At 39.9% G+C, this 115,343-nt stretch carries 114 protein-coding genes, 1 pseudogene and 4 riboswitches (2 of these 119 cut by a window edge); of the genes and pseudogenes, 28 read left to right on the top strand and 87 right to left on the bottom strand.

The annotated features are described in order from the left end of the window. Positions 1-209, bottom strand: partial view of a pyridoxamine 5'-phosphate oxidase family protein gene (locus RSX31_RS02280; protein ID WP_148968614.1) — the 5' portion only. The gene continues 247 nt to the left of window position 1, outside the view; the window shows 209 of its 456 coding nt (coding positions 1-209); its start codon is at positions 207-209; its stop codon lies off the left edge, out of view. A 189-nt stretch (positions 210-398) separates the two neighbouring features. Here RSX31_RS02280 and RSX31_RS02275 point away from each other — a divergent pair, with 189 nt between their 5' ends. Continuing rightward, on the top strand, positions 399-599 hold the full coding sequence (locus RSX31_RS02275) for a YlaI family protein (RefSeq protein ID WP_148968613.1): 201 nt from the start codon (positions 399-401) through the stop codon (positions 597-599). A 67-nt stretch (positions 600-666) separates the two neighbouring features. Then, a complete protein-coding gene (locus RSX31_RS02270; protein ID WP_315633520.1) occupies positions 667-1,032 on the top strand; it encodes a hypothetical protein in 366 nt (121 codons plus the stop codon). Positions 1,033-1,089: 57 nt separating this feature from the next. On the opposite strand, the gene RSX31_RS02265 is transcribed toward RSX31_RS02270, so the two are convergent. Together RSX31_RS02265 and typA are read right to left on the bottom strand one after the other, a co-directional pair. Continuing rightward, on the bottom strand, positions 1,090-1,398 hold the full coding sequence (locus RSX31_RS02265) for a YlaH-like family protein (protein ID WP_113968356.1): 309 nt from the start codon (positions 1,396-1,398) through the stop codon (positions 1,090-1,092). Between the two features lie 22 nt (positions 1,399-1,420). Next, positions 1,421-3,259 carry a translational GTPase TypA gene (gene typA, locus RSX31_RS02260; protein ID WP_148968611.1) on the bottom strand — a complete coding sequence of 613 codons (1,839 nt, stop codon included), beginning with the start codon at positions 3,257-3,259 and terminating at the stop codon, positions 1,421-1,423. A 277-nt stretch (positions 3,260-3,536) separates the two neighbouring features. Between typA and RSX31_RS02255 the strand changes: the two genes are divergently transcribed. Continuing rightward, positions 3,537-3,722: a YlaF family protein gene (locus RSX31_RS02255; RefSeq protein WP_148993511.1), complete on the top strand. Its 186-nt coding sequence runs from the start codon at positions 3,537-3,539 to the stop codon at positions 3,720-3,722. Positions 3,723-3,767: 45 nt separating this feature from the next. Here RSX31_RS02255 and RSX31_RS02250 read toward each other — a convergent pair whose 3' ends face one another. Both RSX31_RS02250 and RSX31_RS02245 read right to left on the bottom strand, forming a co-directional pair. After that, positions 3,768-4,565: an inositol monophosphatase family protein gene (locus RSX31_RS02250; protein ID WP_148993510.1), complete on the bottom strand. Its 798-nt coding sequence runs from the start codon at positions 4,563-4,565 to the stop codon at positions 3,768-3,770. A gap of 310 nt (positions 4,566-4,875) precedes the next feature. Continuing rightward, positions 4,876-5,070, bottom strand: a complete 195-nt coding sequence (locus tag RSX31_RS02245; RefSeq protein ID WP_113968360.1) for a hypothetical protein — start codon at positions 5,068-5,070, stop codon at positions 4,876-4,878. A 179-nt stretch (positions 5,071-5,249) separates the two neighbouring features. Here RSX31_RS02245 and RSX31_RS02240 point away from each other — a divergent pair, with 179 nt between their 5' ends. Next, positions 5,250-5,870: a YktB family protein gene (locus tag RSX31_RS02240; protein WP_148968608.1), complete on the top strand. Its 621-nt coding sequence runs from the start codon at positions 5,250-5,252 to the stop codon at positions 5,868-5,870. Positions 5,871-5,936: 66 nt separating this feature from the next. Here the strand turns inward: RSX31_RS02240 and RSX31_RS02235 are convergent, their stop codons facing one another. Next, a complete protein-coding gene (locus tag RSX31_RS02235) occupies positions 5,937-6,209 on the bottom strand; it encodes a UPF0223 family protein (protein ID WP_148968607.1) in 273 nt (90 codons plus the stop codon). 31 nt (positions 6,210-6,240) lie between these two features. Then, positions 6,241-7,197 carry an NAD(P)H-dependent flavin oxidoreductase gene (locus RSX31_RS02230; RefSeq protein ID WP_148968606.1) on the bottom strand — a complete coding sequence of 319 codons (957 nt, stop codon included), beginning with the start codon at positions 7,195-7,197 and terminating at the stop codon, positions 6,241-6,243. A 299-nt stretch (positions 7,198-7,496) separates the two neighbouring features. Between RSX31_RS02230 and RSX31_RS02225 the strand changes: the two genes are divergently transcribed. Beyond that, on the top strand, positions 7,497-8,966 hold the full coding sequence (locus RSX31_RS02225) for an aminotransferase class I/II-fold pyridoxal phosphate-dependent enzyme (RefSeq protein WP_315633088.1): 1,470 nt from the start codon (positions 7,497-7,499) through the stop codon (positions 8,964-8,966). A 95-nt stretch (positions 8,967-9,061) separates the two neighbouring features. On the opposite strand, the gene RSX31_RS02220 is transcribed toward RSX31_RS02225, so the two are convergent. Both RSX31_RS02220 and RSX31_RS02215 read right to left on the bottom strand, forming a co-directional pair. Continuing rightward, a complete protein-coding gene (locus tag RSX31_RS02220; protein WP_148968604.1) occupies positions 9,062-9,181 on the bottom strand; it encodes a GapA-binding peptide SR1P in 120 nt (39 codons plus the stop codon). 276 nt (positions 9,182-9,457) lie between these two features. Beyond that, positions 9,458-10,297 carry a polysaccharide deacetylase family protein gene (locus RSX31_RS02215; protein ID WP_148993507.1) on the bottom strand — a complete coding sequence of 280 codons (840 nt, stop codon included), beginning with the start codon at positions 10,295-10,297 and terminating at the stop codon, positions 9,458-9,460. Between the two features lie 614 nt (positions 10,298-10,911). Between RSX31_RS02215 and RSX31_RS02210 the strand changes: the two genes are divergently transcribed. Continuing rightward, entirely contained in the window at positions 10,912-11,307 is a 396-nt protein-coding gene (locus tag RSX31_RS02210; RefSeq protein ID WP_148993505.1) for a hypothetical protein, read from the top strand. A 116-nt stretch (positions 11,308-11,423) separates the two neighbouring features. Here the strand turns inward: RSX31_RS02210 and lpdA are convergent, their stop codons facing one another. The 5 genes from lpdA to RSX31_RS02185 form a co-directional block, all read right to left on the bottom strand. Further along, the gene (gene lpdA, locus RSX31_RS02205; RefSeq protein WP_148968600.1) at positions 11,424-12,833 is read right to left on the bottom strand and encodes a dihydrolipoyl dehydrogenase; all 1,410 of its coding nucleotides are present in this window, start codon (positions 12,831-12,833) and stop codon (positions 11,424-11,426) included. Positions 12,834-12,837: 4 nt separating this feature from the next. Next, positions 12,838-14,202, bottom strand: coding sequence for a dihydrolipoamide acetyltransferase family protein (locus tag RSX31_RS02200; protein ID WP_148993504.1), 1,365 nt, complete (start codon positions 14,200-14,202; stop codon positions 12,838-12,840). Positions 14,203-14,359: 157 nt separating this feature from the next. Continuing rightward, positions 14,360-15,337, bottom strand: a complete 978-nt coding sequence (locus tag RSX31_RS02195) for an alpha-ketoacid dehydrogenase subunit beta (RefSeq protein ID WP_044337544.1) — start codon at positions 15,335-15,337, stop codon at positions 14,360-14,362. A 3-nt stretch (positions 15,338-15,340) separates the two neighbouring features. Beyond that, complete coding sequence (pdhA, locus tag RSX31_RS02190; RefSeq protein WP_148968598.1) at positions 15,341-16,456, bottom strand: pyruvate dehydrogenase (acetyl-transferring) E1 component subunit alpha; 1,116 nt, start codon at positions 16,454-16,456, stop codon at positions 15,341-15,343. A gap of 519 nt (positions 16,457-16,975) precedes the next feature. Continuing rightward, positions 16,976-17,635, bottom strand: coding sequence for a YkyA family protein (locus RSX31_RS02185; protein WP_315633083.1), 660 nt, complete (start codon positions 17,633-17,635; stop codon positions 16,976-16,978). Between the two features lie 333 nt (positions 17,636-17,968). Between RSX31_RS02185 and def the strand changes: the two genes are divergently transcribed. Beyond that, positions 17,969-18,523: a peptide deformylase gene (gene def, locus RSX31_RS02180; protein ID WP_148993501.1), complete on the top strand. Its 555-nt coding sequence runs from the start codon at positions 17,969-17,971 to the stop codon at positions 18,521-18,523. A 49-nt stretch (positions 18,524-18,572) separates the two neighbouring features. Here def and RSX31_RS02175 read toward each other — a convergent pair whose 3' ends face one another. Beyond that, a complete protein-coding gene (locus RSX31_RS02175; protein WP_148993500.1) occupies positions 18,573-19,343 on the bottom strand; it encodes a Cof-type HAD-IIB family hydrolase in 771 nt (256 codons plus the stop codon). Between the two features lie 965 nt (positions 19,344-20,308). On the opposite strand from RSX31_RS02175, the gene RSX31_RS02170 reads away from it, so the two are divergent. Then, entirely contained in the window at positions 20,309-20,515 is a 207-nt protein-coding gene (locus RSX31_RS02170) for a DNA-dependent RNA polymerase subunit epsilon (RefSeq protein ID WP_148968595.1), read from the top strand. 3 nt (positions 20,516-20,518) lie between these two features. Then, positions 20,519-22,186 carry a ribonuclease J1 gene (rnjA, locus tag RSX31_RS02165; RefSeq protein WP_148968594.1) on the top strand — a complete coding sequence of 556 codons (1,668 nt, stop codon included), beginning with the start codon at positions 20,519-20,521 and terminating at the stop codon, positions 22,184-22,186. Positions 22,187-22,235: 49 nt separating this feature from the next. On the opposite strand, the gene RSX31_RS02160 is transcribed toward rnjA, so the two are convergent. The 8 genes from RSX31_RS02160 to RSX31_RS02125 all read right to left on the bottom strand — a co-directional run bounded on the left by RSX31_RS02160 (position 22,236) and on the right by RSX31_RS02125 (position 31,844). Beyond that, the gene (locus tag RSX31_RS02160) at positions 22,236-22,892 is read right to left on the bottom strand and encodes a potassium channel family protein (protein WP_315633080.1); all 657 of its coding nucleotides are present in this window, start codon (positions 22,890-22,892) and stop codon (positions 22,236-22,238) included. Between the two features lie 111 nt (positions 22,893-23,003). Then, positions 23,004-24,017 (bottom strand): cytochrome d ubiquinol oxidase subunit II, encoded by a 1,014-nt coding sequence (locus RSX31_RS02155; RefSeq protein ID WP_315633078.1) that lies wholly within the window; start codon positions 24,015-24,017, stop codon positions 23,004-23,006. A 74-nt stretch (positions 24,018-24,091) separates the two neighbouring features. Then, positions 24,092-25,429 (bottom strand): cytochrome ubiquinol oxidase subunit I, encoded by a 1,338-nt coding sequence (locus tag RSX31_RS02150; RefSeq protein WP_148968592.1) that lies wholly within the window; start codon positions 25,427-25,429, stop codon positions 24,092-24,094. Positions 25,430-25,651: 222 nt separating this feature from the next. Next, a complete protein-coding gene (locus tag RSX31_RS02145) occupies positions 25,652-26,515 on the bottom strand; it encodes a nuclease-related domain-containing protein (protein WP_315633518.1) in 864 nt (287 codons plus the stop codon). 407 nt (positions 26,516-26,922) lie between these two features. Continuing rightward, complete coding sequence (locus RSX31_RS02140; RefSeq protein WP_315633075.1) at positions 26,923-28,752, bottom strand: ABC transporter ATP-binding protein; 1,830 nt, start codon at positions 28,750-28,752, stop codon at positions 26,923-26,925. Positions 28,753-28,756: 4 nt separating this feature from the next. Then, positions 28,757-30,511: an ABC transporter ATP-binding protein gene (locus RSX31_RS02135; RefSeq protein ID WP_315633073.1), complete on the bottom strand. Its 1,755-nt coding sequence runs from the start codon at positions 30,509-30,511 to the stop codon at positions 28,757-28,759. Between the two features lie 205 nt (positions 30,512-30,716). Beyond that, a complete protein-coding gene (locus RSX31_RS02130; RefSeq protein WP_148993496.1) occupies positions 30,717-31,172 on the bottom strand; it encodes a TlpA family protein disulfide reductase in 456 nt (151 codons plus the stop codon). Positions 31,173-31,301: 129 nt separating this feature from the next. Then, a complete protein-coding gene (locus RSX31_RS02125; protein WP_315633070.1) occupies positions 31,302-31,844 on the bottom strand; it encodes a peroxiredoxin in 543 nt (180 codons plus the stop codon). A 358-nt stretch (positions 31,845-32,202) separates the two neighbouring features. On the opposite strand from RSX31_RS02125, the gene RSX31_RS02120 reads away from it, so the two are divergent. Then, positions 32,203-33,069 (top strand): mechanosensitive ion channel family protein, encoded by an 867-nt coding sequence (locus RSX31_RS02120; RefSeq protein WP_148968587.1) that lies wholly within the window; start codon positions 32,203-32,205, stop codon positions 33,067-33,069. Between the two features lie 35 nt (positions 33,070-33,104). Here RSX31_RS02120 and RSX31_RS02115 read toward each other — a convergent pair whose 3' ends face one another. From RSX31_RS02115 to RSX31_RS02065, 11 genes are all read right to left on the bottom strand, one after another. After that, complete coding sequence (locus RSX31_RS02115) at positions 33,105-35,876, bottom strand: VWA domain-containing protein (protein WP_315633068.1); 2,772 nt, start codon at positions 35,874-35,876, stop codon at positions 33,105-33,107. Continuing rightward, complete coding sequence (locus tag RSX31_RS02110; RefSeq protein ID WP_315633066.1) at positions 35,860-37,620, bottom strand: vWA domain-containing protein; 1,761 nt, start codon at positions 37,618-37,620, stop codon at positions 35,860-35,862. The genes RSX31_RS02115 and RSX31_RS02110 overlap by 17 nt, the downstream gene beginning before the upstream one ends. Positions 37,621-37,629: 9 nt before the next feature. Beyond that, entirely contained in the window at positions 37,630-38,511 is an 882-nt protein-coding gene (locus RSX31_RS02105) for a DUF58 domain-containing protein (RefSeq protein WP_148993493.1), read from the bottom strand. Further along, on the bottom strand, positions 38,508-39,509 hold the full coding sequence (locus RSX31_RS02100) for an AAA family ATPase (RefSeq protein ID WP_148993492.1): 1,002 nt from the start codon (positions 39,507-39,509) through the stop codon (positions 38,508-38,510). Before RSX31_RS02100 ends, RSX31_RS02105 begins: the two co-directional genes overlap by 4 nt. Then, the gene (locus RSX31_RS02095) at positions 39,506-40,999 is read right to left on the bottom strand and encodes a hypothetical protein (RefSeq protein ID WP_315633065.1); all 1,494 of its coding nucleotides are present in this window, start codon (positions 40,997-40,999) and stop codon (positions 39,506-39,508) included. The genes RSX31_RS02100 and RSX31_RS02095 overlap by 4 nt, the downstream gene beginning before the upstream one ends. An 11-nt stretch (positions 41,000-41,010) precedes the next feature. Further along, complete coding sequence (locus tag RSX31_RS02090; RefSeq protein ID WP_148968581.1) at positions 41,011-41,856, bottom strand: ABC transporter permease; 846 nt, start codon at positions 41,854-41,856, stop codon at positions 41,011-41,013. Next, positions 41,853-42,788, bottom strand: coding sequence for an ABC transporter ATP-binding protein (locus RSX31_RS02085; RefSeq protein WP_148993490.1), 936 nt, complete (start codon positions 42,786-42,788; stop codon positions 41,853-41,855). Before RSX31_RS02085 ends, RSX31_RS02090 begins: the two co-directional genes overlap by 4 nt. Beyond that, positions 42,785-45,187: a hypothetical protein gene (locus RSX31_RS02080; protein WP_315633063.1), complete on the bottom strand. Its 2,403-nt coding sequence runs from the start codon at positions 45,185-45,187 to the stop codon at positions 42,785-42,787. The genes RSX31_RS02085 and RSX31_RS02080 overlap by 4 nt, the downstream gene beginning before the upstream one ends. 225 nt (positions 45,188-45,412) lie before the next feature. Continuing rightward, positions 45,413-46,531: an N-acetyldiaminopimelate deacetylase gene (locus tag RSX31_RS02075; RefSeq protein WP_148993488.1), complete on the bottom strand. Its 1,119-nt coding sequence runs from the start codon at positions 46,529-46,531 to the stop codon at positions 45,413-45,415. A 113-nt stretch (positions 46,532-46,644) separates the two neighbouring features. After that, on the bottom strand, positions 46,645-47,355 hold the full coding sequence (gene dapD / locus RSX31_RS02070; RefSeq protein ID WP_148993487.1) for a 2,3,4,5-tetrahydropyridine-2,6-dicarboxylate N-acetyltransferase: 711 nt from the start codon (positions 47,353-47,355) through the stop codon (positions 46,645-46,647). Between the two features lie 94 nt (positions 47,356-47,449). After that, entirely contained in the window at positions 47,450-48,328 is an 879-nt protein-coding gene (locus RSX31_RS02065; RefSeq protein WP_148993486.1) for a LysR family transcriptional regulator, read from the bottom strand. Between the two features lie 110 nt (positions 48,329-48,438). Here RSX31_RS02065 and RSX31_RS02060 point away from each other — a divergent pair, with 110 nt between their 5' ends. Beyond that, positions 48,439-49,164 carry a sulfite exporter TauE/SafE family protein gene (locus tag RSX31_RS02060; protein ID WP_315633061.1) on the top strand — a complete coding sequence of 242 codons (726 nt, stop codon included), beginning with the start codon at positions 48,439-48,441 and terminating at the stop codon, positions 49,162-49,164. Here the strand turns inward: RSX31_RS02060 and RSX31_RS02055 are convergent. From RSX31_RS02055 to RSX31_RS02045, 3 genes are all read right to left on the bottom strand, one after another. Beyond that, positions 49,153-50,646 carry an MDR family MFS transporter gene (locus RSX31_RS02055; RefSeq protein WP_315633059.1) on the bottom strand — a complete coding sequence of 498 codons (1,494 nt, stop codon included), beginning with the start codon at positions 50,644-50,646 and terminating at the stop codon, positions 49,153-49,155. The genes RSX31_RS02060 and RSX31_RS02055 overlap by 12 nt on opposite strands. Before the next feature lie 98 nt (positions 50,647-50,744). After that, on the bottom strand, positions 50,745-51,185 hold the full coding sequence (gene cbpB / locus RSX31_RS02050) for a cyclic-di-AMP-binding protein CbpB (protein ID WP_148968573.1): 441 nt from the start codon (positions 51,183-51,185) through the stop codon (positions 50,745-50,747). Between the two features lie 156 nt (positions 51,186-51,341). Further along, a complete protein-coding gene (locus RSX31_RS02045; protein WP_034756109.1) occupies positions 51,342-51,587 on the bottom strand; it encodes a YkuJ family protein in 246 nt (81 codons plus the stop codon). Between the two features lie 153 nt (positions 51,588-51,740). Between RSX31_RS02045 and RSX31_RS02040 the strand changes: the two genes are divergently transcribed. Continuing rightward, entirely contained in the window at positions 51,741-52,697 is a 957-nt protein-coding gene (locus tag RSX31_RS02040) for an MBL fold metallo-hydrolase (RefSeq protein WP_148993483.1), read from the top strand. After that, positions 52,694-52,927: a glutaredoxin domain-containing protein gene (locus RSX31_RS02035; RefSeq protein ID WP_148993482.1), complete on the top strand. Its 234-nt coding sequence runs from the start codon at positions 52,694-52,696 to the stop codon at positions 52,925-52,927. Before RSX31_RS02040 ends, RSX31_RS02035 begins: the two co-directional genes overlap by 4 nt. Positions 52,928-52,989: 62 nt before the next feature. On the opposite strand, the gene RSX31_RS02030 is transcribed toward RSX31_RS02035, so the two are convergent. From RSX31_RS02030 to RSX31_RS02005, 6 genes are all read right to left on the bottom strand, one after another. Next, on the bottom strand, positions 52,990-53,490 hold the full coding sequence (locus tag RSX31_RS02030; protein WP_315633054.1) for a DUF3993 domain-containing protein: 501 nt from the start codon (positions 53,488-53,490) through the stop codon (positions 52,990-52,992). A gap of 210 nt (positions 53,491-53,700) precedes the next feature. Next, positions 53,701-53,940 carry a hypothetical protein gene (locus RSX31_RS02025; RefSeq protein WP_262371617.1) on the bottom strand — a complete coding sequence of 80 codons (240 nt, stop codon included), beginning with the start codon at positions 53,938-53,940 and terminating at the stop codon, positions 53,701-53,703. 1,036 nt (positions 53,941-54,976) lie between these two features. Continuing rightward, positions 54,977-56,200 carry an EAL domain-containing protein gene (locus RSX31_RS02020; protein ID WP_148993480.1) on the bottom strand — a complete coding sequence of 408 codons (1,224 nt, stop codon included), beginning with the start codon at positions 56,198-56,200 and terminating at the stop codon, positions 54,977-54,979. A gap of 151 nt (positions 56,201-56,351) precedes the next feature. Beyond that, positions 56,352-57,119, bottom strand: coding sequence for a 2,4-dienoyl-CoA reductase (gene fadH / locus RSX31_RS02015; RefSeq protein ID WP_148993479.1), 768 nt, complete (start codon positions 57,117-57,119; stop codon positions 56,352-56,354). Positions 57,120-57,253: 134 nt separating this feature from the next. After that, the gene (locus RSX31_RS02010; protein ID WP_148993478.1) at positions 57,254-57,472 is read right to left on the bottom strand and encodes a hypothetical protein; all 219 of its coding nucleotides are present in this window, start codon (positions 57,470-57,472) and stop codon (positions 57,254-57,256) included. Positions 57,473-57,684: 212 nt separating this feature from the next. Further along, positions 57,685-59,778, bottom strand: coding sequence for a sensor domain-containing protein (locus RSX31_RS02005; RefSeq protein ID WP_148993477.1), 2,094 nt, complete (start codon positions 59,776-59,778; stop codon positions 57,685-57,687). 236 nt (positions 59,779-60,014) lie between these two features. On the opposite strand from RSX31_RS02005, the gene RSX31_RS02000 reads away from it, so the two are divergent. Then, positions 60,015-60,302: a hypothetical protein gene (locus RSX31_RS02000; RefSeq protein ID WP_262371615.1), complete on the top strand. Its 288-nt coding sequence runs from the start codon at positions 60,015-60,017 to the stop codon at positions 60,300-60,302. 253 nt (positions 60,303-60,555) lie between these two features. Continuing rightward, complete coding sequence (locus RSX31_RS01995; protein ID WP_148993476.1) at positions 60,556-61,023, top strand: YkyB family protein; 468 nt, start codon at positions 60,556-60,558, stop codon at positions 61,021-61,023. A 93-nt stretch (positions 61,024-61,116) separates the two neighbouring features. On the opposite strand, the gene RSX31_RS01990 is transcribed toward RSX31_RS01995, so the two are convergent. Beyond that, complete coding sequence (locus RSX31_RS01990; RefSeq protein ID WP_315633049.1) at positions 61,117-62,019, bottom strand: chemotaxis protein; 903 nt, start codon at positions 62,017-62,019, stop codon at positions 61,117-61,119. Between the two features lie 205 nt (positions 62,020-62,224). Between RSX31_RS01990 and RSX31_RS01985 the strand changes: the two genes are divergently transcribed. Then, a complete protein-coding gene (locus RSX31_RS01985; protein ID WP_148993474.1) occupies positions 62,225-62,425 on the top strand; it encodes a hypothetical protein in 201 nt (66 codons plus the stop codon). Positions 62,426-62,467: 42 nt separating this feature from the next. On the opposite strand, the gene queE is transcribed toward RSX31_RS01985, so the two are convergent. From queE to corA, 4 genes are all read right to left on the bottom strand, one after another. Further along, positions 62,468-63,193, bottom strand: a complete 726-nt coding sequence (gene queE / locus RSX31_RS01980) for a 7-carboxy-7-deazaguanine synthase QueE (RefSeq protein WP_315633516.1) — start codon at positions 63,191-63,193, stop codon at positions 62,468-62,470. After that, a complete protein-coding gene (locus tag RSX31_RS01975; protein WP_148993472.1) occupies positions 63,187-63,621 on the bottom strand; it encodes a 6-carboxytetrahydropterin synthase in 435 nt (144 codons plus the stop codon). Before RSX31_RS01975 ends, queE begins: the two co-directional genes overlap by 7 nt. 2 nt (positions 63,622-63,623) lie before the next feature. Continuing rightward, positions 63,624-64,283, bottom strand: coding sequence for a 7-cyano-7-deazaguanine synthase QueC (gene queC / locus RSX31_RS01970; protein WP_315633047.1), 660 nt, complete (start codon positions 64,281-64,283; stop codon positions 63,624-63,626). 124 nt (positions 64,284-64,407) lie between these two features. Beyond that, positions 64,408-64,452: riboswitch (PreQ1 riboswitch) on the bottom strand. A 186-nt stretch (positions 64,453-64,638) separates the two neighbouring features. Continuing rightward, on the bottom strand, positions 64,639-65,634 hold the full coding sequence (gene corA / locus RSX31_RS01965; protein ID WP_315633045.1) for a magnesium/cobalt transporter CorA: 996 nt from the start codon (positions 65,632-65,634) through the stop codon (positions 64,639-64,641). A 132-nt stretch (positions 65,635-65,766) separates the two neighbouring features. Here corA and RSX31_RS01960 point away from each other — a divergent pair, with 132 nt between their 5' ends. After that, on the top strand, positions 65,767-66,918 hold the full coding sequence (locus tag RSX31_RS01960; RefSeq protein ID WP_315633043.1) for an aminotransferase A: 1,152 nt from the start codon (positions 65,767-65,769) through the stop codon (positions 66,916-66,918). A 45-nt stretch (positions 66,919-66,963) separates the two neighbouring features. Here the strand turns inward: RSX31_RS01960 and RSX31_RS01955 are convergent, their stop codons facing one another. After that, on the bottom strand, positions 66,964-67,140 hold the full coding sequence (locus tag RSX31_RS01955) for a hypothetical protein (RefSeq protein ID WP_172655616.1): 177 nt from the start codon (positions 67,138-67,140) through the stop codon (positions 66,964-66,966). A 354-nt stretch (positions 67,141-67,494) separates the two neighbouring features. Between RSX31_RS01955 and RSX31_RS01950 the strand changes: the two genes are divergently transcribed. Continuing rightward, entirely contained in the window at positions 67,495-68,190 is a 696-nt protein-coding gene (locus RSX31_RS01950; RefSeq protein ID WP_315633041.1) for a GNAT family N-acetyltransferase, read from the top strand. A gap of 137 nt (positions 68,191-68,327) precedes the next feature. Here RSX31_RS01950 and ptsP read toward each other — a convergent pair whose 3' ends face one another. The 13 genes from ptsP to RSX31_RS01885 all read right to left on the bottom strand — a co-directional run bounded on the left by ptsP (position 68,328) and on the right by RSX31_RS01885 (position 78,224). Next, positions 68,328-70,049 carry a phosphoenolpyruvate--protein phosphotransferase gene (gene ptsP, locus RSX31_RS01945; protein ID WP_315633040.1) on the bottom strand — a complete coding sequence of 574 codons (1,722 nt, stop codon included), beginning with the start codon at positions 70,047-70,049 and terminating at the stop codon, positions 68,328-68,330. Beyond that, complete coding sequence (locus RSX31_RS01940) at positions 70,049-70,315, bottom strand: phosphocarrier protein HPr (RefSeq protein ID WP_034756145.1); 267 nt, start codon at positions 70,313-70,315, stop codon at positions 70,049-70,051. Before RSX31_RS01940 ends, ptsP begins: the two co-directional genes overlap by 1 nt. Before the next feature lie 308 nt (positions 70,316-70,623). Further along, positions 70,624-70,887 (bottom strand): hypothetical protein, encoded by a 264-nt coding sequence (locus tag RSX31_RS01935; RefSeq protein ID WP_148968555.1) that lies wholly within the window; start codon positions 70,885-70,887, stop codon positions 70,624-70,626. 82 nt (positions 70,888-70,969) lie between these two features. Then, positions 70,970-71,752, bottom strand: coding sequence for an ABC transporter permease (locus RSX31_RS01930; RefSeq protein WP_315633038.1), 783 nt, complete (start codon positions 71,750-71,752; stop codon positions 70,970-70,972). Positions 71,753-71,770: 18 nt separating this feature from the next. Then, positions 71,771-72,058: an ATP-binding cassette domain-containing protein gene (locus RSX31_RS01925; protein ID WP_315633037.1), complete on the bottom strand. Its 288-nt coding sequence runs from the start codon at positions 72,056-72,058 to the stop codon at positions 71,771-71,773. Further along, positions 72,055-72,384 carry an ATP-binding cassette domain-containing protein gene (locus tag RSX31_RS01920; RefSeq protein WP_315633035.1) on the bottom strand — a complete coding sequence of 110 codons (330 nt, stop codon included), beginning with the start codon at positions 72,382-72,384 and terminating at the stop codon, positions 72,055-72,057. Before RSX31_RS01920 ends, RSX31_RS01925 begins: the two co-directional genes overlap by 4 nt. Positions 72,385-72,475: 91 nt before the next feature. After that, on the bottom strand, positions 72,476-72,973 hold the full coding sequence (locus RSX31_RS01915; protein WP_315633033.1) for a hypothetical protein: 498 nt from the start codon (positions 72,971-72,973) through the stop codon (positions 72,476-72,478). Between the two features lie 743 nt (positions 72,974-73,716). Further along, positions 73,717-74,910, bottom strand: a complete 1,194-nt coding sequence (locus RSX31_RS01910) for a DUF58 domain-containing protein (RefSeq protein WP_315633031.1) — start codon at positions 74,908-74,910, stop codon at positions 73,717-73,719. A 5-nt stretch (positions 74,911-74,915) separates the two neighbouring features. Further along, positions 74,916-75,848 carry an AAA family ATPase gene (locus RSX31_RS01905; protein ID WP_315633029.1) on the bottom strand — a complete coding sequence of 311 codons (933 nt, stop codon included), beginning with the start codon at positions 75,846-75,848 and terminating at the stop codon, positions 74,916-74,918. 229 nt (positions 75,849-76,077) lie between these two features. Beyond that, positions 76,078-76,821: an SDR family oxidoreductase gene (locus tag RSX31_RS01900; RefSeq protein ID WP_397548073.1), complete on the bottom strand. Its 744-nt coding sequence runs from the start codon at positions 76,819-76,821 to the stop codon at positions 76,078-76,080. Between the two features lie 152 nt (positions 76,822-76,973). Next, the gene (locus RSX31_RS01895; protein WP_262371612.1) at positions 76,974-77,153 is read right to left on the bottom strand and encodes an aspartyl-phosphate phosphatase Spo0E family protein; all 180 of its coding nucleotides are present in this window, start codon (positions 77,151-77,153) and stop codon (positions 76,974-76,976) included. 107 nt (positions 77,154-77,260) lie between these two features. Then, complete coding sequence (locus RSX31_RS01890) at positions 77,261-77,851, bottom strand: cell wall hydrolase (protein ID WP_315633024.1); 591 nt, start codon at positions 77,849-77,851, stop codon at positions 77,261-77,263. A 178-nt stretch (positions 77,852-78,029) separates the two neighbouring features. Beyond that, positions 78,030-78,224 carry a hypothetical protein gene (locus RSX31_RS01885; RefSeq protein WP_148968547.1) on the bottom strand — a complete coding sequence of 65 codons (195 nt, stop codon included), beginning with the start codon at positions 78,222-78,224 and terminating at the stop codon, positions 78,030-78,032. A 165-nt stretch (positions 78,225-78,389) separates the two neighbouring features. Between RSX31_RS01885 and RSX31_RS01880 the strand changes: the two genes are divergently transcribed. Together RSX31_RS01880 and RSX31_RS01875 are read left to right on the top strand one after the other, a co-directional pair. Then, positions 78,390-78,569: a YkvS family protein gene (locus RSX31_RS01880; protein WP_148968546.1), complete on the top strand. Its 180-nt coding sequence runs from the start codon at positions 78,390-78,392 to the stop codon at positions 78,567-78,569. Between the two features lie 129 nt (positions 78,570-78,698). Next, the gene (locus RSX31_RS01875) at positions 78,699-80,084 is read left to right on the top strand and encodes a DUF2254 domain-containing protein (protein WP_315633022.1); all 1,386 of its coding nucleotides are present in this window, start codon (positions 78,699-78,701) and stop codon (positions 80,082-80,084) included. A gap of 48 nt (positions 80,085-80,132) precedes the next feature. On the opposite strand, the gene RSX31_RS01870 is transcribed toward RSX31_RS01875, so the two are convergent. From RSX31_RS01870 to RSX31_RS01825, 10 genes are all read right to left on the bottom strand, one after another. Beyond that, the gene (locus RSX31_RS01870; protein ID WP_222928654.1) at positions 80,133-80,252 is read right to left on the bottom strand and encodes a DUF6254 family protein; all 120 of its coding nucleotides are present in this window, start codon (positions 80,250-80,252) and stop codon (positions 80,133-80,135) included. A 72-nt stretch (positions 80,253-80,324) separates the two neighbouring features. After that, positions 80,325-81,356, bottom strand: a complete 1,032-nt coding sequence (locus RSX31_RS01865; protein WP_148968544.1) for a YkvI family membrane protein — start codon at positions 81,354-81,356, stop codon at positions 80,325-80,327. Between the two features lie 138 nt (positions 81,357-81,494). Then, positions 81,495-83,189, bottom strand: a complete 1,695-nt coding sequence (locus tag RSX31_RS01860) for a M3 family oligoendopeptidase (protein ID WP_148993459.1) — start codon at positions 83,187-83,189, stop codon at positions 81,495-81,497. A gap of 180 nt (positions 83,190-83,369) precedes the next feature. Further along, positions 83,370-83,828 (bottom strand): MarR family winged helix-turn-helix transcriptional regulator, encoded by a 459-nt coding sequence (locus tag RSX31_RS01855; protein WP_148994259.1) that lies wholly within the window; start codon positions 83,826-83,828, stop codon positions 83,370-83,372. A 240-nt stretch (positions 83,829-84,068) separates the two neighbouring features. Then, positions 84,069-84,314 carry an aspartyl-phosphate phosphatase Spo0E family protein gene (locus tag RSX31_RS01850; RefSeq protein ID WP_262371606.1) on the bottom strand — a complete coding sequence of 82 codons (246 nt, stop codon included), beginning with the start codon at positions 84,312-84,314 and terminating at the stop codon, positions 84,069-84,071. Positions 84,315-84,529: 215 nt separating this feature from the next. Beyond that, positions 84,530-85,042 carry a 1,2-dihydroxy-3-keto-5-methylthiopentene dioxygenase gene (locus RSX31_RS01845; RefSeq protein ID WP_315633019.1) on the bottom strand — a complete coding sequence of 171 codons (513 nt, stop codon included), beginning with the start codon at positions 85,040-85,042 and terminating at the stop codon, positions 84,530-84,532. Next, positions 85,039-85,686, bottom strand: a complete 648-nt coding sequence (locus tag RSX31_RS01840; protein ID WP_315633017.1) for a methylthioribulose 1-phosphate dehydratase — start codon at positions 85,684-85,686, stop codon at positions 85,039-85,041. The genes RSX31_RS01845 and RSX31_RS01840 overlap by 4 nt, the downstream gene beginning before the upstream one ends. Next, positions 85,683-86,345 (bottom strand): 2-hydroxy-3-keto-5-methylthiopentenyl-1-phosphate phosphatase, encoded by a 663-nt coding sequence (locus RSX31_RS01835; RefSeq protein ID WP_315633015.1) that lies wholly within the window; start codon positions 86,343-86,345, stop codon positions 85,683-85,685. The genes RSX31_RS01840 and RSX31_RS01835 overlap by 4 nt, the downstream gene beginning before the upstream one ends. Then, positions 86,345-87,559, bottom strand: coding sequence for a 2,3-diketo-5-methylthiopentyl-1-phosphate enolase (locus tag RSX31_RS01830; protein ID WP_315633014.1), 1,215 nt, complete (start codon positions 87,557-87,559; stop codon positions 86,345-86,347). Before RSX31_RS01830 ends, RSX31_RS01835 begins: the two co-directional genes overlap by 1 nt. Positions 87,560-87,670: 111 nt before the next feature. Next, positions 87,671-87,773, bottom strand: a riboswitch (SAM riboswitch). A gap of 50 nt (positions 87,774-87,823) precedes the next feature. Further along, positions 87,824-89,008, bottom strand: coding sequence for a pyridoxal phosphate-dependent aminotransferase (locus RSX31_RS01825; protein WP_148993454.1), 1,185 nt, complete (start codon positions 89,006-89,008; stop codon positions 87,824-87,826). A gap of 122 nt (positions 89,009-89,130) precedes the next feature. Here RSX31_RS01825 and RSX31_RS01820 point away from each other — a divergent pair, with 122 nt between their 5' ends. From RSX31_RS01820 to mtnA, 3 genes are all read left to right on the top strand, one after another. Next, positions 89,131-89,913, top strand: a complete 783-nt coding sequence (locus RSX31_RS01820) for a carbon-nitrogen family hydrolase (RefSeq protein ID WP_148993453.1) — start codon at positions 89,131-89,133, stop codon at positions 89,911-89,913. 101 nt (positions 89,914-90,014) lie between these two features. Next, a riboswitch (SAM riboswitch) is annotated at positions 90,015-90,171 on the top strand. Positions 90,172-90,287: 116 nt separating this feature from the next. Next, entirely contained in the window at positions 90,288-91,472 is a 1,185-nt protein-coding gene (gene mtnK, locus RSX31_RS01815) for an S-methyl-5-thioribose kinase (protein WP_315633011.1), read from the top strand. 16 nt (positions 91,473-91,488) lie between these two features. Further along, positions 91,489-92,541, top strand: coding sequence for an S-methyl-5-thioribose-1-phosphate isomerase (mtnA, locus tag RSX31_RS01810; protein WP_148993452.1), 1,053 nt, complete (start codon positions 91,489-91,491; stop codon positions 92,539-92,541). A 45-nt stretch (positions 92,542-92,586) separates the two neighbouring features. Here mtnA and RSX31_RS01805 read toward each other — a convergent pair. From RSX31_RS01805 to RSX31_RS01795, 3 genes and pseudogenes are all read right to left on the bottom strand, one after another. Further along, positions 92,587-93,183: pseudogene (locus RSX31_RS01805) on the bottom strand (DUF2087 domain-containing protein). Between the two features lie 122 nt (positions 93,184-93,305). Continuing rightward, a complete protein-coding gene (locus tag RSX31_RS01800) occupies positions 93,306-93,767 on the bottom strand; it encodes a methylated-DNA--[protein]-cysteine S-methyltransferase (protein ID WP_148993451.1) in 462 nt (153 codons plus the stop codon). 14 nt (positions 93,768-93,781) lie between these two features. Beyond that, positions 93,782-95,935 (bottom strand): PAS domain S-box protein, encoded by a 2,154-nt coding sequence (locus tag RSX31_RS01795; RefSeq protein ID WP_148993450.1) that lies wholly within the window; start codon positions 95,933-95,935, stop codon positions 93,782-93,784. A 170-nt stretch (positions 95,936-96,105) separates the two neighbouring features. On the opposite strand from RSX31_RS01795, the gene RSX31_RS01790 reads away from it, so the two are divergent. Further along, positions 96,106-97,131, top strand: coding sequence for an acyltransferase family protein (locus tag RSX31_RS01790; RefSeq protein WP_148993449.1), 1,026 nt, complete (start codon positions 96,106-96,108; stop codon positions 97,129-97,131). Positions 97,132-97,468: 337 nt separating this feature from the next. Beyond that, on the top strand, positions 97,469-99,199 hold the full coding sequence (locus RSX31_RS01785) for a B12-binding domain-containing radical SAM protein (RefSeq protein ID WP_315633006.1): 1,731 nt from the start codon (positions 97,469-97,471) through the stop codon (positions 99,197-99,199). Between the two features lie 26 nt (positions 99,200-99,225). Here the strand turns inward: RSX31_RS01785 and RSX31_RS01780 are convergent, their stop codons facing one another. Together RSX31_RS01780 and RSX31_RS01775 are read right to left on the bottom strand one after the other, a co-directional pair. Continuing rightward, positions 99,226-99,351, bottom strand: a complete 126-nt coding sequence (locus tag RSX31_RS01780) for a hypothetical protein (RefSeq protein WP_262371605.1) — start codon at positions 99,349-99,351, stop codon at positions 99,226-99,228. Then, the gene (locus RSX31_RS01775; protein ID WP_315633004.1) at positions 99,351-99,512 is read right to left on the bottom strand and encodes a hypothetical protein; all 162 of its coding nucleotides are present in this window, start codon (positions 99,510-99,512) and stop codon (positions 99,351-99,353) included. The genes RSX31_RS01780 and RSX31_RS01775 overlap by 1 nt, the downstream gene beginning before the upstream one ends. Before the next feature lie 165 nt (positions 99,513-99,677). On the opposite strand from RSX31_RS01775, the gene RSX31_RS01770 reads away from it, so the two are divergent. Beyond that, positions 99,678-100,202, top strand: a complete 525-nt coding sequence (locus RSX31_RS01770; RefSeq protein WP_148968531.1) for a hypothetical protein — start codon at positions 99,678-99,680, stop codon at positions 100,200-100,202. A 33-nt stretch (positions 100,203-100,235) separates the two neighbouring features. Here RSX31_RS01770 and RSX31_RS01765 read toward each other — a convergent pair whose 3' ends face one another. Continuing rightward, positions 100,236-101,588, bottom strand: a complete 1,353-nt coding sequence (locus tag RSX31_RS01765) for a TrkH family potassium uptake protein (RefSeq protein WP_315633001.1) — start codon at positions 101,586-101,588, stop codon at positions 100,236-100,238. Positions 101,589-101,854: 266 nt separating this feature from the next. Between RSX31_RS01765 and RSX31_RS01760 the strand changes: the two genes are divergently transcribed. After that, positions 101,855-102,055, top strand: a complete 201-nt coding sequence (locus RSX31_RS01760) for an alpha/beta-type small acid-soluble spore protein (protein WP_044337619.1) — start codon at positions 101,855-101,857, stop codon at positions 102,053-102,055. Between the two features lie 78 nt (positions 102,056-102,133). On the opposite strand, the gene RSX31_RS01755 is transcribed toward RSX31_RS01760, so the two are convergent. The 7 genes from RSX31_RS01755 to RSX31_RS01725 all read right to left on the bottom strand — a co-directional run bounded on the left by RSX31_RS01755 (position 102,134) and on the right by RSX31_RS01725 (position 111,549). Further along, entirely contained in the window at positions 102,134-103,210 is a 1,077-nt protein-coding gene (locus RSX31_RS01755) for an anti-sigma factor domain-containing protein (protein WP_315632999.1), read from the bottom strand. Continuing rightward, positions 103,207-103,962, bottom strand: a complete 756-nt coding sequence (sigI, locus tag RSX31_RS01750; RefSeq protein ID WP_315632998.1) for an RNA polymerase sigma factor SigI — start codon at positions 103,960-103,962, stop codon at positions 103,207-103,209. Before sigI ends, RSX31_RS01755 begins: the two co-directional genes overlap by 4 nt. Before the next feature lie 199 nt (positions 103,963-104,161). Further along, positions 104,162-105,340, bottom strand: a complete 1,179-nt coding sequence (locus tag RSX31_RS01745; protein WP_315632996.1) for a hypothetical protein — start codon at positions 105,338-105,340, stop codon at positions 104,162-104,164. A gap of 210 nt (positions 105,341-105,550) precedes the next feature. Next, a complete protein-coding gene (locus tag RSX31_RS01740; RefSeq protein WP_315632995.1) occupies positions 105,551-106,342 on the bottom strand; it encodes a TerC family protein in 792 nt (263 codons plus the stop codon). Positions 106,343-106,440: 98 nt separating this feature from the next. Then, positions 106,441-106,538: riboswitch (yybP-ykoY riboswitch) on the bottom strand. A 63-nt stretch (positions 106,539-106,601) separates the two neighbouring features. Next, complete coding sequence (locus RSX31_RS01735) at positions 106,602-107,063, bottom strand: hypothetical protein (RefSeq protein ID WP_315632993.1); 462 nt, start codon at positions 107,061-107,063, stop codon at positions 106,602-106,604. Positions 107,064-107,249: 186 nt separating this feature from the next. Then, on the bottom strand, positions 107,250-108,338 hold the full coding sequence (locus RSX31_RS01730) for an SDR family oxidoreductase (RefSeq protein ID WP_315632991.1): 1,089 nt from the start codon (positions 108,336-108,338) through the stop codon (positions 107,250-107,252). 121 nt (positions 108,339-108,459) lie between these two features. Then, complete coding sequence (locus RSX31_RS01725) at positions 108,460-111,549, bottom strand: efflux RND transporter permease subunit (RefSeq protein WP_315632989.1); 3,090 nt, start codon at positions 111,547-111,549, stop codon at positions 108,460-108,462. 196 nt (positions 111,550-111,745) lie between these two features. Here RSX31_RS01725 and RSX31_RS01720 point away from each other — a divergent pair, with 196 nt between their 5' ends. Then, entirely contained in the window at positions 111,746-112,618 is an 873-nt protein-coding gene (locus RSX31_RS01720) for a hypothetical protein (RefSeq protein WP_315632988.1), read from the top strand. Positions 112,619-113,113: 495 nt separating this feature from the next. On the opposite strand, the gene nhaC is transcribed toward RSX31_RS01720, so the two are convergent. Continuing rightward, positions 113,114-114,520, bottom strand: coding sequence for a Na+/H+ antiporter NhaC (nhaC, locus tag RSX31_RS01715; protein WP_315632987.1), 1,407 nt, complete (start codon positions 114,518-114,520; stop codon positions 113,114-113,116). A 503-nt stretch (positions 114,521-115,023) separates the two neighbouring features. Next, on the bottom strand, positions 115,024-115,343 hold the 3' portion of the coding sequence (locus RSX31_RS01710) for an EAL domain-containing protein (RefSeq protein ID WP_315632986.1). The gene runs 709 nt beyond the window's last position; 320 of the gene's 1,029 nt are visible here — the last part of the coding sequence; the start codon falls outside the window, past its right edge; its stop codon occupies positions 115,024-115,026.

Genomic DNA, 115,343 nt, shown 5'->3' with positions numbered 1-115,343 from the left:
AGTGGATTGTTCTTAATATTTTCTACAATCCTGGACCGTTGATCAACAGCAAATAACAATGTGTGTTCATCCTTTGCATAAATCCAAGAGATCGCACTCACATTAGGTCCATGCGTTTGGTGATCGATTGTCGCGAGTGTAACAAATTTTTCTGATTGAAGTTCTTCAAAAAGTGCAGGAATCAAGCTGGGTTCCACTTGGTTAGCCATACAATCCCCCCTTATGCAGACTCATTTTTTCTCTGTTAGTGCTTCATTTCATTCGTGATCCACCTTGATTATACTATACCAAATTCTATTGTTAAAAGCATACAGGAAAGTTAAATAAAGCGTTTGACTATACTACATGATATACTAAAAAGACTAGACTTATGATTAGAACAAATTGAGGTGTAATGTATGAGAGTAAAATGTGCTCTATGTGAAGTGATAGAAAATATTGATGATTATTCCTTACAAGCGAAGAAATTGCGTAACCGGCCCATTCATACGTATATGTGTGAAAAGTGTCATGATCGTATTAAAGAAAAGACGGAAGAACGTGTGTCGAGTGGGAACTTCAGATTTTACCGTTCCCCTCAAGTAGAAGATGACTTTTAAACAAATCTGTTCAGGAACTATTATTGGCCTTGCTTCCGGTACCCTATTAGGATTATTTCTAAAATGGATGCAGATTTTGACAGGCATCAAGGTATACGTCTTGTTATTGAATGTGGATTTCATCCCTGTGTTCGGTGAAACAAACTTTCCTGAATGGATCGAGTTTTTGTTCCACTTGGTTATTTCATGTGTGATCGGGGTCTTGTTCGTGTACTTGATGGAAAGGCTGAACGTTTCTGGTAAGGGCTCCTGGGTCCTCTCCCTTGTGCTAACAATCCCGACTGTGTTCCTGTATTTCCCTCTTTCGCACCTGGCAATTAAAGATGTACCCGGTTTACTGTATGGTGAGGCAATTATCTTATGGACAGCAGGACATCTTCTATACGCTCTGTCCTTACCTCCGCTATATATTCTATCTTCTGTACGGGGTTGATCCACATAACAAAAAAAGCTGCAGTCTCATTCATAAGAGACTGCAGCTTTTTTCAGCTTAAAAGGTGCCTTTTTTCTTTTCGTTCGTTAGACGAATCTTATATATTACTAAGATAAGAGCTGCAACGACTAACCCTTCTGCTACTGGTAAAAAGATACCGAGAAAGGTTAATACGGTGCATCCCAGAATAAGAAAAGAATAAATCAATATTGATTTCATTACGGGCAGCTTCTTCGCAAAACCGAGCTTATACACTAAGATTGAGAGCCCTACTATGGTTATATAAAGCAGCCACATCCCCATTTCCGCGTTCTGGTCAACACGATAAAGGGATGCGAAAAAGGACAAACGCTCAGTTACATCCATTTCCTACTCCCCCTCACTTAGTTTATTGAGACACCTTGCTCTTCTTTTCTGCTCTTTCACGTTCATTCTTATCAAGAATCTTCTTACGAAGACGGATCGATTCAGGAGTTACCTCACAATACTCATCATCGTTTAGATATTCAAGAGATTCTTCTAAAGTCATGATTCTTGCCTTTTTAATGGTTACAGTTTGATCCTTGTTAGCCGAACGAACGTTTGTGGCTTGTTTAAGCTTTGTGATATTAACGGTAATATCATTTTCTCTTGTATGTTCCCCAACGATCATTCCACCATAAATTTCTGTACCGGATTCAACGAAGATAATACCGCGATCTTCCACTTGCATGATTCCGTATTGAGAAGCTTTCCCTGTTTCCATCGAAACAAGTACACCTTGACGACGTCCGCCAACGCGACCTTTTTGCAGAGGCTGATAGCTGTCGAATGTGTGGTTAATGATTCCATATCCGCGAGTAAGAGTCATAAACTCCGTTGAATAACCGATTAATCCACGTGCAGGAACCATAAACATTAAACGGACCTGTCCATTACCGTTGTTTACCATATCCAGCATTTCGCCTTTACGTTGACCAAGTGATTCAATGACTCCACCCATATATTCTTCAGGAATATCAATTTGAACACGTTCTACAGGCTCACTCTTCACGCCATCGACTTCTTTAATGATAACCTGTGGTTTAGATACCTGTAATTCGTAACCTTCACGACGCATGTTTTCAATCAGGATGGAAAGGTGAAGCTCTCCACGACCTGAAACCGTCCATGCATCAGGTGAATCTGTTGGTTCAACACGTAAACTTACATCCGTTTGAAGCTGAGCCAATAAACGTTCTTCGATTTTTCTTGAAGTAACAAATTTACCTTCTCTACCTGCAAATGGACTGTTGTTCACTAGGAAAGTCATTTGAAGTGTAGGCTCGTCAATACGAAGAACGGGAAGTTGATCCTGATGTTCAACAGGACAAACCGTTTCACCAACATTAATATCTTCCATTCCGGAAACAGCGATTAAATCACCCGCTTTTGCTTCTTGGATTTCTTCACGTTTTAATCCGAAGAAACCGAAGATCTTTGTAACACGGAATTGTTTAACAGAGCCGTCAAGCTTCATTAATGCTACCTGTTGGCCAACCTTCATTGTCCCTCTGAACACACGTCCGATTCCGATTCGACCAACGTAATCATTGTAATCGAGTAATGCAACTTGGAATTGTAGTGGATCTTCAGAGTTGTCTACTGGTGCAGGAATGTGCTCAATGATTGAGTCATATAAACACTGCATGTTTTCATCTTGTTTTTCCGGATCTGGATCTATACTTGCTGTACCGTTGATAGCTGAAGCATAGACAACGGGGAATTCAAGCTGTTCATCATTTGCATCCAGTTCAATAAATAATTCCAGAACTTCATCGATTACTTCTTCCGGACGTGCTGAAGGCTTGTCAATTTTATTTACAACTACGATAGGTGTAAGGTTTTGCTCAAGTGCTTTCTTAAGAACGAAGCGAGTCTGAGGCATACAGCCTTCATACGCATCTACCACTAGTAAAACACCATCTACCATTTTCATGATACGTTCAACTTCTCCACCAAAGTCAGCATGTCCTGGTGTATCAAGAATGTTGATACGAGAATCTTTATATTGAATCGCTGTATTTTTCGCTAAGATCGTAATACCGCGTTCTCTTTCCAAATCATTTGAATCCATCGCGCGTTCAGAAACTGTTTCATTTTCGCGGAAGATTCCAGATTGCTTTAAAAGCTCGTCTACTAATGTCGTTTTCCCGTGGTCAACGTGAGCAATAATAGCAATATTTCTAAGGTCATTTCTTAATTTCATATTTCCACTCCTGAATATTGGATTTCTTTATACTATTAAAGATAATATATTTCAGTTCAACTAGACCATTATATCACAGCATTTAAAAAAGCCCTAATAAATATTTCATAAAGCCTTTTCTTCCCACTAAAAGTTTCCATAATAACTTCAATCACATCGTTATGCTTATTTGTATGCTCTAGTCATTGCACATTAGCGAATTGATAGGTAAAATTTAATTGGAAGAGCAATCATGGTTTTAATCTAATGAAGAAAATGATTTTTTGGAGGTTTTATCTTGGGGAATATTAAATGGATTTTTGTATTATTTTCTATATTAGCTGCTGTTTCTCTTATGGGAATCGCAGTTTCCATCAGTTTACAAAGCATCCTTCTTGCTATTTTAAGCTTCATTTTTCTATTTATTGTGATGGGATTCGGTTTCAAGACAAAGAAGAAATACCGTGATGAAGGGCGATTGTAGATTAAAAAGGGGAGACGAAGCAATGAAATTGCCCGTCTCCCTTCTTTATATCTTTCGTTTTAGATAGTCAGTCAAGATGGTTTGGTGCAGCCCGGGTTTTCCTACAAACAGCGAACTTTTATTCAACGGGTTCAGAGGATCCCCATTCAGGTCAGTTACAATTCCCCCAACCTCTTCAATCATGATTTTCCCAGCTGCGAAATCCCATGGAGCCAGGCGCATTGTTAAGTAAGCATCCAATCTACCTGAAGCGACATAAGCCAATTCAATGGCAGCTGATCCGTAGGAACGTGTTCCCCTTACATCTTTCACGAGTGGTGCAAGGATTGTTCGGTCAATCCGTTTATTCTCAGTCACCCAAAGTGCATTTAAAGCTACAATGGCATCCTGAACCGGTACTGGTTCAAGCTCCGGCAGCTTCACATCATTCATATAAGCTCCGTTTCCTTTATTTGCAAAATACAGCTCATCATGGACGACATCATATATGTATCCTAATTTACCTTCTTCTCCATCATAGATGCCGATAGAAATGGCAAAATTTCGTTGTTGATGAACAAAATTCATCGTTCCATCGATCGGGTCGATTATCCACGTGATACCTGATAGCTCCTTAAAGTCATCGCCATACCCTTCTTCACCGAGGATTTGATGATCCGGGTACGTATTACGGATATTTTCAGTAAAGAAATGCTCTGTTGCTTCATCCATATCGGTTACCAAATCATTTCGATTCGACTTCGTTTTTATATTCAACTCTGTCTTGAATGATTGACGAATTCTTTCTCCGGCTTCCTGTATCCACGTTCTTACATTTTGATCTAATTCCGTCCAATTTGTCATTGATTATTAGCCTCCAATTTGCGTAACAAAATCTTCTTATTAATTACTAATATGGTCGTTTTCATTAGATCCGACTTAAACTCCCTCTATAAACAAGAGCCCCAATGAACTTCTTCTATAGCTAAATAGCTTAATGGAAATTAGAGGCAGTTTCAAGTTATTTACCTTATCGTTCATCGTAAGTTTAGATTGTTTAAATTCGGGGTTATTTTTAACCACAAAAAAGCGAACTCTCTATGCCTATGAGCTCGCCGTCCAATAGTCGAATTTTTGACAGTATACTTTATACCCACCTGAAAGGATTAAAGCTTTATAAGGCCTTCATTTTCATTAGTTCTTCCCGAATACTCATGAGTTTCTGTTTGGACTTGGTCTGGGTTTCTTTATTCTTCATTTGAATTGCTTCGAACAATACAGCTAGTTCATAATCCATTTCAAGTCTTAATACATTCATTCTTTGCTGTTGGACATCACGTTTTTTAGAAGTGTTCATTACTTGTTTCATGGCCATACACCCCTTCCGAGTTTTCAATTTATCTGATTGTTCTGATAATATTTACTACATGTTATGAAGTATCATCCAATCTTGTAACTAAAATGTGCAGTCACCCATAGATAAATCACTTCACTACAAGCTTGTACCTCATTATGTTAAGATATTGGTGGTTATAAGGAGGATACAACATGAAATTTAATGGTTTCAAACAAGAAGATTTCCAAGTTTTCTCGATTAATGGGTTAGAAGATCGAATGACTGCCATTCAAGAACAGATCAGACCTAAACTTGATTATTTAGGCGATCATTTCGCACCCACTTTAAGCGCATTAACAGGAACGGAGATGTTTTACCATGTGGCTAAACATGCACGTCGATCGGTTAACCCTCCTGATGATACCTGGGTTGCGTTCGCGAACAACAAACGTGGTTATAAAAAACATCCACACTTTCAGATAGGGTTATGGGAAACCCATGTTTTTGTCTGGTTCGCTATGATCTATGAAGCTCCAAATAAAGTTGAATTCGGTAAAAAAGTTGAAGAAAATGCAGATAAGATAAGATCATTGATTCCTGGTCACTTTGTTTGGTCTGGAGATCATACAAAGCCAGACGCTTCCCCTTTTTCTTCCATGTCACAAGATGAATTCATCGCTTTAAGTGAAAGAGTACAGAATGTCAAAAAAGCTGAGCTTCTTTGCGGACTTCATCTGGACCGGGATACAGCTGTTAAGCTGAATGGTGATGAATTTATCCAGGAAGTTAACAGTGCCTTTGAAACACTTTTACCCCTTTATAAAATGAACTAAACCAAATAACGGTTGGGAAAAATGCAGAAAGAACGACTGCCGAAAATGGCAGTCGTCCTTTTAGTTTTAGTTCATTGAAATTTTGTCAGCGTCCTGAAGCTCCTTCATCTTCTTTACGACACGATAGGATGAATAGCCACTGGATTCTTCAAATTCATTGCAAATTCTCTTTTCATCTGCTTTACCAGGGACGATTTCTTTAAAACGCTTGTAACGATTCATAAGGTCATCTCTGGAGACACCTTTTTCATAAGCTTTCTCGATTGCTTCGAAAAAGGCGACAACATCGATGACTTCTTCTGTTGACCAGTCTATATCAAAAGGATATTGATATTCCATTGTTTACAACAACTCCTTGAATGATGATGTATTAATTCCATTTCTTCCGGATGCCCTCTGCTTGTGAGATCATTCGTTGAATGAGATCCTTAACCGATGGGATGTCATTGATCAATCCCATCACTTGTCCTGCCCACGCAAACCCTGAGTCTACTTCCCCATCGTAAATGTAACGTTTATTGGCTTCACCGCTTATGTATGCTTTTAATCCTTCATAGCCAGCGTTCGATGTTTCAGCATCCAGTATCTGTTTGGTCCACGAGTTTGAAATGGCCCTTGCCGGTGCCCCTAAAGATCGTTTGATGACTACTGTACCATTCTCATCCCCTTCAATCAAGGTACGCTTATAAACTTCAGAAGCATGTACACATTCCTTTGTAGCAATAAATCTCGTGCCCATTTCAACTCCCTCTGCACCGAAGCTGAGAGCAGCCATCAATCCCCTTCCGTCCCCTACGCCTCCGGAAGCAATGACCGGAATGGAAACGGCATCCACCACTCCGGGAATCAGGACGAATGTACCAATATCATCTTTCCCCAGGTGACCTCCTCCTTCTTGACCAACAACCATCACTGCATCCGCACCGAGCTCTTCCGCTTTGATTGCCTGTCTTTTCGAGGCGACCAATACAAGCTTAACTATGTCTTTTCCCTGGAGTTGTTGAAACAGGGGAGTCGGGTTCCCTCCTGTAACGGAAACGACCGGAACTTTCTCTTCAATGGCAACGTCAACAAACTCGCTAAAGGGGCGTCCATGTTGACCGATGGCAAAGTTCACCCCGAACGGTTTATCCGTTAAAGACCTTACCTTCAGGATTTCTTCTCGTAACTGATCAGGATTGGCTAAAGACATGGCGGTGATCTGACCAAGACCACCCGCATTCGACACAGCCGCAGCCAGTTCTGCATATGCAAGATGTGCCAGTCCACCTTGTATTATTGGATATTGAATGTTTAATAACTCTGTTACCCTCGTTTTCCAATTCAATTGAATCCCTCCATTCACTGAACTATTCTCGATAAAGCAGGGAAAATCCTTTTCTTGATGGGACCATAATAAAAAAGAGTTACTGAAAGACAATAATAGATAATCAATGGCGGTAAAAATAAAATAACGATGGATGGGCACGTGCCACTATGCAAAGATTTTCTTAAGTGCTATAATTCATTTGTTTGTTGAAAATGTAGTAAGAAAAATTATGAAATCATGAGCAAAATCCTATATAATAATAACTTTAGCATGGCTATTAAATATGCTATAAAGAATATAAAGAGGTGTTGAATGAATTGTCTCAGAATGAAACGCCGTTATTTTCCGGCTTAATTGAACATAGTAAAAAAAATCCCGTCCAATTTCACATTCCCGGTCATAAAAAAGGTGCAGGTATGGATCCTGAGTTTAAGGATTTTATCGGAGAAAATGCCCTTTCCATTGATTTGATTAACATCGGCCCTTTAGATGATTTACATCAGCCTAAGGGAATGATAAAAAAAGCCCAGGACCTTGCAGCCGAAGCTTTTGGTGCCGATCATACTTTCTTCTCTGTTCAAGGAACGAGTGGTGCCATCATGACAATGGTCATGAGTGTATGTGGGCCCGGAGATAAAATCATCGTTCCCAGGAACGTTCATAAATCCGTTATGTCTGCCATTGTATTCTCAGGAGCCACACCGATCTTTATCCATCCGGACATTGATGAAGACCTGGGAATCTCTCACGGAATCACAACAGATGCAGTAGCAAAAGCATTGGAACAAAATCCGGATGCCAAGGGTGTTCTGGTCATCAATCCAACTTATTTCGGGATTTCTGCAGATCTCAAAAAGATTGTAGAAATCGCTCACTCATATAACGTTCCAGTACTTGTGGATGAAGCTCATGGCGTTCATATACATTTCCATGACGAGCTCCCCCTTTCAGCAATGCAGGCAGGTGCTGATTTGGCGGCTACCAGCGTACACAAACTTGGCGGTTCTATGACTCAGAGCTCTGTCCTTAATATGAAAGAAGGACTTGTTTCATCGAAACGGGTACAAACCATTTTAAGTATGTTGACGACTACCTCGACTTCCTACTTATTACTGGCTTCCCTCGATGTTGCAAGAAAACGGCTGGCCACTGAAGGTCGCGAGCTCATCACCAGGACGATTGAACTGTCACAGGAAATCAGAAGGCAGATCAACGAAATTGACGGTTTATACTGTGTAGGTGAAGAAATCCTTGGAACGAAAGCCACCTATGCCTACGATCCAACAAAGTTGATTGTGTCTGTGAAAGATTTAGGAATAAGTGGATTCGATGCAGAGAAGTGGCTACGGGAAGCCCATAATATTGAGGTTGAAATGTCTGACCTTTATAACATCCTTTGCATCATCACTCCTGGTGACACTAATGTGGAGGGGGATCAATTGGTCATGGCTTTAAAAGAGCTGGTGAAAAGTCTTAAAAAACATGGAGATATGACACCAGTTAAGGTTATGCTGCCTGACATACCTGTTCTTTCCATTACTCCCAGAGATGCTTTTTACGCAGATACCGAGGTCATTCCAATTGATGCGTCTGTCGGAAGAACAATCGCTGAATTCATTATGGTCTATCCTCCAGGAATTCCGATTTTCATCCCTGGTGAAATCATCACCAAGGAAAACATCAATTATATTAAAACCAATATAGAAGCAGGTCTGCCAGTACAAGGCCCTGAAGATTATGATTTACGTCACTTGAGAGTCATTAAAGAGCATAGAGCGATAAGATAAACAAAAAAGGATGAAGAAGGCCCCACCCTTCTTCATCCTTTTATTTATAAGAACCCCTTTAAGACATTTTCACTCCCTGCACCCCTTTGCAGGTTTCAGTCGTCTAATTCTTTGTCGTCGTTGCAATCACAGCAGTTAGAGAATAAAACAGAAACCTTCTCATCCTCGTAGTGATCGATAGTGTTAAGGCATGATTGACATACAATTGTTCCCATCTTTTTTCCTCTCCTTCACGATGTTTTTTTGTAAACGCTTTATCTTATCTGTTTCTATAATAATATAACACATTTAAAATATCAAGCCTAATTTGTATAACATATTTAACTTTTTATTCTCTTAATCAATCATACTATTAAACATTAAACTATATGTAAGTGTTTTCAATAACATGCCTGATTTTTATGTAGGTTTATACACTGAACTTTGTGTGAGGAAGAACAAATAAAAAAGCTGCGTGAAAGAAAGGCTTCTTTCACGCAGCTTTTTTTACATTATTCAACGGTCTTTATTCTATTTGGATCCAAGGTTTCATATCCCTTATCCCGCAGGCCCTTTACAATATCAGATAAACCCTCGCTCGTCCATGTGCGATCATGCATGAGCAGGTTTGCCCCATCATTCAGGTAAGGGCTGTTAACCATAATATCGGTGATTGCTTCTTTGTTCTGATATTGCTTTTCCCAATCATATCCGTATGTCCAGTTCATTAGTGACATCTTTTCTTCTGCTGCAATTTGTCGGCTATAGTCAGTATTCTGACCAAATGGAGCCCTGAAGAATTTTGGTCGTTCTCCAATGATGGATTCAATAAGATCATTTAGTGACACAATTTCTTCTTTTTGCTTTTCAGGAGAGATTTCTTTAAGACTGCTGTGACTGTATGTGTGATTACCAATCGCAAATCCCATATCATGAATCTTTTTTAAAGTCTCTTTTTCTTCTGGTGTATCAAGAAAATGACCATTTACAAAGAAGATAGCAGGAGCATTCAGTGCTTTGAGATCATTTGCCATTTGTAGAGCATGTTGATCCGGTGCATCATCGATCGTAAGGAGAACCACTTTGGGATTCGCATCTCCTATAGGATTAATGCTCCAGTTATTTTCATTGATCATATAGTCCTTTGATTGAACCGCCTCTTCTGACGGCTCAGCTTTTTCTTCTTGTTCATTATCGCTTTCTTGTGAAGCGGCACCATCACTTGTCTTATCGCTCTCTTTGTCCACTACAGACTGATCAGGCTTTTTGGTTTCTTCTTTAATGGTTGTTGGTTCACTCGAGCATGCTGTTAATAGTAGTAGAGTTAAGCCAGATGCTAAAATCTTTTTCATGTCTATCACCTTTCCGTATTCACTTTGAATATTTTAACATATTCTTTAGTAAATCTGGGAAAGAATTAAAATATTTCCATTAAATTTTCAAATACTACTTTGAAGGCAAAAAAGCACGTTAAACTGAATGAAGTTATAAATAAGGTCAGCTTCCTTGACTGAACGATTTTCTTCGCAGCAATAAACGCCAAGTAAAAAAATATAACAAACATGATCCACTTATATTCTAAATGATCCTTATCAGACATCCATTCAGCTATATAGAAAACACTCCATAAAATCATTTGAACCAAAAAAGCAATATACGATTTCATGTTCATTACATCCTTTGAATGATTTATTTTAAACTTCCTTCTTTTTATTTACCCCTATTCTTGGATTGAAACCTTATGATTATTTAATAAAGGCGTAGAGCAGCCTTCAATCATCGTATTAATATAGTATATTCTTTTATGATTACTTTCATTATGTATGTCTTTTCAATTATGTAACATTTCAATGACTTGACCCTTTTATGATTTTTCATATGATAAAATGTGACTGAAGATCAGTACAAAAGTCATTTATTTACAAATTCAAAGTTCATAGCATCGTTTAAGAAAAGAGGATGATGTATGAAACATATACTCGCTTTAGCAATACTAATCATTTCCACGATGTTGCTTTTGACTTCATGTGATTATATTTCTTCCAACAAAGTTGTTTTAGCAGAAGATCAGTTTATAGAAAAACAGGTTATCTTTTTTACCGATGAACGAAACGTTTCTAAAGAAATACCCTACTACGATGCAATCATTGAGCTGAAAAAACAGTACCCTGATAGCCTTAAACGTTTAAAGGTAGTGAGCCTCAATACCGAAGCACCAAATAAAATAGCAGATTCTCCCCCGACTTCTCCAGCAATCGTTGTGGTAGAAAACAATCAGGTCATATGTAAAGTGGAAGGCGATATTACTAAAGAAGACATAATAAAACCCGTTTCAAGCGCAATCGAAAGTTGGGATCAATAAATTTCGGGAATAAAAAAAGGGATTGAAGCAAAAAACGCTTCAATCCCTTTTTTTAATAGTACTAAATAGTAAAAGGAGTATCCCGGCAAATCGGGATACTCCTTGATTAACTTACATTATTTTACGATGTGAATCGGGCTACCCATAGCAACTTCTGCTGCTTCCATGGAAATCTCACCTAGTGTTGGGTGAGCATGAATAGTCATTGCAACATCTTCAGCTGTCATACCGGATTCAATAGCCAGTCCAAGTTCAGCAATCATGTCTGATGCTCCTGCACCAACGATTTGTGCTCCGATAATTAAACCATCTTCTTTACGAGTTACAAGCTTCATGAAACCATCTGTAGCATTCAGTGCCAATGCACGGCCATTAGCGGCGAATGGGAATTTAGCAGCGATTACTTCGATGCCTTCTTCTTTCGCTTGAGCTTCAGAATAACCTACTGTAGCTAATTCCGGATCTGTGAAGCACACAGCTGGAATACCAAGGTAGTCGATTTCTGCTGGTTCACCAGAGATGACTTCAGCAGCAATCTTACCTTCGTAAGAAGCTTTGTGAGCAAGTGGTGGTCCATCTACGATGTCACCGATCGCGAAAATGTTCGGGATGTTTGTGCGGCATTGCTTATCAATTTTGACAACTCCGCGGTCTGTCATCTCGATTCCAACTTCTTCAAGACCGATTTCATCCGTATTCGGGCGGCGGCCTACCGTTACTAGAACGTAATCAGCTTCAACAGATTTTTCTTCGCCTTTTACTTCATATTTAACGACAACGCCGCTGTCACTTTCTTCAACGCCTTTAGCCATCGCCTTGGTAACGACCTCTACACCTTTTTTCTTAAGATCTTTTTTCACAATTGCTGTCATTTGCTTTTCGAATCCGCTAAGAATATCGTCAGCACCTTCTAAGATTGTTACTTGAGATCCAAGATTTGCATACGCAGTACCAAGCTCAGTTCCGATGTACCCTCCACCGATAACAACAAGCTTGCTTGGGATTTCTTCCAATGCAAGGGCACCTGTAGAATCAAGTACGCGTTTAGAGAACTTGAAGCTAGGGATTTCAATTGGGCGTGAACCTGTTGCAAGAATCAAGTTCTTGAACTTGTATGTTTGAGCAGAGTTATCGTCCATCACACGAAGTGTATTAGCATCTACAAGGTAAGCTTCACCGCGAACGATTTCTGCTTTGTTTCCTTTAAGGAGACCTTCAACACCACCAGTTAATTTCTTAACAACGCCAGCTTTCCACTCTTGAACCTTATCAAAGTTCACTTTTACGTTTTCAGCAACAATACCCATGTCATCAGAGTGTTGAGCATTGTGAAAACGGTGACCCGCTGTGATCAAAGCTTTAGATGGGATACAACCAACGTTTAAGCATACTCCACCTAAATTTTCTTTTTCAATGATCGTTACTTTTTGTCCAAGTTGTGCTGCACGGATTGCAGCTACATATCCTCCAGGACCTGATCCGACAACTATCGTATCTGTTTCAATTGGGAAATCTCCTACTACCATTGTATTACGCCTCCATTAATAATAATTCTGGATCGTTCAACAAACGCTTGATATGGTTAAGTGCATGTTGAGCAGTAGCTCCGTCGATCATACGGTGATCGAAGCTCAATGATAATGCTAACACAGGTGCTGCTACAATTTCACCATTTTTAACTACAGGTTTTTCTGCAATACGTCCAACTCCAAGGATTGCAACCTCTGGGTGGTTGATTACCGGAGTAAACCATTGTCCACCGGCAGAACCAATATTCGTGATCGTGCATGAAGCGCCTTTCATTTCATCACCAGAAAGTTTACCATCACGAGCTTTTCCAGCTAGTTCGTTAATTTCATTTGAAATTGAGAACATAGATTTACGATCAGCATTTTTCACAACAGGTACTAATAGACCTTTGTCAGTATCTGCAGCGATACCAATGTTGTAATAATGTTTTTGAACGATTTCGCTCGTTGAATCATCAATGGATGTGTTTAGTGCCGGGTATTCACGTAAGGCACTTGTTAATGCTTTAACGATGTAAGGTAAGAATGTTAATTTAATACCTTTTTCAGCTGCAACTTCTTTGAATTTCTTGCGGTGGGCCCAAAGTTTCGTTACATCGATTTCATCCATTAATGTTACGTGAGGTGCTGTATGTTTAGAGTTTACCATTGCTTTCGCAATTGCTTTACGCATACCACTCATTTTCTCGCGAGTTTCAGGGTATTCACCTTCTGGAGCTTTAGGTGCAGCCGCTTTAGAATCAGCTTCTGGTGCTTTTTCTTCTGCTTTCGCTTCTTCAGCAGTTTCAGCCGGCTTAGAATCTCCGTTTAAGAAAGCATCGATATCTTCTTTAACGACACGTCCGTTTTTACCAGAACCGGATACTTGGCGAATCTCCACACCGTTTTCTCTCGCATACTTACGAACGGAAGGCATAGCGATGACACGCTTATTAGGATCAACTTCTGCGTCAGCAGCACTTTGATTCACACCTTCAGATTTCTCTTCAACAGCTTCTGGTGATGCATCTTTCTTGACATCTTGACCTTGTTCCGCTGTTCCTTGAACTTGACCTTCTGTTTTCTCGTCAGCTTTAGGAGCTTCTTTCTTCTCCCCATCGTCACCTTTGAACTGAAGATCTTCGTAACCAGGTGCATCGAACTTAATCAGTGTATCACCTACAACTGCTACAGTTCCTTCGTCAACAAGAAGCTCTTCAACTGTTCCTGCTACCGGAGATGGAATTTCTACTACTGCTTTATCATTTTGGACTTCACATAGTACATCGTCTTCTTCAACTTTATCGCCAGGCTTAACAAACCATTTTACGATTTCACCTTCATGAATACCTTCACCAATGTCTGGTAATTTGAATTCGAATGACATGGATTCTACCTCCTGTATTGAATAATGATTAAAAATAGATGAATGTAAAACTTATATCTGTCTAATTTTCTTATATCTATAATTGGAAAAGAGAAGGGTGGAATGCCCTTCTGTTTTCACTTGAATATTAAGGGGGAGCATGAATGCTCCTCACCCATTAAAAGTTAAGTACTTTTTTCGCCGTTTCAAGAACATCTTTGTGATTCGGTAACCAGATTGGCTCCGCTTGGGAGAAAGAGTACACTGTATCTGGCGCCGCTACTCGAAGTACCGGAGCTTCAAGGCTAAGAATTGCACGGTCATTGATCTCAGCAACAACGTTCGCTGCAATACCGGCTTGTTTTTGAGCCTCTTGAACAACAATGGCACGGTTCGTTTTTTCAACAGATGCCATGATTGTGTCGATATCCAGTGGGCTAACTGTACGTAAATCGATTACTTCAACAGAATGGCCTTCTTTTTCAAGCTCTTCAGCCGCTTTTAAGGATTCGTGTACCATAGCTCCGTAAGTGATGATGGAAAGGTCTGTACCTTCACGTTTCACATCCGCTTTACCAAGTTCGATTGTGTATTCCTCTTCTGGAACCTCTTGACGGAATGAACGGTATAATTTCATGTGCTCCAAGAAAATGACAGGGTCATTATCACGGATAGATGAAATTAATAAACCTTTTGCGTCATAAGGTGTTGATGGAATAACAACTTTCAGACCAGGTTGCTGAGCCATCAATCCTTCCAAGCTGTCCGCATGAAGTTCTGGAGTATGTACTCCACCACCGAATGGGGAACGGATTGTGATTGGAGAAGTATACGTTCCACCTGAACGGTAACGCATACGCGCCATTTGTCCACTTACTGAGTCCATTACTTCATAAACGAAACCAAAGAATTGGATTTCAGGTACTGGACGGTAACCTTCTAATGCTAAACCGATTGCTAAACCACCGATTCCTGATTCTGCTAGTGGAGTATCGAATACACGGTCTTCACCGAATTCTTTCTGAAGTCCTTCCGTTGCACGGAATACACCACCGTTTAGACCTACGTCCTCACCAAAAACTAAAACGTCTTCGTTGTTGCGTAGTTCTGTGCGCAGTGCATCAGTGATCGCTTGAATCATTGTCATTTGCGCCATGGCTTATTTCGACTCCTTTTCTTTGTAGATTTCTAATTGTTCTTTCAGGTTGTAAGGAAGCTCTTCATACATATTGTTAATGAAATCAGTAACTTTTTGTTTAGGAGTTCCATCTGCTTCTTTAATAGCTTGTTTGATATCTTCCTTCGCTTCTTCGATCACTTCATTTTCTTTCTCTTCACTCCATAATCCTTTAGCTTCTAAGAATTTACGGAAGCGCACCAATGGATCTTTCTTTTCCCAATCAGTATCCATTTCTGAAGTACGGTAGCGAGTTGGATCATCACCAGCCATTGTATGTGGTCCATAACGGTAGCAAAGTGTTTCGATCAGTGAAGGACCCTCACCATTTACAGCACGATTACGAGCCTCTAATGTAGCTGAATACACTGCTAATGGATCCATTCCATCCACTAAAATACCAGGGATACCAGCAGCAACCGCTTTTTGAGCAATTGTACGACCGGCTGTTTGCTTATCACGTGGTGTCGAGATTGCGAACTGGTTGTTTTGAACAACGAAAATCGCTGGAGCTGCGTACGCACCTGCAAAGTTAATTCCTTCGTAGAAATCACCTTGTGAAGATCCACCGTCACCTGTATATGTAACGGCGACAGCTTTCTTACCACGTTTCTTAAGACCTAATGCCACCCCGGCAGTTTGGATGTATTGAGCACCGATGATGATCTGTGGTGATAATACATTCACTCCTTCTGGAGGCTGGTTTCCTTTAAAGTGTCCACGTGAGAATAAGAATGCTTGAGCTAACGGAAGTCCGTGCCAAACGATTTGTGGAACATCACGATATCCAGGCAGGATCCAATCTTCCTTCTCTAAAGCAAAGTGGGAAGCAATTTGTGATGCCTCCTGTCCAGCTGTTGGTGCATAGAAACCTAAACGTCCTTGACGGTTCAGGGAGATTGATCTTTGATCAAGAATACGAGTATAAACCATACGACGCATTAATTCCTGAAGATCCTCATCAGAGATCTCCGGCATTGCGTCTTCGTTTACTACTTCGCCTTCTTCGTTCAAAATTTGGAACATTTCAAACTTGTCTTCAATTTGTTCGAGCGTCTTAACTGCATCGAATTGTGCCTTCTTTGATTTAGAAGCCATCGAAGTCACCTATCCTTTCTTTATACATTTATTTTGGTTTTTTTACATACAAAGTTTAGATTACCCAAATTCAGTATGACCTACCACAATACTTGCGGATACACACACTATTACTAGTTTTCCACAAATACCAAGAAAGAAAACCCGAAATTACATTCGAGCTTATCTGTATCAGTCACAATGTCACATCGACTAATACAATCCATGAATACCTTTACTAGTTTACAATATAGAAATTCAGGAAGTCAACGACAAAGTATTATAAATTCTTGTTTCCAAGTGAGCACGAAATTTTTTTCTACCAATTCTTTTCAAAACTGTATCAATACTTACACAAACCCTGTTATATATAAACACCTGTAACAACTTTATCTGTTATAGAGTAAGGATGCCACTAATCTCCTATACCCCGTGATTATCTTGTGACCTACAACGAATTTTGATAATTATTTTTGCTTACAAAGACAAAAAAAGTGATAGTCGAGGAAGTTTTTCTCGTCTATCACTTTTTATCCTTCTTTATTCTGATTCTTTTACATCGAGACCGGCGCTCGAATAAAATGTTTGTTTCATGTTATTGAATTCTTCTGTCTTTTTGTTATAGTCCTCATTATAATTCACTATTTTTTCATATTGGTCATTAATAGAGGAGATTTGTTTTTCGAGCTCTTCCATTGTAAGCTCTTTCTTTTTGAACATATTATAAAGTTCTTTATCCAGAGATAGCGCATCCAGATAAGAAGATGTTAGCTTTTCATGAAGCTGATAACGTTCTTCCATCGTTTCTTTCAGCTTTTTTGCTTCCTTTTTAAGACCCTGACTTTCTAACTTATCAACATATTCGTCTGCTTTCGCAAACTCTTCCTCGGCCTCACTCATGGACTTACGTTCTTTATCGATGTATTCTTTTCTTTTTTTGATGTTGTCCAGAGCTTCATCGGAAAGCTTTACAATTTGGTCAAACTCTTTCATCCCAAGATCCATTATCTTAGTATAAATCTCTTTTTCTTTTTCTTCTAATTCTTGAAGAGGTTTTTGAACTTCAACATATTGACCTTCTTTAGATACTGTTTCTTCAAGAACATTATACATATTCTCTTCGGGTGAAGAACCACCGACACAGCCCATTAATACAAAGATAGCGGCTCCTAAAATGAAAGCAAAACGAAATTTCGACACAACTAGATCCCCCTTAACTATTTACCACCTTCTACTATATCTATGTCTACAACATTTGACAATAGGGATTTACAACTGTGGAAAAAAATGTCGATTAGACTAATCTTCCTATTAAAATAAATATGTCATTTACGCTGTGAGTATTCCACCTTATAATAAATCTCATTCATTAACTTTTCCGGAGTGAAATGATAGACTATTATCATACATAATAGATAATTTTAATGAATAAAGTAGAGATACAATTGATAAAAGGTCTTGTCTCTAAGTGTCCTGTAAAGACATGTTACGCCTTTACATCCATATCTCTACCGTACCTGAGGAGGAAAATCAATGATTACGATGAATGACATCATCCGTGAGGGGCATCCTACATTAACAATGGTGGCAAAGGCAGTGGCTATACCGCCATCAAAAGAAGACCAGGAAACATTAAGAAGCTTATTGGAGTATGTAGTAAACAGCCAAAATCCTGAAACTGCAAATAAGTATGGGCTCAGACCCGGGATTGGCCTTGCTGCACCTCAAATCAATATTTCCAAGCGGATGTTAGCTGTCAATGTGACAGACAATCAAGGGAAACTATACAGCTATGCTTTATTCAACCCTAAAATTATCAGCCACTCAATCGAGAAAGCTTATTTAACATCCGGTGAAGGGTGCTTATCGGTTGACAGAAATGTACCAGGATTTGTTCCACGCTATGCCAGAGTGACGGTAAAGGGCTGGGATGTGGATGGAAACGAAGTGAAGCTGCGTTTAAAGGGCCTGCCATCCATTGTGTTCCAACACGAAATCGACCATTTGAATGGGATTATGTTCTACGACCATATCAATCCGAAGAACCCATTCGAGCCGATTCCGGATGCGATTGCCATTGAAAGATAATAGAAAAAGACTTCTTCACGTTATCAGAAGAAGTCTTTTTTGTTATTCATTATATTAATTCAAGTTCCTTCAAGCCATGATATATTCCATCGTCATCGACGTGTTTCGTGATCAAATCTGCATGTCTTTGTACTTCTTGCACGGCATTCCCCATGGCAACACCGGTACCAACGGATTGAATCATTTCAATATCATTTAATCCGTCTCCAAACGCAAATACATCTTCCATTTTAAAGCCGAGCTTTGCGATCATCTTTTTGATGCCTTCTGCTTTCGATCCTCCTTTTGGCAGGATATCCATGGAAAATTGATGCCAGCGTATGAACGTGAAGTCACTGTATTTCTCCCTGTAAAAGCTCTCATCTTCCTTTGTACAAAATAACAAGGATTGATAAATATCTCTATCCTTATAAAAATCCGGGGCATAATCTGGATGTGGAAATTTTAAACTTCCCATACTCTCTTCAATATATTTATGGTGCTTCTGGTTTGACTTCATCGTTTGATGATTCAAGTGAACCACCGGATGTTCCTTCGTGTAAGCATCCTCAAGCAACTCTTCTAATGTCTGGATTCTTAATGGATTTGTGTAGATTACCTCATTTTCAAAAACCACATACTGCCCATTAAAGGAAACAAAGGACTCGATTCCTAATTCTTCCCTCAGGCTCTCATACATGAATGGAGCCCTGCCAGTTGCAATTGCTACATAAGTACCGTTGGATTGTAATGTTTGGATGGCTTCTTTCGTTGCTTGAGGCAGCTTCTTATCGTGGTCAAGCAGTGTACCATCTATATCGAAGAAAACTATTTTAGACATATCCAATCTCCTTTTCATACGTAATCGATCATCTGTTTTACCCGTTGTTTAAAGTAATCCTTTGTGGCATAAATGTCAATGAATGAGCACAGACGCTCTCATTTACCAAACTTAACCATGTAAGAGATTCAATAAATTCCGTACAATATAAGTAAGACAACAGAGACTTCGGTATTATCTTCCCTTTACTTCAAAGGAAAATCTCGGTAAACTATTGATAAGGAGTGATCCACCATGTTAAAAAAGCTCAGAAAGAAGCTTTTAAAACAGTGGAAAGAATTGCTTAGAAAAAAAACGATTGCATAGTATTTCATGCTGCCGAACGAACTTAAGCAGTTACACTATTAAAAAATATGCAATTCGGCTATACTGTCATACGTTTACACAAATAATAAGGGACTGATGCCACTAGTGAGCTTTTTGTCTCCATTGGTTCAGTCCCTCTTCTCTATTTTTGTAATGATTTAATGAAGGATTCTCTCAAAAACTTTATTTACACGAAAGAATCCTTTATAATTTATAGCATACATAAACAAGATGATTCATCCCTACTTAAATGATAGGTTCATTTAGAAGAGTTAGAGTGAGGACCGTCCTCTATGGTAAATTCTCGTGAAAGATAGATTTCACCAGCCTTTCTGTCATATCGAAAGGTCGCCCTGTGTTAAGGAAATGATTCCTTTACCAATCGTTTTTTTACCACAGGGCGTAAATGAGCCATATATGAACATAGTAACTGTTCAGACCATAATGGTATATCTATACCTATACCTATTAGAAGGGAAGCTAGCCCTCTAATGTCCAGCTCCAGCGTCAAGCCCTATTCGTCAAACCATATCCCTCAACCGGAGACTGGTTATATGCCAATAGGTGCATAGGCGCCGCTTATGTTATGTTAGTTGATAACTTTTTTATCATAGATGAAAGTTAGATTTTTTGAAAACGGATAAGGAGAGAGAAAAGACATGATTTTTAAAGTATTTTATCAAGAAAGTAAAGCAGAAGTGCCTGTTCGCGAATGCACTCAATCTCTTTACATGAAAGCAGATTCAGAACGTGAAGTACGTCTGAAATTAAAAGACAAACCGTATAATATTGAATTCGTACAAAAGCTAGAGGGCGCTTTTTTAGAGTATGAAGAAAACCATCATTCTTTCGAGTTGGAGCAATAATCAATGAAATTTGTCAAGAATGACCAAACCGCAGTATTTGCCCTTGGCGGTTTAGGTGAAATCGGTAAAAACACATACGGCGTACAATTCCAAGACGAAATCATCTTGATCGATGCAGGAATCAAGTTCCCTGAAGACGAACTCCTCGGTATCGATTACGTAATCCCTGACTATACGTATCTCGTGAAGAATGCGGATAAAATCAAAGGCCTTTTCGTGACACACGGACACGAAGACCATATTGGTGGAATCCCCTATCTACTGCGCGAATTAAACATCCCGATATACGGCGGGAAGCTCGCATTGGGACTTATTAAAAACAAGCTTGAAGAGCACGGTCTATTAAGAAATGCGAAACTCAATGTCATCCAAGAAGATGACATCATTAAATTCCGCAAAACGTCCGTAACCTTCTTCAGAACGACTCACAGTATTCCGGATTCATACGGGATTGTTGTGAAAACACCACCTGGTAATGTTGTTCACACAGGTGACTTTAAATTTGATTTCACGCCGGTCGGTGAGCCCGCGAACTTAACCAAAATGGCTGAAATCGGAAAAGAAGGCGTTCTTTGTCTTCTATCTGATAGTACGAACGCTGAAGTTCCAAACTTCACAATGTCGGAACGTAAGGTCGGAGAAAGCATCAATGACATTTTCCGCAAAGTGGACGGTCGTGTTATATTCGCTACTTTTGCTTCTAATATTCACCGTCTTCAACAAGTGGTGGAAGCAGCTGTCTTTCATAATAGAAAAGTCGCTGTTTTCGGAAGAAGCATGGAAGCGGCCATTACAATCGGTCAAGAATTAGGATATATTAACGCTCCTAAAGATACTTTCATTGAACATAACCAAATTAATCGTTTACCTGCGAACGAAGTGGCGATATTATGTACAGGTTCCCAAGGTGAACCAATGGCTGCATTATCAAGAATTGCAAACGGTACTCACCGTCAGATTCAGATCCAGCCTGGAGATACCGTTGTATTCTCTTCTTCACCGATTCCTGGAAATACGATCAGTGTAAACCGTACAATCAACCTATTATATCGTGCTGGAGCAGAAGTGATTCATGGACCATTAAGTGATATCCATACATCTGGTCATGGTGGACAACAAGAAATGAAGTTAATGCTCCGCCTGATGAACCCAACCTTCTTTATGCCGATACATGGTGAATTCCGCATGCAGAAGATGCACGCTCAGCTGGGTGTAGATTGTGGCGTACAGCCTGAAAACTGCTTCATAATGGACAATGGTGAAGTCCTTGCATTAAGCAATGACTCAGCACAGGTAGCTGGAAAAATCCCTTCTGGAAACGTCTATATCGATGGAAGCGGTATTGGTGATATCGGTAATATCGTCCTTCGTGATCGCCGCATCCTTTCAGAAGAAGGATTGGTCATCGTCGTTGTAAGCATCGACATGAAGGATTTCAAAATTGCTTCCGGTCCGGACCTTATTTCAAGAGGTTTCGTATACATGCGTGAATCAGGTGACCTTATTAATGAAGCACAAACGCTTATTTCTAAACACTTGAACAAGGTTCTTGAAAGAAGAACATCACAATGGTCAGAAATCAAGAATGAAATCACAGATACACTTGCTCCATTCTTATACGAAAAAACAAAACGACGTCCGATGATTTTACCAATCATCATGGAAGTCTGATCAATCAAAAAAGAGGCTGACCCGATATGGGCCAGCCTCTTTTTTATTATTATAATACCTTCTTTTCAAAACGGTTAATATCTGTATCTGCACCGATTACAATCAGAATATCGCCTTCACGAATTTGTTCATCTGCTTGGGGAGACACAATAATATCCTTTTGTCTCTTTATCGCCACGATATTGATTCCAAATTGAGCACGGATATCCAGATCAATTAATGAATTCCCACTCAGATTTTCATTCGCCACAATCTCTACGATGGAGTGTTCATCCGACAACTCCAGATAATCCAATACATTATTCGAAACGATATTATGAGCAATCCTTCTTCCCATATCACGTTCTGGATGAACGACTTGGTTCGCACCTATTTTCCGCAATACTTTTTCATGATAATCATTTTGAGCCTTAACGGTAATTTTTTTAACCCCGATTTCTTTCATCATCAAGGTGGTTAAGATACTCGATTGGATATCGTCTCCAATTGCCACAATGACGTGATCGAAATTTCTTATTCCCAGGTTTTTTAAAACGGATTCGTCCGTTGCATCTGCCACTACCGCATGAGAGGCAATGGAAGAGAATTCATTTACTTTGTCTTCATCCTGATCAATCGCCATAACCTCCATGCCTTGATCTGATAATGAACGGACAATACTGCCCCCAAATCGTCCCAATCCGACAACCACAAACTCTTTTTTCACCATACATCCCCCCGCACTTTCTATATCCTTTATTTTAGCATAAAAAAAAGGAGAAAATGAAATTTCTCCCTGTTGTTTCTTGTATTAAATTTAGAAAGGTTTGAAAATTAATCACTTCTTTCCTTTAACATAATCTGCATCAAATAAAAACAGCCTCATTAACAGATATAAAGATGGAATCAATAATAGCAAGCCTGCTATAAAGACGATGACCAGGGCCATTCCCATCGTTGGATTGGTCACACTGGTTTCTATCGTAATAAATGGTTTTAGTATATAAGGTAAATGCGAAGCACCATAGCCAAAAAAGGCAAAGAAGAACTGCAGCATAACCAATATGAATGCCGTTCCAAAATTTTTCCGCATATAAATCATTAGCGATGCACCAAAGAAGCAAAGAAGTGACAACCCAAACATCCACCAAATATCAATCGCCTTCTCAAAATGCTCTGCATTATGCTCTCTCAATGATACAAACACTACTAAACTTGCCAGAATCGTGGGCGCACTCCAAAACAGGGAAAACGTTCTTAATTCCTCCCTGGAATCCATATCTCCTGCACGGTTGGCATAATAGGTTAGAAATGTCGCACTGATAAACAACACGGATACAATGGAAAGGGCCACTACACTCCACGAATAGGGGCTGGTAAAAAGCTCCTTGGCGAGGAAGATGACCTTATCTCCCTTCTCTTCCAGAAATCCACCTTCTGAAATCGTTAATGCCGTGGATAAGGAAGCAGGAATTAATAACCCGGTCGCCCCATATAAGAACAGGTACACGATATTGTCCTTTGACCCGTAATTTCCGAATGCATAGAAACTTCCTCTTATGGCTAATAAAATGATGGCGATACTTCCCGGAAGTAATAATGCCGTTCCATAATAATAGGCTGTGTCAGGAAAGAATCCGACTAGGCCCACAAAGAAGAAGACAAAAAAGACGTTGGTTACTTCCCATACCGGAGAAAGGTATCTGCTGATCAACACGTTCAAGGTATGCTCCTTGCCTTTCATTCTTCCATAAAAGGCGAAGAAGCCGGCTCCAAAATCAATCGAAGCTACTATCAGATAACCATAAAGGAAAATCCACAATACGGTAATCCCCACAACTTCCAAACTCATACCCATTCCTCCCTTAAAGCTTCAAGCCCCTTCTTCTCAGGCCACCTGAAAAGAAGAAGTATTTATATATCTGCTTAACTCGCTTTCTTTGGAAAACGTTGTTCTAATTCCGCCTCTGCAGGCTTGTTTTTAAACATTTTTATCAGTACAACCACACATATCACGCCAAGAAGGATATAGAGGCCAACAAACAATGCAAACGTCAAGCCTACTCCATCGGCTTTCGTTGCCGCATCCGCCACTTTCATATACCCTCTCATAATCCATGGCTGTCGACCCACCTCGGCATAAATCCAACCGAATTCAATCGCCAGCATCGCAAGTGGTCCACTCGCAACAATTCCCCATAGAAGCGGCTTATTCCATTCATTCCGCTTCTTCCACTTCCAGAATAGAATAAATGCCGATGAAATAAAGATACTGTAAAACCCAATTGATACCATCAGGTCAAACATATAGTGAACCCATAAAGGGGGCCGCTCATCTTCAGGAAATTCATTCAGACCTATAACCTCTGTCTCAAAAGAACTCCCGGCCAGAAAGCTTAAGAATCCAGGTAAACGGATCTCATTATGGACCTCATTATTTTCATCCAGCGTTCCGAATACGATCAGGTCAGCATTCTCTTCCGTTTCAAAATGCCATTCCGCTGCTGCAAGCTTCTCAGGCTGATACTCGGCAAGAAATTTAGCCGATAAGTCCCCTGCCAAAGCAGTGGCAAAAGCGAAAATCAAAGCAGAAACCATCGTTAAACGCAGCGCTTTCTTATGATACTCCCCGCCTCTCTTACGAAGAATCGCAAATGCCGTAATCGCCGCCAACACTAATGCCGATGTTAAATAGGCAGTTGTCAATACGTGAAACACTTTCGTAGGCGTCGCAGGATTCAGCATCGCAGCAATCGGATCGATATTAATCGCTTTCCCATTCTCTAATTCAAATCCTTGAGGAGTATTCATAAACGCATTCACAGTTGTAATGAACAGCGCTGAAGCCGAAGAACCAATCATAACCGGAATCGTCAACAGCCAATGAATCCATTTATTCTTGAAACGGTCCCAAGTATAAAGATAGATTCCTAAAAAGATAGCCTCAAAGAAAAACGCAAATGTTTCCATAAATAATGGCAGTGCAATCACTTGTCCGGCAACCTGCATAAACGAAGGCCATAATAAGGACAGCTGCAGCCCTATGGCTGTACCCGTTACAACCCCCACCGCAACCGTAATTGTAAAACCTCTTGCCCACCTTCTGGCAAGCAAAAGATAATGAGGATCATTTCGTTTGATTCCCATAAACTCCGCAATGGAAATCATAATCGGCACCCCTACCCCAATCGTCGCAAAAATAATATGGAATGCAAGGGTTGTCGAAGTGAGCATTCTACTCAAAATCACACCATCTAATACCATTCTATACTCCCCCTACTGATCTACTTACTATCGTAAACAACTCTTTTCTACTGTTTATCACTTATTGTTCATTATAAAACCTGAAAATGAGTTTGTGATATGTTGAACATGAATATTTTGTGACGTTTTTCACAAACATTGATTTGTCTTATATTTTAGAGGTTTTTGGGGTGGTTGGCAATGATGTTGCTTGGGGAGGATGGGGCTTAATTTTACTAGAGTTTACTGATGGCTGAGGTTTTTTGGGAGAGAGTAGATTCGACCTTTTCCTTTACCTTTTGAAGAAAGGTCCATGTTATTTAGGAGATGATAGGCCACTCTGGAGGATTCAACACCTAAGAACTCTCTTGCTTGTTTGTTGGTTATATTCGGGTTTACAAGTAGTAAGTAATCATAAATAGCCTGTTGGTGAGCATTCCGGTCAAATTCTCCACAATCAGGACAGTACCAAGACCTCATGTTACGTACCATATTGAATCTCTCGCAGCGGCTACACATAACACCGCGTATGATCCCTTCATGCTGTTGGTTAAAGTTAGAATATGGAGCATTCTCCTTCATTAGGGAATTGGCAATTTTTTTAATTTCCTTCATTTCAAGAATTGAATTCGAATTAGAGCAGCTATGTTGAATGGTAAGAAGTTTTGCAACGAGATTCTCTATTCTGATAGCCCTACCTAAAGTATCCTTACTCTGACTAGTGGTAGATATTAATGAAGAAGAGTTTGTGAATACAACTAAAAATTCAATTGGGATAATAGGGAGTTTTTTCTTTTGGAGCCATTGTGTGAGGTGTATCTTATATCTATTCGCTTGAGAGAGGGGATTGGGAAAGCCTGTTACTTCTCCATTAAGAGTACGGGAAAATTGTTCAAATTGAGTTCCGTATTTCATGGATCCCGCTATATTTTTTATTTCTAAAATCAATATAAAATTTCTAGTGAAAATAAGAGTATCAATTTGAAAGAAACTCTCTCCCATTGGTATACATAGATCGTTAAGGACGAGCATGTGTTCATCATCGATTGTACTCAATTGTCGGTCTACTTTACACTCTCCATGGTAACCTGCCCAAGCTTTAAGCAAGTATTCTTCAATCTTGGATCTGAGGCGGGATTCTCGGGGTAGCCTCCTTAACAAGGCTTCAAAATAGAGGATAGTTAGGGGGATTTCTCTTACTTTAATGATCAAATTATCATTCCTTTCGAATTTGGTACTAATAGTATTCTACTTTCAAACAAGAATCCCCTTTATTATTGGAAAAATTTCAGTAATGATTTTTTATCGACCGTTATAGAGATTTATCAACCGTTATTTTGTTTTATCAACCGAAATTTGAATTTATCAACCGTTTTTTCATTATATCAACCTTATTTTCACGATACCGACCGTTCTGCAAATTCTGACAAATTCCGCAACAACCCCCGCTCCACTCCCCTACCACAACCACAACAAAAAAACCCCGCACACACCAGTGCGGGGCTCCTCCAAACTTACATCGCATCCAACATCCTGAACTGCGATTTAACCAGATCATAATAATCACCCTGCTGCTCCATCAGCTCATCGTGGTTGCCGGATTCTTTGATTCTTCCATTTTCAAGAACAAAGATATTGTCCGATTCACGGATCGTAGATAGGCGGTGGGCAATGATGATGGCGGTCCGACCGTTCAATAGACGTTTCAATGCTTTTTGAATTTTGACTTCTGTTTCTGTATCAATGGATGCTGTCGCTTCATCCAATATGATGATTCGAGGGTTCGCCAATAGTGCTCGGGCGAATGACAGTAATTGTCTTTCACCAACGGATAAAACATTACCCCGTTCTTCCACTTCGGTCTCGTATCCATTGGAAAGCTTCTCGATGAACTCATTGGCTCCGATTGCTTCGGCGGCATTCTTAACCTCTTCGTCCGTTGCATCAGGGCGCCCGAATCGGATGTTATCCATGATTGTTCCCGAGAAGATGAATGTATCCTGCAGAACGATGCTGATTTGACTTCGTAAGCTTGAAACCGATGCATCCCTCAGGTTTACCCCATCAATTTTCACTTCACCATTCGTCGGATCGTAAAAACGGCTGATCAGGTTGGCGATCGTAGTTTTACCAGATCCGGTATGGCCGACTAACGCGACGGTCTGGCCTGCTTTCATTTCAAGATTGATGTTTTGGAGTGCTTTTCGTTTGTCATCGTATGAGAATTCTACATTCTCAAACTGTATTCTTCCTTTGATGTCAGTCAGGTTCACTGCATTCGTTTTTTCATTTACAATCGGTTGTTCATCGAGGAATTCGAAGATACGCTCGGATGAAGCCATTCCGATCAGTAGTTGATTGTAAACTTGCCCGAGCCTTGAAATGGGTTCCCAGAACATCCCCAGGTAGAAGGCGAATGAAACAAATTCCCCCAGTTCCAGTGAGCCGCCTTGGATGAGATGGGCACCGTACCATATGAGGACAGCTGTCCCGATTGCGTTTGTCAGTTCTACCAGCGGGCGGAACATGGCATTTTTCTTTGTGGCTGTTCTCCAGCTATCGAAGTTTTCCGTGTTTACCCCATCGAAGAAGGCCATGTTTTCTTTTTCTTGAGTGAATGATTGAGTGACACGGATCCCTTGAATGCTTTCATTCAGATGGGAATTCAGCTTCGATTGCTTGAGTCGTACCATTTGCCAGGATCTGCGGATGTTTTTTCGTAAGCTGGTTGAGATAAAAAACATGATTGGCAGAATGACCATGACGGCAAGTGTTAATTCAGGACTTAATGTAAAGAGAATGACGATGATTCCAATGAGTAGGATGATATCCATTAAGAGATTAATAACTCCGTTTGTAAATAGTTCCTGAAGGGAGTTAATGTCATTCATGATTCGAACCAGGATGGAACCGGCTGACCTCTGATCAAAGAAGCGATGGGATAGCCATTGAACATGGCTGAATAAGTGCTTTCTTAAATCATAGATAACTCCTTGCCCCAGCTGATTCATCCACCTGATCCTGAGCACATTTGCAACGTAATTCAATACATAGAGTCCTGCGATAATTCCAACTAGTGTAAATAGTAAATTGGAATCCTTCTGCCTGATGGCTTTGTCTAATGTGTATACCCCAATCAGAATAGGTACGATCAATCGAACTGCTGTTGTGATCAGAACGGTAATGATGGATAAGGGCAGGAGTTTTTTAGAATAGGGCTTTAAATACGTTAATAACCGGTAGAGCTGCTCCCAGTTAAACGGCTTATCGATCACTTGATCTGTAGAGTAATGGAATCTGCTTAATACGCTTTTGTTCACTTTGTTTTTCTGACTCAAATCCACTCACCTACCCTTCCTGAGTTTGTAATATTTTTTTCTGGTCTTTGTATTGGATATCATAGATTCGTTGATACGGCCCGTTATTTTTCAGTAGGAAGTCATGAACTCCCCTCTCGACGACTTTCCCGTTTTCCAGTACGAGTATTTCATCTGCATGCTTGAGGGATGAAATCCGATGGGCAATAATAAAGGTCGTTCGATCCGACATGACTTCTTTTAGTGCTTTTTGAATCCTGAATTCAGTTTCCATGTCTACGGCGCTTGTTGCGTCATCGAGGATCAGGATCGATGGGTCTGTACAAATCGCACGGGCTATGGCAATCCGCTGCTTTTGACCACCTGAAAGACCTAAACCTCTTTCACCGAGCCTTGTGTCGTAGCCATCGGGCAATTCTGAAATAAAATCATGGGCTTGTGCCCGTTTTGCTGCTTCCATGATATCTTCCATTGTTGCTTCCGGTCGTCCATACGATATATTCGCCTTGATGGTCGAAGAGAATAAGAAAGATTCCTGAAGGACGAAACCGATATTTTTTCGAAGTGATTTTAAAGAGTAATCTTTCAGATCCCTTCCATCGATGAGGATTTCTCCCTCTTCGGGTTCATAGAAACGAGTGATAAGCTGGGTGATACTCGTTTTACCAGAGCCGGTACCTCCGATCAGACCGATGACTTTTCCGGGTTCAGCCTTAAAGGTAATATCCTCGAGGGCTGCTTCATCATGAACGGTATAATTCAGGGACACATGCTTAAACTCTACTTCTCCATTCATTCGATCGACGTGAAGAACACCTTGATGATCTTTTATCTCTTCGTCCACTTCAAGAATTTCGAGTAAACGTTCCCCTGATGCTTTCGATTGTGAAAACAGGTTAATCGTAAATCCAAGATTCATGATCGGCCAGATAATGTACCACACTAAACTGTAAAACGCGACAAGCTCTCCTGGTTGAAGGTTGCCATTCATCACAAGATAACCACCGTAAGCGAGGAGTGTCACCACACTTACATTCCCCAGAAACTCCATTAAAGGAAAGTACTTTGCCCAGATGTTTGAGGTGAAAAGGTATTTATCTTTGTAATCACCATTTGATTGGTTGAATTTGTTAATTTGATGGTCTTCTCTCGATAATGATTTTACTGTATTGATTCCTGAAATATTTTCTTGCACATTCGTATTCAGTTTTCCGAATGATTTGCGGATACCCCTGAAAGCAGGGTGAACCGCTTTATCAAATTTGTATACGGCAATTGCCAGAAACGGTAACGAAACGAGGGTGACGAATGTCAGTTGAGGCGAATAATAAAACATAACACCAAAGCTTACCGTTACTAAAAGGAAAAAGCGAAGCAGTTCGGAAAAACCAAAGGATAGAAAGAAACGAAATGCTTCTACATCTGCCGTCAAACGGGACATCAGATCCCCTGTTTTGGCGTTATCGTAGTAACTGAATGGAAGGAATTGAAGCTTTTCATACAGTTCGTTTCTCAGCCGATAAACCGAGGTTATCCCGAATAGATCCCCATGGTATTGCTGAATAAATGTGGCAACGCCTTTCACGATCATAATGCCGATAAATCCAAATGCTAAATACGGAATCCACTGATAGTTCCCTTGCAGAATCACATCATCAATCGTGATTTGCAGGATCATTGGATAGACTACAGTGATCACTGTAACAAAAATCAAGAAAATCATTGAAATGATAAAATGCCTTTTATAGGGCAAATAAAAGGCTTTCAATTTTTTGAATGTATCCATAATTTCTCCCCCTTTAACGTTACATAAAAAAAGAACGTACTAATAAATATATCGGCTTTCGAAATATTTATCTACCCTTTTTTAGAATTTTTTACTTTTTTATGAATTATCCTTCTAGTCTTATTATTCATATTAATTGTAAAAATGAATCCAAAAAAATAGATCGGTCTTTTGACCGATCTATTCCCACATATTTCGTTTGAACTTATTCGCTTTTTTTCATTTCATCGAGTACACGATTGACGCGCTTTTCAAGCATTTTCATTCCGCTTCCGCCCGCTTGGAAGTGACGAAGGTTCCCGTCTTTATCAAATACATAGTAAGCCGGGACATATTGATTTTCGAATGCATCTGTCAGTTTATGCTCACTGTCTACGAAGATTGGCTGTGTGATATCGTGCTCAGCTGCTACCTTCTTTATTTCATCCAGGTTCAAATCATCCTCGGAGCGTGGCATATGGACAGCCATAACATTCAGCTTATCGCTGTATTGATCTCGAAATTCATTTACTTGTGGCATCGCTTCCTTACAAAGGTGACATGAGATGGACCAGAAGTGAATAAGTGTCGGCTTTTCTCCTACCAGCTCTCCCTTTGTTACTTCTCCATTTAACCATTCTGTAGCACCGTTTAATTCCGGCATCGGTTCACGAAGCTTCATTAATATGGCCTCCCTTAATTTGTCTCGATCTTATTTCTTTTGTTCACAGGATAGATTTGTACTACTCCTGAAAAAATAAACATGATAAGAAAAAGGCCTAACAAACGGTTAGGCCTTTATTCATTTTGATTATAAAGTTTTTTGACCTGGCTTCCAGTTTGCCGGGCAAAGTCCGCCAGTTTGAAGTGCTTGAAGAACACGTAGAGTTTCTTCAACGTCTCGGCCGATATTGTTGTGGAATACTACTTGATATTGCAGTTCCCCTTCTGGGTTGATGATGTATAGTCCGCGAAGAGCAATACCTTCATCTTCGATTAGGATTCCGTATTCGCTGGATACACTGTGGTTTGTATCTGCAGCTAATGGGTATCTTAGCTCACCAAGACCATTTTCCTTACGGTCAGTGTTGATCCAAGCTAAGTGGGTATGAATAGTGTCTGTAGAGACACCGATAACTTCTGCATCTAAATCTTCGAACTCATCGTAGCGGTCTGACATTGCTGTAATTTCAGTTGGACAAACGAAAGTGAAATCCATTGGGTAGAAGAACAATACTGTCCACTTATCGTTTTTCATATTTTCTTCCAGTGACACTTTACCGAATTCTTTGTTTGGCAATACAGCGTCCATTTCAAAACGTGGAGCTTGTTTGCCTACCATGCGTTCTGCCATGATTGAATCCCTCCAATGAGTTTTTAATGAAATATTTTACCTGAAAAAGGAAGACGTGACAGCCTGTCCTTTTTGAATCACAAGTTTCATTATATAGGATTAGTTTTTTTAAGTCAATGTTAAATTATAATCAATTTAATATTAAAATCATTATAATTTATTGACAATATCCCTTACTTGGTTTTCCCTATTATGTAGAAGTTTACTCACTTTTCTGCTTGAATAAACATCTACATAAAGTTTACCATTTCTCAACTGGGGAATAAAACAATATGCTTTTTTATATACTCTTTGACATGTCCTATGGTGAATTGTGTATACTAGAATGGTCATTATTTAAAAGGAAGGATGTTTTGGATTGAATTACATACTTGGTCTTAGTGCTTTAAGTGACCGACTTTCGAATTTTAATTGGGGCGGTCTATTGGTGACGATCGGAATTGGCGCCTTACAGATAATAGCGATTTGGATTGCTTTCATTATCGTGAAAGGTGCAGCTAACAAAGTGGTTGAGAGAGTCTTTGATAAGTACAGAAAGAGAAATGATGTTTCTGAAGGTCGCGCCCAAACACTGCAAAGTCTTTCAAAAAATATAATTGGATACATCCTGATTTTTGTTTTCTTTGTCACGATTTTACAAATCTTCGGTATCCAGGTGACGGCTATTCTCGCCGGAGCAGGAATTGTTGGCCTTGCAGTCGGCTTTGGGGCTCAAGGCTTAGTAAGTGATGTAGTGACTGGATTCTTTATTCTATTGGAAAAGCAAGTGGATGTAGGGGATTACGTGTCGACTGGAAATTTCTCAGGGATTGTAGAAGAGGTTGGTTTACGTACGACGCATATTCGTGGGTTCGACGGTACTCTGCATTATGTGCCAAATAGAGAAATAACGAGTGTCAGCAATCATTCCCGTGGAAATATGAGAGCACTTGTTGATATCGGGATCTCATATGATGATGACATTGACAAAGCGATGGTCGTGCTTCAGCAGGTTTGTGATACGATCGCTCAAGAAGATGACAATATTGTAGATGGACCAAATGTGTTAGGTGTTCAGACACTCGGCGCTTCAGATGTAGTACTGAGAGTGCTATGCAAAACGAAAAACATGGAGCAATGGGGAGTGGAACGGAAGCTTCGTAAAGCTCTAAAAGAAGCTCTTGACCAAAATGGAATTGAAATTCCTTACCCTCATCAGGTTTATATTGAGAAGAAAGAAAGCTAATGAAAGTGAAAAGAGAAGGCACCGGCCTTCTCTTTTTATTTGTCTTTTCTCCTTTTGGCATTCAGTAGACGCTGAAGGCGATCATCATCCTTAGCTTCTTGAGGATCCTGTTTAACCTTGGATTTGTTTGTCGGCCCCTTTTTCTCAGAAACTTTAGGCATAGTCTGCTTGCTGCTTGTAGGTTTCTCCCACTCATTCCACTCGCGGTTCTGTTTCACTTTGCTGCCAAGTTGTTCAAAAGTTGGTTGTTCTTTAGGAACGGAAACGGGTATCTTCCTTTTAAGCTTATTAAAAACTCCCATTATAGGACCTAATCCAAACCTTCTTATTGCAATTTCACTAAAGAATAGTAGAAAGCCCATACTAATAAGGAGTGAACGGATTGATTGCTCTCTGGATGATTTGTTGTTGAACTCTCGAAAGACTTCTTTAGGGGACGAATATCTCTTCCCTCCCGTTGCTTCTACTATCTCTTCCAGTGTTCGGGTTCCCCCCTTGTAGGTGTATTCTTTCGAATATGGAACCGAAAAGCCTGTTTGGTATGAGCTTCCACTCTCTTCACCTGCCTTGGAGATATTCATATGATATAGTCCAGGTGATAACCTGCTCTCAAATTCGACTTCATAGTCTCCCGGAGACTTGATTCTCGTCGTTGCAGGAATCTCTTTTCCACTTTCATCAAGTGCCGTTACCTCAAGTTGCGAGACATCTCCCGCAGATGATGAAAGCTTTAACTGAGTATGTCCCCGATCGTCTTCCACATCGATGGTGTACGGGTTGGATCGAATATCAGGAAACGAACGTGTAACAAGCTGATTGACGAACGTTGGCCATCCTTTCCACCTGACGAAATCCCCTGTCCATTTTCCAGTTGTATCAGTCGTAAATGCAAATGTCCTCCCCAGACCATATCTCCAGGTTGCCAAAATAGGATCATTCTTTTCACTCTTCATCTCAACTTGAGAAGTGCCTTTTGGACTAGTGGCAATATAGGCATTCATTTGCGGAATGCCTTCTGTAAATAACGTTTCCCAGTTAGACGAAGAAATCGCTGGATAAAATGGATTGTCTTCAATATAGGTCCTTGTAGTAATGACTGTCTCCCTTGTTAAGATACTCGGTATCACACTGGCGTCGACAACATCATAAAATCGACCTTTTCCCCATTGTGACAAATCATTTAATAGACCTCGATCTGCTCCTTCACCGATTGAGACGGTGGATAACGTGATTTGTTTATCGTGACCATCCTCAACAAGTGACTGGTAACTGCCTGACGTCGCAGATTGTCCATCCGTTAAAAGAATGATATGTTTTCTTTTTAAAGGCAAATCTTCTAAACTCTTATATGCTTGTTGTAAGGAGGAAAAGATTTCTGTTCCGCCACCAGGTGAAATGGAGCGTATTTGCTCTTCTACTTTTTTGCGATCAGAAAGTGGTTTCGTCTCCACGATTTCCCATGGTCGATCGTCAAATGCAATGACTCCCAGCGTATCTTTATCTCTAAGTAAAGAGACAGTTCTCGCAGCAGCTTCTTTTGCAAGGGCAATCTTCTGACCATTCATACTGCCTGAGCGGTCGAGCACAATGATTAGACCAAGAGACGGAAGCTCTTTTTTGCCTTTCACATCCATATCGACGGGCAGTAATTTTTCGATAGGCGTTTTAAAATATCCTCCAAGAGCAAAACTTTCGCTTCCGCCAAACATAATAAATCCTCGTCCAAATTCTTTCACGCTTTTCTCCATAAGGAGCATTTTTTTCTCAGGAATGCTTGTAGCAGATACATTATCAAAGAGAATCGTCTGATATTCCAGATAGGAAGTCAGCTTTCCAGGTAACTGCTCAGGTTTGTATGAATCAACGCTAAACCCTGCTGACTTCAGTAATGGGGTTAATGGACTTTCTCCAGAAGGGCTTTCCACCAGGAGTACTTTGGCTGGACCTTCTGAACGGGCAAGATTGTATAGGGTATTATTTTCTTTGCTTCCATCCCCTTCAGTAAACGCCTCTGCCTTATACACCAATAAACCCGATTCACCTACGACATGCTTGAACTGAAATTCATTGTTTCCTTCTTGCACTTGTACAATTTCCTTAATGATTGACCGATCATTTAAGGATATGCGCATCTCTATCTCTTTTTTAGTTGTGCTGTACGCGTTAACGGTTATGACTGTTTCTTCTCCTTCATATTGAATGGAGGGCGACGTAACATTTGTTACTGCCACGTCTTCTTGCGTATCCGGTGAAAGTGGAATCCAATCCACTTCGATCCCTTTACCCTTTAGTAGTGGTATGACATTTCCCCCAGCCCCAATCGTTTCCTTACCATCTGTGATGGCAACAATTCTTCCTCCACGGGTAAGGAGATTCGATGCATATTCCAGTCCTTCTTCGAGGTTCGTTTCTCCCTCGTTGATCTCTCCTGCAAACTGATCGATGTCATTTCTTTCCGGTGAAATTGACCGTTCAATTTCCGAGCTTTCTCCAAAGGCTACGATTCCGTATCCATCATGTTCCACCTTGGTTCGGGATGCTTGATTGATCAGATTCAGGATGTGATTCTCTTGTTCCGACACAGATGCAGAACGGTCAGCTAGAATGAGTACCGACCGCCCTTTATCCGGCAGCAAAATAAGCGGGTTAGCAAGGGCAATGATCAAGAGACCCATCCCGCATCCCCGTAATATGAAGACGAGCTTTTCTTCCTTCCTCTTCAATCCCCGTTTGGCAAATAGGAAGAGTACAAATCCAAGGGGAATCATCAACCATAACCAAAGAATTTCTTTAAATTCGATTCCCACGTCTGTACACCTCCCATTCGATAAATAATAAAAGGATTGCCAAGATTAGAAACCACTCAGTAAGGGCTTGGGGAATGCTCTTTGATTCCTCGTTTTTCATTCCTTTAGTGGGTTCAAGGGAAAAGGAAGACCCTTCTGATAATTGTTTTTCCCGATCATCAAGTACGACACTGAAATATTTCATGTCACCATCTCGTATAGCCTGATATACACCAGGGAATTCAGGTGCCTTGAACACTCCCTCCCCATTCCATTCTTTTACAAACTCACCTTCAGTCGAGTATATATCCCATTTATCTCCCGAAAGAGGTAATGTCCTTTCTTCACCCGGTTGATAATATCCCAAAAACCCGTGATTCTCTGATAAAAATTGATAAGAATTATAAAGAAAGATCGGAAATCCGGGATGTAATGGGAAATCTGATTCGTTGAGGTGCAAATTTAACAGGACAAGCTTCTGACCATTCACTTCTCCCTTCTGGATGAGAGGAATGGAATCACCTGTGGCAACTGATTGGAGATTCTTTATTTGGATGGAACTCACTTTATCCACATACACTTTTTCCAGGTCAACATGTTTTAATAGGGGATCTTCATTCGTTGCTTTAATCCCATGTGTCAACGGAGTAGATTCTTTTAATCGTGCCGGAACGATCATGGCAGGGCTGCCGACAGATAATTGCTGCCACTTCTCCTTTGAGGTCAATATGATTTCATCCCCAGGCTCCATTTGATCCTCTTCAATGGTTTTCACGTCGACTCCGATGGATTGAAACCCTTTTAATAAGAAAGGGTTAATTTCCCCTATGACATGAATGGCTGGTTTTGAAGCAGCCTGAATACTTGAAAGGCTGTTATCTTCCATGTAATCATCATTAAAATCGATTACCGCCTTATAGATTGGGCTATGGGAAAGGTCAGATAATGGAACAACGGTTTCCTCTCCTGGATCCAATGTCAGTTCCACTGAAGAGATCTCATTCTTTTCATCGTAAATGGTGAGGTGACCCTTTCGTGATACCTCAATTTGATTTTCGATCACAGCGACTCCTTGATAAGAAGATCCTAACCGTTCAACTCCGAAACTTGTAAGAGAAACATTTACAGGATTAGTCAAAAGATTATGTACCTGAATAGGACTTGTATGTTCTTCTGTAAAATCATCTTTTTCCATTGAGTCTGAGAAGATATGTATGATTGATTCCGACCCGATTGCCAATGCCTCTCCAAGGTGAATCGCTTTTTCCATATCTTCGTTGTCATTAGATAATGGTAGATTCTTTAAACCATTGAGAACAACCCGGTCGTTTGTTTCTTCCGAGACAATGGTGGTTACAGATTTCCCCACTCCCAATAAGGTTACTTTTCCATCAGTTCCTTCAACCAATGATTGAATGTCTTCCTTTGCTTCTTCAAAGTGAGATCGATTGTTCACCACTGCGTTCATTGAGGCAGAGGTGTCCAGTAAAATGACTAGATGATCTTTTTTGGCCATTTCGTTAAATGTGTAAGGCTTTACCATGGCGATCATTAAGAAGAGAAGGACCAGTACTTGTAAAAGGAGTAAGAGATTTTTCTGTAATCTATGAAACCATGGAGAAGCTTGCCATTCCTTCATTACCTCTTCCCATAGTAAATTAGAAGGAACTACTTGATCTCTGTATTGTTTTCGAAAGAAATACATTAAAATAACGGCGGCTATAAAAAAAGAAAATAAAAAAAAGATTGGATTCCCTATTCCCATCATATCACCTCAGCGGATCCATCCATTTTCTTTCAAATCCTTAAAGAATATTTCGTTTAATGGCGGCAGGCAACTTGTTTGTGTATAACCAAACCCCCATTTATTGCATAATGCTTCAATCTCTTTGTTGTGATTAAGTAATCGCTCCTGATAGAGCTCCACCATCCTCGGACTTATTGATACATTCGTTTCCTTGCGTTTTTCACTATCTAATAATTTGACATCACCTTGATAGGATGGCGTTAGCTCTTCTTCATCGAGGAGTTGGATAAAATAAACCATTTCTCTTCTAATAGAAAGTTTTCTGAGTGCTTCCTCTATCAATGAGAGCGATTCGAGTCCATCAGAAAGAATAAAGGATACGGAGCTTTTTTTTCGTACCCCTTTTCCTACTTGCTCAAAAAAGGAGATTCCATCTTCCCCTGTACGGTCTAAGGACAGCTCTTGAATGTCATGCAGAATCGCTTTTGCGTCCCGTGCCCCTTTTTTCATAAAGCACTTTTGGTGATGAACTCCCATGCAATGCAATGAAATCCGATCATCATTTGAAAGAGCTAAAAATGACAGTGCTCCAGCTAATTCTTTCGCTCTCTTCCACTTTCTATTTTCTATTAACATGGAGTTCGAGCAATCTAGGTAAATATGAACCTTTATTTCTCTTTCATCCAGATACCTTTTGATATATACCTTTTCCGTTCTGGCATACACATTCCAGTCGATTTGCCTTACATCATCCCCAAGTTCATACATTTGATAATCAGAAAATTCCAGGGAACTCCCATGATGGATTGCGAGACGGGAACCTTTATGATGACCGCTCTTTAATTGTTTACCCGTGATCCTGTGCCTTTTCAATTGAGCTAGAAACTGGCTGTGCCAAAGCGTTTTCACCGACTTTCACCTTTTTGAACGAAATCGATCATTTCAAGGATGAGCTCATCCGTTCCAACATTCATGGCTTCTCCTTCAAAATTCAGGATCATACGGTGCCGCAATACGAGAGGAGCCACCTTTTTCAGATCTCCAATGGAAACATGGTACCTTCCTTGTGTCAACGCTCTGGCTTTGGACATAAGAATGACATTTTGAAGCCCCCTTGGTCCACTCCCAAATTCAACATATTGTTTGATTCTTTCCGTTGTTCTTTCACTTTTAGGGTGTGTTGCATCAATAAGGTCAATGGCAAAGTCAATCATTTCATCCGTGACTATGATTTCTTTCACCAGGTCCTGTATGCTTAATAGTTCAGCTTGATTCAGCCTTTTCTCAAGAACGATGTCTTCGGTTCCTGTTGTACGCTGGATAATTTGTTTCAACTCTGATTTAGTAGGATAGGAAACCAAGATTTTACACATGAACCGATCCACTTGGGCTTCAGGTAAAGGATACGTTCCTTCAAGATCAATAGGATTCTGAGTGGCCAAGACAAAGAAGGGCTTCTCCAATGTCATCGTTTCGCCTACCACCGTGACTGTATTCTCTGCCATTGCCTCAAGAAGGGCACTTTGCGTCTTGGGGGTCGAACGGTTGATTTCATCCGCTAACACTAAGTGATGAAACAAAGGACCTTGATGGAAAACAAATGGATGTTGATCGTCCCGGCTTTGTTTCATGACCATTGTTCCAGTGATGTCTGTAGGCATTAGATCCGGGGTAAATTGAATTCGTGAAAAGCTAAGGTCCATAACATCCGCCAGGGTACGCACCAACATCGTTTTCCCTAATCCGGGTAAACCTTCCAAGAGAGTATGACCTCCCGCAAGGATGGACCAAATCACCCCCTCTACAATTTCCTCCTGCCCTACGATAAAGCGCTGAATCTCTTGCTTCACTTCTTTTATCTTCAAAGATGCATTTTTAAATTGATGTTCTTTATCCTCTAAGTTCACTCTGCCAACTCCCCTGGATCAATTTCACTGAAATAAGATTGGACGATATTCTCTAAATCTTTAGGGATCGTGGATCGATCTGACGACTTCCGGTAAGAAGAATAGTAATCCTGATACACTTCTTCATATGGACGAAGGGTTCCCTTTTGTACCGGTCCATTGCTTTCAAACCGCTCTCCCTGTTCACCCTCGCCTAATTTGCCTGTATCCCGTTCAATATGGTTCTGCCCTTCGATTTCTTCCGGGACAGAAAGCATCTCTCTGGATCCTTGCCCGTTGCCGGCTCCGTTTCCTGCTAGAGGGGAGGAAACGTTTCCATTTCCTGCACCGTTTCCATTCCCTCCCTGGCCAGATGAATTTGCAGCACTGTTGCCTGGATGATTTCCATTTGCAGATGATGAAGGAGCCTGATTCCCCAGTGACTTACTGTTTGCCTGGTTAGATGGCGCTTTACCGGAATTCTGCGCCAATGGATCTGAACCTGTTGTATCACTCTTTCCGATTGCATTCTTTAAGAGATCGGCTTCATTTTGAAGTTCATCTTGAAGTTTAGCAAGTTGATCTAATTGTTCTTCTGAGCTATCCGACTCTTTCATCAATTCTGATAATTCTTCCAAGGAGTCAATATCCTGTGATTTCAAAGCCATTAATAGCTGATCTCTTTGTGCTTTTGTCATCTGATTAAAAGCTCGCTGGAGTTTATCGCTATTTTTTTCTTGAAGCGCTTTGTTTACATTCTCTACATTTATATCTGCTATCTTTTTCTTCACTTCCTGCAGCTTTTCATTCTGTTTTTCTATTGATTTCTTCTGAAATTCGAGCTCTTTCACTTTTTTGAGTATTTCATCATATCGTTTGGCCGCTTCCTTTACATTCTCGAGCTCTTCATTTTTTTTCAACAGTTTTTCTTTAATAGAAGCATTCTCTTTCTTTTTCGCCTGTTCTGCTATTCTTTTATTTGACTCCGCAATGATCTCTTTTTCTTTCTCAATCCGATTCGCTTCCTGAAAAGAGGTATTCCATTGTGTGACAATCAGGAAGGATAAAAGCATAAGAATTCCGCTTGATATCAGGAATGAAGGCTTAATTCTTTTCTTTCTATATTTCAATACTTCCGGATGAGCGCTTTTCATCTTATTCAATGCATCATTCACAACCAAGGAGGATAGGGCATGGCCACTGTGAAGGCTACTATAAGCGGCAGTTACACGATTGTCGTCCACGAACCTATCATAAGCTAAGGCACTATCCTTCAAGGAGGCCCTTCTTCTATAAAACAAAATCGCAACACCAATGAAAGTAGAGGCACAACCTCCCCATAGGATTCTTTCCCAATACGGGATTACAACTAACGCTGCTATCGAAACGATGCCTAGAACAAAGACTCCTGCACAAACAAGCAGGAGCTGAATGTAATACCATAATTGATTGATCCAGAGCCTTTTCCTTATATCCTGAAGCAATTGAAGAAATTGTTGAGTATGTTCCATCTTCTCACCCTTTATTTAGCGCTCTTCACCTTCATGCTTGGTCGTAGCTTCATGATACTGAGGGACAGGGAAATCACTGCAAGAACAGTGTAAATGATCAGGAATGAAATCCATAAAGGAAACGTAATCCCACTGCGGGTGTATATTTCTTCAATCGCCATTGGTTCAAAATGCCCCATCATGACGATCCCCGGATTAAACATGGCGATTAGATACGGTGCAGGATTGGTCTGATTCTGGTAAGGACCGTTCCCGATTGCCATTGAAAGCATGAAGAGGAATAACGTTCCCCCTGCAAGAAACAGAACCGTTGCATAGGTTGTGACCATGGACACGATTGTCTTTCGAATAATCGTTGAATATAAAACTCCGACGGAACCAAATGCAAAAACCAGAAACAAACTGTATCCGAACACAAAAAGTAAATCCGTTGGGGAAACTCCCCCGAACAAGAAAACAAAGCTGTATAGAGGCAAACTTGATACAACGAGTAATAACAAATAAGAAACGGACGATACCAGTTTACTCAGGATTATACTCATTGAGCTTTGCTCCGTCGTCAACAACATGCTTAAAGTTTGTTTCTCTCTTTCTCCACTGATGACACCGCCTGTTAACCCGGGTGTAATAAATAATACGAGAGCAAGCTGTAAGAATGAGAGAATCATAAACATCACACGGCTTTCTTCGGGACGAAAATAACCAGTATTTGAAAATCGCGTTTGCATATAGATGAAACCGATCACGACAATTCCTACGGCAATCAAGTAGCATAGCATCCCGATAAATGCTTTAAACGAACGAAAGCGAAGTTTAAATTCTTTATTTAACATAGGGTTGATGAGTAACTGCTTCATGTAAGTGTCACTCCTTTCGTGATCTCCATAAAGACATCTTCTAAATTCGTTTCAGTCTCTTTGAAACTCACGATCTGGATGTCGTTTAAAACAGCTTTTTTCAAAAGCTCTATTTGCTCCGTTTCTTCTCCTTTATAAAGGAATTGAAACGTTCTATTCTCCTCATCCACCTCAACCTTTGAAACAAAGGGGTCGTCTTCAAAGAATGCAACCGCACTCTCCACCATTCCCCTTACCTTCACGACAATCAGTTTATCGGCCTGCAGTTGAAATTGAATATCCTGAACAGAACCATGAGCTACGAGTTTCCCATTATCAATCACGCCAATCTCATCACACATTTCCGCAAGCTCCGGAAGGATATGGGAGGAAATTAAAATCGTTTTCCCCATTTTCTTTAATTCTTTAAGAATTTCCCTCATTTCGATCCTGGCCCTCGGATCAAGCCCTGATGCCGGTTCATCGAGTATCAGCACTTCCGGATCGTGGATGAGGCACCTTGCTAAACAAAGACGCTGTTTCATCCCCCTGGATAAAAGGTCAACATAGGAATCTTTTTTATGAGATAGATTCACCAGTTCCAACAATTGGGGAATGAGTTTCTTTCTTTGCTCTGCAGGAATTTTATAGCTTGCACCATAAAAGTCCAGATACTCGTCAGCTTTTAATTGATCATACACTCCAAAGAAGTCAGGCATATAGCCGATTTGCCTTCTGACCAATTTGGGATCTTTACTGATATTGAATCCGTTCACTGTAGCCGTTCCTTCAGTAGGAGCTAAGAGAGTAGCCAAAATGGAAAATGTCGTAGATTTCCCTGCTCCATTTTGACCAACAAAGCCAAATACGGTTCCCTTTTCAATGGATAAGCTCAGATTATCAAGGGCCGGGAACGACCCATAGCGTTTAGATAAGTTCTGAATCTCGATCATGGTCGGACCTCTCCTTTCAACACAATATCAGGGAGACGAACAAACGGATCGCCTTGAGATCGTTTTTCAAACTCGAAAACGATTTCCCCATTGTCATTTATATAGTTATTCAATTTTTCTTTTACTTCGATTGAGTTCGTTGAAGATTCAGAAAGCACCATGCGTTCATCTGTTTTGGGATTGACCAGAGAAAACTGAAGCACTCCTCCTGTGTGAAGAGTCATATTTAAAGAATGAAGCGTAACCTTCGATAATTCAATTTGATTAGGGAGGTGGATGGATAGCTCATATGTCCCATCTTCGAGTCCCATCTCATCTGCACCATTATGTGAGTAATGCTCAATCACCTGTCCGTTAACAGGCAATACATCCAAATCAAGCTGTTCATTCCTAAGTGTAATAGCACCCTTATAATTTCCAAGTGAAGGAAAATGTTGATAGAGTAATGAGAAATTTTCAGACTTGGATTCTTTGTTCTTAATCTTCATATGGAATATCTCCGCATTTGTATATCCAAAAATGACCGGGGAGTTATTGTCATTATCCGCAGAAATCATTTGGGATGCGAAGTTTTCCAACCGTTCTTTCTTTTGCTGCTTAATATTTTGCTGATTCGGTAATAGCCCTGACATATTCGGGGTCACACCAATAGGAGAAGATAAATAATTCGTTGAAAGCTTTTTATCAACTTCGAGGGTATCCCCGGCTTTCATATCTCCCAGACGATACATTCTGGACCCTGACCAAATATATACATCTGTAAAATCATATGGAAAATCATTTTGAATTGTACCGGATAAGGTCTGATCCTCTAACACTAATTCCGGTATAAACCTTCCTACTTCTTCCTTTTCGCTGGTACCGAGTAATGTCCTCGTGGACCAGTATTCTACATCCCGAAAGGTAATGAATCGATTATCCTTCGTCATCTCTTCAACTGCAAACTTATACTGATTCACTCCCCCCGCACTATTCCTTACTCTTGCAGGTGTGATTTCTAAATTATGCTTATCTGAAACAAAACCATAGTCTCCCCCGGAGTTTGATAACGCGCTAAATGCTGAAATTCCGTGTACGCTCTTATCTTCCTCGACTTTTAAGACACTCATTTGATTCAAATGTGGCTTCGAGATTCTATCTTTAGCTCCGGTGATAAAGATGCCTGAGGAAACGAGGACAGAGATGGCAGGAATGATCCACCATGCTTGTTCACGCTTATCCACTTTTCTTAATAAGAAATACAGCAGAGGTACAAGGACAATCAAATAAATGATGAGAATGATGACTAGAGTACTTACTTTAAAATTGGTAGTCGGAAAGAGCTCATTGCTGTCAGCTACTTCATAATAAATCCTCTCCAGGAAACTTTGATCTCCGTTGGACTGGCCAAGTAAAAAGTATGGCTCTGTTTTAGAAAGGACATTTGCAAACCATTCGTCATAGCTTTCCCATGCATTTAATACAGGGTCACCCAATGAGAATGCCGTCTGCCACACTTCTCCTAAGCCTTCGGAACTTTTCACGACCAATGGGATCCCGTCTTGCTCAACCAGAACATCCGATTCTGGTTTAACAGTCCCTTTATAGATTGCTAATGAGTTAAAGGAAGCCTCTATATTCTTCTTCACATTAAAGGTGGAAGTGTCGGAGAGTGTCGATTCTTCCCCGAACGTAAGAGGAGCCATATCAGCTGCAGATCCTAGAGTATCCTTTAAATGAGGAGCCCCTCCTATAAATAAAACACCACCTGTCTCAACCCAGCTTTTTAACGCGCTTTGTTGATCCTGGCTAAGTTCTGAAATATTGAATTGGTCAATGATAAGATAATCAAGCATTTGAAATCCGCTCTTCTCTTCAGGAATATTTTCCTTTGTGAGCGTTAACGCCTCTACCTGATTCCCTCCCATGTTAGCCCCTTTAATTCCCTTCAAACGGTCAGGATTTTCACTCAATAAACCGATGGCTGTATAATTGCTATAGATGAAATTAGGAGTTAATCGTTTATCGCCTTTAAATTTTATTTCTTTTCCTTTTTCCCAAGATCCTTGGAACAAATGAATGGTTTCCTGATTGGAATTATGCCTGATTTCATCATTGAATCCTGGAATGGATAATGTGTATGTACGTTTTGAATTTGCTGGCACATCTATGGATAACGCTCTTGCCCCTCCAGTCTGATAGGAAGGAGCATAGTCAAACAATAGATCTCCCTTGAAATCAGAACCTGTATTTTCGACGGTTACTTTAAGGGGGAAACCTCTTCCCTCCTTCACTTTTCCATCGATTCCTTCTTCCACTGAAATTTTAATTTGCGCTTGTGCGAGTGTTATATCTTCCATGAAAAGAAATATCAAGAACCCTAATGTCATCACAAATATTGCTTTCGTCCATCTTTTCACATGCATTCCCCTCTTTCTTTCTCTCTACAAGATAGACGAAATCATCATGGGAAAAGTTTCTATTATTTTTATCTTTTTCCTCATTCTCCATCTACCTTAAGTGTAATTTTACACTATTCTTAACTCTTAGCAAGACCATTTTAGAAATTTATGTTAATTTTTCTTGTATTGACAAAAAAAATCACGGAACGATATCCGTAGATAACGTTCCGTGATTCATACTCATTATTTTAATTCGCCAATATAATCTGTGAGAAGGGAGATGGCAAAGTCTATCGCTTCTTCATCAGGGTTTAATTTAGAATGATGCAGTCCATATTGAGAATTCACACCAAGCCAAAACATAAAGCCTGGTATTTCCTCAAGCATATAACCAAAGTCTTCACCCGTCATAGCTTCTTTACAGATTACGAGGTTCCGATTCGTTTTTTGGAGGAAAGAAATGAAATGATTTGTCCACTCCGGATCATTATAGACCTGGCGATACATGCTGCCATAATCCACCTGAATATCACAATCATAACTGATTTTCATACCATCGATTAACGCTTCCAGCCGTTTTTTTACACTTTCCATCGACCCGGCTGAAAGGGTACGGATGGTACCTTCCAATCTGGCTGTTTCAGCGATGATATTTTGCACCGTCCCACTTTCCATTTTTCCGACGGTGATGACCGCACTGTCTAATGGGTCGACATTCCTTGAAACGATCGACTGGATTTGTGTGACAAAAGAAGAGGCCACGACGATCATATCCTTGGTGTGATGAGGATAGGCAGCATGGCCGCCTTTCCCTTTAAAATCAATAAATAACTCAGACGTATTGGCAAAAAGCAGACCCTCTTTAACAGCCACCGTCCCCACTTCATATTCTGGTGCAATGTGAAGTGCGAATATACAATCCGGCGTCCATTCTTTCATGATTTCACTTTCAAGCATTGGCTTCGCTCCACCTGGTCCCTCCTCTGCGGGTTGAAATATGAACAGAAGATCATCTTCTATAGGGTGGTGAACGAAATGAGTTAAAACCCCCAGTTCAATCGACATATGAAAGTCATGGCCGCAGGCATGCATCCTTCCTTCATGTGATGAAGGAAAATCCAATCCTGTTTCTTCCGAGATCGGCAGGCCATCAATGTCCCCGCGGTAGCCAATCATTCTTGTAGGATTTGTGCCATGAACCTTAATGAAGAGCCCTGTTCTCCAGGTCTTAATCTCTAATCGGTCAGCAGGCAGGCTTGAAACATAATTTAATAGATATTGCTGTGTTTTAAACTCTTGAAACCCAAGTTCAGGAATTTGATGGAGATCTCTCCTGATCGACTTAAAGTCTAAAGTAGACATGAGTATCCTCCTTACATGAATAATAGATGGATAGGTAGCGAAAATGAGAGCTTACAAGAAAAGAACAGACGCCACCGTCCGTTCTCTCCTTGATCATGCTATTGTTGAAATGATTACAGTTGACGTAATTCTTGTTTTATTTCAGTCTTAGATTTTGTCTTTTCATCAATGTCTTTCAATTTCTTTGCGGGTGTACCTGCCACAACCGTGTATGGAGCTACATCATCCACGACAATCGCTCCAGCTGCAACGACAGATCCTTTTCCGACTGTTACACCTTCAAGGACAACGGCATTGGCGCCAATGACTACATCGTCTTCGATGACGACGGGTTTTGCAGATGGCGGCTCAATTACCCCGGCAAGCACCGCACCCGCTCCAATATGACAATTCTTCCCTACTGTAGCACGTCCACCAAGTACAACATTCATATCGATCATCGTTCCTGCACCTACTACAGAACCGATATTGATCATTGCACCCATCATAATGACCGCATTGTCACCGATTTCCACTTGATCTCGAATGATGGCGCCTGGCTCAATACGCGCTTTAACCCCTTTTAAGTCAAGAAGAGGAATCGCAGAATTACGGCGATCATTTTCTAATACGTAGTCTTCGATTTTATCTTTATTTTCTTCAAGAATAGTAGAAAGCTCGCTCCACTCTCCGAATACGACACCGGAATTTCCTTGAAGGAAGGTTTGGGAAGATGAACCAAAGTCGATTCCCTCTATGTCACCTTTCACATAAACCTTCACAGGGGTTGACTTGGTACTATTTTGAATAAAAGAAATAATTTCGTTTGCGTCCATCATTTTCATAAGAATACCCTCCGTAATTATGTATAAATTCAGAATTTGTTTCTTGAATTACTTTATCAAATTAAAGGATGTAAGACAACCCTAAACGTCAAAACTATGAGTTTTCATGAATGAATTCGTTTACAACTTCAACAAATGCTTCTACTTGTCTTAATTGAAAGGCGGACTCATACCCCAGTAACCAAGTGTCCCTGTGTATAAGGGAATCATGTTCATCAATTAAAGGGATTTTATAAATGTCTTCTTCCATCCCGTCTAATGTGATTGCAGGTAAAATGGCGTAGCCGATTCCGTTTAATGTCATCTGCTTACATGTTTCAATTTGATCTACTACAATGGTTCGCTTCGGTGTTGTCTGGAATTGCCGATGCCACCAGTCCTGAATTTCCTGATAATAATTCGAGTCACTTTTAAATTGGATAAACGGTCGATCAGTTTTCATGACTTCTTCAATCGATTGAATTTCTCTATCGACTAAATACAGTGTATCTTGAAAGAGATGGTGTTTGGGGCCCTTCCAATCGGGAGTGCCACGAATAATCCCGATATGTACTTCATTTTCATAAATCGCTTTAAGAATTTCACTGCTCCATCCTGTCATTAATGAGATTTTGGCATGAGGATAGGTTTCCACAAACCTTTTAAGTACTTTAGGAAGCCAATTCTGACCTACAATCGAGGCACATGCAATCTTCAAGGTTCCATGAACCTCGAACTCCAATGCTTGAATTCTTTCCTTCACACTTTCTTCCTTCAGCAGCATTTCTTCAGCCAACTTCACCACAAGCTCTCCTGCAGGAGTTAGGGCCAGACCTTTTTGAGAGCGAAGAAATAATCTGGTCCCCCATTCCTTTTCAATCGTCTGGAGTCTTTGTGACAGTGCCGGCTGTGATACAAATAGCCGTTCTGCTGCTTTACGCATGTTCATTTCCTGAGCCAGTACGTGCAGTAATTGATATTCTGAGAACGCCATCATTTTCACCTTCATAAGTTTTTCTTATATTATATCTTAATTAATATAAAATTTCATTATTATCAAGAATGGAATAGACTGATAGTAGAAACATTGGGAGGTGCCTGAAAATGGAAGTGATTCTCTTTTTCACCGGCTTGGTGGTAGCACTCATTGGAACTTTGGCAGGAAGCGGGGGATTGATTGGTATGCCCGTGATGCTTTTACTTGGTTTACCCATTCATACAGCCATCGCCACGGCCAAATTTTCAAATATTATGAGTTCTTTTTCAAGCTTTATTTATTTAATAAAAGATCGAAAGGTTACATGGAAAGAATGTTTACCTATTCTTCCTATTGCTCTTCTTGGCGGGTTGACCGGGGCATTTTTCTCGGATAAAATATCTCCATCTTTGCTCGAATGGATGGCCTTCTTCTTTCTGTTATTCGCCCTTTTTCTAAGTATCATAAAAGGATTCAAGCCCAGGAATGTGAACCCGAAGCAATTTCGGGTTTATGGATTTTTGTACTTAATCAGCACGTATGACGGATTGTTCGGGCCAGGGCAGGCAACCATGCTCATGTACACTCATCTGTTACACGGGCTTTCATTTTTAAAATCGGTAGCTCTCACCAGATTTCAGACTTTTGTAAGCTGCTTAGGAGCATTCACCGTCTATTTCCATAACGGCCACGTAGAATGGGGAGCTGCCATCCCTTTTGCACTTGGTGCACTAATCGGGGCTCAAGTGGCAGTAAGGGTAGCAGCCAAACTTTCTACGAAACATGTACAAATTTTATTAAACGTGCTTACTCTCATTCTTATATTACAGCTGGGGAAAAATCTATTTTTTTAGCAATTGGTCTCTGGGTAGAAATAAAATGCCGATAAAGCTAAACAGAGCGAAAAGTAAAACGACTAGATAAACAGATTGCAATGAACCTGTAAGTGAATTTTGTAACAGCTCGAGCATACCGGAAGACAATTGCTCCCTCTCTTGTTGATTCAAGAGCATATTCACATCATTGATGGAATAATCATTACCGCTTTCTTCTAAGTATCTCTGCAGGCGGCTGTTTAAAATTCCTCCCAATAGCGCAGCTCCTATTGTCGTACCTAAATTCCTCATGAACATATTGGTGGCAGTCGCAATCCCTCTGACCTGCCACTCGACAGTAGACTGAATGGAAACGATAAAGGATGTAGAGCTCAGCCCCATCCCTACCCCTACAAAGAATGATCCAATTGCCGGCCATAATGGACCGTATGATGGATCCATCAAGACAAAGATAGTTCCACCTGCTATAAGGGATATTCCCCCCATCAAGGATGTTTTAAAGTATCCGATCTTTAATAATAAGCGTCCCGCGATTGTAGCCGAAATCGGCCAGCCAATAGACATGGCCGTCAATGTAAAACCGGCCACAGTTGCACTCCTCTCCATGACACCTTGTACAAAAGCAGGGAGGAAGCTTGAGATGCCGATTAACATAACGCCTGTTGTTAGTGAAACGATATTGGCGACCAAAATGGAACGTACCTTCCATAGATCAAAAGGCATCATCGGTTGTGCCGTTCGTCGTTCGTGATAAATAAACACAACAAACCCCAAGATGAAAAGGGTGATCAGAAATATCGCCTGCCAGGACCCCCAAGGGAGGTGTACACCTCCCTCGACCAGTAGATACATTAAAGATGAGAGGGTTACAACTAATAGAAACGCACCACCATAGTCGATAACCGGTTTTTTCTTTTCAATGTTCTCGTGTAAGTACAGCCACAGGACGACAATCGATAATAAGCCGAGTGGAATATTGACCCAAAACACGTACCTCCAACTCGCATATTCAACCAACAATCCCCCAACGAGAGGTCCGCTAATGGCAGAAATCCCCCAAACACTTGATAAATACCCTTGTATTTTGGCACGTTCTTCCTTTGAATAAATATCTCCCACAATCGTAGTGGCCATAGGCAATACCGCTCCCGCACCAAGTCCCTGGATGAATCGGAATAGAATCAATTGCTCCATTGATTGGGCAAATCCGCATAAAGCGGACCCAATGAGAAAAATCATGATCCCGATTGAGATAACCGGTTTCCTGCCAAATAAATCAGATAGTTTACCGTAGATAAGAACGGTAATGGCATTCATTAATAGATAAGCTGAAAACACCCAACTATACAGAGAGAAGCCACCAAGATCACCCACGATGGCAGGCATGGCGGTAGAGACGATCGTTGCTTCAATGGCCCCCATGAACATAGCCAGCATCACAGCTATCAATACAAGCGGTTTTTTTGTCCTTTTTATTGAACCCAATCCTAAACTGCTCATCTTGTTCTCCTTTGTATCGTCATCAATAAACAAAATAAAGAGGATGACAATTATGCCATCCTATATGATCTTACCGTTATGTAACCGTCATGAAGGGTTTAGTCCCTTTTAAACAGTTGTCGTTGAAGTTGCTTTAACACAACTCTCCTTGTCATGATCCCTTCAAAGTATCCATCATCAGAAACCACACACAAGAATGGATGATCCACTAAAAGCTCAAGTGCTTTCTTAAAATCTGTTTCTAAGGAGACGCTGGGAAATTCAGTTGTCATGACTTCCTCTACCTTCTTTGCTTCAAGTTGTTCAAACTCAAAGCGTTCAAGACCAAGAATGGAATCTGTGATTAAACTGGAACTGATTAAGCCCTGAAAACGAAATGTCGGATCAAGCACAGGGATGGCTGAGTAACCACTCTTAGTGAGTAATAGTAACGCATGTTCCAAGGAATTCCCCACTTGAACATGAGCCACCTTCTCAGAAGGAATAATGAAATCTTTAATATTCGTTTCTAATAACTCCTTGCTACTCAATGAAATCATGTATAACCCCTCATTTTTAAAAATAAGAATTTGCGACCGATCTATAAACAAAAGAATCAGACACTATTTATATTAACATATTGGAAGAAAAATGTATGTTTTGACGTTTGGTTTGAAGACTAAAAAAGATAACCGAATGGTTACCTTTTTAGTACATTAATCTTGTTGAGCTTCTTGTAGAAGTTCAAAAATTTCAATCGCTGTAATGTCTATGTTATCAAAAGGAAAACTGTTTCCTTTTTCATTCATGACTTCAATTTCGAATGTATCTTGTTTTGGTAAGTACTTTACCTCACAAATTTTCTTTCCATTGTATTCGAAAAATCGTTGTTGAGTTTCCCCTTGTTCACCTTGTTCTTGTAATGATTTTAATCTTTGTATAATTCCAAGAAGCTGAGACATAATCGGTCTCTCCTTTCCTGTTCTAATTCTTGGTCATAGCTTTTGCATTGTACCAGATTCTATCCTGTGAAATCTAATGTTTTGTCCTTTTTCTACATAAATTCCTTTATAATGAAAGGGTAGAAATATATTCTCCCCGAAAGGATGGATCCGATGAGTATTTATCGTATAGATTCCCGAATATCGTTAGTTGATCTAATGGATTTATCACTAAAGGAACGTACAGGAAGTTATATTATAAACGAAGAGTCCCTTACCATTGTCGAAACATCTGCCAGTCCTTCTATACCTCATCTAAAAAAAGGTCTCTCTAAGTTAAACATTAATCTTGAAGATATTCAATACATAATTTTAACTCATATACACCTGGATCATGCAGGAGGTGCAGGTCTTTTCCTGAAGGAATGCCCAAATGCAAAGGTCATCGTACACCCGAAAGGACGTCGTCACCTTTCAGACCCTGCACGCTTGATCCGAGGAGCAAGAGCGGTATATGGAGAGAAATTCGATGATCTTTTCCACCCGATAGTGCCAATTCCGGAAGACCGGATGATTGTGATGGAGCATGAAGAAAAACTGAAACTGAGCGAAAACTGTACATTAACGTTTTACCACACCCCTGGTCATGCAAATCACCATTTAAGTATCTTTGATTCAGTGTCAAATGGGATGTTCACCGGGGACACATGCGGCATCCAGTATACGGTGGGGTCAAAGCACTTCTATATCCCTTCTACTTCCCCCAACCAATTTAGCCCTGAAAACATGAAGGATTCCTTACGCATGTATAAGGGCCTGCAGCTCGATCGCTTGTATTTTGGGCACTACGGTGTCACTGAAGAAGTATCATTTGCATTAGGGGAAGTAGAAAGATGGCTTGATCTTTTCATGGAAAAAAGTATGGAACATTTCTCTTCCAAAAGAACAGGGGAAGAGAACGTAAAAGCGATATTTGCTGTACTCTTTGAACTCACAAAGAGTACAATGGTGCAGAAGGGCGTTGATTCAGATAACCCGATTTTCAAATTAGTAACTCTGGATACGAACGTATCAGCAATGGGAATCGTAGATTATTTCGTAAGGCAAAGCAAAGGAGAAAAATCATCATGAAAAAAGTCACATTATACACTCAACCAGAATGCCCACCCTGTGAAGTGGTCAAAATGTATTTGAAAGAACACAATGTTGAATTTAAAGAAATCAATATCAAAGAAGATGAACAAGCAAGAGATTATTTGGTAAAAGAGCTGAAGTCTTATTCCACTCCGACAATCATCGTGGACTCTGAAGTGATTTCAGGATTCAATCTAGAAGCCCTAACCTCAGCATTAAACAAATAAACTTTAGGCTTTCCACCAAAAAAAGTTGGCCGATTCACTTTTCCCGGCCAACTTTTCTTGTATTATTGGGATTGAATTTTTTCTGGTAACTCGTAGGTAATGGATGAAACCTTCCACGTACCTTCTTCTTCACTTAATACGACAGCTTCTATACCTGAAACCTGGGAAACAGGACCTTCTTCCTCATTTTTACGTTCTTCCCACACGTACCACTTTCCATCTATGTATTTTACGTTAGTCGACTCATCATACTTAAAAAATGGAATATAGTGTGGTGCGAAGTCCGATCCAAATGTGATATAACCGCCTTCAACTTCATAAACATTTTCCTTTATAAAGCTTGCTGCTAGGTCCTTTGTGAAATACTGTGACAGCTTGTCATTAATCTGTTTCTTCGTTTGTGGTTTTTCACTTAATGATACTTGGGTACGAAAGGCATCTTCCACAAGAGTTAATGCGTTATCTTCAGTAAATTCTGATGCCTGTGTTTGACTGACTTGCCCACATGCCGCTGTAACGAGCCCTACAATAAGTAATAATAGCCATAATTTTTTCATTTCCATTTGCTTTCCCTCCCTTAAAAAACTAGTTGAAATTATTGTAGCAATGGAAAATTGTCGATTGGTTATCATTTGTTCGTTAAATCCTAACAAGGACTGACATATATTTTGGTTTGGTTGTAAAATTCCCCCTATTATTGACAGTCAAACACGAAAATCAATGGTACATTTAACCAAAAAGGGTGCCGCATGATTCATGCGGCACCCTTTTGATTATGATAAATAGCGAATGGACCAATATATTATAAACAATGTAATGAGAATGGTGGCAATTAAGATAGACAAGAAAATTGGATTCCGAATATAAGGATGCTCCTTCACAACATCCGGTATATCTGTATCATATTCACCCTTCAGCCGCTTTTCCTGCCCAGCCAGTTTAAAGGTATACACCAACGAATAACCTGCTATCCCTATGACAATCAGGGAAAGCACGATCATATATATACTCATCATAGCCCCTCCTTACAAAATGTCCTTAAGAATAATTTGTCCCAATAGGAAAACGCTATACAAGAAAAGCGGAAGGGCTTTGCCAGAGGCGACAAGCATATGACGAAGCTGACAGAAAGGCGTATTTTGCCTTTTTGTCAGATTTGGCTTATGACCTCGAGCCTCTAAGCCCTATAGCTGGACATCAAGAAAAGCGCAAGGGCTTTGGTAGCCTTTACACACTTCCCCAAAAAGTTAATCCATCAGGAGTGGTAGGGTGATAACAGAAACCGTTCCTTTCCGCTCCAGGCACTTGCTTTCCGCGGGAGGAAGTCGAGCCTCCTCGGGCTTGCCCTGCGGGGTCTCGACCTTTCCTCTATCTCCCGCAGGAGTCAAGTGCCTTCCGCTACAATCCACTCTGTGCTTCTATATTCTGAAAGCCTATTGACGTATAGACAAGCACAAAAAATTCCTATTGTAGATATGTTGAGCGTTTGTTCAACTATCTACAAAGGAGCTCAAAAATCTGTTTTTAGTGAATGTTTATTGTTATTTCCCACCAAAGATTGATTGCCCTATTCTAAATTACAATTATAAAGCTTTAAATTAAACAGTTAGCCACGGTTTTAGTGGAGACTCCATTGGATAAATGGGAATCGCATCCTAAATCTACACCCAGATGTATCCAAACCAAGATCATAGTAATAAGAGATGCGACCTAATTATATTTTTAAAGGAATAAAATAATAACAAAATTTTATGATGAGGAGATGTTGATTTCCTTTTGAGGAAAAATCAATACTCTGTGTTCTAGCTATAGCTAGATTGATTATAGACACCTTTTAGCTCTGTCACTAAAAATTTCTTAAAGATGGTGAGGGGAACTGTGTAGACTCCTGCGGAAGTACGGGCGTGCCGAGACCCCGGAAGCGAAGCTGAGGAGGCTCGGCCGAACGTCCGCGGAAAGCGGAGCAGTTCACCTCACCATCCAGCATACACTAATTGACAGAGCCCAAGAAGAGCATATGATTATAAAAAATCTTTTCGAAAAGCCTAATTAAAAGATCAAACCATCCTCCTCAAATAAAAATTCATACGAAAGATCCATAAATAAATATAATCCATTGCCAAATGGAAATGAATAGGTACGGATGGATTCTCCTGAATCAATATCGCTGTATATGTCCGATAATAATCCTTTCTTGTTGATTCTCATTCGAATGATATTTTCCAGAAAATACGGGCGCCAGCTCCAGTTCTTTCCTTTGTACCTTGGTTCAATCTGCCACTTTTGATCTGTTTTCACTACGTTACTAGTCACTTGGAAGCCATTCTCATCACAAATGTATAAACGGAAGCATTTGTCGGTAAAATACTTCCCCAACTCAAAGAGTATGTCATCGAACTCAGTACTTTGTTTTTTTATCATCAGCAGCTTTTGACTGATTTCTTTATGTAGGACGTCTGCGAATTCATACCCTGCTTCAAGATGCTTCTTCTCATATCGAATATAGTCCTGACATTTTTCCTTCAATTTTTCTTTGAGGATATCCGGCTTCAAAAATGAGTCTGACGGGTGCTGCAGGTAATACCCTTGATAATATCGGCCCCCGTTCAACCAGGCAAACTGCAGTTGAAAGTTGATTTCAATATTCTCAAACAAGAGGGAAGCACCAATCTTTCTCGCAAGCATTGACAAACTGTATAATATATCTTTATAGACTTTATTCCCCGCATCATTTCTCAGTTGGTATAAATCCACCTTCAATATATCAGGTGAGAATTGAGATAGCCGATCCAACTGACCGCTGTTTCCGCCCACGTTATCAATCGCGATCTTAATTCCATATGTTTTGTAATACAGAAGCAAATGAACAAGCTGATCGAAGTCCCCGACGAACGTTTTTTCAGACAGCTCAATTACCGTCCGGTTCAAATCCAAACCCTTTTTTTCGTAGTCTTGAAGTAATTCCAGAAAGGATTCCCCATGGTCAAGCATCAAAAGCCTTGCATCACGGTTTAAAAAGATATATCCCTCTTGCTTTTCACTTAAAAACTTACTTAGAGCCAGTCTGGTTACTCGTTCATCCACATCTATTTTATATTCATCCGGTATCTCTTCATCTCCAAAGAACGGTCCGAGACTCTCAATGACCCCTTCATCGACTTCCATTCTACCTAATACTTCGTATCCGATGATTTTATGTTCATCCGCACTGAAAATTGGTTGAAAGTACGGAATCACTTTTTCTATATTGGTTAACACTTCTAATGCGTCCATGGGCACTCCCCCACCATTACTCTTTTTTTTGCATAATTATAACACAACTATACAGTGGAATCGAAAAGACATAAACAAAAAGCTTTCCCTGCACTGCCATTTGGACATATGCGGGAAAGCCATATATATTTCGTTCCTATTTTATCTTATCTTAGAACGGAAATTGATTCAGCCATTGGCCCCCGTCCATTGTGATGCACTCTCCGTTTATATACGCTGCTTTGTCTGACGCAATAAAGTAAGCAAGGTCCGCAATCTCTTCCGGAGTTCCTAAACGTTTTAGCGGGACACTATCAATCGTTCTTTTCGCTGCCTCATCAGATATCCAAAGCTTCTCGGCCCCACCGGTTCTTTCAATTGGTCCAGGTGCGATTGCATTTGTACGAATACCGTATTTATGGCCCCATTCGACGGCAAGTGTGCGGGTTAACGATAAGACTCCTGCTTTGGCAGCGGCAGAATGAGCCACACCTGCACCTGCATTCCAAGCGTACGTGGCAACCATATTAATGATTGACCCCTTTTGATTGTTCTCAATCCAATAATTCCCTACAGTATGTGAGCACAGGAACGTTCCATTTAGAACGATATCAATAACAGATTTCCAGCCATTAGGCGTGAGTTTTTCCGCCGGACAAATAAAATTCCCTGCCGCATTGTTTATGAGTACATCGATTTTGCCGAACTTCTCAGCCGTAAATTCAACCATGGCCTTTACGTGTTCCTGTTCCCTGACATCCATTTGAAAGACTTCAATCTTTCCATCAAGAGCTGAAAACTCATCTTTCACCGATTGTAGTCTTTCTTCATTTCTCCCTGTTACTACGACGCTTGCGCCAGACTCTACAAAGTGTTTCGCCATATATTTCCCCATACCATTCGATCCGCCTGTTACAATTACAACTTGTTGTTCTCCCATATGTATCTCCCCCTTATTCATGAATGAATGTTCACTCATAATTTTATCACATAGTGATGCATTGCTACCATTTTAAATATAAAAAAAGACTGATTTTTAAGAAAATACCTTCTTCTTAAAAATCAGTCTTAAAATCAGCTTTCCGGATTATTAATAATGGTATCGTGTAATTGTGTCAGCGCTTTAATAATGGTCTTATTTCTCTTATATCCTTTTGCTTCAACAGAAACATTATTATATGAAACGACTACCTGACCTAAAGACCGAGGAGATTTAAAGCCATAGATATATGCTTTAATCGTTCCTCTATCGGTAGGGAGAAATAGGATTTCCATACGCTTTGTCTTTTTCATAAATCCCTCTCCTTTATAAAGCATTCGGAACTTTGATTCACATGGATTTCAACCCTTATATGCCTGTCTATGAATCTTTTACTCTCCTCACTTTAAAATAAGTCATAGGAACTACTCTGTCAAACATTTCATCGCTTTTGCCAGACGTAAATGAAAAAGAATGAAAATAAAACGTATCATCAAGGCTGACTCAAGAAGTCGGGGCTAGAACGTTACATAAGAACGAATTGCTGCTGCTCGATTTCCTTCGGGCAGATCGGTTTACTAAAGAAATAACCTTGAGCTTTTTGGCAGTTCGCCTCTTTAAGAAAGTCAACTTGTCCCTCTCTTTCTACACCTTCTGCAATCACCTCAAGACCCAGGCTATGTGCAAGATGGATGATGGTGGTCGTTATGGCAGAATCCTTCTGATTCATTCCAATCTCTTTCACAAACGATTGATCGATCTTCAGTATGTCAATGGGGAATCGTTTCAAATAGTGTAGAGAGGAGTATCCTGTTCCAAAATCATCCACAGAAATGTACACACCAAGATCTTTAAGCTTTCTCAGCATTTTTAATGTTTGTTGAGTATCTTGCATGGCTCCCTCCGTAATTTCAATTTCTATGCAGGAAGCGGGAAGATTATACGTTGATAAATAGAAATCAATGGTGTCTACTAATTGCTCCTGAAGAAATTGCTTTGGAGAAATGTTGACGGCCACACGTACAGTCTTATATCCTTTGGTTAGCCACTTTTGCAGCTGCATACACACTTGCTCCAGTACCCATTCACCGATTTGATGAATCAAGCCCGTTTCTTCTGCCAACGGAATGAACTGTGCAGGGGATACAAACCCAAATTTACGGTTGTTCCAACGGACTAATGCTTCGAAGCTATCAATTGTACCTGTAGCTAAGTTTACCTGTGGCTGATAGTGGACATACAGCTCCCCCTTCTCTATCGCTCTTCTTAAATGTGCTTCCATAATGATATAATTCGGAAAACTTGATTTCATATGCGTTTGGTAAAAACGATAATGGGCTCTTCCTTTTTCTTTTACTTCAAAGAGTGCTTGAGCAGCTTTTTGGATGAGTGAATTAGAATCATATCCATCTGCAGGATAACGGCTGATTCCAACCGAAGGAGAGATGTAAAATTCCTGTTCATCTATAGTGAAAGGGTCTATGAACAGTGCCAATATTTCCTTCGCTTTCGTCTTGGTATCTTCAAAACCACAATTCTTCAACAGAAAAATAAATTCATCCCCTCCTTGTCGGTATAATAAACATTCTTCGTTCGTAAGGGTTACCAAGCGCTCTGTGATTTTTTTGAGAAACCGGTCTCCTCCCTTTAAACCAAGCGTATCATTTACAAATTTAAACCGATCTAGATCTAGGTATAAAAGCGAGAGCTCTATACCTCTTTCTTCCATATTATGAATAATCAAAGGTACATGATCATCCAGTGCTTTCCTGTTCCAAAGACCAGTTAATTGATCATGCAGAGCCATATAATGGATCATTTCATTCTGTTCATGATGCTTGGTTATATCCTTCACAATAATGTAACAGCCGTCACACTTTTCTTTTACAACGATGGGAACCATTTTCAGCTGGGTTATTTTCTCCTCTCCTGCTTCGTTAAGAAGAAGACTATAATCAATCGTAGAAGGAGTTCCCAATAATGTTTGAATTAGTGATTCTGTCAAAAGATTCTCATTTTGAGAATGAAATAAGTCATAGATTTTCATATTTACTAAGTTTTCTTTTGAATAGCCTGTTAACGAGCAGCCTGCTCCGTTAGATTCCTTGATGACACCTTGTCCGTCGAGAATGAATATGGCATCCAGATTATGCTCGATAATGGATTTATAGCGTTCTTTCGCTTTCACTAATTTCTTCTTCTCCAGAATGGACGAAGTTATATCCCTCGTAATGGAAACAACGTACTCTACTTTTCCATATCCATCCTTGATGGGTGTCAGTATGGATTCGTTCACAACCTGATTTCCATTCGTATGAAAAAAAGTATCCTGATAGGTAACGCTCTCACCCTTTTGAACTAGTTGTGTGTATTTCTCCTGTAAGTCAGTAGCCATCTCGAATGAAACCACTTCCTCCAATAAGCGCCCCATATCACCATGCTGAATGGATGTATACCTTTTGGCTGATTCATTTATGTATAGGTACCTGAAAGAAGGTCCTTCTTCAACCTTCATAATAAAAATCATATCATGTATATGATCTAAAATAAGTTCTTTCAATACAGTGTCAAGGACCTGTTGATCTTGACCGTTGGTGTCTATAATAGTAGTCCAGTTCATGGATTCGTCATCCTTTTAGCCTTCTGTCATTTTCCACATAATGCATCCTCCTTATATTTTACTAGTTAATCCAAGAATTTCCTACATTCTTATAAGAATATTCGTTATTTTCTTTATTTCATATGAATTAATACCTACACCCCACTCCATTCGTCTGCCTATTGTAGGTGAGACAGGCGCGCAGTTCGAATGTGAACCATACACTAATGTGAATAGAGAGAGGAGGTTTATTGTATATGTATCAACACGCATATTACCCATATCACAATAATCCACAGTTTAGAGGAAGAGATCAGCGCTTCTTCCCATTCTTTGGATTACCATTTATAGCAGGTGGGTTAGCTGGGTTGGCCATTAGTCCATTCCTTTTCAACAGACCTTGCTACGGTCCTGCTTGCTATCCACCTTATCCGCCTTACGGAGGGTATCCTTACCCTGCTTACCAACAACCCTATGGTGGAAACAATATCCAATCTTCACCGTACAACTTTACAGAGAATATTAATATATACCCCCAAAGATAGACAAAAAGGCTCACCTGAAAATATAAGGGTTATATTCTTTAGGTAGAGCCTTTATGATGTTTACACTCAACAGCTTTTTGAGTTCTGGGTACCCCGTCTTATCCACTTAAGGTAACACTATAATTCCTCCGACTATAGAAATAGACCTGACAAAATATTACTAACTTTCAACAAGAAACTCCCCCCCGTACCTTTCCAATCCCATAAAAAGGAGGTATAATGGAGATTAATACAATGGAAAGGAGCCAATAACTTGAGGAATACTAGTAAATCTACCCCTTCTTCCACATCCGTAATCACCCTCTCTCAAGCTATTTTCACTGTGAATCGTCATGCGAAAACAGCAGGTAACCCAAAATACTTATATTCATTAAAAAAAAGAGCCTTAATGAAAATGATCCGGGAAGGTAAGGCGAAGAAAGTTGGACTTCACTTTTCCAACAACCCAAAGAATAGTCAACAACAATCTGATGTATTGATTGACTGCGGAGATTATACCTTTCATATCCCTCCAACAAAGGAAGATTTCAAGGAATTACCTCATCTGGGTTCACTTGATCAATCGTTAAGAAATCCTAAATGTAAAATGGGACTTCAGCAGGCTAAAGGGATTTTAGAACATTATACAGGGATGTCTGATCGTAATGAACAGCCACGTAAACCCGGGAAGAGCAGTTATCAAAAACCTGTTTTTAAAAAATTGGGCGATAGCTTCTTTTAATACTCAATGATTTTAGCGGATTAACGCATATATGTCATAAAGGGTTCAGACAAACGTCTGAACCCTTTATGATTATCCTCGACGTCATTGAGTCTACAATATATGTTGATCAATTTTTAAAATCAGATCAGCAATTTCGGGTTTACTGATTTGATCTTCTGCTCCGACCATCTCACCTTTATGTTTTAAATCCTTTGTAATCAGTGAAGAAAAAATGATGACTGGGAGGTTGTTGAGCTTGGAATGACTTTTGATTCTTTTGGTTAAATGATGTCCGTCCATTTGCGGCATTTCAATATCTGTAATGACAAGCTGAACTGACTGTTGAATATCATGATTTCCCTCAACAAGTGATTCCAGATAATTGAATGCATCGGCTCCATTCTCAAAAAACTCAACTTCTTCATATCCTGCTTCACTCAACGTATCATTCAAAAGCTTGCGTAGTAAAGGGGAATCCTCAGCAGCAACAATTTTCTTATTCCTTCTCTGCCTTGGTCCTAACTTCTTCACTTGTTCTACACGGATCCCTGTATCAGGATTGATTTCCAGCATGATACTCTCAAAATCCAGTAACAATATCATTGATTCGTTTCGCTTGATGACACCTATTATTCCTGAATGGACACCAGAATACATGTCTGAAGGCTTCTCTATTTGATTCCAGGAAATGCGATGAATTTGAGTAACGTTATGTACATGAAAAATTACTTTCTGTTGATTAAACTCTGCAACAATGTACTTTGAATTGGATGTTTCCTCTTCTTCCACTCCCAGTACCCTTGCCATATCGATTACTGGAAGTACCTCTCCCCTCAATTGAATGAGTCCTTTCACGTGAGGATGAGAATGGGGAATAGGGATGACAGGAGTTGGTTGGATAATCTCCTTCACTTTAATCACATTGATACCAAATTTATTGTGATGAACTTCGAATTCAACAATTTCAAGTTCATTGGTCCCGCTTTCAAGAAGAATACTGTTTGATTGATTCAATTATTTTCGTCCTTCCATACAAACATGAGTATTTGCCTTACTCTTCTTATATCGAACATTTGAGAAACATGTTTACAGGTAATCATGAAAAAAGTCGTCAGATCCTTTTAAGAAGCAGACTTTTTTAACCCTCATTTTCTATGCAATAACCGAATTGGTAATAGAAAGTGGATCCTTATACATACTAAGGGGAGGAGGTGTTTATATGACCGATCGAAGGGACTTAGAGAACCAGATCCTGCCAGACTTTGACGAAATAAGTGCCCACATACTACCCTCACAAAACAATCTTCCCATTATTGCCATTGGGAAGAATGCTGATGGAATAGATGAACCCGATGAACTCTCTTATATCGAAGGACAAAGGAGAATAAATCAGGAGAACCGGGAAAACCCCCAGAAATAAAAGAAAAAGCGATTGAAGGCATCCCTTCAATCGCTTTTTCAATTATACTCCGCGCTTGTTGCCCCATACTAAAGTATGCAGCTGTGGGAGCACACGCACATGATTAAGTTCTTCCTTCTCACAAACCTTTTCAATGAGCGCTTCATAATCCAATAATAAATTTGACAAAAGCTTTGGTGTATCTTCTTCGGAAACAGAAGGGTTACCTGTCTGAATATAAAATGGAACGTCAGGATAGTGTTTATGAATCTTTGTGGCGTATTCCAAATCTTTATCATCAAACACTACAACTTTTAAGCTGAATTGTGAGCCATTTTGAATCAAACGGTGAACGATGAAATCCAACTTCTCAAAGTCCGTTTCCATTTTCGAACTTGGAGGCTTTGGAGAAAGTGTCAGGTCATCTATATCATAGAACCAATCCTGCCAGCGGCTTCCTTGAGTCTCTAAAGCCGACCTTATGCCATTCTCCTTTAAGATCTCGATAAACTCCTTCAAATGAGCCAACAGTGCAGGATTACCACCGGAAATGGTTACATGAGAGAACTTGTTTCCACCGACTTCTTTTAGCCTGTTCCACACTTCTTCAGCCGTCATAAGCTGAATATCCTCTTTCGCAGATCCATCCCACGTAAATGCAGAATCACACCATGAACAACTATAATCACATCCCGCAGTTCGGACAAACATCGTCTTTTGACCAATGACCATACCTTCACCCTGAATGGTTGGACCAAATACTTCTAAAACGGGGATTTTCTTCATGATTTTCTCCCCTTTGGTCTGTAAATGACGTAACTTGTAGGAGTTTCTCTTAAAAATACTTGAAGGCACTTAGGTTGGTGAGGCAAAGTATCTAAATGAGCCTGAATGATTTCCCACATCACTTTCGCTACAACTTCAGTGGTCGGGAACATATTGCCGTTCTCTGCAGAAAACAATTCATCTTCGTTCATGACCTTATGATCAAAGCGCTTATGAATCAGCTTTTTGATGTGTTGGAAATTAATAAGAAACCCGGAATCATCAAGCTGATCCCCGCCGATAGTAATATTGGCAAAGTACGTATGACCATGGATATCCTGACAGCTTCCTGCATCTGCATGTGGAATATAATGGGCTGCCGCAAAATGCATATCTTTATTTAATTCAAATTCATAAGTGTGGTCAGGAGTCGGGTAGATTTGTTGTATCATCTTCACTCTCCCCCTTGTTTTGCACTTTTATATTCTTTCAGGCCTTTTTGTCTAAGCTCACAGGCAGGACACTCACCGCACCCGCTGCCTTTTATCCCATTATAGCAAGTGAGTGTATTTTCCTGTACATAACGGAAAGCACCTAAATCATCTGCCATTTCCCATGTTTGTGCTTTATTGATCCACATTAGTGGAGTATGGATCACAAACTGATCATCCATGGATAGATTAAGGGAAACATTCAAGGATTTGACAAATATATCCCGGCAATCGGGATATCCGCTGAAATCCGTTTCACATACACCTGTTACAATATGCCTCGCTCCGATTTGCTTGGCGAGTATGCCTGCAAATGACAGGAATAATAGATTCCTTCCTGGAACGAATGTAGATGGTAATTCACCATCCTGGTGAGTGATTTCTTCATCTGCCCTTGTTAAAGCACTTGGTGCCAGTTGATTTAATAAGCTCATATCTAATACATGGTGAGGGACTTTCAGATCCTCTGCAATCTCTTTTGCACAATCAAGCTCTGCTACATGCCTCTGACCATAGTTAAATGTCACCGCTTCTACTTCTTTAAATGCTTTCTTTGCCCAAAATAAACACGTTGTACTATCTTGACCTCCGCTGAATACGACTAACGCTTTCTCTGTGTTCATAAAAGGTTCTCCTTTCTCTTCTACAGGCCTTTTGCCATGAAAAGAAGAAAGAGATTCTGTGTTACCCTATAACATTGGCTTTAAAGCCGTCATTAACAAAAAATAACGACACCTAAGGATGCCGTTTTCCTTAGTTTTTTATAGAGGGTTGTGCTAGAACCTCTCGAGACTTATCAATAATCCCAGTTCTTCTTCTTTTGTCCTCAACCAATATAACGTTTTTTTTCAAAAAAATCTACCGTTTACGGGAATTTCATCGGAAAATTATCTCTATCGTGACGGCCGCCGATCATTTGTATGATACCCAGATAAAAAAGCAGAACTCCACTATGGAATCACTGCTTTTTCAGCATAATTATTTTAAACGAAGGAGCCTTCTTCGTTTTCTCCGTTTTTTTGTGCTGAATCTGAGCCAGCCTATTTTCATAAAGAAACCAAACATGATCAGTGCTATGATACCCATAACCCCAAGAACGATAAAGTATCCGCTTCGCTCATCGAGTTCCGGCATATAGACAAAGTTCATACCATACAGACCCGCAATAAATGTAAGAGGCATAAATATCGTCGTAATGACGGTTAAAGTCATCATGATATTATTCATTTTATCTGAATTAATGGATAAATAATTATCCCGGATATCTGATGAAAATTCACGATACGATTCAAGCATCTCGACAAGCTTAATTAAATGATCGTACACATCATTAAAATAGAGCTGCTCTTCTTTGAGTGCATTCAATCTGCCGGAATTGCTGATACGGTATAATAAATCCCTCATGGGAACGAGGGTTCTTCTTAGCTTTGACATATCATGACGGATATCGAATAATTCATCCATCAGATCACTATCCGCATCTTCATTCGTGTTATCTTCTATTTTATTGAGACGATCTTCAATACCATATACAAGGGGAAAATAATCGTCCACTAACCGGTCAACAATTGCATGCATGATCTTAAAAGGACTGAGCTGATCCCCTTCTTGCTGAACTTTTTCCCATACATTATTTAATTCCCTTACAGGTTGTTTATGGAAGGTAACGATAAAACTTGCGTTCACAAACATATTTACTTCGTGGGAATCCAGCGATTTCTGATTAATGGCGTGCAGAAGGACAAATATGTATTGGTCATAAAAATCGAGCTTAGCCCGCTGGCTGAAATCGTCCAGGCAATCCTCTATCGCAAGTGGATGGAATCGAAAATACAGCTTAAGTAACCGGATATCCTTGCTGGTCGGTTCTGAAAAATCCACCCAATACCATTTAACACCTTTTTCTTTTATTCTGGATAAGGGAACATTCTGTTCAATTTCCCCATTTTCCATAATAATACTCGTACGAATCATATGGCTCTCCCTAACTGACATTTATTTATTTTTTAAACTTTCCCTTTTTCTTCATTATTCAAACAAAATCATTACGTAAAAGCTGGAATTAATGATAAAATATGAATCAAATTATTAAAGTAGGTGTACGTATTGGAACAGTATATTAACCCCCGGATCAAAGACATCCAGATATCCGGTATTAGAAAATTCTTTAATATGGTGGCAGACATAGACGACATCATTTCCCTGACAATCGGTCAGCCGGATTTCCCTACCCCACAACATGTCAAAGATGCGGGTAAAGCTGCCATTGATGATGATTTCACCACCTATACCCATAATGCAGGATTTCTCGAATTACGAGAAGCTGCGGCTTCATATGTAAAAGAAAAATATAATGTACATTATAACCCTGTCAATGAAGTCATAGTCACAAATGGCGCTTCTCAGGGGATCGATGTGATCCTTCGTACAATCCTATGCGAAGGGGATGACTGCCTTATCCCGGGACCCGTTTATCCAGGCTATGAACCGATCATTAGACTTTGCGGTGCTAATCCCGTACATATTGATATCACACAAAATGATTTTAAGTTGGATGCCGCTCTTATTGAGGAGAGCTTAACTCCTTCTACAAAATGTGTCATATTGCCTTATCCATCCAATCCAACAGGAGTAACCCTATCCAAAGCAGAATTGAAAGAGATTGCCGACTTGCTTAGAAATAGAAATGTCTTTGTATTGGCTGATGAGATTTATAGCGAGCTTGCCTTCGATGATTCGCATTATTCCATTGCCGAATATTTAAGAGAACAAACTATCGTCGTCAATGGCCTTTCTAAGTCACATAGTATGACCGGCTGGAGGATCGGGCTGGTATTCGCTCCAGAATCGATTTCCAAGCATCTTATAAAGGTTCATCAGTACAATGTTTCCTGTGCTTCTTCAGTCTCCCAGAAAGCAGCCTATGAAGCTCTTACAGTCGGGAAAGATGATGTGGCAGATATGAAGAAAGAATATAAAATACGAAGGGACTATGTATACAACCGATTAATTGAGATGGGATTTAAAGGAATCGTCAAACCCGACGGAGCCTTCTACTTTTTCGTCAAAATACCAGATAGGATTCTTTTGAGTTCATTTGATTTCTCGTTGGCACTTGCCCAAGAGAAAAAGGTGGCTGTCGTTCCTGGAGATGCTTTTTCCAAGTTCGGCGAAGGATACTTCCGGCTATCCTATGCCTGCTCCATGGAACAACTTACAGAAGGGCTTGACCGTATCCAATCCTTCATCCAAACCTGACGAGAGGGACGGACCTTGCATAGCAAGGTCCGTCCCTCTTCGTGTTTATCCTTTATATTCACCGTTATTTTTAGATGCTTTTTCTTTTTTGGCTTTGTCTTTGTGGATTTTGTTTGTTGCCGCACTTCCGATTTCGTGGGCAAATTCAGCATTGATTTTAGAAGAATCGAACCCTTTTTTGTTCTTCTGTTGTGGATCATTCTTTTTTGTACGTTTCGCCATTGCTTTTACACCCCTTTTATTGATCATGCTTACCCTTCAATGGATCAGCATAGGATTATTATTCGCTTTCTTCTTTTTCACTATACGAATCAACTGCCGGCATAAAAAGAGCAAAAAAAAAGAACCAACTCAGTTAACTGAGTTGGTTCAAAAAAAGGAAAAGGGGGTGTTAGTGAGAAATTAATCTCCAATTTCATGCTTAATTATAGAATACCCGCTTTCCACAATGATAAACCGCCCTTCTGAAAAAAATTCAGTTTTTTTCAGAAGAAAAGTTATTTCAGTAAAACACTTTAAAAAAGCGCTTTCATAACGTATAATAAACAAGTAAATTCTGAGGAGTGAGGTTCTGACATGTATATGAAAGAACAGTATGTTTTCAGAAACGATCAAATTTATAAAGCTGTTATCAGAAATTATTCCAAGGATGATTTCGACGACATGATATCCGTTCAAAAAAGAGCATTCCCACCTCCCATCCCATCAGAATTGTGGTGGAATAAAGACCAACTCGCACATCATTTGTCTCATTTCCCCCTTGGGGCCATGTGTGTGGAAGTTGACGGGAAGTTAGTGGGAAGTATGACAAGCTTAATCGTCGACTTTGATCCGTTAGAGCCCCATCATACGTGGGAAGACATAACCGATGATGGATATATCCGGACTCACAATGAGAATGGAAATACATTATACGTGGTAGATCTATGTATCGATCCTGATTATAGGGGATTTAAACTTGGAAAGGTCTTGATGAATGCCATGTTTGAGATTGTGGTACATTTAAAATTGGATCGCTTACTTGGCGGCGGTCGGATCCCTACCTATCATAAAGTGGCCAAAGATTTTAGGATTGATGATTATATACAGAAATTAACGAGTGGAGAATTCAAGGATCCCGTCATTACGTTTCTTCTGCAAACAGGACGCACTCCATTAAAAGCGGTAAAAGGGTACCTGGAGGATGAAGAATCATGTGACTATGGGATTTTAATGGAATGGAAAAATCCTTTTAAAAGTTCTAGCGCATTTTGCAAAAAATGTACTCCCTGAAAAATAAAAAGGGGATTGAAAGAACAATACGTTCCTTCAATCCACAAGAAAGGGGGAAATGAGAATAAAAAGGCCCAAAGGGTGTGCCTTATTCTTCACAGATATAATACCCTCATTCCCACCATCTAAACCTAAATTTATTCCATTGATGTCGCTTTTTTCACAGCAGAAATGACAGCATCATTGGTGTCTAATTGTAGTGCTTGCTCTGCCAGTTCTTTCATTTCAGCACGATTCAACTGACGGATTTGAGAACGCGCGCGTAAGATCGATGTAGCACTCATAGAGAACTCATCCAAACCTAATCCCAGAAGGATCGGCACTGCAATCTCATCTCCGGCCATTTCACCACACATACCTGCCCATTTGCCTTCTTTATGAGCCGCATCAATCACCATTTTAACTAGACGTAAAATGGCAGGGTTATACGGTTGATATAAGTAGGAAACCCGCTCATTCATGCGGTCGGCAGCCATTGTGTACTGAATCAGATCATTGGTTCCGATAGAGAAGAAATCTACTTCCTTTGCAAAAACATCTGCCATTACAGCAGTCGATGGAATTTCTACCATGATTCCTACTTCAATATGATCAGCTACGTTTGTACTATTCTCAAGAAGAGCTTTTTTCTCTTCTTCAAGGATGGCTTTCGCTTCTCTGAACTCTTGAAGATTTGAAATCATCGGGAACATGATTTTCAGATTTCCGAATGGGCTGGCCTTTAATAACGCTCTAAGCTGAGTACGGAAGATATCCTGTTCGTCCAGACAAAGTCGGATTGCACGATATCCCAGGAATGGATTCATTTCTTTTGGCAGATTTAAGTAAGGAAGCTCTTTATCTCCACCGATGTCAAGGGTACGAACCACTACAGGTTTCCCTTCCATACCTTCTAATACAGCCTTATAAGCTTCATATTGCTCGTCTTCAGACGGTAATTCGTCACGACCCATATATAGGAATTCTGTACGGTACAGACCTACACCTTCTCCGCCGTGATTCTTCACCCCTTCAAGATCCTTAGGTGTCCCAATGTTAGCAGCAAGTTCAACATGCTCCCCATCCTTGGATACCGTTGGTTCATCGACAAGCTTCGCCCATTCAGCTTTTTGTTCTTCATATCGGGCATGCTCTTTCTTATACTCTTCGATGACTTCAGGAGTCGGATTAATATGTACTTCTCCATTTAATCCGTCAACGATGATCATGTCGCCATTTTCAACAGAGGAAGTAATGGATTTCGTTCCCACTACAGCTGGAATCTCCATCGAACGGGCCATAATGGCCGAGTGAGATGTTCTTCCACCGATATCTGTTGTGAATCCTTTAACAAATTCACGGTTTAATTGTGCCGTATCAGAAGGTGTTAGATCCTCTGCAATCACAATCACTTCTTCTGTCACCATGCTTGGGTTCGCAATCTGTACGCCCAACAGGTGTGAAAGGACACGTTTTGTCACGTCACGGATATCCGCAGCACGTTCTTTCATGTATTCATTGTCCATGGATTCAAACATGGATACAAACATATCCGCTGTTTCTTTAAGGGCGAATTCAGCGTTTACATTTTCGGATTTCACTTTGTCTTCGATTGGTGTCAGTAGTTCTGGATCGCTTAGGACAAGAAGATGCGCTTCAAATATTTGAGCTTTATCTTCACCTAAATCAACTCTTGCTTTATCACGAATCGCTTCAAGCTCTGACTTGGACGTTGCAATGGCTTCCTGGAAGCGTGATACTTCCTGTTCAGCATTGTCTACGTTTTTCTTTTCAAAGCTAAGGTCGGGTTCAACTAAGCGATACGCTTTCGCAATGGCGATACCATTTGATGCCGCAATTCCTTTTAAAAGACTGGACATTACTCAGCTAAACCTTCTTTGTTCAATGTTTCTTGTAAGCTGTTTAACGCTTCTTCTTCGTCGCTACCTTCAGTAATGATTGTGATCTCTGCACCTTTACCAACACCTAAAGACATAACACCCATAATTGATTTCAAGTTTACTTTCTTTTCTTTGTATTCTAGATGTACATCGCTGTCGAATTTGCTTGCCGTTTGAACTAGTAGAGTTGCCGGACGAGCGTGAATTCCTGTTTCAGCTGTAACTGTAAATGTTTTTTGTGCCATGTAAATCGACTCCTTAATTTATCTTGTTTTTGGTTGCTTCATTAAAGTAATGGATTATGTAGAATACGTCAACTATTTCTAGTAAATAATCCATTCCTACTATAAAGCTGTTCAATAAAAAAGAATAGCATGCAATGAAGATATACACAATTGTAAAGCTTGATTTTTTTAGTATTTCATAAATTTGCCACTGTTATGAACCTATTTATGTAAAATTTCATGTTTATTTATCAAAAAAACTGACTCTTTAAATTCCCCCAATGTTTGAGAGGGAATCTTTAGTATGAGCCAGTTTAGTCAACATGATACTATTCTCTTTCTACCGCTTCAGATTTTGCTTTCATGATATTATAACCGATTTTTGCCTTTATGACCGTGCCTTTCAGTGTCATTTCATGATCTTCAGAGGTGTTTGTATATACGTTTACTAAGTCACATATGCACCGGGAGAATAATTCTGAGAGTTGTTTTAATTCCTGCACCTCATGCTTACCATCCTCTTTCATTAGTTCTTCTATGACATCCATTGCTAAACTTTTCACTCTTAGGGCCTGTTCTGTTTGGTAATTCATATAACACTCTCCCTTTCCCTACCATTCTTTCTCTATCATATGCAGGTGAAAACTAGATTAGAACAGGAGTGCTATATGGTATTTATACATTTAATTGGGCATCTCTCGTAAATAATTGCCTATATCCCAATAATATAAAGCTAATGACTGTTAAGGCTACACTCCCAATTATGCCTAAAAGTATGGCAATCTGATACTCGATGGCTACTAATGGACTAATCCCCGACAGGATCTGCCCTGTCATCATTCCAGGTAAAAAGATGATGCCCATCCCTAACATATTATTAAGAGTGGGAAGAATCGCTGCATCAAAGGCATTATCTACATATTTCTTGGAGGCTGCTTTAGGGGTTGCTCCGAGCATGAGGGCACCTTCTACCGTTTCTCTTTGATCCTTTAATCCCCCTAATAGAGTATTGATCCCCAATGTGATGCCCGTCATTGAATTCCCCACTATCATTCCGGCAATTGGTATGAAATATCTCGGTTCGTACCAAGGGGAGAAATGGATCACAACAATATTAAAGTAGAATAAGCTAATGAGAGTTCCAATTAATAAAGAAAAAGCCGCAATCCCTTTCAGTTTCTTATTCATTTCATATTTAACCTGCTTAAAAATATTCCTGATGGCGAAGGCTTCCATGATCAAAATGATAGCTAACGTAAGCCACGGACTTGGATTGTCAAAAATATAGGTCAGTATGTATCCTGCGATAATTAGCTGAATGGTCATTCTAAAAGAGGCCAGGATAATCTGCTTCTTCCTGGAAATCCCTCTCCATTTCACAATAACTAACAATAGAAGAACGAAGACGTATGCTGCGATAAATCTCCACAGCTCTATATCAATAATGCCTTTTTCCAATCATACTCTCTCCTTCTTTTATTTTGATATGGTAATGATCTCTTCACCATATTGCTCGGCAATGTTGGTCGAATGAGTGACCATGATGACGGTTCCTCCATGGCCTTTGGCAGTTTCGATAAAGCTTTTCATCACTTCGATTTCCGTTTCCTCATCAAGAGCAGACGTAGGCTCGTCCAATAAATAGACAGGTGGCTTCATCAATAACACCCTGCCAAGGGACAGGCGCTGTCTTTCCCCTCCGGATAACCGTTCAGCAAGCCCATCAAAGGGTTTATCCAGCCTTACGATTTCCAGCGTCTTCATGAGCTCATCACGACTTGCAAGGTCTTTTCTGAAAACATAAGACCCTTCTGCAAATTATCTTCAACCGTATCCCCGAACAATAAGGGGATTTGTGAAATCATCACTACTTCTCTTCGAAGTTTTACAGAGTCAATTTCTTGTAAGGGAGTCTCGTTATAATAGACCTTTCCTTCATCTGGTATATTCATTTTATTCAGCAATTTTAGAAGAGTGGATTTTCCTGCACCGCTTTCACCCACCAAGCAGGTAGTCTTGTGTCCAGAAATGTCCATCTCCTGAATATGTAAAATATCTTTAAAGTGCACATCCTTTAATTCAAATAACATAGTCAACTCCTCCTCACATGTATCATACCCTATAGGAAAAAATTTAAAAGAGCTAGGACAGGGGGACCACTCATGCCTGCACTAGCTTCTTTTAATAATCTTTCCTATCTTTCATTTCAGAAATATGGACCTTTATTTGACTAGTGAAGTAATCGACATCATCTTGACTTGGATCTTTCATTCCGTACCTGACCTTTTCATAAAGGGAAAAAAATTCCTCCCCTTCAACAATCCTCATTCTCATAAACCATGAACGAACATTTTCATTGGAATTTCTACCCAAATTAACCGAAGAAGCTTCTATTTCTAAAGTCTTCATTGACTTTCGGATGGTGTTGCTTGCATCGGAATAATCAGCTTTTATAGGTTGTTTTCTTTCCTCGTTATGATTTGATGTAAATGTTGTCAAAAGTGAGATAGAATCCTCAACATCATTCGTTTCCATCGTGATCTGCCTCTTTTTCAATAAATAGCTGATTACGATTATAAGAAAAACCCCAATCAAAACTACCTTTAACCATGGTATTGTAATTCCTTCATAAAAGGCATTTTGCTGAATTGACTTCAAATCTGTCTTATCAAGCTTCATCCCCCTTCCCTCCAAGGTATCACTTGAAATGAGGCTCATTACCCAATCTTTTAATTTGACTAACAGATGAAAGATTGGATCAATTAAAAATGAAATGACCCAAAAAACCTTTTCCACAACCCAATAGAAACCCGTCCTCACGAATGGAATGAAGAAAGACAGCCCTCCTGCAGTGAAGATAACACCTAGCAAGATAACTAAAGGCTTTAACAACTGCTTGTACATACCAGATTGTGAAGAGGAATGACTCATCATTCTTTGAATTGCCGTACCTATTGCAATGGAAGACAGCAGGGTAAGGAGCAGAAAGTAAATAACAGTCTCATTGCCCAAATCATTCACTAAATTGAATATTAAAGATACTGCGGAGAAAAAAATGAATGCCAGCACCACACCGCTATTAAGGTCAATATTATTCTCGTCACCCTGAAAATGGGTAACAAATCTCCAATGGAGATACAACAATATTATTGAAAAAAGCCACCAGGATACTGAAAAGATGAAGATTCCCAATACAAGTAGCGCAGACAAAAGACCATATAAAATAATTTGATGTATTTGTCCCCTCCTCACAAACATGATGATGCAAGGGAATAAGCAAACTGGCACAAGGCTGACAACCGGCAGATAACTCCCGAGGAAAGTCTCTCTTGACACGAAAAGAGTTACGACTAATAGAGAGAATAATAAGTCTATGACCAGCAACAATACCAGCTTAACGATTAGCCTCTGATAATATTTTGTTAAGAAGGAATTTTCGATGTTTGATTCCATATTGTTACAACTCCTTCTTCTTCATCAGATTTCAACATGAAGATTTCTGTTTCTTTCATGGAAATCTTCACCAACCGTTCTTTTTCCCTGGAGTTCATCAATCCCCCTACTATAAGGACAGACGGAACAAGCTGCCTTATATGAAGGTGCTGTAAAACGATATGAAATGGAACGGTGAACTCATCCGTCGATAAAGTGGACAACATTTCCAATCCTTTTTGCTGATGCGTTCTACCTGTTCCTGTAGGTAGGTAATAATAAGGCCTGCTTCCCTGACTTCTAGAATTTAACACCAAGGAAAACGAAATATTTTTCTCTACAGCGAGATGCATCAAATAAGCTGTGTGTTTAATAATGGACTCTAACTGCCCGGTAATGGAATAACGATCTGAGAGATTAATAGCAATCATCCACTCTTTCTTTATGGATGGTGTATATACTTTTGTTTGCAACTGACCGGTTTTCGCAGAAGCCTTCCAGTTAATATCTTGAAAGCGATCGCCAGTAACATATTCTCTGGTACCTATGGGCTGGAAAACATCGAAAAATAGGGAGTGAGGGGAAGATAACTCCCCATTTCGATTCGAGTCCCTGTTTTTCAGAAGTCTCACTGGAGAAGGAGACGGAAAAACAATCATTGTCGATGGGACTGGCTTCTGTAAATCCATGATCACCTTCCCACTTCCAAACAGATGGGGAATGACCAGTTGTACTTTCGATAAACGACAAAGACCTCTTCGTCTGCCCTTAATCGGTAATCGGACCATACCTTTCACTCCATTTTCCATGGAGAACGGAATCGACACTTCAATCATGTTCCCATGATAGGACTCATAAGGATGAGAAATCGGCACAACAATATCTTTAAAGGATAGTTTCAGAGTGGCTCCCCAAACCGGAAGCCCATGATTTTCAATATGGAAATCCCAGTACCCCTCCTCTTGACAATGAAGCCTCACTCGTTTTGACTTATTTACAAGGTTGATCCCCACCCCAATTTTATCCAAATACCATTTATGAGCCCTGAAATATAGTAAACAGAAGAGGAAAACGGAAAGTCCTGTATACAATTGAAAGATAAAGCATGCTCCTACGGCAATAATGAGAAGAATTTCACTCAGTGAATTATAAGGATCTTCTATGATTTCACGTCTCCAATCCACAACCACTACCTCGTTTCAACCGGAAGATTTACCATCTCTACTAATTGCTTCATTACTTCTTCATTCGTTTTTGTCAATGAGGCTTCTGCTGTTAATTGGACCCTGTGTTGCAATACATAGGGAGCTACCTGCATTACATCCTGAGGGCGAATAAAATCTCGCCCTTCGATAAACGCCTGTCCCTGAGATGCTTTTAGCAATGCCAAACTTGCTCTTGGACTCGCACCAGTCTCAATCCATTCGTGCTCCCGCGTCCCCCTTGTCATCTGTAAAATATATGTCTCTATATCTGAGTCAGCATGTACTTGCTTCACTTGATTTTCCATTTCTTGTATTTCAGATAATGTAACCACTTTTTTGACTTCACTTAAAGGATGATTTATTTTAAATCGGGTTAAGATCATTCTCTCTTCTTCAAAATCAGGATATGTAAACGGAATCTTCAATAAAAACCTGTCCAGCTGTGCAGCAGGCAGTGGAAATGTCCCTTGCTGAGATTCTATAGGATTCTGCGTGGCCACCACTATAAATGGGGGCACTAATAAGACGGTTTGCCCGTCTATGGTGATTTGCTTTTCTTCCATGACTTCCAGTAAGCTTGCCTGTGTTCTCGGGGTCGCCCTGTTAATTTCATCAGCCAGTAAGACGTTCGTGACAACCGGTCCCGTTCTTAATTCGAATTCTTGTGTTTTTGGATTAAAAAATTGTATTCCTGTTACATCACTCGGTAACACGTCAGGAGTGAATTGAATTCTTTTAAATGCCCCATCAATACAATGACTGAATGTTTTGGCTAGCAGTGTTTTGCCTGTGCCGGGCACACTTTCCAACAGAACATGCCCTTCTTGAAGTAATGCAATCATTAATAGGTCTATCTCTTTGTCTTTCCCCACTAGCACTTTGTTCATTTCTCTTTTTAATGAATCTAATGGATTCATCTTTTTCCCCCTCTTTACATTCAACAATATTAATTGAATTTCAGAAAAATATAACTTTTCTAATTCTATCATAATTCGTTGTTAAATTATCCCTTTTCATACAAAAAGCCGACCACTTTCACCGTGTTGGTGGGTGATAGGCTCTTTTTTACCAGATTACAGTTGTTTACAAAGAGAAAGAGAGTGTGAAGCATGAGCTAGGAAAATCCCTTGATCTATCTGAATCATTTTAATGCTCATAGATCATCTTCCTTGTCATTCCACCATCCACCACTAGGTTTTCTCCTGTAATGAAATCATTATCAGGATGAGCGAGAAACAGGCACGCCCTTGCTATGTCTTCGGGTTTTCCGACTCTGCCCGAAGGATGCTGGTCATGGTCCCTGTCCCGTAATGAATCATAATCTTCTGTTTGAATCCACCCCGGACTTATTGAATTCACCCGTATGCCCACATCACTCAGTGTGACGGCCATTGAATGAGTCAAACTCACAATGCCTCCTTTTGTTGCAGAGTAGGCTTCCGTATCCGGTTCTGACATTGAAGCTCTGGTAGAAGCCATATTAATAATGCAACCACCCCGGTTCTTCATTAAAGCGGCCCCTTCCCTACTGCAATAGTAGACGCTACTTAAGTTTGACGATAGAATGCTGTCCCATTCTTCATGGTCCATCTCCCAAAAGGAAATGAACTTCGAAACACCTGCATTATTAATAAGTACGTCCACCACGCCATGATCTTCTTTTATCTTTGAAAAGACATCTTTTACCTGTTGATAGACTCCCACATTCACTTCATGAAACCGTGTTGAATAACCTTCTGAATTGAGTTGCAGGGATAATCCCTCCCCTTGATTCACATCCATGTCCATAAATTCAACAACTGCGCCTTGCTTTGCAAATTCTTCAACAAGCGTTTTACCGATCCCATTCGCTCCTCCTGTTATGCAAACAATTTTATCTTTCAATCTTATCATCTCCCTTTATCTAAAAATTTCCATTCGCGATTCACTGTTCATTCTCCCTAATAAGCATACCCCTTCCCCATTGCCTAAAACCTCTCCCAGACAATAGAAAAGGATTAACCTTTGGAAATGCCGGGACATTCCAAGATTAATCCTTTTATTTATTGTACTATCTTATTTTTTGTCGTTTTATTAATATCATTACGCTGATGAATATTGATTAAAGCATCCAGCTCTTTACTAAGTTGAATGGTGGCTGGACTGCTGAGCCCAAAACGGACGCCTGACTGTATCATCTTCCATCTTACCGTTTCAATTCGAGTCACAATGGTCCCATTCACCAACATCACCTCTTTTTCTTTACTCTATTTTACTATTAATTTCACGTAGAGAAAAGTAAAAAGTATCAGAACGCTATTTTGATATTATATGAAATCCTGCGTAATGATTATTTTGCGAAGCGGTGTTTTCCAATGGTTAGCAATGTGTCTCTATTGGTAATCCAATCGCTTGTAGATGTGACTGGATTATAGAAGAAGAGGGAACCTTGTCCCTGACCCCTGAAAGCCATAGCCTCTTGAACCGCGTCTCTCGATTCCTGAGAAGGCGCTTGGTTGATTTCCCCGTTTTGAACGGGTGAAAAGGCATAATGACCGTTTGCTACCTGGTAGATTACTTCTTTAATAGAGCCTGGGAATTCAGTGGAATCCACTCGGTTTAAAACAACGGTTGCCACAGCCACTTTACCAGCATATGGCTCTCCTTTAGCTTCTGCATGAACCAGTTTTGCAAGTAACTCACGATCTTCATTCGTTACTTCATTTTCTGGTATTGCTAACGTTTGACCTGGATGAATTTCATTCGATTTCAAATCGTTCACTTTTTTTAGTTGAAGGACAGATACAGATTTCTCCTTACCTATATCCCAAAGAGACTCACCATTTTCTACAGTGTGAACTCCCTTAGCTGCAATAGTTTGAGTAGAGAATGAAACAATCGAAAGTGCTGCAATCCCCGCTAGTAAGCTTTTCTTAATCATATTTCTACCTCCTAATTAGCGCTCCTCACTAAGATAACAACGAATATACTGAATTTCATCAGGTAATGGTTTCCACCGGCCTTACCTTCTACCTTGGCAATACATTCTAAATAACCATAGTGCTACATATATTGGATATGAACCAGAAAAAAAACGGGGGATCTCACCCCCGCTTCTTCTAACTTCGTGGTGTATCTAAATAGTGATAAAGAATATTACCGCCATGCTGAGCCACTCCACGAAACTGTTTAAAATCCTCTTGTTTAACGAGCACAGATCGAAAGGTGAGAAAGTCTTCTTTCATCACTCTTATTTCTTCCACTTCTCTTGTACGCAATAATTGTAGTTGTTCAAGAATTTCTGTTTCACTCATATCCAAACCTCCATCCTGAATGTCTCTATTGTAGGTTTAAAAGGATGTAAACCTCAAGAATAATTTTTTTGATGAAATTTTTAGAAAACTCTTTACCTTTTCTTGAGTTTACGTCAAAATATTAGTAATTGTTTGTAGAATTTTGGCAAAAAGGGGCGACCTCTGATGAAAAAAGCAGAAATTGGAAATGTGATTGAATTTAGAGAAGGTTTAAAAGGCATTGTAGAGAAAGTAAATGAAAACTCGGTTATCGTTGATCTAACGTATATGAAAAATTATCGGGACCTTGAACTTGAAGAAAAAACAGTCGTTAATCATAAAAACTATAAAATAATTGAAGCATAGTACGATTTTCTAAAAGGTGGAGAACGAAACTCCACCTTTTTAAATTGAACTCTTAAACAAGAGAAAGGTTTACGGAAATGCCATTAAGGATACTCTTATAGCATACTGTAGCGCAAGGTGGACCCCATCATGAATTTAAATATTCACATTATTAACAAAGCCAGGAAAAGTTTTTGGTTTGTACCATTTTTATTTTCACTCATCTCATTAGTTCTTGCTCTCATCACCTTCTATTTTGATTGGTGGTTGAGTCAGCATGATTACCCTTTGTTCCCTAAGGTACTGTTTTCCAATTTTGATTTATCCATGACCATTATCAGTACGATAGCTTCTTCGATCATGACCATGACCACGATTACCTTTTCAACGATTATGGTCGTGTTAACCACCTTTTTATCCCAATATTCACCAAGGACCCTTCAGAACTTCATTAATGATCGTCCTACACAACGGGTTCTAGCCATATTTGTGTCAGGTGTGGTGTACTGCATCACTTTATTGGTTCTCCTTCAGGACGAGTCCGGACAAAAATTATATATTTCTTCGGCCTTTGCCGGTATAGTAGCGATTATTTGTTTATTTGTTTTTGTCTACTTTGTTCATCATGTTTCAAATTGGGTGAAGGTAAGTAATTTAATACATAATATAACAATCAAAACGAATCAAAAAATCGATAATAGTTATTTATATAGAAAGAATGCCATTAATGAACAGCCTTCAACCTTTAATGAGGCGCTCTTTGAAGATACGGAGCCCATTTTGGTATATAGTGAACAATCGGGGTACTTACAACAGATTAATATTGAAGGAATGCTCACTAAAGCTGCTAGTGATGAAGCAGTTATCCGCATGGTGAAAACACCTGGTGAATACTTACTTCAAGGAACCCCTGTCATGACAGCATGGACGACGAATAAAGACATAGATGTAGAAGATTACTTGGAATACCTCGTTTTTGGGCCTGATAAAGAGCCCATGGAAGACATTGAACTAGGGATAAGAAAGCTGGTTGAAATAGCCTTAAGAGCCATTTCCCCCGCCATTAATGACCCTAACACGGCAAAAAACTGCATAGAAGAAATCGGGATCATTCTATCTAAGCTTGCTAAACACAAGCTTCCAAGCTCATATTTATCAGATGAAGAAAACAATGTTCGGATTATTTTGGAACAGCCGACCTTTGGTGATTATCTATACAAGAGCTTTTACCAGTTAAGACATTACGGAAAGCAGGACATATCCATAATTGCCGAAATTCTGCGTTCTCTGAGAATGATAGGGGAAAATAATAGTGAAGAAACGAAGCGTATGGTGTGGACATTTAAAGACTACATACTGGAAGGAATCGATTACGACAGCCTCCAAAATCTCGATATGCAGTACATCATGAGGCATCTGGATGAACTGGCTGCTGCTTGCATGCAAACAGATTGGGATAAGGATGAAGTGAGAAATAAATATTTCCCCGAACAATATAAGACAAGCGACTCTTACCATCATAAGAAAGAAGAGTGATTGGAACCAAGAAAAAACGGATGCCCGAAGCGAAGCATCCGTTTTTTCTTATTCTTTTTCTTTTTTTCCTTCTGAAAGCTCTTTGAAGGATGAAACTTTGCCATGAGGATGCTGTTCCTGCTTTCTTACATTCCACTGTCTTTCTTTTTCGTGTTTTGATTGCGTCATGTTGGCCACTCCTTTTTCATTTGTCTCTATTAACATGAGCAGCAGAACCGCATTTTACTCTCACCTAGATGATTATTTATTGGGTTTCATCCAAAGAAGAATGATGAATAATAAGCTCATATACCCAAAAAGAGGGTATAAGTACGATAAAAGTTCACTGTATTCAAAAAAGCTTAACGAATAAATCACCAAAAAGATACCCGTAAAAGTCATTAACGAAGAGCCCTTCCAGTAATTCGTTAATTGTTTCTCCAGACCAAATACCCCCCCTATCACCGATGTGAAGATCTCACCATAAATGATGATGATATAAATAATATAAAAGCCGGCTACAAAGGATTTCATCACCACAGCCATTGGAATTTGGTATTGTGTCACATCCGGGATCAAGACTAAAGTTATATGACTTGAAATAAGGATCAGTGTAAGGAAAAAACCACCAAGATATCCTCCATACTTAATGGTCTCCCGGTCTTTCACTTCTCCGGCAACGGGAACGAGCACAGCCTGAGCCATGGCCAGATTAAAGGCCACGTATGAAAATGGCGCTACTACGGATTTCCACCCATCCTCTGCATGCGGTATCATAAGAAATGCTTCTAAAAAAGCTGCGTTTCGAACAGAATAAACCATCAAGAAAAGATTAAAGACAATCATAAGAGGAACAACGAACGTATTGACTGCAAAAAGCCCTTTGATCCCAACCATCATCGTGATGAATCCAAGTCCGATCGTCAGCAGTATCCCTAATTGCTTGGGTAGCAAAAGCTGCTCTTGAAAAACAGCCCCCGCTCCTGAAAGCATTACCGCGGAAACCCCAATCAGCATAATCATCATGACGATATTCATAAACTTAGAAAACCATTTTCCAAATAGATATTCATTAAATTCTTCAAAGGACTTTGCTTTGATATCATGGGACTTAAGCATAATCTTCGTTCCCATTGTAATAAATAAGTACCCGCTTAATAAAATCGCAATAAACCCGACAAAGCCAAACCGGGTGAAAAACTCTACAATTTCCCTTCCCGTTGCAAATCCGGCTCCTATTACGGTACCAACATATACTGCAGCGATTTGAAACGACCCAGCTAATTTTTTCATACCATCACCTCTGACAACCTTCTACTTCACCATATGTACAAGCAGAGAAAATCAGAAGCAAAAGAACATAATTCTTCCGGAATTGTATAAGAACCCAAACAAAAGAGGCAGCCATAAAAATACGGCTGCCCTATTACTTTATAAAGATTGATCATCTATTCCATTTAACCATTGTCTTATCGGTTCAATGACTTTCTCCACTGTCCCCTCCTGGAACGGAGAATCGAGCTTGGCTGCTTCTACAAGCCCTGTGAATGAAAGGCTTCCCCCGAGTTTACAAAGGTCAACATAGTCATTCCACGCTTCCTCACGATTAAGATTCATTTTCTTCCAGAATTGGAATGCGCAAATTTGAGCCAATGTATAATCGATATAATAGAATGGAGAATTATAAATATGGGATTGGCGCTGCCAGAATCCCCCATTTTCTAAATACGAAATATGATCGTAGTCCTTATGGGGAAGGTATTCCATTTCAATTTTTCTCCATGCGGCATTCCGTTCAGACGGGGAAGCTTCAGGGTTCTCATACACAAAATGCTGGAACTCATCAACTGCCACACCGTAAGGAAGAAATTGCAGTGCTTCACTTAAATGGGAAAATTGATACTTGTCTGTATCCTCTTCGAAGAAATAATTCATCCACGGCCACGTGAAGAACTCCATGCTCATGGAATGAATTTCACACGCTTCATACGTTGGCCAAATATATTCCGGGATATCGAACCCTCTGCTGGAGTATACCTGGAACGCATGACCTGCTTCATGGGTCAAAACATCGATATCCCCTGAGGTTCCATTGAAGTTCGAGAAAATGTATGGAGACTCATGGTTTGCAATGTACGTGCAGTAACCTCCTCCAGCTTTTCCTTTCTTCGCTTCCAGATCCATGAGATCATGCTCAATCATGAAATCAAAGAATTCCTTTGTTTCATGAGACAGTTCTTCGTACATCTTTTTGCCATTATCAATGATCCACTGAGGACTTCCCTTAGGAACCGCATTGCCGGAAGTGAACTTAAAGCCTTCGTCATAAAACTTCATTGAATCTATCCCGATGCGCTTTTCTTGTCTTTCTTTAAGTTCAGTAGCCAGAGGAACGATATGCTTCTTCACTTGATCGCGGAAAACCTTTACCATATCAGGCGTATAATCTGTTCTCGTCATGCGATAGTAACCGAGTTCAACAAAGTTCTTATACCCTAGAGTAGTAGCAATCGTGTGACGCACCTTGACTAACTCATCAAATAGACGATCTAATTCTTCTTGATTCTCTTCAAAGAAAGCAACGGTCGCTTGAGCGGCCTCTCTTCTTGTTTCCCGATTGACAGATTGTGTGAATGGGCCCATCTGAGCCAATGTTCTTTCTTCCCCCTCAAATGGAATCTTGGCAGACGCCATCAGTTTTGTATATTGAGAAGATAACTTATTTTCCTTCTGTAGTAGAGTCACGATGTCAGGAGAAAAAGTCTTCATTTCGCTTTCTGCCAGAGCGAATAGCTGCTTTCCCCACTTTTCTTCTACTTCTTTACGATAAGGAGAGTTTACGAGTTCTTTGTAATATTCCGTCACCATCCCGTGAACCTCAGGCATCATTTCATCGATATGATCCTGCTCTTTTTTGTAAAACTCATCATTGGTATCGATTGAATGCCGGATATAGCAAATATTTTGCATGGTATCGATGTTCAAACGTATATCATTCAGTTCCTTCATGGCTTCCACCTGTTTTTGAACATTGGATGCAGACTTGAATTTATCAAGTAATTGTTGAAAAACAGGTTTAATCTCTTCTAAATTTGGCCTTTCATATGTAAACTGATCAAACTTCATACTAGTGCCTCCTCTTAATATAATCCCGATTATAGTAATTCGACCTATGATAGAAAATCTCCTGTTTATTGTAATATCGAATTTCAAGAAATAGAAATAATGGAATCGATAGAGAAGAGACGTGCTTTTATACAAAATAAAAGCCCCGTCTCGTGAAAGACGGGGTACAGGAAGATCGACTCAGTACGACAAGTCTTTAATCGATAATCCTAATTTCTTCAGCATTTCTATCGTTTCTTTCTTCTCATCAGGAGATAGAGCTGACATCAGTTCATGAATCCGATTTTCGTGATTGGGGAATATCTCATCAATTAACTTTCTGCCGCTTTCTGTTATTTGAGCATACGTAACACGACGGTCCTTGGGACAAGCATTGCGCTTCAGGTAGCCCTTTTGTTCAAGCTTATCCACCACGTACGTTATGCTGCCGGAAGCTAATAGAATCTTACCGCCAATTTGTTGCAAAGGCTGATCTCCCTTATGATAAAGAAGCTCCAGGACGGCAAATTCAGTAGGATTCAAACCGTTCTCCTGAATGTTTTTATTTATCTCTTCATTTAAGGCTTTGAAAGCTCTTGACAAGACAATGAAAAGCTTTAATGATTGTTTTGTATCCTGAGGTTCGATCATGGCATTCATTCCTTTAAAAATTAAATATCTCAGTTTCAAAATATTATACAAATAAAAGCTGTTATTGTCAAATACGATAGACCCCTCAGTATACAATAAACGAAGGACGGTTTGCATATTGCGCACCGTCCCTCGTTTATTAAATAACGACAAATTAAGTTGATTGTTTTGATATAAGTGTGGATTTTGTTGGAGATTTGTTTTTTCTGATAAACCTTTAATGGTGAGGGAAGAACTTGATGAATAGTCTCAAGAAGCAGTTCGTTTTAATAAGTTCTTAATGTATTGCCCAAATTCGTTTGATGTTTCTTGGAGGGTTATTGATACAATCTTATTTGTGCACTTTTCATAGTCGTTCAAAAGCTGATCTAATTGCTGACTGCATTTGATTGTCTCCGCTGCACATAATCCTAAACTCTCTCCCAACCCAATCATTTCTGAACGTTTTTGATTAATTCTCATTAATAACCACTTCTGTTTTAGTAGACGACCCATTTCTAATAAACTCCTTTTTAGCTCCTAGCCTTTATTAAGTTAAATCGTTACTTGAGCATTATCGCAAGTATTATCAGAAAAGTAAATAGATTCGCAAAACAAGACAAAATAACTAGTAATGTTTCTTAATTAGACATTTTCCGTCAAATATCTCCCCTGATAAAAACAAAAGGATAGACAATCGATTCTACTCTTTGTCTATCCTGAAAAATATTTTAATAGATTGGTACCCATCCCTCCTGCGTGACGAAAATACGGACGGCAACTACTTGCTTATCTTCGCTTAATGTAAAATAATGGCGGATGTTTTCAGGGACTGAAATTAAGTCACCCGGGTTCAGATGCACTTCAAAGAAATCACCATCACTTCCTTGAATGACAAATACGCCATGGCCGTTTACAATAAAACGGACTTCATCATCAGTGTGATGGTGCTCCTGTAGGAAATTCCTTAAAAGTTCTTCAAGATTTGGTGTGCGCTCGGAAAGGGAGATCACATCCCAAGCCTGATATCCTCTTCGCTCTGAAATATCTTCAATTTCCTCTTTAAAAGTAGACAGAATTTCGGCTTTATCCTCTTCGGTTAAAGCAAATTGGTCCCTTAGACCTTCTACGAGCTTTTCGATATTCCAACGTTCATAAATGACTCCTTGTTCACTTAAATACTTCACTACTTCTTCTTGATTATCAATGACTTGGTTTTTCCCTTGAATTTTAATTGTCGTCATAATCTGACTCCTCCTTTAGTAATTGCTCTCGAATTCGTTAAAGATAAAAGAGTGAGTTGATATTGAAATAAAAACTCACAAGCTTCCAATAGTTTCTTAGCTTCAAAACCGGTTCTTCCCCATACCGTTATACCGTGGTTGCGAATGAGCACCGCCCCTTTGTCTTCTTTAATAAAGGATTGAAACTCCCGGGCAAGCGTCGGGATATGTGCATGATTACGAATGATTGGAATGGATAAAGAATCATCTTCCTCCCATTTATCCCACGCTTTTATTAATTCTTGGTTTCTAAATGTGACGACACCTTCATCCCCATACAGTTCACTGATTACATTATTCGCCACAGTATGGACGTGTAAGCTGCATCCTGCTGAGCTTTCTGTGAAAACATGACTGTGCAGCAATGTTTCGGCCGATGGTCGTGCAGTAGTATCCTGAATGGCCTCACCTTGAGCATTTACGAGCAGGAAATCTTCATCGGTTTGTTTCCTTTTATCCTTTCCACTTGCCGTAACCAGGAACGCAGCAGGTATAGAATTCACTCGTATGGCAAGATTCCCGCTCGTTCCCATAAACCAATCCCTCTCTGCCAGTTCCCTTTTGATATCAGCGAGTTCTTCCCATTGAGATTGATAGGAATTCATATTTTCACTCCTTTTTTTATGACTTTCATGCAATCTTGAAAGGATTCAAACGGATAATAGGGGATTCCTTTTTCTTCGCATGTATGTGCCAAATAATCTCTGGCGATCACAGTATCTCCAAGCTTTGCCATTTCGATATCTGTGACAGAATCCCCTATCACAATGACCTCCGTATCTTCTGTTAAAGACAACATCCTCAAGATGGAAGGCTTGCAGCATCCACAACCTTTACTTTCACAGTGATCATCACATGGATGTGGCCAATGAATCACTATGGTTGAGTCGTTAAAGCTTGCTTCATTACAATAAACCCCATTAAAAGGCCCAAATTCTTTTAGTAAAGGATGAACAAAAAAGTCAATTCCACCGCTAACGATATACAAAGGAATCTCCTGTTCCTTTGTATAATCTACAAATTCCTTAAACCCTTTACGTATGACTGCTGTGTCTAATAGATACTGAATCATTTCCTCTTTCTGTGATGAAGGAATGAGTGAAAACAGCTTGCTGACTCCTTCTTTAATGGACAACGACTTATTTAAGATGTCGTCTTTGACAGGTTCCCATTCTGGAGGAGCAAAGGTTTTCATCAACGAAATGATATTATCCGTTTCTGTAATTGTTCCATCAAAATCACAGAAAATGATCGGACGCGTCATTATACCTTTACCTCCTCTCCCCATAGGGATAGTGCTTTACGAAGCTCATCATGGGAATCTGAAGCATCAGTCAGGGACTCATCTCTTAAAACTGCATCAATTGCTTGGACGAATGCCTTTCCCCCTCCAATTGCCCCATCTGGGTGACCGTGGATGCCACCACCTGCATTAATGACACAATCTACACCAAAATCCTTCATCAAAAGCGGGACAAGCGCAGGATGAATGCCTGCTGACGGCACGGGCAATACTCTTCTTAGATGGTCGTCATCCTTCGTTAACTCATGGCTTACGGATAGAGCTTTGCTTTTCTCTAGTGCGACACTTCCGTATGGAGATGGAAATAAAGAAAAATCAGCTCCGGCCATTCGCAGGAATTTCCCTAACCATAAAGAATAGCTCACACCATATGCAGGAGATGAAGCAACAGCACCTGCGAATGCAGGATGGGCCATAATCGGCAGCCTGATCTCAGGGTCCTCCCTTAATTCCTGTAGAACATCCAGCCCGTAAGAAAATACATTGAATAAAAGGGCATGGGCTCCTAGATCACGTGCTTTTCTTGCTTTATCACGTAATTCTGAAGTCCTTCCAGTCAGGTTTACAGCATACATCGTTTTCTTACCTGTCTCTTCAAACAGCTCGTGTAACACTCTTTTCCCGATATTGATCCTCTCAGTGAAAGGAGTCAGTGAATTATCAAAGAGAATTTCATCGTCTTTTACTACGTCAACTCCCCCAAGAGCCTGTGCCCTTAATTGGGTTTCAAGGTAGGGAAGGTCCCTTCCGATTACACCTTTAAAGATGCTCATTAACAAGGGTCTGTCTTGTACACCCGTTAGCTTCCTGATTCCTTCTATTCCAAACCGTGGTCCAGGATAGGCTTTTTTTAAGTCACTGGAAAACTCTACATCTACTAATTTCACTTCACCATCCAGGGAAAGCTTGCCGAATACCGTAGTAAGGATAGCTGGGATATCATTTGAATAATTATGACCGGGATAGCCAATTTGAACCTTGCCTCTGGGGCCATCTTCCTCTTCCCACTCCTTCACGGAAACGACCCTCCCCTTGTACTTGCGCAATTGATCCTGTTCCAGGAGCGGTAAGTCCGTCCATGAACCGACCGTCAATCCCAGGGCGATCCCCTCTGCCTTTTTATCGAACGAACCACTCTTTCCATTTATTTCATATGTGGCTATCACTTCACTCATTGTTGTCCTTCCTCCTTTTGAAAATGCTATTCTTAGCCGCAAGTTGATTTCATAGGCCTGGGCAAACAAAGAACCTCTTCCAAATAAGAAGAGGTTTGATAATTTCGCTCTTTCTTATCTGTCAGCTTAATAGCTGCAAGAATTAGCACCGTGCTTGAATAAGTCGGTTGCCGGGCTTCATAGGGCTGGTCCCTCCGCCTGCTCTTGATAAGAATTTCATTATTCATTATTTCAGTTGGATTATTGCACCAATTTCACCTTCTGTCAATCCCTTTTGTGGAATAATTCTAAATTTTCTATACGTGAAATCGCTTCTTTTATCCGCTCATTTGTGGTTAATAGTCCTACGCGCACATACCCTTCACCGAATTCACCAAAACCTACCCCCGGGGCTACAGCGACTTTGATTTCTTCAAGTAAATAAGTAGAGAACTCTACAGAGGTGAACCCCTCAGGTACTTTCAGCCAGGCGAAGAAGGAACCTTGTGGAGCTTTTACGTCCCACCCTATTTCCTGAAGTCCGGAGATTAATAGTTTTCTTCTTTCTTCGTATGTTGCTACCAGTGCATGCACACATTCCTGGGAACTTAAAAGGGCTGTGGCAGCCGCTTCTTGAATAGCACCGAACAGACTCACGTATAAGTGGTCTTGAAGGAGGTTGATCGCTTCTATGACACTCTTATTCCCTACAGCAAACCCCACTCTCCAGCCAGCCATATTATACGTTTTCGATAATGTATATATCTCAATCCCCACATCCTTTGCTCCATCTGTTTCCAAGAAACTTATTGGCTTATTTCCATCAAACCCTATCGCTCCATAGGCAAAATCATGTACAACACAAATATCATGCTGATTGGCAAGAGTGACTGTTTCTTCAAAGAATGATTTTGTGGCAGTCGCTCCAGTAGGATTATTCGGGTAGTTCAGAAACATCAACTTTGCATTTTCCAGCTCATTACGGGAGTGTTCACTATAATCAGGCAGAAAGCCATTCTCCTCACGTAGAGGCATTTTAATCATACGTGCACCTGCCAATGCTACCCCTGATAAATAATCGGGATAACCGGGATCGGGCACCAATACCCCATCACCAGGATTCAATAAACATTGAGGGATTTCAACTAACCCCGCCTTTCCTCCGAACAGCACAGCGATCTCTGTTTCCGGATCTAATTCCACACCATATTCACGAAGGTAGAAAGCAGAGATCGCCTCTTTAAAGGACGATAAGCCACGAAATGGAGGATACTTATGATTGGACGGCGAAGCTGCGGCTTCTGTCAGTTTTTCCACAATATGTTGAGGAGTCGGTTGATCCGGATTTCCCTGGCCCAAATTAATGACATCATGTCCCTCTTTGACCACAGCATTCACTGTTTTGGCGAGGGATGCGAAAAATTGTTCAGGTAATAAATCTAATCGCTTTGCTTTACTAAAGGTTTTCATTTGCTCACCTACTACATTTTTTTGAAAATTAATTACTTTCAAATTCTAGTCACAAATGATATAACGGAAAATAAAGAATGTAAAGGAATAAATTCCAAAAAGTCATTAATGAGGTGAAAGAAATGATTCAAAAGATAGGTCTTGCACAAATTGATATTGTGTTCGGGAATCCCGAAAAAAACAAGCAAAAAGTAGAAGAATGGGTTAAAAAAGCAAGTGACGACGGCTGTAATACCGTTGTGCTTCCTGAGCTGTGGACGACTGGATATGACCTTACGAGAATGGATGAAATCGCTGATGAAGGAGCAAAAGACTCTACCTCCTTCCTTTCTGCACTATCGAAGAAATATTCCATTCACATTGTAGGTGGTTCTGTTGCGCAGAAATCCCAGGAGGGGGTGTCCAATACACTCCTAGTTACGAATTCAAAAGGCGAGTTGGTGAAAAAGTATTCGAAGCTTCACTTGTTTAAATTAATGGATGAACATCATTATTTACTTCCTGGGCATGAAGATGGCATCTTCACCCTTCAAGACACAGAAATGGCCGGATTGATTTGTTACGACATCCGTTTCCCGGAATGGTTCAGAAAACAAGTTCTTTTAGGTGCCAAGGTTGTTTTTGTCGTAGCAGAGTGGCCGGCAGCACGAATTGATCATTGGCAGACCCTCTTAAAGGCAAGAGCGATTGAAAACCAATGCTTCGTGATTGCCTGCAACCGGGTGGGAAGTGACCCGAACAATGAATTCGGCGGTTGTTCCCTCATCATTGATCCATGGGGAGAAGTTCTTTCAAAAGGATCGCAAGCGGAAGAATTGGTTACAGCTGAAATCAATTTACAGGAAGTAGAAAAGGTCCGAAATAAAATTCCGATATTCCAGGATCGAAGACCGGATTTTTATTAAAAAGGTTATTTTTCAAAAAAACGTTGACATGGAAAATACTTCGATGGTACTATTCAAATCAAATGAAACATTCTGAAAGTTTAATTAAATAGTTAACGCAACTCTTATCAAGAGCTGGCTGAGGGATTTGGCCCTATGAAGCCCAGCAACCGACCATAATACCGTTGTATAACGGGGCGCAGCATGCGCCGGATTGAATGATCCAGTAAGGCACGGTGCTAATTCCAACAGAAAGATAGTCTTTCTGAGAGATAAGAGGCGACGAAGATACCTTCTTCAAGCCTCTTTCGAACATGAAAGAGGCTTTTCTTATGCCACGGAAAAGCCTCCACAACACAGTCTTTCATAAGTCTGTACTATAAGGAGGAACGATGATGGCAATTACGAAACTCAATGCATATCAACCACTAACTGAACAGGCGGCAATTGCACTGGCGATTGGCTTACGAATTTTTGAGGACGGCACTCTCTTAACGTGTGAAGAAATTGGAGACGGGAATTTAAATCTGGTCTTTCGAGTATTAGAACAGGAAACAGGAAAAGGAATCATCATCAAACAAGCCCTTCCATATGCGAAGGTTGTAGGCGAAAGCTGGCCGTTGACAATCGAACGGGCAAGAATAGAAGCGAGTGCCCTTAAGCTTCAGCAATCATTTGTAGGGGACCTCGTTCCTGAAGTGTACTACTCTGATCCGACACTTGCGATTACAGTCATGGAAGACTTGAGTGCACTGACCATTGCCCGGGCAGGCCTTATCAAAGGAGAAGTGTATCCCAGGCTCTCCCATGACATTGGAACATTTTTAGCTAATACCTTATATTTCACCTCTGATTATGCCCTTCATCCTTTTAAGAAAAAGGAGTACGTGAAAGAATTTTCAAATCCTGAGTTGTGTAAAATCACTGAGGACCTAGTATTCACGGACCCTTTTTTCAACAGTGAAACCAACGATTTTGAAGAAGAGCTTTCCCAGGATGTCCAACATCTATGGGATGATTTCACCTTGAAGCTTGAAGTGGCCAAATTGAAAAAGAGCTTTCTTACTGAAGGAGAAGCACTTCTTCATGGAGATCTTCATACGGGAAGCATCTTTGTAGATAAGAATCAAACGAAAGTAATTGATCCCGAGTTTGCCTTTTATGGACCGATTGGCTTTGATATTGGACAGTTCATTGCCAACCTTATTTTCCTGGCCATTTCAAAACCTGAAGAGAAGGAAACGATTCTCTATCACATTGAGAATACCTGGAACGTCTTCTCCACTGCGTTCTCCAAGCATTGGAAGGAAAGCGGAGACGCCTACACGAAAGTGAATGGCTACCTTGAATTTGTATTGGAGAAGAGCTTTCAAGACAGCATCGGTTTTGCAGGATGCGAATGCATCAGAAGAACGATCGGCCTCGCTCATGTAGAAGATCTGGATGGCATACCGGATAAAGCACGAAGATTACAGGCAAAGCGGACCTGCTTGACACTCGGTAAGGAACTGATAATAAAACGAAAACAGATCTTTTCGATTGAAAAGCTTCTGTCCATATTAAAATCCCATTCTGAATAACCAAAAGGAGTTTATCATGACACAAACATTGACCATACCAACTTCACTAGAGTGGCATGAAGATTATTTATTGATCCTTAACCAACAAAAACTGCCTAACATAGTGGAGTACATTAAACTGACGACCATTGAAGACTATTATGATGCGATTATCACACTAAAAGTGAGAGGTGCACCTGCCATTGGCATCACGGCTGCTTACGGCTTAGCCCAGTCTGCATGTCAGTATGAAGTAAAAACGCTAGAGGAATTTATCGACCTGTTTCAACGTGACAAAAAATATCTCGCAGATTCACGCCCTACAGCAGTCAACCTGGTTTGGGCTTTGAACCATTTAGAAAAGGTGTTAGAGAATGTTTCTTCAGTTAATGAAGCTAAAACCAACTTACTCCATGCTGCCATCCAGCTTCATGCAGAAGACGAGGCAGTCTGCCGTCTTATAGGAGAAAATGGTTTGAGTGTATTGAAGGATAAACAAGTCGTTATGACCATCTGTAATGCCGGGTCCATTGCAACGAGTAAATACGGTACCGCATTGGCACCTTTTCATTTAGGAAGAGAAAAAGGAAAAGCGTTTCAGGTTTATGCTTGTGAGACAAGGCCCGTTCTGCAAGGAGCCCGCCTGACAACTTGGGAGTTACAGCAATCAGGAGTAAATGTCACTCTCATCACAGATAGCATGGCTGCCCATACCATGAAAGAAAAAGGTATAGAAGCCGTGATTGTCGGGGCTGACCGGATTTCTGCCAACGGGGATACTGCAAATAAAATCGGAACGTCCATGCTTGCCATTTTGTGTAAACATTTCAATATACCTTTTTATGTCGCAGCTCCTTCTTCCACTTTCGATTTATCCAGCTCCAATGGAAATGATATTCCCATTGAAGAGCGAAACCGGGAGGAGATTACAACGCTCGGCGGGACGTTGATTGCGCCAGGAAACGTTCCTGTTTATAACCCTGCATTCGATGTTACTTCTCATGAACTGATTACCGGCATCATCACGGAAAAAGGTGTCCTGTACCCTCGCTTCGAAGAAAGTATTCAACAAACCATAGGTATTAAATAATAGCCAAAAGAAGAGCTTCCTCCTGCTCTTCTTTTGGCTTTCACATTATTCCACAAATAACTTTGTCGACGCCCACATTTCCCTCGGATTCACTTCATAAATGCTATTTTCCCGGTACATGAACTGATGAATGATAAATTCTCTTCTTAAGGTCGCAAAGTCTTCATGGAATTGCTGAATATATTCATTCAAATCTTTTTCCTTATATTTTTCTCCCACCTTTAATCCTTCCACCATATGTTCCAAAATAAATAATTTCTTCTTTTGTTGAGAAGGAATCGTTTTAATCCGTCCATTCTTCTCCAGGAAATTATTCATCACCTTTTGTTTTTCTTTCAATAAATTCTCTGACATCACACTTTCCCCTTCCTCTCCCTAAGCAAACTGATGAAGGACATTTCCATGATGACTCAGGACTTTTTTATTCAAATAGTAGTAAACAGTGTTCTTCTCTCTTCGTGAATAAACAAGATTGCACTCTTTGAGTTTCGTTAGGTGGTGGGATATTGTCGGGGCGGTGAGTCCAAGTTTTCCCGCAATTGCTCCTACATGCAAGCTTTCTGATGCCAGCAAATAGACAATTTTTATCCGCGTCGGATCCCCCATCGTTTTATGGAAAGCCACCTGTTTACTTAATTGCAACATGTCTCCTCCTCTCTAATTAGATTACTATCTAATTAGATGATAATCTAAATAGATAAAGGAATCAATCAGTAATTTTAAAAAACAGGCATCCTCCCTAGGGAGAATGCCTGTTATTCATTCTATTTTTCTAATAACAATAAGGTTTCTTTCTTATCCACCTGCTTACCGGCATAGCCTGTAAGTGTTTTATTCTTTCCAATGACACGGTGACATGGAATGATGATGGGGAATCGGTTGGCTTTATTCGCTTGCCCTACTGCCCTGACAGCTTTAGGTCTTTGAATCGCTTCGGCAACATCCTGATATGACCTGGTTTCACCAAACGGAATCTGTTGCAGGGTGTTCCATACGTCCTTCTGAAAAGACGTTCCCTCTATCTTCAGGGGGAGATCAAATTCTGTTCTCTCCCCCTTAAAGAATTCTGTGATCTGTTCTTGTGCTCTTAGTAATATTGGATTCTCGGTGTGAAAATCCGCTCGTGAATCATTTTCTAAAAATTGCACCAAAATTAGATGGCTCTGATCCGCTTGAAGTTCTAACATTCCAATCGGACTCTTCATTACAATAGAATCATATGACATTATCCAGGACTCCTTTACGATTTAGGGAGATAAATGTGGAAGATGGTCCCTTCCCCGACGATACTCTCAACCTGAACGCTTCCTTTATGCTCTTTAATTATTTTAAAGCTTACCATCAAACCAAGTCCAGTTCCCCGTTCCTTCGTTGTGTAAAAAGGTTCACCAAGCTTTTTAATCTTATCCTTTGAAATCCCGCCACCCTGGTCTTTTATGCGAATGTGAATCATTTCATCATCCGTCTCTTGGATCCGGATGGAAATGAATCCACCGTCCGTCATGACTTCAATCGCATTCTTGATGACATTTATGAATACCTGCTTCAACTGATTTGGCTCTGCTATGATGGTTGGGAGATCCGCTTGGTAACTCTCCTCGTACTGTACATTGTGCATGACTGCCTGAGCGCTTAGTAGTTCAACGGTATCTTTCATGATCCTGATTAAATTCGTTTCTTGATATTGAATCGCTTGTGGCTTTGCCAATACGAGGAACTCTGTAATGATGGATTCAATTCGCTGAAACTCAGAAGTAATCACATTAAAATACATCTCATGATCTTGACCCACACTATTTTCCAACAATTGAATAAAGCCTTTAAGGGCGGTCATTGGATTTCTGATTTCATGTGCAATCCCTGCAGCAAGCTCCCCAACTACACTCAATGTATCTGACTTTCTCAACTGCTCCTGCATTTCAATTTGTTCTGTAATGTCACGAATGATCGTTAAATTTAAATTAGAGAGTAAATTGTACTTGGATGAAAGCTCAATGTATTGGACCTTCTCCCTTTGAGAAGTCAACGTTTGTAAAAACGTCGCCTGCCCGTCTTCTTTCAATTGTTGTAAGTATTCATCATATGATTCTTCACCGGGTTCTATATTCAATATTTCACGTACATCTTTACCGATTAAGTGATCTTTCTCGATACCAATGATCCTACTCACTTCAGGATTTGCGTCTACGACAACATAATTATGATTGGTAAGAATCAGGCCGTCCAGTGAACCTTCGAAAATCTTCCTGAACCTCTCCTCGCTTTCCCGTAGTTCTTTTTCCATTTGATAACGCTCACTGACATTCCGGAAGATCGTCATGTTATACCCATCAACGGAATGAAGTTTAGAAGTGAATTCCAAATGCTTCAACTGATTGTTTGGCATTAGAAACAGCACTTCATCCCTTACTGCACCGCTCCTGTTTAACTGTTCCATGACTAAATCAAACTTTTGGCTTTCAAGAGGATATACAAAGTCACGTATCTTCTTCGAAAGAAGCTCTGAAAGGGAGCATTCAAAGATCTTCAGGGCAGAAGAGTTCGCTTTAAGTACTCTGCCATCTTGATCCCATAGCACGATTGCATCAATCGCTTCTTCAAATAAACCTTTGAACAACTCTTCGTTTCGTTTTAATTGTATTTCCATCTGCCTCTTCTCGGTCACATCCCTAAGAATAGCCATATGTAGCTTATGATGCACATACGGACTTGTCGTAAATTCCACAATTGAAATGCTGTGTGATTTTTTTATTGGAATTTCCCCACGGGCTTTTTTGTTTTGAGAAATCAGTTCTTTTATCTTTTCAACCTTATAATGCGCACTTTCAGGGATAAATGAGCTTATGTTCCTGTTTGTGATTTCATCCTTTTCCAATCCGACTTGTGAACTGAACGCCTGATTCACGTCGTTAATATTTCCTTCAATATCAAATAGAACGATTCCTTCTGATGCATTTTGAAAAATATTCGATAATAAATGGACATTCATATGGTCTTTCCGCTCTTTTTCCTTTAGTGCCGTTACATCTTTGAAGTACAAATAGGCATTAGGAGAAATGGTCGATTTTTTAAGCAATAATTCAATATGGATGATTTTCTTATCATTAACATTCATTAAGGTTTCATCTTCAAGGTTCTTTCCGGTTTCCATAACTTCCTTATAATGAGCTACAATCGGGGCCGGAACAGAAGAAAAGAAGTTACTGAACAGTGTGCCTACAACCCTTTCTTTCGTAGTCTGCAGTGTTTCACATGCTTCTCCATTTGCAAAGACAATTTTCAACTCTTTATTGATCACGAACATCGGCATGGGTGATGCTAAGCAAATTTCCCTATCGACGGGATGACATTCTTCCTTATTCAGCTCTTTCTGCAATTTACTACTATTAGTCATTTCCTCATCCCCTTACTATTTTAAAAGACGACTATTGGCTCAGGTCATTATAGAGTTCGCATAGCTTCCCATGCTTTTGGTGATAATTAACAGTGAAATTCATGTTTTACTCATTGTATCCTAGGGTAAGAATGAATTAGGATAAATCTATTCTAAGAGATGGTGAAGATATGAAACAGCGTGACTATTACTTCGACAATGCCAAATTCATTTTGATCTTCCTGGTTGTATTTGGACATTTGATCCGGTCCTATATAGAAAGCGATCCATTTATCCTTTCTTTGTACAAAACGATTTACACCTTCCACATGCCAGCCTTTATTCTTGTGGCAGGGTTTTTCGCAAAAGGATTTTATAAAAAAGGATATATTCAGAAACTGGCGAAAAAATTAATACTTCCTTACATTGTGTTTCAATTGATCTACACGGTGTATTACTATTTTCTTTATCAAAAATCAACATTTGAAGTCGATCCCCTTAATCCACACTGGTCATTATGGTTCCTCATCAGCTTATTCTGTTGGAACGCATTATTGTATGTTTTCATCAAGTGGTTTAAGTTCAAGCCCGGCATCGGATTGACAATCGCTTTCTCCATTGGGCTGCTTGTAGGATTTGCTGATGTGATTTCAAACTATCTTAGCCTGTCCAGAACATTTGTTTTCTTTCCGATTTTCCTGATGGGCTATTATTTGGAGAAGGAGCACTTCGAATATTTTAAAACGAGTAAAGCACGTATAGTGGCAGGTACTTTATTTATTCTCGTATTTTTAGGAATGTATTTCATCCCTGAATTCTCCGATAAATGGTTACTTGGCTCTAAGCCCTATGGAGACTTCGAAGGGAACAACGCCATAAGTTTAGCTGTCAGGGCGTTTGTTTACATGCTGAACGTTGTGATGATCTTTAGCTTCTTTACCTTTGTCCCTACTAAGAGAAGGTTCTTCACTAAATGGGGCAAAAATACGCTATATGTATACTTGCTGCACGGCTTTCTTATCCGTTTATTCCGGGAAAGCCAGCTGAAGGATACAATTGATCCCACTACGAGTTTATTAATCTTACTTGGTGTATCATGGGTGCTGACAATGATTTTCTCGACAAAGTTTTTCACAAGCATAACGCAACCGATAGTGGAGTTTAAATCAACCAAACTCCAGAAACTTCTTTCAAAAAGAGAAATGAAAACAAGATAAACCTCACTAGAAAGGGCTGACCCAATAACAGACACGGGTCAGTCCCTTTTCATGAGCACCTATTCTCTTAAAGTATATATTGATCATCTTCTACACAATTTTCAAAAAACTATTTATTTTATTATACTATTCGTAACTTTTCCTTAAAATCCTTCTAATACTTACAATAAATTTAAATTCATTCTATACAAACATTGAGCTTTCTCTCTTCCTTAGATAAAATGATAATCAGTACGGTTTGGATTAGACGTACGAACAACTCGTATATGTTGGAAAATATGGTTTACAATGGTTCACGTGTTCCATCAGGTGAGCTTAGTATAAAAGGAGCTTATTTATGAAGAAAGTCGTTTTAAGTACGTTAAATGCAAAATATATTCACACCAATCTGGCCATTCGTTGTCTTAAGGCCTTTGCAGAGCCTGAACATGAAATAGAATTGGCTGAATACACCATTAAGGATCCCACCCTTAACATCGCTAGTGACTTGTTCTCGAAAAAACCTGATATTATAGGATTCAGCTGTTACATTTGGAATATCGAAGAGACGATCAAAGTGATCAAGATCCTTCGAAAAATCCTGCCTGAAGTAACCATCGTCCTGGGGGGACCAGAAGTCACATATGATGTTCCCTATTGGCTGGAGCGATTGGAAGACGTTGACTTTATCGTTATCGGTGAAGGGGAAGAATCCTTTAAGCAGTTATTGGATGAACTGAATGCTGATAGAGACTTTTCTAAGGTCCATGGAGTGGCTTACTTAGTAGATGGAAAGCCGGTCATCAAGCCACAGCAGAATAAAATAGATTTAAGAGACGTACCCTCACCATTCCGCTTTCAAGAAGACCTGCCTCAATTGGGTAAAAGGGTTACGTATATCGAGACAAGCAGAGGTTGTCCATTCCGTTGTCAATTCTGTCTTTCTTCAATCGAAGTAGGTGTACGTTACTTTGACAGAGAAAAGGTAAAAGATGACATTCGATTCTTAATGAAAAATGGCGCAAAAACAATTAAATTTGTGGATCGTACGTTCAATATCAGCCGAAGCTATGCCATGGAAATGTTTCAATTCCTAATCGACGAACATTTACCTGGAACTGTCTTTCAATTTGAAATCACAGCAGACATCATGAGACCGGAAGTCATTGAATTTCTGAACGAAAATGCCCCAGCAGGATTATTTCGCTTTGAGATTGGAATCCAATCAACAAATGACGAAACGAATGATCTTGTGATGAGAAAACAAAATTACTCCAAACTGACAAGAACGGTTACCATGGTTAAGAATGGAGGAAAGATCGATCAGCATCTGGATTTGATTGCCGGTCTGCCAGAAGAGGATTACAATTCATTCCGGAAAACTTTCAATGATGTATTTGAACTGCGCCCAGAGGAACTTCAATTAGGATTTCTGAAGATGCTTCGCGGTACGGGCTTAAGGATTCGTGCCAACGACCATCAATATACGTACATGGACCATTCACCCTATGAGATCCTCGGGAACAATGTATTATCCTTTGATGATATCGTTAGAATCAAACAGGTTGAAGATGTATTAGAAAAGTATTGGAACGATCATCGTATGGATCGGACGATTGAATATCTGGTGACCGAATGCTTTGAAACACCATTTGATTTCTTCCAACTATTCGGTTCCTATTGGGAAAACCGTGGTTGGTCAAGAATCGGACATCAACTGGAGGATTTGTTTAAAAGACTGCATGAGTTTTTATATACTGAGACAAGCTACAACATGTCGATTATTGAAGGCTTAATGAAACTGGATTATTTAGAGAATCAGAAGTACAAACCAAGAAAGCCTTGGTGGACACATGAACTGACGAAAGAAGAAAGGTCTGCTATTTACCAATCCTTGCTGGCACAACCAACCATAGCAGGTGAAGCTTTCTCTCGGCTAAACTTAAATGAAAAGGAATTGTATAAGCATACACTCCTTGAAACCATTCAGTCGAAGGATGGACAAGATCAGTATGTTTTAGCTTACTTTGAACCTGCCACAGGTCAATCTACCGTATTTGAGTTTGGCCGACAATCTGTTTCACTATAGACAAGAAAAAATGTTAAGCGAATCGCTTAACATTTTTTCTTGTCATTTTTTGCTTTCGGCTGTTTTTGTGTCACTTCCAGAATCTTGGCTGCATTAACATCTCCAAATTCCTGACCAAATTCTTCACGAAAAGATTGTTTTTTATCCTTCATCAGCTTCTACCCTTCATACCTTTTGAAGAGTTTCTATTCTTTCCCTTAGCAGGATCTTCTCCTTGAGTGAATTCAGCGGAGAATTCTGCCTCTTGCTTATTCTTTAAAGGTGTTTGATTATTCTTTTCAGCAGCATTATAGTGAGCTTTTCGTTTCATCATGTGACTCATCTCCTTTATAACCTTACTTTCCCCACTCGATTCTCTTTCCATTCCAATAGACATATGATTTTCACTGCGAAAGGTATTCCAATACTAGAAGAAAAAGTCTGAATAAATGAAGCATTTATCCAGAAACTAATCAAAAATGCTAAATGAGGATATGCAATGATACTTGCCTTCTTACTTTGTTATGCTCTACTTGGATGGAAATTCGGGAATTGGAAAGATTTTTACAGCTATTATCCAACATTATTGTTTTTTATTATTGGAGATCTACTCTCCCAGTATCTTTTATACGACTATTCAATGTGGCAGTTCCAAACGGTTACCGCATTAGGTGACCACATCAACCTGAATCATACGATCATCTCATTGAGTAAAATGGTTGTGCAATACACAGCAACCATTGCGATCTTTATCGGCAGATTGCCTTCGACTTTCCGGGGAAAAGTAATCTGGGTTATGTTGTGGACGTGCATTTACGGAGTGACTGAAGGCCTTTCTCATATCTTTGGAATGATGACTTATCACAATGGCTGGCATTTTGGCTGGGACATCCTATTTAATATCATGATGTTAACCGTACTCATCATCCATCATAAAAATCCAATTATAGGATGGATCGTATCCTTCCCCATCATTTTCTTCCTATGGATCTATTTCGATGTTCCCTATTCTGTACTCAAATAAAAAACGATGCGGATTCAGCATCGTTTTTTTTATCTATCCAATGATAACTCTTTCCTTAGGATAATGATATTTGGTGGTTTTCTCTTTTCCTCCTATCATAAACAGGAAGGATAGAATTCCGACACGACCGATAAACATCAAGGCTATGATAACGCACTTCCCTATAGATGATAGATCTGATGTAATCCCTAAAGATAAACCTGTTGTTCCAAAGGCAGAAGCGACTTCAAAGATTATTTCAATAAGACTGTGATCTTCTGTAATCGTTAAGATAACGACTGACACAAAACACATAAGAACCGCTACCATCGTAACGACTAACGATTTAATGATATCCTGTTCGTGTACTTCTCGTCTAAAAACCTTGATCGTTTGATTGCCTCTGGCAAAGTGAAATAAGAACAAGATATTCAGGGCAAATGTTGTTGTTCTGATTCCACCACCCACTGAGCTGGGAGATGCCCCAATAAACATTAGCGCACTCAAAACCAACAATGTAGGAGTTGAAAACTCAGCTACATTCATGGTTGCAAGACCACCACTCCTCGTCGATGATGATTGAAAGAGTGAATAAAAGAATGATTCATGCCAAGCCATGCCTGCAAAAAACTGATCATATTCGAACAACCATATAACTAAGGTACCCGAAATCAATAATATAGCGAATGTGATCGTTGTAATTTTTGTGAATAATGAAAAATGATGTTTGCTTCTTTGCTTGTTCATTAAATAGTCTTTTGTCTCGATCAAGACAGGAAATCCAATTGCCCCCAGAGTGAGCAATATGATCGTAATAAATTGAACAAAATAGTCATCTTTAAATGGGATAAGTGACTGACCGGTTATATCAAAGCCCGCGTTAGTAGTAGCACTCACTGAGGCAAAGAGCCCTTGTATAAATGCTTCCTGCCAGCTTGGATAGTAGCTCAGGAAATATACCCCTAAAATAAATGCCCCCACCAATTCAATTACAATGATAAGCAATAAAATTTGTTTTAATAGGTGAACAAGACCGGACAGATTGGTTTGATTTTGATCCGTCATGATCAACCGCCGTTCTTTCAAGCCTATTTTCTTACCTACTAAAAGCCAGAAAAAAGTTCCCAGAGTCATGATACCAATTCCACCGAACTGTAAAACAAATATCAATAAGAAAATTCCTGCTGTGTTAAACGTATCCGCCGTACTTACAACGGTTAAACCGGTGACACTTACAGCACTAACAGAAGTGAAAATAGCATCAATGAAACTCCACTTCGCCCCCGGTTTATGGGCAAATGGTAAACTCAAAAGAATCGTTGCCACTGTTACAGCGATAAGATAGAAGGACACAATGACTTGAGCTGGTGTCAATTTATTTAAATTTAATCTAAGTTTATACCACATATATGTATTTCCCTTTCAAGGTTATTTCCTTCTCTATCTTAATGAATATGTACAAAGAATGAAAGGAAAAATGGATAATTTCCTATATGTTTATTCTTTCTTTAACAAAAGCAGCTTAAACCACCAAGTATGACTGATCCATTCCACCCTCATACAAACTATACAATTTCGGCGAAATATTACCATTCATGTTCGAAGAAATAAGACAAATAATAGTACTACAGAAACATCATTGTTTCAAGTCTACTACTAAGGAGGAAACAACCATGGCTAGAAGCAGTAATAAATTACTCGTTCCTGGTGTTGAACAATACCTTGATCAAGTGAAATATGAAATCGCTCAAGAGTTTGGTGTGACACTTGGATCAGATACAGTAGCTCGCTCTAACGGATCCGTTGGAGGAGAAATTACAAAACGACTCGTTAAACAAGCTCAATCTCAACTTTCCGGACAACAAACTAAATAATATTGGCTTGGGTAGCTGGATTCACCAGCTACCCCTTATAATTGAGAACGACCCATTTTTGCAAATGGGCCGCTTTTTTTAATCATCTTTATATTTCCTGTTATCTTTTCGTTCTTGGTGATCCTTTTTCTTTTCATCTTTCCTGTCTTGATGATCAGATCGATTTTCCTTGCCTCTTGAATGATCTTCTTCACGATTAGACCAATCATTTGTTTTCTCGTTAGTCTTCTTCCATTTGTGATGGTCAGAAGGATTATCTTTCACATGGGACTTTTCAGTTTTTTCTTGCTTATTGTCATTTGGAAGTGGTTTATCGTTCTTTGGATGGTTCTCAGGTTTCTGTTTCTTCTCCACAGATGGTAGCTCCACCTTTTGATTCTCAACCTTTGACTTCTCCTCTATTTTTATCCCCTTTTTAAGTACATCTTCCTCTTTAACCTCTGCTTTTGGATCCTCGGCGGTTTTTGGTCTTATTGGTGTTTCAGCTTTTTCAGTTTCCCGTAGCAACGAGCCTGCAGTCATTCCTTTATTAGAAGCTTCTTCTCTCATTTCCTGTGACGTTTCTTTGACCGTTATGGTCATGTTGTGATCTGTGCTGTATTCTTCTGCAAACTGGTTGATTTCAGTAATCAACTCATCTTCACTCTCACTATTTGTATCTTCAAGAAAAGAGGAAGTGATAAGTACATTTTGATTGTCATTTAAATATCCCAATTCTTCACATAAGAAAAAGATTTTCTCAGTCACTTCACTTACATCCAACTCTTCCCAATCCCCTAACTCTTTGATAAGTACTTTGGCATCATGATTGTACGGAGTAATCTCTATCACCTGTTGTTTTTCATTCAGTGTCAATTCCATACTTGGATTGATATCGACAGACACATAGGCATATGCCTGATTACTCTGGAAAAATGCACTTGAAATCAGGGAGAGAATGATGATTAAAGCTGTTACTAATGAAGTTGACACTTTCCAATTCCATTTAACAAATCGTTTGGCCGAAGCAGCATCGTTATGCAAGGGAAAGAAAGGTATCTCCTCCCCAATAGCATACTTTTGATTGGGCTGTTTTCTTCCAGTCAGAAATTCCCCATCTGGTGTCATCATAACGAGGATATCACTCTTGATTTCCATAATGATCCCTTTTTTCATATCTCTAACCGCCCTTTTAAGTAATCCCGTAAATACACATAATCTCCTATAAGAATAAGAGTAATGGCAATAATATATTTTCTATTTCTCTCAATTGTTTTTCTACTAACGTTTACCTGTTTCTCTAATTTTTTTATGGGTAACCGTTTCTTTTCAAGGAGATAATCCAATAATTCTTTGGAGTTCACTACCGTTTTAGCTATGTCAATGGCATTCAGTCTGGCATCTTCATGCTTAGGTGATTGTTCGACCAGCTCATGGAAGGATAATTTGAATTGAGAAAGATGTTCTTGGAAAGAGATGATCTCTTCCCGCCTCTTCTTACCCTCTTGCTGTTTTCCATATTCTTCAACAGAGACGATTTGCTCGATAGTTAAATTTGGGGTCTCTTCATCGTCCTCAACCAGACTCTTGTCGATGCTTACATCCTGATACTTCCCGTTTTTTCTGATATAATCAATTACTTTCCGTTTGATGATCACTTCAGAAAAACTGATGATGGACGTCCCTCGCTGATGATTATATTTTAAGATAGCGTCATGAAACGCGATAAGACCGATGCTAAATTCATCATCATTTTCATAGATATATCGTTTGCAGACTGAAGATACCGTTTTTTTTATAAATGGCTTATAGTCTTCCAAGACTATGTTCAGTAATTGTTCATCACCATTTTGTATTCGTATCGCCATGTCTTCAAGGGTTTGTTTTTTCTTTTGCTTGGCTAGTAAAAATAGTAATACATTTAGCATCAGTCTCACTCCATCCTGCACACTATTATACTCATATGATGTTGTTTTTAAAAGGATAATAGAGAGGAAGGGGTACTGCTTAAGTAATCTTTCCAAATGCACCCAACTAAGCTAATGACAAATTACTTTAGTTCCAGTATCCCCTTCGTGACTGACTTTCATTTGAATTCCAGCTTATCCTGAAGCTATTTCTCTATACTTAATCTTTATTGTGGCCCTTTCCGTTTTCTTTTCCGCTTTCCCTGTTCTGACCCTGGCGTTCCTTTTGTTTTGCAGCTGACTGATGTTGTTTCTTTTCTTCTTTAACATCATGTCGAGCTTGTTTTTCCTCGTTCTTCATTTGTTTACGTACTTCTTTAGCTTCTTTTTTCTCTTGCTTTTGTTGTTGTCTTAATTCTTTTTTCGCTTCTTTTTCAACGTGCTTAACTTTTACAGGTGGAGTTTTTTCTGTTTCTTTTTTCACTGTTGGAGTTGCCACGGTTTTGTTTTCATCTTTATTTTCATCCGTCGTTGTATCATTTGCTGCTGATTCTGAAACCGGAACTACAGAGTCTTCCATCATCGATTCATCGGATTCTGTTTCTTCTTGAGCACTTGCTTTTTTCGACCTTTTTTCTTCTAGCTTTGCAAGCTTTTCCGCTAATTTTATATAACTTTTTTCAATGTTCTTTTGAAGGGCGGCTTTCGCTTTAGGGTTCTCCACTTTCTCGAGATTAGCTTTAAGTGAAATGATATTTTGTGACATTAATTCTTCAATTTCAGTCATCTCATCCGATTTCACTTCAGAATCTGCTTCTTCTACAGCTCCTACTTCATTACTATCTTTGGTTTGTTCAGTTTCACTGTTTTTCTCTTCAGTATTCGATTCGTCTTGTGTTTCGCCCTCTGACTCTTCCATTGATTCATCGTTAGAAGCTTCTTCATTCTCACCTTGTGGTAATTCTTCTCCAGAGCGTTGAATCATTTCGATGGCATGATTGATTGCTTCAATGGCTTCCGCTTCTTTTCCTTCTTGAAATAAAGCTTCTACTTCAGCAAGTCTTTCTGCTGCATACTCTGCAAGTATTTTAGCTTCTTTCGCGTCATCCATCGTAAAAGCAAGCTTCACTTTCTCAAGAGCTAGCTTAGCAAAATAAAAGAAATCACCAGGAAGTAATGAAGGGGTTTCTGTCTTTTCTAATTTTTCAATTTCTGTCTTAGCAGAATCAATCATTGCTTCATCATTCACTGTAACTCCTGTACTGTCCTTTTGCTCAATTGTAACCGTGTCGAACGTTTTTTCATCGTTATTCGCATAAGCCAATGAACCTGAAAAGCTAATAGATCCTGCTACTAATACAGCTAAAGATGATTTCATTATTTTGGAATGTTTTGTCATATGTACACCTCGGAAGATAAATTTTTATTGGTCGATCGATCGCCTTATTAAAGGAATTACGTTAAGAGAATTTTTTTTGAGGGGGTTTATACAAATTTAAATTGAAAAAGTTCTTAAGGAGGGACTGGATGGTAAGGGAGAGGTAGACATATGATTTCTCATAGTAAAAAAGCTAACGTGAATTTTTCTCACGTTAGCTTTCGATTTATTTTATTCTGCTTTGGCTTCTGCTTTTGTTTCTGCTTTGGCTTCTTCCTGTTTAGCTTTCTTTCGTGATAATAAATATCCTCCAACTGATAAAAGGATTAAAACGGTCCAGAAGACGAGCTTCCATGGCTTTGATTCAGGGAAATGGTGATCCAGGATCGCCACATCTGGATGAGCAAGCGTAAAAACAGCAAGTTTAACCCCTACCCAACCAACGATTAAAAACGCCGCTGATTCCAATGTAGGATATTTCTCCAATAGCTTCACAAACCATGTTGCAGCAAATCGCATGATCACCAGGCCGATGATTCCACCAAGGAACATGACGATAAACTGACCGCCGTCAATTCCACCGACATCAAACCATCCGGTTGGCTGCAAAGTAACCGCTAAAGCTACGGCAGCTAACATGGAGTCAACTGCAAAGGCGATGTCTGCAAGCTCCACCTTCAATACAGTCGTCCAGAAACCTGAGCCCTTGTTTGACTCTGACTCAACAATTCCCGTGTCTTTCCTCTTTTTAACAAAATGATGAATCGACACATAGAATAAATAGATTGCACCGATGGCTTGAACCTGCCATACATTCACTAAGAACGAGATGAGAAATAGTGCAGCAAATCTAAATACAAATGCTCCTAACAGACCATAAAAGAGTGCTTTCTTTCTTTGTTCTACCGGCAGATGTTTAACCATGACCGCCATAACAACTGCATTATCAGCAGCCAGAATTCCTTCAAGACCAACAAGGATGAGCAGTACCCAACCATATTCCAATAACATTGAAGCATCCATTAATGTAAGTCCCTCCTATTTACACAGTTAGTTTTCCAATAGGCAAGGATTTTTATAAAATAAAAAGACCCTTGCCTAAATAAGGCAAAGGTCTTGCTGAGCATAATCATTATGCCAACAAAGCCGATGGAATAATCCATGAACTGACGACTTTGTTTAGGTATGTCACCTATAGCTACTCCCCTTTGACAGGTAGAAAACGTTTAAGTTGTATAGCCATATCTTACCTCAAGAATGACGTTTCGTAAAGAGATAAAACTTAGTGGATCCGGATTAGGATTGATCGAATGATCAGCCCAAGTACCACTCCTGGAATCACAAACATCATCGGCAAAAAGACAGGTCCGATAAATTCACCAAATAAATATACCTTCGGAGAGTACATCAAGCCAACGGTCACCATATAAGCAGACATGACAAAAGGTAAAAATATATAAGGTTCTTCCTTTGTTTGAGCAAGCTTATAAGCATCCCACATGGCAAACATATAAAGACAAGGATAAAACATCAACCATTGATAATCGATTACAGTAGCTGCTTTATGGGTTTCCCCTAAAAAACTATACATGATCCCTTGATTGAAATTACTTTGGACATTGATGATAATCTCAAGAAGCACAAATAAAGTTCCCTTAAACCAAAGTCCAACCAATAATTGCGGAAAACCAGGAAGAGCAATGCTCCATAGAATTCCTTCTAATTTTGTAATAGAAGTTTTCATGGGCATCCCAGTAATTGGCGATGAAGTGAATGAATTAAAGGATGTATGTACCGGGTCGGATCTTGCGTAAGGGAAAATGACATCTCGAGAATCCTCCTATTGATGCTTCTCCCATTATTTTTACCATTTCCCTCCCAATTATTACGAGGATTAAGACACTATCTAACAATTTTCATGAAAACATCCTTAATTAATCTTCACATGTAATTTTTCGTTAGAATAATGTTCAAGATAAAATTCGACCATTTTTTCAATTTGGCTTGAGAGGGTAGGGCATTGAATATGGGACCCTCTCAAGTCTTCTTGGGCATATTGACAATTGAACCTTCCTTCAAGTGTAAAATAGTCAAGTGCTTCACGTTCAACCTTTAAATATCTGCGTACAAACCGAAAGCCCAGTGCCCAATTGGAAAGAGATAGGGGAACCCTTCCCCGCGGCTGTTTCTTGTACATATGCCAAAGAATCTGTTCATACACTTCCTTTACCGTCACTGGGTGTGGATCGGTAAGATGATAGGTTTTCCCTTTTCCGATCCCTTCGTGGCCGAGGTATATAGAAGCTCGGACGACATATTCGACAGGTACGATATTGATGAAGGCATCACCTTCTCCCAGAAAGGGTATCCAAGGTAAAAACGATAATCGTTTAAACATATTCATAATAAAATACGGACCATCAAACTTAACTGTCTCACCCGTCTTGGAACTTCCTTTAACGATACCGGGACGGATGATCGTAATCGGCAGGATTTCCTTCAGTTCCGCAACGTATACCTCTGCTTCATACTTTGTCTGTTCGTAGAAATTATTAAAGCTGTCCGGATATACAAGCTCCTTCTCATAAACTTCCCCTTTACGTGTACCGGCTACAAACGCAGTAGAGAAATAGACATATCTCTTTAATCGGTGAAGTGTTTTACAGAAACTATTAACATGGCTTGTTCCCTCGACGTTTACTTTATATGCAAGATTTTCAGGGACGGCAAGATCGTAGATGGCAGCCAAGTGCCAGACATACTCCACTGTTTCGCGTAATTCACCTATTTTCTCTTCTGACATTCCAAGATCAGGTTGTGTAATATCTCCTTTCACTAAAATGAGATCGGTTCCTTTGTTTCCTGCAAGCTTCCCGGCTAATTCCTCTGCTTCTTTAGTTATAGTGTCTAAATGAAGCAAGTAAATCGATGATGCCTTCTCTTGACTAATTAATTCTTCCACAATATTACGACTTAAAAAACCTGGAAAACCCGTGATTAAATATATCCCTTTCTTCATATCGCTTCACCCCCGCCGTGGACTTCTTTCAAAATGGGTAAAAAAGCTAACCTGCAGTAAGGTACCTGCTCGATTTAAGGAGGTGACTTCTTAGCTGTAAGGTTAGCTCGTTTAAATTTGACTATTCTTTATTACCGTATGCTTCACGATTTCTCTTCATTCTTCTCGTTTCTTTATCAAAAAAGCTATATACAATCGGAATGACATAAATCGTCAACAGTGTACTGCTTATTAACCCACCAATTACGGCTATACCCATCGGCTGATTGATCTCAGTACCTTCCCCGAGTCCAAGGGCAAGAGGCAACAAGCCAAGTATAGTGGTCAATGCGGTCATTAATATCGGCCGTGCCCGATCCTGAACTGCTTCAACAATACTATCAAAGCTATTGATTCCTGATTCTTTACGCTGGTTGATGTAATCGACGATCACAATCGCATTGTTTACAACTATGCCTGCCAGGACAATGACACCTATAATCGCTGAAATGCTTATAGGTGTTTGAGTTACCGCCAGCGCTATTGCGACCCCGATGACCATGAGGGGCACTGTAAACATAATGACAAATGGATACTTAAATGATTCAAACTGTGCAGCCATGACCATATAGACAAGAACAATCGCGAGTCCAAGTGCAAGTGCCATATCGTCAATGGAGTCTTCCAGCAACTCCCTGTCACCACTGAAGGAAACCAAAGTCTCATTCGGAAGTTCCAAGGATTCTATCTTCTCATCCACAGCTTTCGAGATTGCCCCGAGATTGGTGGACGATGAATACTTCAAAGTGAATTGAACCGCGTGCTGCTGATCGATCCTTTGTATACTGACAGGACCATCTTCTATCGAAAAATCCACTACAGAATTTAATTGAATATACTTTCCTTGTCCGTTAGGAATAAGTAGTTTTTTCAGAGAGTCCAGATTCTCAGTAATATTACGGTCATATTGTACGAGGACATTTATGACATCAGACGTCTCTGTAACCATTTGTGTCGCCAATACACCTCGTGTTACATCCTGTACAAGGGTGCCTATCTGAGCTGGTGCCAACCCTTGTTCGAGAGCTTTGTCGCGGTTCACTTTCATTTGGACTTCTTTGACCGTTTCCATTTGATCCGTCGTCACTTCTGATACGTTTTTCATACCCTTCAAAGAATTGAATAATGCATCGACAGATTGATCCAATCGTTTTGGATCTGTATCTCTTAAATTGAACGTCAGGGTTTGAGGGCTGGAACCTGATGTTGACTGAAGGTTAAAAGAAACTTCCGATGAATCATTTACCTTTTTCGCAGCTTTTTCTATCTCAGGTTTTACTTCATCTGCAAAAGTGAATATGGATCTCCCACGATCCTCCAAAGGCTTCATTTTTACATACACTTCAGCAATATTCCCTTTTGAACTTCCTCTAAAGGACTCTTCCTGAGTTGTACCGACCAGGCTTACAAAAACATCAACATCTTTCTCCTTTTCCAGCCTATCTTCAATTGCATTTACAACTTTATTCGTCTCTTCCACGGATGCTCCATTATCTAATTCGACTCTCATATTGAAAAACCCTTCATCCGTTGGAGGTAAAAACTGTGTTCCTACTGTCGTTAAGCCGAAACCGCCTGCGACCAGAGTGAGAGCCGTAATAAAGAGGACGATGAATCGGTGACGAAGAGCCCACTTGACAGACCTGGCAAATGTTTTTCTGCTTTTTGAGCGCCTGCGCTTCGCTTCGAGATTTCCTTTAGGCTTCTTCAATAATCTGCTTGCTAACATCGGGATGACCGTTAAGGCTACAACGAGCGATGCTAATAAGCTAAAAGAAATGGTCAGGGCAAATTCGGTAAACAATTCACCGAGCAAACCTGAAATAAAGACAACAGGTAAAAACACTGCAACTGTTGTTAAAGTAGATGCCGTAATGGCTCCACCCACTTCTTTGGCTCCGACACTCGCAGCCTCTCTTGGTGTTTTACCAAGAGAAAGATGCCGATAAATATTTTCAATTACAACAATGGCATTATCCACAAGCATTCCAATTCCAAGGGCAAGTGCTCCGAGAGTCATAATATTCAAAGCGAAATCAGCAAAGAACATTAAGACAAATGTAACGATGACAGAGTATGGAATCGCCACACCAATGATTAACGGACTCTTTACATTCTTTAAGAATAGGAATAGAACAAGCATGGCAAAAGCCCCGCCAATGATTAGGGAGTTTGCAATATTACCTATCGCTTGGGTAATGTAGTCCCCCTGATCAAAGAGAATGTCTGCTTTGACTGATTTGTATTGGTCTTGTTGAAGTAGACGATCCAGCTCATCTTGGAATTCTTTTGAAACAGAAGCCGTGTTTGCGTCGGATTGTTGTAACACACTAAAGAGGATGGCAGATTCCTGATTGGCACGAGTGATCGTATTCGTGTCCTGCTGCTTCTTCTCAACAGCCGCCACTTCCCCAAGGGTAATCTTCTTACCATTTTGAGGGTTCACTTGAAGCACCAATTTTTCCAGTTCTTCAACGGACTGTAATTCACTCATAACCCGGGTGGTTAAGGTTTGTCCATCAGTTTCTATGGTATCCCCAGGTGATGTTACATTATTTGCTCTGATCGTGTTAATAACGTCAGATTGACTTAGACGATTATCTTTCAGCGCTTGTTGATTTAATTCAATGACCACTTCATCCTTGAGTGAACCAGAAACGTTTACATTGGCCACTCCTTCAACCCGGGTTAATTCCAATTTCAAATTCTCGGATAACGTCTTTAAATTGCTTTCCTTCCCCTCTTCACGTAATGAGAATTGAATGATTGGGAATTGGGCAGGATCAAACTTGAGAAACCTTGGATTATCCGCCCCATCTGGAAGTGGAGTTTGATCGATTCTTTGAAGAACATCATTTTCTATCTCATCAATGGAAGTTGTCCATGAAAATTCAAGGAGAATGAAGTTTGAACCTTCCCTGGAAGTAGATTGGATATTTTTCATTCCTGGTAAAGTTGACAAGCTTTCCTCGAGTGGCTTTGTCAACTTTTCCACTACTTCTTCAGGACTGGCGCCCGGATAATTGGTTACGACGACCCCAACTGGAGGGTTTAGATCAGGAATGAGCTTTAAAGGTATTCGGAGGAGGGACACCCCTCCAAGAATAAGAATGAGTAGCATTGTGACAATGGTGAATACAGGACGGCGTATGGAAAAATCACTGATTTTCAAACGGACGCTCCCCTTTCTATATCTATATTGTTCACTACGGATCGGAAGCAGTTAATGTTAACTATAGTCTCTTCAGGAAAATCCTTCAATATTAAAGCTTCTACTAGAGAAAATGTTCACAAATTAATCACCTTGATAAATAATTACACCTAATCTGTATACACTATTTTTATACTGAAACGTTAGGAGCATTAGCATGGCGAATTGGGTTCCATTTGTATCCCTTAGTCTTATCAGCATTATCCTGTTGGTCATAATTGTCGTTAAGAACCGTCATATATCTGCTCGGATTTTATTATTTTGGCTTTTCATTTCCGGTTTAGCTTATGTATTCGAATATATCATCTTTGTATTATTTAACAGCTATACGTATCATCCCCATATTTTATCGAATAATTACAATGATAGTGTGTTGGGATCGATTAGTTCCCAGGCCTTTTCAGTGCCAATCGCGCTGACGTATATTGTTGTCTATCATTTAAGATCAACCAGGATTGCCTTGATCATTGGTTTATTCTTTCTCATAGAAACATGGTTCACCTATTCAAATTTTTACGAACACCATTGGTGGCAATCGTATTACACATCATTTTTCTTAATCCTTTCTGTCATGCTGTCTAAAGTGTGGTGGAAGCTGCTTGAAAATACTCCTAATCACTATGTACTGTTCATTACCTTGTTTTTTGCACTATCAACCGTCTCCCTTTCATTTGCCTGGATTCTTTCATCCCTTTTGGAACTATATATCCTCCCATTGCATCATTTCTCTAATCCTACACGGGACTTGATTGCAGGAAATGCAATGTACATTTGGTTTACCACCTACTTTTATGCACTGGTTATCTTTTTTAGAAATAAGGATAAGCAATATGCACTGTTGACCATCCTTTTCCTGTTAACAATAGAAGTATTCATGGTCCAAGAAGGTGTGTTGCTATTAAAGAATCCACTCATGATGATGGTTCTTCCCCTTTTTCATTTTTCAGTGATTTCAATAGGCGGATATTTTTACAATCATCATTTCCCAAATTATGTTGAAATCACACGAAAAGAACTGCCCTCTGGATAATTCATCTTTTAGAAAAAAATTCGATGAATGACCAGGACAGTCCTCATTATTTTCATACAGGCTCTTTGTGTAAAGTTTGTCGCTATCTCATTGTTGATTGTCGGAAGAAATAGGGACCGTTCCTTTCCTCTCCAGGCACTTGCTTCCACGGGGCTGGCGGTGAGCCTCCTCGGCTGTGCCTCCGGGGTCTCACCTGTCCAGCTATTCCCGCAGGAGTCAAGTGCTTTCCGCTACAATCCACTCTGTGATTCTACATTTTGGCCCCTTTTTGGGATTAAAAGGAGCAAAAAAGTAACCCCGGTATTGCCCACTTGGGAATTACCTTGTTTTTTCAACCATTTAGCTCTGTCACATATATCCATAAAAATGGTGAGGGGAGCTGCAAGCGGAGCAGTTCCCCTCACCATCCAACTCACACTCATATTGACAGAGCCCAAGCAAAACTAATGTTTTAAAACAACAAACTTTACAAAAAAGAAGCTTCTTATTAAATATTTAATTTGATATAACTGGATTAGATTCAGTTTGTTCTTTTTCAATGGTCCAGCCGGTAAATCCATAAAGAATCGTTATGACGGGAGATATGAGACAAAAGATTGCAAACGGTAAATACTCTACTGTGGCGACACCTAATACATCAGTTAAGAATATACCACATACACTCCATGGTACTAACGGGTTAATGACCGTCCCAGCATCTTCTAACGTACGTGATAAGTTTTTGGGATGTAACCCAAGCTTCTTATATTGGGATTGAAAGGCTTCTCCCGTTAATAGGATGGACAGATACTGCTCCCCTACAACCAGGTTTATACCAATGGCCGATAGAGCCGTTGAAAGAATCGTTCTTCTTCCTGATTGAAGGATCGTTGAAACTTTATTAAGCAATACAGGAATAATACCAAGTTTAAATAATAATCCACCGAGGCTTAAAGAGAGAATGACAAGAGAAATCGTAAACATCATGCTGTTCACTCCTCCTCTAGTTAAAAGTGAGTCGATGGATTCCACCCCTGTTTTGGATTCAAATCCCGAAAATAACACCTGAAAAAGTTCATTCAGCTTCAAAGATCCATGTAAGAACGAAAGGCCGATTGAGACAACTATATTGATCGCAAGCGTTAGGAGTGCAGGGGTCTTAAATACGATGAGAACAATTAGTAATAATACAGGAACAAGACTGTACCAATGAATCAGACCTGTTTGATCCAAGCCATCCTGTAACGATTTCAGCTGTGTTAAATTGACATCGCTTGTTTCCGGTGATAAAAATCCAAAAACGATGAGTGTAATAATGAATGCAGGGACAGTTGTCCAGGCCATATTACGAATATGAGTAAATAAATCTACTTTCACAATAGAGGAAGCAAGGTTCGTTGTGTCTGATAATGGCGACATCTTATCTCCAAAAAAAGCTCCTGAAACAATCGCGCCTGCTGTGATACTCATGGACAGTCCCATCGCCTCACCGATTCCGATAAGTGCCACCCCTATGGTAGCCGCCGTCGTCAATGAACTTCCAATCACGATGCCGCTCAAGGAAGTAAGCAAAAAGGCAATCGCATAAAAATTATTGGGTGATACAAATTCAAATCCATAAAACATCAAAGTGGGAATGGTTCCACTGAGTAACCAACTGCTCACAAGAAGACCAATAAAGAAAAAGAGTAATATTGCTCCTAATCCACCTTGTGCCCCAACAATCATCCCTTGTTCAATCTCTTTGAATTTCACTTTACGACTAAGCCCATACACCATCAAAAAGAAGAGCGATATGATGATGGGAATATGGGGGACTGATCCGAGCCCAATAATACTGCCACTGATAATCCCCAGTACAGCGATCAATATCACTGATGCTTCTATAACGTTTGGTTTGTTTACGCTTTGGATGTTTAACATAGTAACACTTCCTTCTCTAAGTTGAAATTGATGAATTGGAACAGAAAGAACAACAAAAAGAACTCTCCATCCCGAATAGGGACGAAGAGTTCTCCGCGTTACCACCCTAATTGGAATAAACCTATTGTCATACATTCCCACTATTCATTCACTACTATTCATGAATAGTTGACAGGTAGTTTATTCCCACTTCATAAAGGTTTGTCCCTGGATAAAGCCTCATTTACTTAGAGGATTTATAAGCAATGTAATTCAGAAATAATGGACCTGGGCTCTCACCTGCCGCCCAGTCTCTGATTGCTGTCCACTTATTTCCTACTGCGTTGCTCAAGACAAAAATATTTAATCTAATCGCTAAGAGCTCGCAGGGACATTATCCTCTTTCACTCTTAAACGCTTTTAAGCACTAAAGTAATTATAGTAGTATTTTATCATCGTATTGAAATATGTCAATGATTTTCATTAAAAAATACCCCTCTTTGTAAGAAGAGATGTCATTTCAGCTATACAAACAGGGATTGGACAAATGGTTCTTTTGCTTCAAGAGCCGGCTTTCCTATGAAGTAGCCTTGTGCATAATGAACACCGATTTTTTTACAGAATAGCAATTCTTCTTTCCTCTCAATCCCTTCTGCTAATACAAGGATGTTCAACTCCGTTGCAATCTTCATGACCTTATGTAAGAACTCCTGGTTCTCTGGAACGCTATCACAATGATTGATAAAAGAACGGTCAATTTTCACATAGTCTGGCTTAAGGAGAGTCAGCATTTCGACAGTGGCAAAACCGGAACCAACATCATCAAGCGCCACTTTCATTCCTT

The organism is Rossellomorea yichunensis (assembly GCF_032337515.1).
Taxonomy (GTDB): Bacteria; Bacillota; Bacilli; order Bacillales; family Bacillaceae_B; genus Rossellomorea; species Rossellomorea yichunensis.
This window is presented reverse-complemented; position numbering and strand designations above follow the sequence as displayed.

Coding starts and splice junctions, on each gene's coding strand:
- mtnA (WP_148993452.1), top strand. CDS start 91,489: ATGACACAAACATTGACCATACCAACTTCACTAGAGTGGCATGAAGAT.
- RSX31_RS02040 (WP_148993483.1), top strand. CDS start 51,741: ATGAGTATTTATCGTATAGATTCCCGAATATCGTTAGTTGATCTAATG.
- RSX31_RS01885 (WP_148968547.1), bottom strand. CDS start 78,224: ATGAGTGAAACAGAAATTCTTGAACAACTACAATTATTGCGTACAAGA.
- RSX31_RS01920 (WP_315633035.1), bottom strand. CDS start 72,384: ATGTTATTTGAATTAAAGGATGTGCACTTTAAAGATATTTTACATATT.
- RSX31_RS01975 (WP_148993472.1), bottom strand. CDS start 63,621: ATGATACAACAAATCTACCCGACTCCTGACCACACTTATGAATTTGAA.
- nhaC (WP_315632987.1), bottom strand. CDS start 114,520: ATGTTAAACATCCAAAGCGTAAACAAACCAAACGTTATAGAAGCATCA.
- RSX31_RS01825 (WP_148993454.1), bottom strand. CDS start 89,008: ATGAAAACCTTTAGTAAAGCAAAGCGATTAGATTTATTACCTGAACAA.
- RSX31_RS01760 (WP_044337619.1), top strand. CDS start 101,855: ATGGCTAGAAGCAGTAATAAATTACTCGTTCCTGGTGTTGAACAATAC.
- RSX31_RS01795 (WP_148993450.1), bottom strand. CDS start 95,935: ATGACTAATAGTAGTAAATTGCAGAAAGAGCTGAATAAGGAAGAATGT.
- def (WP_148993501.1), top strand. CDS start 17,969: ATGATTACGATGAATGACATCATCCGTGAGGGGCATCCTACATTAACA.
- dapD (WP_148993487.1), bottom strand. CDS start 47,355: ATGAAAATGATGGACGCAAACGAAATTATTTCTTTTATTCAAAATAGT.
- RSX31_RS02220 (WP_148968604.1), bottom strand. CDS start 9,181: ATGGGAACAATTGTATGTCAATCATGCCTTAACACTATCGATCACTAC.
- RSX31_RS01950 (WP_315633041.1), top strand. CDS start 67,495: ATGTATATGAAAGAACAGTATGTTTTCAGAAACGATCAAATTTATAAA.
- corA (WP_315633045.1), bottom strand. CDS start 65,634: ATGATTCGTACGAGTATTATTATGGAAAATGGGGAAATTGAACAGAAT.
- RSX31_RS01845 (WP_315633019.1), bottom strand. CDS start 85,042: ATGACGACAATTAAAATTCAAGGGAAAAACCAAGTCATTGATAATCAA.
- RSX31_RS01865 (WP_148968544.1), bottom strand. CDS start 81,356: ATGAAAAAATTAGCTGGGTCGTTTCAAATCGCTGCAGTATATGTTGGT.
- RSX31_RS01855 (WP_148994259.1), bottom strand. CDS start 83,828: ATGAATGCCATGATCGAACCTCAGGATACAAAACAATCATTAAAGCTT.
- RSX31_RS02000 (WP_262371615.1), top strand. CDS start 60,015: ATGTATCAACACGCATATTACCCATATCACAATAATCCACAGTTTAGA.
- ptsP (WP_315633040.1), bottom strand. CDS start 70,049: ATGTCCAGTCTTTTAAAAGGAATTGCGGCATCAAATGGTATCGCCATT.
- RSX31_RS01775 (WP_315633004.1), bottom strand. CDS start 99,512: ATGATGAAACGAAAAGCTCACTATAATGCTGCTGAAAAGAATAATCAA.
- RSX31_RS01915 (WP_315633033.1), bottom strand. CDS start 72,973: ATGAAGCTTGATAAGACAGATTTGAAGTCAATTCAGCAAAATGCCTTT.
- RSX31_RS02020 (WP_148993480.1), bottom strand. CDS start 56,200: ATGGACGCATTAGAAGTGTTAACCAATATAGAAAAAGTGATTCCGTAC.
- RSX31_RS02065 (WP_148993486.1), bottom strand. CDS start 48,328: ATGGCGTTCTCAGAATATCAATTACTGCACGTACTGGCTCAGGAAATG.
- RSX31_RS01985 (WP_148993474.1), top strand. CDS start 62,225: ATGACCGATCGAAGGGACTTAGAGAACCAGATCCTGCCAGACTTTGAC.
- RSX31_RS01820 (WP_148993453.1), top strand. CDS start 89,131: ATGATTCAAAAGATAGGTCTTGCACAAATTGATATTGTGTTCGGGAAT.
- RSX31_RS01840 (WP_315633017.1), bottom strand. CDS start 85,686: ATGAATTCCTATCAATCTCAATGGGAAGAACTCGCTGATATCAAAAGG.
- pdhA (WP_148968598.1), bottom strand. CDS start 16,456: ATGGCTTCTAAATCAAAGAAGGCACAATTCGATGCAGTTAAGACGCTC.
- RSX31_RS02265 (WP_113968356.1), bottom strand. CDS start 1,398: ATGGATGTAACTGAGCGTTTGTCCTTTTTCGCATCCCTTTATCGTGTT.
- RSX31_RS02235 (WP_148968607.1), bottom strand. CDS start 6,209: ATGGAATATCAATATCCTTTTGATATAGACTGGTCAACAGAAGAAGTC.
- RSX31_RS02005 (WP_148993477.1), bottom strand. CDS start 59,778: ATGAACTGGACTACTATTATAGACACCAACGGTCAAGATCAACAGGTC.
- RSX31_RS02010 (WP_148993478.1), bottom strand. CDS start 57,472: ATGAAAAAGACAAAGCGTATGGAAATCCTATTTCTCCCTACCGATAGA.
- RSX31_RS01905 (WP_315633029.1), bottom strand. CDS start 75,848: ATGAATCCATTAGATTCATTAAAAAGAGAAATGAACAAAGTGCTAGTG.
- RSX31_RS02245 (WP_113968360.1), bottom strand. CDS start 5,070: ATGAAACAAGTAATGAACACTTCTAAAAAACGTGATGTCCAACAGCAA.
- RSX31_RS02090 (WP_148968581.1), bottom strand. CDS start 41,856: ATGAAGCAGTTACTCATCAACCCTATGTTAAATAAAGAATTTAAACTT.
- RSX31_RS02095 (WP_315633065.1), bottom strand. CDS start 40,999: ATGGAACATACTCAACAATTTCTTCAATTGCTTCAGGATATAAGGAAA.
- sigI (WP_315632998.1), bottom strand. CDS start 103,962: ATGCTAAATGTATTACTATTTTTACTAGCCAAGCAAAAGAAAAAACAA.
- RSX31_RS02215 (WP_148993507.1), bottom strand. CDS start 10,297: ATGAAAAAGATTTTAGCATCTGGCTTAACTCTACTACTATTAACAGCA.
- RSX31_RS02155 (WP_315633078.1), bottom strand. CDS start 24,017: ATGAGTTTGGAAGTTGTGGGGATTACCGTATTGTGGATTTTCCTTTAT.
- RSX31_RS01925 (WP_315633037.1), bottom strand. CDS start 72,058: ATGAAGACGCTGGAAATCGTAAGGCTGGATAAACCCTTTGATGGGCTT.
- RSX31_RS02200 (WP_148993504.1), bottom strand. CDS start 14,202: ATGTCATTCGAATTCAAATTACCAGACATTGGTGAAGGTATTCATGAA.
- RSX31_RS01720 (WP_315632988.1), top strand. CDS start 111,746: ATGGCGAATTGGGTTCCATTTGTATCCCTTAGTCTTATCAGCATTATC.
- RSX31_RS01800 (WP_148993451.1), bottom strand. CDS start 93,767: ATGTCATATGATTCTATTGTAATGAAGAGTCCGATTGGAATGTTAGAA.
- mtnK (WP_315633011.1), top strand. CDS start 90,288: ATGGCAATTACGAAACTCAATGCATATCAACCACTAACTGAACAGGCG.
- RSX31_RS01765 (WP_315633001.1), bottom strand. CDS start 101,588: ATGTGGTATAAACTTAGATTAAATTTAAATAAATTGACACCAGCTCAA.
- RSX31_RS02085 (WP_148993490.1), bottom strand. CDS start 42,788: ATGATCGAGATTCAGAACTTATCTAAACGCTATGGGTCGTTCCCGGCC.
- RSX31_RS01860 (WP_148993459.1), bottom strand. CDS start 83,189: ATGAAGTTTGATCAGTTTACATATGAAAGGCCAAATTTAGAAGAGATT.
- queC (WP_315633047.1), bottom strand. CDS start 64,283: ATGAACACAGAGAAAGCGTTAGTCGTATTCAGCGGAGGTCAAGATAGT.
- RSX31_RS02130 (WP_148993496.1), bottom strand. CDS start 31,172: ATGAAGCTTCGTGAACCGATGCCGGAATTAAACGGTGCTACAGAATGG.
- RSX31_RS01955 (WP_172655616.1), bottom strand. CDS start 67,140: ATGGCGAAACGTACAAAAAAGAATGATCCACAACAGAAGAACAAAAAA.
- rnjA (WP_148968594.1), top strand. CDS start 20,519: ATGAAATTTGTCAAGAATGACCAAACCGCAGTATTTGCCCTTGGCGGT.
- RSX31_RS02150 (WP_148968592.1), bottom strand. CDS start 25,429: ATGGTATTAGATGGTGTGATTTTGAGTAGAATGCTCACTTCGACAACC.
- RSX31_RS02195 (WP_044337544.1), bottom strand. CDS start 15,337: ATGGCGCAAATGACAATGATTCAAGCGATCACTGATGCACTGCGCACA.
- RSX31_RS01730 (WP_315632991.1), bottom strand. CDS start 108,338: ATGAAGAAAGGGATATATTTAATCACGGGTTTTCCAGGTTTTTTAAGT.
- RSX31_RS02125 (WP_315633070.1), bottom strand. CDS start 31,844: ATGGCAGAACGCATGGTAGGCAAACAAGCTCCACGTTTTGAAATGGAC.
- RSX31_RS01870 (WP_222928654.1), bottom strand. CDS start 80,252: ATGACGCAATCAAAACACGAAAAAGAAAGACAGTGGAATGTAAGAAAG.
- RSX31_RS02275 (WP_148968613.1), top strand. CDS start 399: ATGAGAGTAAAATGTGCTCTATGTGAAGTGATAGAAAATATTGATGAT.
- cbpB (WP_148968573.1), bottom strand. CDS start 51,185: ATGATTTCATTGAGTAGCAAGGAGTTATTAGAAACGAATATTAAAGAT.
- RSX31_RS02025 (WP_262371617.1), bottom strand. CDS start 53,940: ATGAGTATATATATGATCGTGCTTTCCCTGATTGTCATAGGGATAGCA.
- RSX31_RS02210 (WP_148993505.1), top strand. CDS start 10,912: ATGAAACATATACTCGCTTTAGCAATACTAATCATTTCCACGATGTTG.
- RSX31_RS02175 (WP_148993500.1), bottom strand. CDS start 19,343: ATGTCTAAAATAGTTTTCTTCGATATAGATGGTACACTGCTTGACCAC.
- RSX31_RS01940 (WP_034756145.1), bottom strand. CDS start 70,315: ATGGCACAAAAAACATTTACAGTTACAGCTGAAACAGGAATTCACGCT.
- RSX31_RS01755 (WP_315632999.1), bottom strand. CDS start 103,210: ATGAAAAAAGGGATCATTATGGAAATCAAGAGTGATATCCTCGTTATG.
- lpdA (WP_148968600.1), bottom strand. CDS start 12,833: ATGGTAGTAGGAGATTTCCCAATTGAAACAGATACGATAGTTGTCGGA.
- RSX31_RS02075 (WP_148993488.1), bottom strand. CDS start 46,531: ATGTCTACTTTAGACTTTAAGTCGATCAGGAGAGATCTCCATCAAATT.
- RSX31_RS02170 (WP_148968595.1), top strand. CDS start 20,309: ATGATTTTTAAAGTATTTTATCAAGAAAGTAAAGCAGAAGTGCCTGTT.
- RSX31_RS01880 (WP_148968546.1), top strand. CDS start 78,390: ATGAAAAAAGCAGAAATTGGAAATGTGATTGAATTTAGAGAAGGTTTA.
- RSX31_RS02060 (WP_315633061.1), top strand. CDS start 48,439: ATGGAAGTGATTCTCTTTTTCACCGGCTTGGTGGTAGCACTCATTGGA.
- RSX31_RS02240 (WP_148968608.1), top strand. CDS start 5,250: ATGAAATTTAATGGTTTCAAACAAGAAGATTTCCAAGTTTTCTCGATT.
- RSX31_RS02045 (WP_034756109.1), bottom strand. CDS start 51,587: ATGTCTCAGCTTCTTGGAATTATACAAAGATTAAAATCATTACAAGAA.
- RSX31_RS01790 (WP_148993449.1), top strand. CDS start 96,106: ATGAAACAGCGTGACTATTACTTCGACAATGCCAAATTCATTTTGATC.
- RSX31_RS01935 (WP_148968555.1), bottom strand. CDS start 70,887: ATGAATTACCAAACAGAACAGGCCCTAAGAGTGAAAAGTTTAGCAATG.
- RSX31_RS01780 (WP_262371605.1), bottom strand. CDS start 99,351: ATGAAGGATAAAAAACAATCTTTTCGTGAAGAATTTGGTCAGGAATTT.
- RSX31_RS02055 (WP_315633059.1), bottom strand. CDS start 50,646: ATGAGCAGTTTAGGATTGGGTTCAATAAAAAGGACAAAAAAACCGCTT.
- RSX31_RS02250 (WP_148993510.1), bottom strand. CDS start 4,565: ATGACAAATTGGACGGAATTAGATCAAAATGTAAGAACGTGGATACAG.
- RSX31_RS02135 (WP_315633073.1), bottom strand. CDS start 30,511: ATGGATACATTCAAAAAATTGAAAGCCTTTTATTTGCCCTATAAAAGG.
- RSX31_RS01850 (WP_262371606.1), bottom strand. CDS start 84,314: ATGGGTCGTCTACTAAAACAGAAGTGGTTATTAATGAGAATTAATCAA.
- RSX31_RS01890 (WP_315633024.1), bottom strand. CDS start 77,851: ATGATTAAGAAAAGCTTACTAGCGGGGATTGCAGCACTTTCGATTGTT.
- RSX31_RS02035 (WP_148993482.1), top strand. CDS start 52,694: ATGAAAAAAGTCACATTATACACTCAACCAGAATGCCCACCCTGTGAA.
- RSX31_RS01785 (WP_315633006.1), top strand. CDS start 97,469: ATGAAGAAAGTCGTTTTAAGTACGTTAAATGCAAAATATATTCACACC.
- RSX31_RS02270 (WP_315633520.1), top strand. CDS start 667: ATGCAGATTTTGACAGGCATCAAGGTATACGTCTTGTTATTGAATGTG.
- RSX31_RS01830 (WP_315633014.1), bottom strand. CDS start 87,559: ATGAGTGAAGTGATAGCCACATATGAAATAAATGGAAAGAGTGGTTCG.
- typA (WP_148968611.1), bottom strand. CDS start 3,259: ATGAAATTAAGAAATGACCTTAGAAATATTGCTATTATTGCTCACGTT.
- RSX31_RS01735 (WP_315632993.1), bottom strand. CDS start 107,063: ATGAAAACTTCTATTACAAAATTAGAAGGAATTCTATGGAGCATTGCT.
- fadH (WP_148993479.1), bottom strand. CDS start 57,119: ATGGGAGAACAACAAGTTGTAATTGTAACAGGCGGATCGAATGGTATG.
- RSX31_RS01770 (WP_148968531.1), top strand. CDS start 99,678: ATGATACTTGCCTTCTTACTTTGTTATGCTCTACTTGGATGGAAATTC.
- RSX31_RS01745 (WP_315632996.1), bottom strand. CDS start 105,340: ATGACAAAACATTCCAAAATAATGAAATCATCTTTAGCTGTATTAGTA.
- RSX31_RS01740 (WP_315632995.1), bottom strand. CDS start 106,342: ATGGATGCTTCAATGTTATTGGAATATGGTTGGGTACTGCTCATCCTT.
- RSX31_RS02030 (WP_315633054.1), bottom strand. CDS start 53,490: ATGGAAATGAAAAAATTATGGCTATTATTACTTATTGTAGGGCTCGTT.
- RSX31_RS02110 (WP_315633066.1), bottom strand. CDS start 37,620: ATGGGAATAGGGAATCCAATCTTTTTTTTATTTTCTTTTTTTATAGCC.
- RSX31_RS01875 (WP_315633022.1), top strand. CDS start 78,699: ATGAATTTAAATATTCACATTATTAACAAAGCCAGGAAAAGTTTTTGG.
- RSX31_RS01835 (WP_315633015.1), bottom strand. CDS start 86,345: ATGACGCGTCCGATCATTTTCTGTGATTTTGATGGAACAATTACAGAA.